This is a genomic window from Martinezella sp. CNPSo 3957, from assembly GCF_057784395.1.
The window spans coordinates 113,315-228,657 of sequence record NZ_JBXSOU010000004.1; the positions used below are offsets into that span (position 1 = coordinate 113,315).

General features: G+C 59.9%; 104 protein-coding genes and 4 pseudogenes (2 of these 108 running past the window's edge). 52 read left to right on the forward strand and 56 right to left on the reverse strand.

Annotated features, from left to right (window positions below; genetic code table 11):
* A protein-coding gene (locus tag AC13QE_RS11950) for a methyl-accepting chemotaxis protein (RefSeq protein ID WP_488483832.1) crosses the window boundary here: on the forward strand, positions 1-785 show its end. The gene continues 1,150 nt to the left of window position 1, outside the view; only the last 785 of its 1,935 coding nucleotides appear in the window; the start codon falls outside the window, past its left edge; the stop codon is at positions 783-785.
* Positions 786-886: 101 nt separating this feature from the next.
* On the opposite strand, the gene AC13QE_RS11955 is transcribed toward AC13QE_RS11950, so the two are convergent.
* Positions 887-2,413: a SulP family inorganic anion transporter gene (locus tag AC13QE_RS11955; protein ID WP_488483833.1), complete on the reverse strand. Its 1,527-nt coding sequence runs from the start codon at positions 2,411-2,413 to the stop codon at positions 887-889.
* A 4-nt stretch (positions 2,414-2,417) separates the two neighbouring features.
* Positions 2,418-3,107: a carbonic anhydrase gene (locus AC13QE_RS11960; protein WP_112337756.1), complete on the reverse strand. Its 690-nt coding sequence runs from the start codon at positions 3,105-3,107 to the stop codon at positions 2,418-2,420.
* Between the two features lie 437 nt (positions 3,108-3,544).
* On the opposite strand from AC13QE_RS11960, the gene AC13QE_RS11965 reads away from it, so the two are divergent.
* The gene (locus AC13QE_RS11965; RefSeq protein WP_488484096.1) at positions 3,545-4,342 is read left to right on the forward strand and encodes a creatininase family protein; all 798 of its coding nucleotides are present in this window, start codon (positions 3,545-3,547) and stop codon (positions 4,340-4,342) included.
* On the opposite strand, the gene AC13QE_RS11970 is transcribed toward AC13QE_RS11965, so the two are convergent.
* Entirely contained in the window at positions 4,330-5,298 is a 969-nt protein-coding gene (locus tag AC13QE_RS11970; protein WP_488483834.1) for a LysR family transcriptional regulator, read from the reverse strand. The genes AC13QE_RS11965 and AC13QE_RS11970 overlap by 13 nt on opposite strands.
* A 184-nt stretch (positions 5,299-5,482) precedes the next feature.
* Here AC13QE_RS11970 and AC13QE_RS11975 point away from each other — a divergent pair, with 184 nt between their 5' ends.
* From AC13QE_RS11975 to AC13QE_RS12005, 7 genes are all read left to right on the forward strand, one after another.
* Complete coding sequence (locus AC13QE_RS11975; protein ID WP_488483835.1) at positions 5,483-6,499, forward strand: ABC transporter substrate-binding protein; 1,017 nt, start codon at positions 5,483-5,485, stop codon at positions 6,497-6,499.
* Positions 6,500-6,737: 238 nt separating this feature from the next.
* Positions 6,738-7,562: an ABC transporter ATP-binding protein gene (locus AC13QE_RS11980; RefSeq protein WP_112608964.1), complete on the forward strand. Its 825-nt coding sequence runs from the start codon at positions 6,738-6,740 to the stop codon at positions 7,560-7,562.
* The gene (locus AC13QE_RS11985; protein ID WP_488483836.1) at positions 7,559-8,428 is read left to right on the forward strand and encodes an ABC transporter permease; all 870 of its coding nucleotides are present in this window, start codon (positions 7,559-7,561) and stop codon (positions 8,426-8,428) included. The genes AC13QE_RS11980 and AC13QE_RS11985 overlap by 4 nt, the downstream gene beginning before the upstream one ends.
* Positions 8,428-9,741, forward strand: a complete 1,314-nt coding sequence (locus tag AC13QE_RS11990) for a cytosine deaminase (RefSeq protein WP_488483837.1) — start codon at positions 8,428-8,430, stop codon at positions 9,739-9,741. The genes AC13QE_RS11985 and AC13QE_RS11990 overlap by 1 nt, the downstream gene beginning before the upstream one ends.
* A 1-nt stretch (position 9,742) precedes the next feature.
* Positions 9,743-11,152: an FAD-binding oxidoreductase gene (locus AC13QE_RS11995; protein ID WP_488483838.1), complete on the forward strand. Its 1,410-nt coding sequence runs from the start codon at positions 9,743-9,745 to the stop codon at positions 11,150-11,152.
* Positions 11,149-11,730, forward strand: coding sequence for an NAD(P)H-dependent oxidoreductase (locus tag AC13QE_RS12000; protein ID WP_488483839.1), 582 nt, complete (start codon positions 11,149-11,151; stop codon positions 11,728-11,730). Before AC13QE_RS11995 ends, AC13QE_RS12000 begins: the two co-directional genes overlap by 4 nt.
* 339 nt (positions 11,731-12,069) lie before the next feature.
* Entirely contained in the window at positions 12,070-12,567 is a 498-nt protein-coding gene (locus AC13QE_RS12005) for a BON domain-containing protein (RefSeq protein ID WP_488483840.1), read from the forward strand.
* A 55-nt stretch (positions 12,568-12,622) separates the two neighbouring features.
* Here AC13QE_RS12005 and AC13QE_RS12010 read toward each other — a convergent pair whose 3' ends face one another.
* The 7 genes from AC13QE_RS12010 to urtA form a co-directional block, all read right to left on the reverse strand.
* The gene (locus AC13QE_RS12010) at positions 12,623-13,060 is read right to left on the reverse strand and encodes a YqaA family protein (protein ID WP_488483841.1); all 438 of its coding nucleotides are present in this window, start codon (positions 13,058-13,060) and stop codon (positions 12,623-12,625) included.
* A complete protein-coding gene (locus tag AC13QE_RS12015; protein WP_488483842.1) occupies positions 13,057-13,239 on the reverse strand; it encodes a metal-sensing transcriptional repressor in 183 nt (60 codons plus the stop codon). The genes AC13QE_RS12010 and AC13QE_RS12015 overlap by 4 nt, the downstream gene beginning before the upstream one ends.
* Before the next feature lie 321 nt (positions 13,240-13,560).
* Positions 13,561-14,256, reverse strand: a complete 696-nt coding sequence (gene urtE / locus AC13QE_RS12020) for an urea ABC transporter ATP-binding subunit UrtE (protein ID WP_132719509.1) — start codon at positions 14,254-14,256, stop codon at positions 13,561-13,563.
* 1 nt (position 14,257) lies between these two features.
* Positions 14,258-15,013 carry an urea ABC transporter ATP-binding protein UrtD gene (gene urtD, locus AC13QE_RS12025; protein ID WP_488483843.1) on the reverse strand — a complete coding sequence of 252 codons (756 nt, stop codon included), beginning with the start codon at positions 15,011-15,013 and terminating at the stop codon, positions 14,258-14,260.
* A 4-nt stretch (positions 15,014-15,017) separates the two neighbouring features.
* Positions 15,018-16,178, reverse strand: coding sequence for an urea ABC transporter permease subunit UrtC (gene urtC / locus AC13QE_RS12030; protein WP_488483844.1), 1,161 nt, complete (start codon positions 16,176-16,178; stop codon positions 15,018-15,020).
* Positions 16,175-17,800 carry an urea ABC transporter permease subunit UrtB gene (gene urtB / locus AC13QE_RS12035; RefSeq protein WP_488483845.1) on the reverse strand — a complete coding sequence of 542 codons (1,626 nt, stop codon included), beginning with the start codon at positions 17,798-17,800 and terminating at the stop codon, positions 16,175-16,177. The genes urtC and urtB overlap by 4 nt, the downstream gene beginning before the upstream one ends.
* 67 nt (positions 17,801-17,867) lie before the next feature.
* Positions 17,868-19,157, reverse strand: coding sequence for an urea ABC transporter substrate-binding protein (gene urtA / locus AC13QE_RS12040; RefSeq protein WP_015343269.1), 1,290 nt, complete (start codon positions 19,155-19,157; stop codon positions 17,868-17,870).
* Between the two features lie 230 nt (positions 19,158-19,387).
* Here urtA and AC13QE_RS12045 point away from each other — a divergent pair, with 230 nt between their 5' ends.
* Together AC13QE_RS12045 and AC13QE_RS12050 are read left to right on the forward strand one after the other, a co-directional pair.
* Positions 19,388-22,777 (forward strand): hybrid sensor histidine kinase/response regulator, encoded by a 3,390-nt coding sequence (locus AC13QE_RS12045; RefSeq protein WP_488483846.1) that lies wholly within the window; start codon positions 19,388-19,390, stop codon positions 22,775-22,777.
* Positions 22,770-23,693, forward strand: coding sequence for a response regulator (locus AC13QE_RS12050; RefSeq protein WP_488483847.1), 924 nt, complete (start codon positions 22,770-22,772; stop codon positions 23,691-23,693). Before AC13QE_RS12045 ends, AC13QE_RS12050 begins: the two co-directional genes overlap by 8 nt.
* A gap of 15 nt (positions 23,694-23,708) precedes the next feature.
* Here the strand turns inward: AC13QE_RS12050 and AC13QE_RS12055 are convergent, their stop codons facing one another.
* From AC13QE_RS12055 to AC13QE_RS12065, 3 genes are all read right to left on the reverse strand, one after another.
* Positions 23,709-24,572 (reverse strand): alpha/beta fold hydrolase, encoded by an 864-nt coding sequence (locus AC13QE_RS12055; RefSeq protein WP_488483848.1) that lies wholly within the window; start codon positions 24,570-24,572, stop codon positions 23,709-23,711.
* 518 nt (positions 24,573-25,090) lie between these two features.
* Positions 25,091-25,921, reverse strand: a complete 831-nt coding sequence (kynA, locus tag AC13QE_RS12060) for a tryptophan 2,3-dioxygenase (protein ID WP_488483849.1) — start codon at positions 25,919-25,921, stop codon at positions 25,091-25,093.
* A gap of 382 nt (positions 25,922-26,303) precedes the next feature.
* A complete protein-coding gene (locus tag AC13QE_RS12065) occupies positions 26,304-26,591 on the reverse strand; it encodes a hypothetical protein (protein ID WP_488483850.1) in 288 nt (95 codons plus the stop codon).
* Between the two features lie 183 nt (positions 26,592-26,774).
* Between AC13QE_RS12065 and AC13QE_RS12070 the strand changes: the two are divergent.
* From AC13QE_RS12070 to AC13QE_RS12105, 8 genes and pseudogenes are all read left to right on the forward strand, one after another.
* Positions 26,775-27,113, forward strand: a pseudogene (locus AC13QE_RS12070) (substrate-binding domain-containing protein); the annotation flags it as partial.
* Positions 27,114-27,773: 660 nt separating this feature from the next.
* A complete protein-coding gene (locus tag AC13QE_RS12075) occupies positions 27,774-28,967 on the forward strand; it encodes an acyltransferase family protein (protein ID WP_488483851.1) in 1,194 nt (397 codons plus the stop codon).
* 15 nt (positions 28,968-28,982) lie between these two features.
* Positions 28,983-30,086, forward strand: coding sequence for a glycosyltransferase family 2 protein (locus tag AC13QE_RS12080; protein ID WP_488483852.1), 1,104 nt, complete (start codon positions 28,983-28,985; stop codon positions 30,084-30,086).
* A 1-nt stretch (position 30,087) separates the two neighbouring features.
* Positions 30,088-31,125 (forward strand): glycosyltransferase family 2 protein, encoded by a 1,038-nt coding sequence (locus tag AC13QE_RS12085; protein ID WP_488483853.1) that lies wholly within the window; start codon positions 30,088-30,090, stop codon positions 31,123-31,125.
* Positions 31,119-32,906: an ABC transporter ATP-binding protein gene (locus tag AC13QE_RS12090; protein ID WP_488483854.1), complete on the forward strand. Its 1,788-nt coding sequence runs from the start codon at positions 31,119-31,121 to the stop codon at positions 32,904-32,906. Before AC13QE_RS12085 ends, AC13QE_RS12090 begins: the two co-directional genes overlap by 7 nt.
* Before the next feature lie 131 nt (positions 32,907-33,037).
* Positions 33,038-33,613, forward strand: coding sequence for a Chromate resistance protein ChrB (locus AC13QE_RS12095; protein WP_488483855.1), 576 nt, complete (start codon positions 33,038-33,040; stop codon positions 33,611-33,613).
* A complete protein-coding gene (locus AC13QE_RS12100) occupies positions 33,613-34,212 on the forward strand; it encodes a cation efflux transmembrane domain-containing protein (protein WP_165915271.1) in 600 nt (199 codons plus the stop codon). Before AC13QE_RS12095 ends, AC13QE_RS12100 begins: the two co-directional genes overlap by 1 nt.
* Before the next feature lie 74 nt (positions 34,213-34,286).
* Positions 34,287-34,526: a hypothetical protein gene (locus AC13QE_RS12105; protein WP_488483856.1), complete on the forward strand. Its 240-nt coding sequence runs from the start codon at positions 34,287-34,289 to the stop codon at positions 34,524-34,526.
* Here the strand turns inward: AC13QE_RS12105 and AC13QE_RS12110 are convergent.
* Both AC13QE_RS12110 and AC13QE_RS12115 read right to left on the reverse strand, forming a co-directional pair.
* Entirely contained in the window at positions 34,520-36,595 is a 2,076-nt protein-coding gene (locus AC13QE_RS12110) for an acyltransferase family protein (RefSeq protein WP_488483857.1), read from the reverse strand. The genes AC13QE_RS12105 and AC13QE_RS12110 overlap by 7 nt on opposite strands.
* A 433-nt stretch (positions 36,596-37,028) precedes the next feature.
* Entirely contained in the window at positions 37,029-37,745 is a 717-nt protein-coding gene (locus tag AC13QE_RS12115; protein WP_132719479.1) for a GntR family transcriptional regulator, read from the reverse strand.
* A 181-nt stretch (positions 37,746-37,926) separates the two neighbouring features.
* Between AC13QE_RS12115 and AC13QE_RS12120 the strand changes: the two genes are divergently transcribed.
* From AC13QE_RS12120 to AC13QE_RS12140, 5 genes are all read left to right on the forward strand, one after another.
* Positions 37,927-38,913, forward strand: a complete 987-nt coding sequence (locus tag AC13QE_RS12120) for an ABC transporter substrate-binding protein (protein ID WP_112335734.1) — start codon at positions 37,927-37,929, stop codon at positions 38,911-38,913.
* Between the two features lie 88 nt (positions 38,914-39,001).
* Positions 39,002-39,781: an ABC transporter ATP-binding protein gene (locus AC13QE_RS12125; protein WP_488483858.1), complete on the forward strand. Its 780-nt coding sequence runs from the start codon at positions 39,002-39,004 to the stop codon at positions 39,779-39,781.
* A 7-nt stretch (positions 39,782-39,788) separates the two neighbouring features.
* Positions 39,789-40,712 (forward strand): ABC transporter permease, encoded by a 924-nt coding sequence (locus AC13QE_RS12130; protein WP_112335736.1) that lies wholly within the window; start codon positions 39,789-39,791, stop codon positions 40,710-40,712.
* Between the two features lie 20 nt (positions 40,713-40,732).
* Positions 40,733-41,980 (forward strand): kynureninase, encoded by a 1,248-nt coding sequence (gene kynU / locus AC13QE_RS12135; RefSeq protein WP_488483859.1) that lies wholly within the window; start codon positions 40,733-40,735, stop codon positions 41,978-41,980.
* A 37-nt stretch (positions 41,981-42,017) separates the two neighbouring features.
* Positions 42,018-42,848 carry an alpha/beta hydrolase gene (locus AC13QE_RS12140; protein WP_488483860.1) on the forward strand — a complete coding sequence of 277 codons (831 nt, stop codon included), beginning with the start codon at positions 42,018-42,020 and terminating at the stop codon, positions 42,846-42,848.
* A 63-nt stretch (positions 42,849-42,911) separates the two neighbouring features.
* Here the strand turns inward: AC13QE_RS12140 and AC13QE_RS12145 are convergent, their stop codons facing one another.
* From AC13QE_RS12145 to uxuA, 3 genes are all read right to left on the reverse strand, one after another.
* Positions 42,912-43,337: a VOC family protein gene (locus AC13QE_RS12145; protein WP_095436986.1), complete on the reverse strand. Its 426-nt coding sequence runs from the start codon at positions 43,335-43,337 to the stop codon at positions 42,912-42,914.
* Between the two features lie 139 nt (positions 43,338-43,476).
* Positions 43,477-45,567, reverse strand: a complete 2,091-nt coding sequence (locus AC13QE_RS12150) for a putative bifunctional diguanylate cyclase/phosphodiesterase (RefSeq protein WP_488483861.1) — start codon at positions 45,565-45,567, stop codon at positions 43,477-43,479.
* A gap of 186 nt (positions 45,568-45,753) precedes the next feature.
* Entirely contained in the window at positions 45,754-46,932 is a 1,179-nt protein-coding gene (uxuA, locus tag AC13QE_RS12155; protein ID WP_488483862.1) for a mannonate dehydratase, read from the reverse strand.
* A gap of 113 nt (positions 46,933-47,045) precedes the next feature.
* Here uxuA and AC13QE_RS12160 point away from each other — a divergent pair, with 113 nt between their 5' ends.
* The 5 genes from AC13QE_RS12160 (at position 47,046) to AC13QE_RS12180 (ending at position 56,258) form a co-directional block, all read left to right on the forward strand.
* Positions 47,046-47,747, forward strand: coding sequence for a FadR/GntR family transcriptional regulator (locus AC13QE_RS12160; protein WP_488483863.1), 702 nt, complete (start codon positions 47,046-47,048; stop codon positions 47,745-47,747).
* A 28-nt stretch (positions 47,748-47,775) separates the two neighbouring features.
* Positions 47,776-50,244: a glycoside hydrolase family 2 protein gene (locus tag AC13QE_RS12165; protein ID WP_488483864.1), complete on the forward strand. Its 2,469-nt coding sequence runs from the start codon at positions 47,776-47,778 to the stop codon at positions 50,242-50,244.
* A gap of 175 nt (positions 50,245-50,419) precedes the next feature.
* Positions 50,420-53,680: a GH36-type glycosyl hydrolase domain-containing protein gene (locus AC13QE_RS12170; RefSeq protein ID WP_488483865.1), complete on the forward strand. Its 3,261-nt coding sequence runs from the start codon at positions 50,420-50,422 to the stop codon at positions 53,678-53,680.
* 156 nt (positions 53,681-53,836) lie between these two features.
* Complete coding sequence (locus AC13QE_RS12175) at positions 53,837-54,493, forward strand: DUF2161 domain-containing phosphodiesterase (RefSeq protein ID WP_488483866.1); 657 nt, start codon at positions 53,837-53,839, stop codon at positions 54,491-54,493.
* 262 nt (positions 54,494-54,755) lie between these two features.
* Positions 54,756-56,258, forward strand: a complete 1,503-nt coding sequence (locus AC13QE_RS12180) for a DegQ family serine endoprotease (protein WP_488483867.1) — start codon at positions 54,756-54,758, stop codon at positions 56,256-56,258.
* Positions 56,259-56,316: 58 nt separating this feature from the next.
* Here AC13QE_RS12180 and AC13QE_RS12185 read toward each other — a convergent pair whose 3' ends face one another.
* Positions 56,317-57,270 (reverse strand): diacylglycerol kinase catalytic domain-containing protein, encoded by a 954-nt coding sequence (locus AC13QE_RS12185; RefSeq protein ID WP_132719451.1) that lies wholly within the window; start codon positions 57,268-57,270, stop codon positions 56,317-56,319.
* A 3-nt stretch (positions 57,271-57,273) separates the two neighbouring features.
* Positions 57,274-58,293, reverse strand: a complete 1,020-nt coding sequence (locus AC13QE_RS12190) for an SPFH domain-containing protein (protein ID WP_132719449.1) — start codon at positions 58,291-58,293, stop codon at positions 57,274-57,276.
* Between the two features lie 122 nt (positions 58,294-58,415).
* Between AC13QE_RS12190 and AC13QE_RS12195 the strand changes: the two genes are divergently transcribed.
* From AC13QE_RS12195 to AC13QE_RS12215, 5 genes are all read left to right on the forward strand, one after another.
* Entirely contained in the window at positions 58,416-59,111 is a 696-nt protein-coding gene (locus AC13QE_RS12195; protein WP_132719447.1) for an NUDIX hydrolase, read from the forward strand.
* Positions 59,112-59,297: 186 nt separating this feature from the next.
* The gene (locus AC13QE_RS12200) at positions 59,298-59,927 is read left to right on the forward strand and encodes a J domain-containing protein (protein WP_488483868.1); all 630 of its coding nucleotides are present in this window, start codon (positions 59,298-59,300) and stop codon (positions 59,925-59,927) included.
* Positions 59,928-60,154: 227 nt separating this feature from the next.
* Positions 60,155-61,651: a lipopolysaccharide biosynthesis protein gene (locus AC13QE_RS12205; RefSeq protein ID WP_488483869.1), complete on the forward strand. Its 1,497-nt coding sequence runs from the start codon at positions 60,155-60,157 to the stop codon at positions 61,649-61,651.
* A gap of 73 nt (positions 61,652-61,724) precedes the next feature.
* On the forward strand, positions 61,725-62,540 hold the full coding sequence (locus AC13QE_RS12210; RefSeq protein ID WP_132719442.1) for a galactosyl transferase: 816 nt from the start codon (positions 61,725-61,727) through the stop codon (positions 62,538-62,540).
* Positions 62,541-62,579: 39 nt separating this feature from the next.
* Entirely contained in the window at positions 62,580-63,650 is a 1,071-nt protein-coding gene (locus tag AC13QE_RS12215) for an acyltransferase family protein (RefSeq protein ID WP_488483870.1), read from the forward strand.
* Between the two features lie 12 nt (positions 63,651-63,662).
* Here AC13QE_RS12215 and AC13QE_RS12220 read toward each other — a convergent pair whose 3' ends face one another.
* Entirely contained in the window at positions 63,663-64,991 is a 1,329-nt protein-coding gene (locus tag AC13QE_RS12220) for an aminotransferase-like domain-containing protein (protein ID WP_488483871.1), read from the reverse strand.
* 100 nt (positions 64,992-65,091) lie between these two features.
* On the opposite strand from AC13QE_RS12220, the gene AC13QE_RS12225 reads away from it, so the two are divergent.
* The 5 genes from AC13QE_RS12225 (at position 65,092) to AC13QE_RS12245 (ending at position 69,993) form a co-directional block, all read left to right on the forward strand.
* Positions 65,092-66,069, forward strand: coding sequence for an ABC transporter substrate-binding protein (locus AC13QE_RS12225; protein ID WP_488483872.1), 978 nt, complete (start codon positions 65,092-65,094; stop codon positions 66,067-66,069).
* Between the two features lie 46 nt (positions 66,070-66,115).
* Positions 66,116-67,006, forward strand: coding sequence for an ABC transporter substrate-binding protein (locus AC13QE_RS12230; RefSeq protein ID WP_488483873.1), 891 nt, complete (start codon positions 66,116-66,118; stop codon positions 67,004-67,006).
* Positions 67,003-67,947 (forward strand): amino acid ABC transporter permease, encoded by a 945-nt coding sequence (locus tag AC13QE_RS12235; protein ID WP_488483874.1) that lies wholly within the window; start codon positions 67,003-67,005, stop codon positions 67,945-67,947. Before AC13QE_RS12230 ends, AC13QE_RS12235 begins: the two co-directional genes overlap by 4 nt.
* Positions 67,944-68,735, forward strand: coding sequence for an amino acid ABC transporter ATP-binding protein (locus tag AC13QE_RS12240; RefSeq protein WP_165915270.1), 792 nt, complete (start codon positions 67,944-67,946; stop codon positions 68,733-68,735). Before AC13QE_RS12235 ends, AC13QE_RS12240 begins: the two co-directional genes overlap by 4 nt.
* A gap of 76 nt (positions 68,736-68,811) precedes the next feature.
* Positions 68,812-69,993, forward strand: coding sequence for a M20 aminoacylase family protein (locus AC13QE_RS12245; protein WP_488483875.1), 1,182 nt, complete (start codon positions 68,812-68,814; stop codon positions 69,991-69,993).
* A 104-nt stretch (positions 69,994-70,097) separates the two neighbouring features.
* On the opposite strand, the pseudogene AC13QE_RS12250 reads toward AC13QE_RS12245, so the two are convergent.
* From AC13QE_RS12250 to AC13QE_RS12265, 4 genes and pseudogenes are all read right to left on the reverse strand, one after another.
* Positions 70,098-70,223, reverse strand: a pseudogene (locus tag AC13QE_RS12250) (DUF1402 family protein); the annotation flags it as partial.
* A 44-nt stretch (positions 70,224-70,267) separates the two neighbouring features.
* A complete protein-coding gene (locus AC13QE_RS12255) occupies positions 70,268-70,444 on the reverse strand; it encodes a hypothetical protein (RefSeq protein ID WP_165915269.1) in 177 nt (58 codons plus the stop codon).
* 527 nt (positions 70,445-70,971) lie between these two features.
* Positions 70,972-71,523, reverse strand: a complete 552-nt coding sequence (locus AC13QE_RS12260) for a glycine zipper 2TM domain-containing protein (protein ID WP_488483876.1) — start codon at positions 71,521-71,523, stop codon at positions 70,972-70,974.
* Positions 71,524-71,675: 152 nt separating this feature from the next.
* Positions 71,676-72,650 carry a LysR substrate-binding domain-containing protein gene (locus AC13QE_RS12265; RefSeq protein ID WP_488483877.1) on the reverse strand — a complete coding sequence of 325 codons (975 nt, stop codon included), beginning with the start codon at positions 72,648-72,650 and terminating at the stop codon, positions 71,676-71,678.
* Between the two features lie 341 nt (positions 72,651-72,991).
* Here AC13QE_RS12265 and katG point away from each other — a divergent pair, with 341 nt between their 5' ends.
* Positions 72,992-75,190 carry a catalase/peroxidase HPI gene (gene katG / locus AC13QE_RS12270; protein WP_488483878.1) on the forward strand — a complete coding sequence of 733 codons (2,199 nt, stop codon included), beginning with the start codon at positions 72,992-72,994 and terminating at the stop codon, positions 75,188-75,190.
* Positions 75,191-75,234: 44 nt separating this feature from the next.
* On the opposite strand, the gene AC13QE_RS12275 is transcribed toward katG, so the two are convergent.
* The 4 genes from AC13QE_RS12275 to AC13QE_RS12290 form a co-directional block, all read right to left on the reverse strand.
* A complete protein-coding gene (locus AC13QE_RS12275; protein ID WP_488483879.1) occupies positions 75,235-76,260 on the reverse strand; it encodes an acyltransferase family protein in 1,026 nt (341 codons plus the stop codon).
* 294 nt (positions 76,261-76,554) lie between these two features.
* The gene (locus tag AC13QE_RS12280; RefSeq protein ID WP_183711617.1) at positions 76,555-77,562 is read right to left on the reverse strand and encodes an aldo/keto reductase; all 1,008 of its coding nucleotides are present in this window, start codon (positions 77,560-77,562) and stop codon (positions 76,555-76,557) included.
* A 181-nt stretch (positions 77,563-77,743) separates the two neighbouring features.
* Entirely contained in the window at positions 77,744-78,049 is a 306-nt protein-coding gene (locus AC13QE_RS12285) for a zinc ribbon domain-containing protein YjdM (RefSeq protein WP_488483880.1), read from the reverse strand.
* A gap of 165 nt (positions 78,050-78,214) precedes the next feature.
* On the reverse strand, positions 78,215-79,132 hold the full coding sequence (locus tag AC13QE_RS12290; protein WP_488483881.1) for an alpha/beta hydrolase family protein: 918 nt from the start codon (positions 79,130-79,132) through the stop codon (positions 78,215-78,217).
* Positions 79,133-79,193: 61 nt separating this feature from the next.
* Here AC13QE_RS12290 and AC13QE_RS12295 point away from each other — a divergent pair, with 61 nt between their 5' ends.
* On the forward strand, positions 79,194-79,832 hold the full coding sequence (locus tag AC13QE_RS12295; protein WP_488483882.1) for a TetR/AcrR family transcriptional regulator: 639 nt from the start codon (positions 79,194-79,196) through the stop codon (positions 79,830-79,832).
* On the opposite strand, the gene AC13QE_RS12300 is transcribed toward AC13QE_RS12295, so the two are convergent.
* The 6 genes and pseudogenes from AC13QE_RS12300 to AC13QE_RS12325 all read right to left on the reverse strand — a co-directional run bounded on the left by AC13QE_RS12300 (position 79,808) and on the right by AC13QE_RS12325 (position 84,788).
* A complete protein-coding gene (locus tag AC13QE_RS12300; RefSeq protein ID WP_488483883.1) occupies positions 79,808-80,386 on the reverse strand; it encodes a hypothetical protein in 579 nt (192 codons plus the stop codon). The genes AC13QE_RS12295 and AC13QE_RS12300 overlap by 25 nt on opposite strands.
* A 248-nt stretch (positions 80,387-80,634) precedes the next feature.
* Positions 80,635-80,985: a ribbon-helix-helix domain-containing protein gene (locus AC13QE_RS12305; protein ID WP_004124790.1), complete on the reverse strand. Its 351-nt coding sequence runs from the start codon at positions 80,983-80,985 to the stop codon at positions 80,635-80,637.
* A gap of 20 nt (positions 80,986-81,005) precedes the next feature.
* A pseudogene (locus AC13QE_RS12310) lies at positions 81,006-81,603 on the reverse strand (DJ-1/PfpI family protein).
* A gap of 98 nt (positions 81,604-81,701) precedes the next feature.
* Positions 81,702-82,091 (reverse strand): DUF779 domain-containing protein, encoded by a 390-nt coding sequence (locus tag AC13QE_RS12315; RefSeq protein WP_488483884.1) that lies wholly within the window; start codon positions 82,089-82,091, stop codon positions 81,702-81,704.
* Between the two features lie 80 nt (positions 82,092-82,171).
* Positions 82,172-83,680 carry an aldehyde dehydrogenase gene (adh, locus tag AC13QE_RS12320; protein ID WP_488483885.1) on the reverse strand — a complete coding sequence of 503 codons (1,509 nt, stop codon included), beginning with the start codon at positions 83,678-83,680 and terminating at the stop codon, positions 82,172-82,174.
* A gap of 154 nt (positions 83,681-83,834) precedes the next feature.
* On the reverse strand, positions 83,835-84,788 hold the full coding sequence (locus tag AC13QE_RS12325) for a GAF domain-containing protein (protein ID WP_488483886.1): 954 nt from the start codon (positions 84,786-84,788) through the stop codon (positions 83,835-83,837).
* A 436-nt stretch (positions 84,789-85,224) separates the two neighbouring features.
* Here AC13QE_RS12325 and AC13QE_RS12330 point away from each other — a divergent pair, with 436 nt between their 5' ends.
* From AC13QE_RS12330 to AC13QE_RS12345, 4 genes are all read left to right on the forward strand, one after another.
* On the forward strand, positions 85,225-85,989 hold the full coding sequence (locus AC13QE_RS12330) for a phosphatase PAP2 family protein (RefSeq protein WP_488483887.1): 765 nt from the start codon (positions 85,225-85,227) through the stop codon (positions 85,987-85,989).
* A 276-nt stretch (positions 85,990-86,265) separates the two neighbouring features.
* A complete protein-coding gene (locus tag AC13QE_RS12335; protein ID WP_488483888.1) occupies positions 86,266-86,520 on the forward strand; it encodes a GCG_CRPN prefix-to-repeats domain-containing protein in 255 nt (84 codons plus the stop codon).
* 231 nt (positions 86,521-86,751) lie between these two features.
* A complete protein-coding gene (locus AC13QE_RS12340; protein ID WP_488483889.1) occupies positions 86,752-87,171 on the forward strand; it encodes a thiol-disulfide oxidoreductase DCC family protein in 420 nt (139 codons plus the stop codon).
* On the forward strand, positions 87,168-88,793 hold the full coding sequence (locus tag AC13QE_RS12345) for a saccharopine dehydrogenase family protein (protein ID WP_488483890.1): 1,626 nt from the start codon (positions 87,168-87,170) through the stop codon (positions 88,791-88,793). Before AC13QE_RS12340 ends, AC13QE_RS12345 begins: the two co-directional genes overlap by 4 nt.
* Before the next feature lie 40 nt (positions 88,794-88,833).
* On the opposite strand, the gene AC13QE_RS12350 is transcribed toward AC13QE_RS12345, so the two are convergent.
* The 5 genes and pseudogenes from AC13QE_RS12350 to AC13QE_RS12370 form a co-directional block, all read right to left on the reverse strand.
* Complete coding sequence (locus AC13QE_RS12350; RefSeq protein WP_488483891.1) at positions 88,834-89,391, reverse strand: GNAT family N-acetyltransferase; 558 nt, start codon at positions 89,389-89,391, stop codon at positions 88,834-88,836.
* Positions 89,388-90,461, reverse strand: coding sequence for a serine hydrolase domain-containing protein (locus tag AC13QE_RS12355; RefSeq protein WP_488483892.1), 1,074 nt, complete (start codon positions 90,459-90,461; stop codon positions 89,388-89,390). Before AC13QE_RS12355 ends, AC13QE_RS12350 begins: the two co-directional genes overlap by 4 nt.
* Positions 90,462-91,046: 585 nt before the next feature.
* Positions 91,047-94,442: an acyl-[ACP]--phospholipid O-acyltransferase gene (locus tag AC13QE_RS12360; RefSeq protein WP_488483893.1), complete on the reverse strand. Its 3,396-nt coding sequence runs from the start codon at positions 94,440-94,442 to the stop codon at positions 91,047-91,049.
* Positions 94,443-94,532: 90 nt separating this feature from the next.
* Positions 94,533-94,814, reverse strand: coding sequence for a YiaA/YiaB family inner membrane protein (locus tag AC13QE_RS12365; protein ID WP_112335778.1), 282 nt, complete (start codon positions 94,812-94,814; stop codon positions 94,533-94,535).
* 43 nt (positions 94,815-94,857) lie between these two features.
* Positions 94,858-95,546, reverse strand: a pseudogene (locus tag AC13QE_RS12370) (PspA/IM30 family protein).
* 111 nt (positions 95,547-95,657) lie between these two features.
* Between AC13QE_RS12370 and AC13QE_RS12375 the strand changes: the two are divergent.
* Entirely contained in the window at positions 95,658-96,266 is a 609-nt protein-coding gene (locus tag AC13QE_RS12375) for a TetR-like C-terminal domain-containing protein (RefSeq protein ID WP_132719388.1), read from the forward strand.
* Positions 96,267-96,281: 15 nt separating this feature from the next.
* On the opposite strand, the gene AC13QE_RS12380 is transcribed toward AC13QE_RS12375, so the two are convergent.
* Positions 96,282-97,061, reverse strand: a complete 780-nt coding sequence (locus tag AC13QE_RS12380) for a polysaccharide deacetylase family protein (RefSeq protein WP_132719387.1) — start codon at positions 97,059-97,061, stop codon at positions 96,282-96,284.
* A gap of 43 nt (positions 97,062-97,104) precedes the next feature.
* Between AC13QE_RS12380 and AC13QE_RS12385 the strand changes: the two genes are divergently transcribed.
* The gene (locus AC13QE_RS12385; RefSeq protein ID WP_488483894.1) at positions 97,105-97,305 is read left to right on the forward strand and encodes a hypothetical protein; all 201 of its coding nucleotides are present in this window, start codon (positions 97,105-97,107) and stop codon (positions 97,303-97,305) included.
* A 64-nt stretch (positions 97,306-97,369) separates the two neighbouring features.
* On the opposite strand, the gene minE is transcribed toward AC13QE_RS12385, so the two are convergent.
* The 8 genes from minE to AC13QE_RS12425 all read right to left on the reverse strand — a co-directional run bounded on the left by minE (position 97,370) and on the right by AC13QE_RS12425 (position 104,040).
* Positions 97,370-97,630: a cell division topological specificity factor MinE gene (gene minE, locus AC13QE_RS12390; RefSeq protein ID WP_015343376.1), complete on the reverse strand. Its 261-nt coding sequence runs from the start codon at positions 97,628-97,630 to the stop codon at positions 97,370-97,372.
* Positions 97,627-98,442 carry a septum site-determining protein MinD gene (minD, locus tag AC13QE_RS12395; RefSeq protein WP_095437032.1) on the reverse strand — a complete coding sequence of 272 codons (816 nt, stop codon included), beginning with the start codon at positions 98,440-98,442 and terminating at the stop codon, positions 97,627-97,629. The genes minE and minD overlap by 4 nt, the downstream gene beginning before the upstream one ends.
* Before the next feature lie 29 nt (positions 98,443-98,471).
* Positions 98,472-99,203: a septum site-determining protein MinC gene (gene minC, locus AC13QE_RS12400; protein ID WP_488483895.1), complete on the reverse strand. Its 732-nt coding sequence runs from the start codon at positions 99,201-99,203 to the stop codon at positions 98,472-98,474.
* 52 nt (positions 99,204-99,255) lie between these two features.
* Positions 99,256-99,399 carry a hypothetical protein gene (locus AC13QE_RS12405; RefSeq protein ID WP_488483896.1) on the reverse strand — a complete coding sequence of 48 codons (144 nt, stop codon included), beginning with the start codon at positions 99,397-99,399 and terminating at the stop codon, positions 99,256-99,258.
* A 117-nt stretch (positions 99,400-99,516) separates the two neighbouring features.
* Complete coding sequence (locus AC13QE_RS12410; RefSeq protein WP_488483897.1) at positions 99,517-99,933, reverse strand: organic hydroperoxide resistance protein; 417 nt, start codon at positions 99,931-99,933, stop codon at positions 99,517-99,519.
* A gap of 882 nt (positions 99,934-100,815) precedes the next feature.
* Positions 100,816-102,138 carry an ATP-binding protein gene (locus AC13QE_RS12415; RefSeq protein ID WP_488483898.1) on the reverse strand — a complete coding sequence of 441 codons (1,323 nt, stop codon included), beginning with the start codon at positions 102,136-102,138 and terminating at the stop codon, positions 100,816-100,818.
* Positions 102,135-102,875, reverse strand: a complete 741-nt coding sequence (locus AC13QE_RS12420; protein ID WP_095437036.1) for a response regulator — start codon at positions 102,873-102,875, stop codon at positions 102,135-102,137. The genes AC13QE_RS12415 and AC13QE_RS12420 overlap by 4 nt, the downstream gene beginning before the upstream one ends.
* A gap of 112 nt (positions 102,876-102,987) precedes the next feature.
* Positions 102,988-104,040, reverse strand: a complete 1,053-nt coding sequence (locus tag AC13QE_RS12425) for an alpha/beta fold hydrolase (RefSeq protein ID WP_488483899.1) — start codon at positions 104,038-104,040, stop codon at positions 102,988-102,990.
* A gap of 333 nt (positions 104,041-104,373) precedes the next feature.
* Between AC13QE_RS12425 and AC13QE_RS12430 the strand changes: the two genes are divergently transcribed.
* From AC13QE_RS12430 to AC13QE_RS12440, 3 genes are all read left to right on the forward strand, one after another.
* Positions 104,374-106,146, forward strand: coding sequence for a cytochrome c biogenesis protein DipZ (locus tag AC13QE_RS12430; protein ID WP_488483900.1), 1,773 nt, complete (start codon positions 104,374-104,376; stop codon positions 106,144-106,146).
* Positions 106,147-106,195: 49 nt separating this feature from the next.
* A complete protein-coding gene (locus tag AC13QE_RS12435; RefSeq protein ID WP_488483901.1) occupies positions 106,196-106,954 on the forward strand; it encodes an alpha/beta fold hydrolase in 759 nt (252 codons plus the stop codon).
* 212 nt (positions 106,955-107,166) lie between these two features.
* Positions 107,167-107,661 carry a cytochrome b gene (locus AC13QE_RS12440; RefSeq protein WP_488483902.1) on the forward strand — a complete coding sequence of 165 codons (495 nt, stop codon included), beginning with the start codon at positions 107,167-107,169 and terminating at the stop codon, positions 107,659-107,661.
* A 21-nt stretch (positions 107,662-107,682) separates the two neighbouring features.
* Here AC13QE_RS12440 and solA read toward each other — a convergent pair whose 3' ends face one another.
* The 6 genes from solA to AC13QE_RS12470 form a co-directional block, all read right to left on the reverse strand.
* A complete protein-coding gene (gene solA / locus AC13QE_RS12445) occupies positions 107,683-108,831 on the reverse strand; it encodes an N-methyl-L-tryptophan oxidase (protein ID WP_488483903.1) in 1,149 nt (382 codons plus the stop codon).
* Position 108,832: 1 nt separating this feature from the next.
* The gene (locus AC13QE_RS12450; protein ID WP_488483904.1) at positions 108,833-110,338 is read right to left on the reverse strand and encodes an HAL/PAL/TAL family ammonia-lyase; all 1,506 of its coding nucleotides are present in this window, start codon (positions 110,336-110,338) and stop codon (positions 108,833-108,835) included.
* Positions 110,335-111,111, reverse strand: coding sequence for an ABC transporter ATP-binding protein (locus AC13QE_RS12455; protein WP_092706976.1), 777 nt, complete (start codon positions 111,109-111,111; stop codon positions 110,335-110,337). The genes AC13QE_RS12450 and AC13QE_RS12455 overlap by 4 nt, the downstream gene beginning before the upstream one ends.
* 22 nt (positions 111,112-111,133) lie before the next feature.
* Positions 111,134-111,838: an ABC transporter permease gene (locus AC13QE_RS12460; protein WP_183874013.1), complete on the reverse strand. Its 705-nt coding sequence runs from the start codon at positions 111,836-111,838 to the stop codon at positions 111,134-111,136.
* Between the two features lie 10 nt (positions 111,839-111,848).
* Entirely contained in the window at positions 111,849-112,574 is a 726-nt protein-coding gene (locus AC13QE_RS12465) for an ABC transporter permease subunit (RefSeq protein WP_132719363.1), read from the reverse strand.
* 101 nt (positions 112,575-112,675) lie between these two features.
* The gene (locus AC13QE_RS12470; protein ID WP_183711550.1) at positions 112,676-113,515 is read right to left on the reverse strand and encodes a transporter substrate-binding domain-containing protein; all 840 of its coding nucleotides are present in this window, start codon (positions 113,513-113,515) and stop codon (positions 112,676-112,678) included.
* 193 nt (positions 113,516-113,708) lie between these two features.
* On the opposite strand from AC13QE_RS12470, the gene hutC reads away from it, so the two are divergent.
* Positions 113,709-114,464: a histidine utilization transcriptional repressor HutC gene (hutC, locus tag AC13QE_RS12475; RefSeq protein ID WP_132719361.1), complete on the forward strand. Its 756-nt coding sequence runs from the start codon at positions 113,709-113,711 to the stop codon at positions 114,462-114,464.
* Between the two features lie 174 nt (positions 114,465-114,638).
* Here hutC and AC13QE_RS12480 read toward each other — a convergent pair whose 3' ends face one another.
* Positions 114,639-115,076 carry an Lrp/AsnC family transcriptional regulator gene (locus tag AC13QE_RS12480; RefSeq protein ID WP_488483905.1) on the reverse strand — a complete coding sequence of 146 codons (438 nt, stop codon included), beginning with the start codon at positions 115,074-115,076 and terminating at the stop codon, positions 114,639-114,641.
* 141 nt (positions 115,077-115,217) lie between these two features.
* On the opposite strand from AC13QE_RS12480, the gene ocd reads away from it, so the two are divergent.
* A protein-coding gene (ocd, locus tag AC13QE_RS12485) for an ornithine cyclodeaminase (RefSeq protein WP_488483906.1) crosses the window boundary here: on the forward strand, positions 115,218-115,343 show its 5' end (the start). The gene runs 924 nt beyond the window's last position; the window shows 126 of its 1,050 coding nt (coding positions 1-126); it begins with the start codon at positions 115,218-115,220; its stop codon lies off the right edge, out of view.

The window sequence follows — 115,343 nt, forward strand, 5'->3', positions numbered from 1 at the left end:
CAGCACTCGAGGAGATCACCACGACCGTCAAGGATTCCACGCGGCGTGCCGAAGAGGCAAGTTCGCTGGTCGGGCGGGCGCGCGTCGGCGCCGAAAAATCCGGCGAAGTCATGCAGGAAGCGATTTCGGCAATGGAGGCGATCTCGAAATCCTCCGGCGAAATTTCCAACATTATCGGCGTCATCGACGATATTGCCTTCCAGACGAACCTGCTGGCGCTCAATGCCGGCGTCGAGGCGGCGCGGGCCGGTGACGCGGGGAAGGGTTTTGCCGTCGTCGCGCAGGAAGTCCGCGAACTCGCCCAGCGCTCCGCCACGGCGGCAAAGGAGATCAAGGCGCTCATTTCCACATCCGGTCAGCAGGTCGGCAGCGGCGTCGATCTCGTCACCAGAACCGGGCAGTCTCTGCAGCAGATCGTCAAGGAGGTGGAGGAAATCGATCGCAATGTACGGGCGATCGTCGAAGCAGCCCGCGAACAGGCGACCGGCCTGCAGGAGATCAATACGGCCGTCAACAGCATCGACCAGGGAACGCAGCAGAATGCGGCCATGGTCGAGGAATCGACGGCTGCCAGCTACAGCCTCGCCAAGGAGGTGACGGCGCTGAACGAGATTCTCGGTCAGTTCAATCTGCAGAAGGGGCGCTCGCATGCCAGACCGGCTGCAGCCACCGAACGCTCCAGCCCTGCCGCATCGCCGGCACGCTCGCTGCGAGCCAAGATTGCCGGCGCATTCGGAGGCTCCGGCGCTGCCACTGCGGCATCGCCGTCCGGGGAAGAGTTTTGACCTTGCGGGGTTCGGTCCGTCACTGAAGGATTGCCAGGTTTCAAAATTGAAGATCGCGGGAAGGATGTGGCTTCCTTCCCGCCGTCATCTCTAGCCGACGGTCACGCGACCTCTTCCGATAGCTTTTCAAAGATCGGCTTCAGCCGTCGATGGCGTCCGATCGGCGGATGCTCGATTTCGACCAGGCGTCCCGATTTTTTCTGCCGTTTTAGCCATTCACGCAGGGTTTCGGCGCTCGTGTGGTCAAGATAATGCAGGCGAGCGCCGGCAATCCTGATCTTGCGACCCTCTGGAAGAGTTTCCAGCGTGTTCAGCAGGGCGGGAACATCCTTGCATGTCGCCACCCCGACGAGGTCGAGATGGATGGTTTCATCATCCTCCAATCTGTCGATGGCGAGCTTGCGACGCAGATAGGGAAGGATTTCCAATATAGACAGCGCAAGGCCGAGCGCCACGCCGACGAGCAGGTCCTGAAGCACCACCATCGCCACCGTCGCGGTCCATATCCCGACGGGAACCCAGCCGTGATGATCGAAGAGGTGGCGGACATGATGGAGACTGATCAGCCGCCATCCCGTCACCAGCAGCACTGCGGCAAGCGCCGTCAGCGGCACCATTGCAAGGAGCTGCGGCAGAAATGCCACCAGCCCAAGGATCCAAACACCATGCAGCACGGCAGATGCCCGGGTGCGCGCGCCTGCCTGAATATTGGCGGACGACCTGACGATGACACCCGTGATCGGCAGTGCACCAAGCAAACCACAAAGCCCATTGCCGATACCTTGCGCAAACAGCTCCTTGTTGAAGCGGGTTCGCACGCCATCATGCATGCGATCGACGGCGGCGGACGAGAGCAGCGTTTCCGCACTGGCGATCACGGCGATGACCAACGTCGCCAAGATGATACCGGGCTCGGCCATTCTGGCAAAACCCTCAAGCGTCGGCAGCGAAATGCTGTCGATGAGAGAAGACGGTACTTCCACCCTGGCGATCGGCAGCTTCATGCCGGCGGTCAATATCGTGCCGGCAGCAACCCCCACCAGAGCACCGGGCACCAGCATCAATGGCTTCGGCCTGAACTTCTCCCAGGCGACCATGGCGAGCAAGGAGATCAACCCCACGAGGAGAGCAACCGATTCTCGGGTCAGTCCGGCGCCCCATACGCGACCAAGGGTCTGCTCCATGGCGGTGACGTTCTCGATGCCGCCGGCAGCAGGTCTTGCCCCCATCAGCACATGGACCTGGCCAAGGATGATGAGGATGCCGATCCCGGCGAGCATGCCGTGGACCACCGCAGGCGAAATTGCCCGAAACCACGATCCGATCTTCAGGAATCCGGCAATAACCTGCAGCAATCCCGCCACGATGAGAACCGGCCCGAGCATGGCAACACCATATTGCTCGACGAAGCCGAAGACGATCACGGCCAGTCCCGCCGCCGGCCCTGACACCTGAAGTGGAGATCCGGCCAAAAGGCCGACGACGATGCCGCCGACAATGCCTGAAATGAGGCCCATGGCCACCGGAACGCCTGAAGCCACGGCAATGCCAAGGCACAGCGGTATGGCGACGAGAAACACGACGACCGACGATGGGAAGTCTCGCGAAAGAACAGAGCTTGACATCATCGGCCTACTCCGCAGCTTGCGGCATCACATGCGGACGACCACGACCGGTGACGGCGACGGGCAAGGGCCTGTCCTCGTTGATATCCGTGAACCGAGCGGCGGCACCGTCATAAACGAGCACCTCCCCGGTCTCGATGTCGAAAAACCAGCCATGCAGGGTAATGTCGTTGGTCGCCAGCTTGGCCGCGACCGAAGGATGCGTGCGCAGATGGTCAAGCTGAACAACGACGTTTTCCATGGCAATGGCGCGGACCCTTTGGCGCTCGGGCAGATCGCCAGGATAGGCTTCGCAAACGATCGAATGGGCAGCATGGCTGTGTTTCAGCCACGCAGCAACATTCGGCATCGGCTTCAGGAGATCGGGATAGCAAAGCCCTTTCATAGCGCCGCAATCGGAATGCCCGCAGACGATGATATCGCGAACGCCCAGCGCGACGACGGCATATTCTATCGCCGATGACACGCCGCCATTGGCGGTGGAAAACGGAGGAACGATATTTCCGGCATTGCGGCAAACGAAAAGTTCGCCGGGGCCGGATTGCGTGATCGTTTCAGGCATCACCCGGCTGTCGGCGCAGGAAATCATCAGCGCTTGTGGTTGCTGTCCCTCCTCCGCCAGCCTGCGATAAAGTGCCTGATGGTCGGGAAATACGGCTCCGCGAAAGCTGGAGATACCCTTGAGCAAATCACCCATTGTCGAGTCCTTGTGATGGGCCGGACGGCAGGCAGGGGGCGTACCCATGCCCGGCGGGTTGGAATGCGCGATCATTTCGCAAGTGCGAGATAGGAACGGGTGACCGGAAGAAAATAGCGGAAATGAATTTAGGCGAATCTAATTTATAAAATTCTTGTGAGTGAACTGTGAGATGGTTTGAATCGACCTGGGATCCATATTGTGCGCCCGCGCCGGAACGAACCGATTTCGTTCCAACGGCGTCAATCGGCGCGGCAGTCACGCTCTTTACCGATGCGGAATGCTTCGGTTGCCGCATCGCTTCTGCCCTATTCCAAGTTTGCCCATCGGTCAGCGCACGCAAAAAGGCAGCGGCACGGCCGCAAATTGATGCTTTCCACCGTTACCATCCTTGCCGTATCCGTTGAGCAACCAGGCGCCGACGAGAGGACATGGCAATGACGAAGCCCTTCTATTGGAACGAACTCAATACCCATGATTTCGCCGAGCTTTCGCCAGACACCACGATCGCGATCCTGCCGATCGCCTCGACGGAACAGCACGGTCCGCATCTGCCCATCGCGACGGATGTCGCGATCGCTGAAGGCATGCTGGCGGAATTGAAGGTGCAGCGTCCGGACGATCTCGATTTTCTCGTGCTGCCGCTACAGGAAATCGGCAAGGCCAACGAACATGTCTATGGTCCCGGCACGCTGTCGCTCCCCGCAGAGCTGCTGATCCCGGTCTGGACCGCCATTGGCGCGAAAGTGGCCGAGGCTGGCATCCGCAAGATGGTGATCGTCAATTCCCACGGCGGAAACGTGGATATTATGAGCATCGTCGCGCGCGAACTGCGCGTGCGCTACCAGATGGCCGTCGTCGCCACGCAATGGACACGCTTCGGCACGCCCGATGGCATGATCGACGAACATGAACTCCGCTTCGGCATTCACGGCGGCGATGTCGAAACGTCGCTCATGCTGCATTTCCGGCCCGAACTCGTGCGCATGGATAAGGCTGAGAATTTCGCCTCCAAGGCCGAATGGATGAAGGAGCATTCCAAATATCTGCAGCCCTTGCCGCCGCATTCGCTCGCCTGGATCGCCCATGATCTCAATCCGAACGGCGTCGTCGGCAATGCCGCCAACGGCACGGCGGAAAAGGGCGCGCTGATCTGCCGCCACGAGATCGCTGGCTTCATCGAGATGCTGCGTGATCTCCGCGATTACCCGCTTGCCAACCTCTATTCGAAATAGGCGTCCGTGCGGCGGCGTTCGGAGGGCGGCATGATATGCCCCTTCGCCTGCAATTCCTCGACCATCCCTGCAAGCTCGGCAAGCAGGTATTCGACGAAGAGGCTGGTGGCGGCGTCGAGCGGCGCTCGTGCACGGGCAACGAGCTTCATCGGTTGATGCCGCGAATGAGGCTCGGCGATCGGCCGGAAGACCAGCTCTCCCCGGCGACATTCGGTCAGCACATCAAGGGGGTTGAGCAGTGTCAGCCCTGCCCCGCATTTTACCAGCTGCTTCAGCATTTCCGACGCATTGCTCTCCAGCACAGGTTCGACCTGTACGGAAAGACGCGAAAGCATCAGATTGATGACCTCTCGCAGGCTCGTCCCGGGCTGCGCAAGCAATAGCCGCTCCTCTACGACATCGGCGAGATTGATCGGACCAGGCCCGATCAGCGGATGACCGGGCGGCAGGACGACGCCGATCGGTATATCGAAATTGGCAAGGGAGCGAATGCCAGGCGTTGCCGGAATGTTGAAGCCAAGCCCGAGATCCACTTCTCCGGAGACGACCGGCGCCATCGTCGTCGATCCGGCATCGTTGCGCAGCTGGACGAAGACCCTTGGATGCTCGGAAAGAAAACGCGCGATGATCTCGGGTAGCGGACCTGAGGCCAGGCCGACAGTGGCGACGATGCGAACCTTGCCCGCCTGCTGCATCTTGAGACTGCGAATGCGGCCCTCAAGCCGCTCGTAATTCTTCAGAACCTCGCGAATGTGCTCGATACAGAGTTCGCCGGCCGCCGTCAGTCTGAGCCCGCGAGGCAGCCGTTCGAAAAGCGGCGCCCCCATTTCCTCTTCCAGTGACAGGATCTGCCGGTTGATGGCCGATGAGGCCACATTGAGCCGTGCCGCCGCCTTGCGGATCGAGCCGCAGCGGGCGATTTCATTGATATAGAGAAGCCGTCGCGAGTGCAGCATATCTGTCCCCATTGCTTAATTTTTGCCCAGACCGCACAATTTAGGCACAGACCCGGGAACAGATGCCGAAAAGGCATCAATGCGCACGAATTTTGATGCTTTTCAAAGAGCGAAGCAACCGCTCAAATGCAGGAAATGGGCGCCAACCACGACGTCCCATGGCAGATAAGGGGAACAGTCAGCCATGTATAAAGCCTTGAAGACAAAAACATTCTTTGCCGCCATGGGGCTTGCCGCCGCGATTATGGCTGCCGAGCCTGCAAATGCGCTCGATAAAGTCAGCTACGGCACGAACTGGCTTGCGCAAGCCGAGCACGGCGGTTTCTACCAGGCGGTTGCCGACGGCACCTACAAGAAATATGGTCTTGATGTCACGATCGTCCAGGGCGGTCCCAATGCGGCCAATTCGGCCCTACTGATCTCCGGCAAGCTGGATTTCTACATGGGCGGCCCGCAGCAGGAGATTGATGCGGTCAAGCAGGGCATTCCGATCGTTGACGTCGCGGCGATCTTCCAGAAAGATCCGCAGGTGCTGATCGCCCATCCGGATGCCGGCGTGGAAAAATTCGAGGATCTGGCCAAGTTGCCGACGTTGTTCCTAAGCAAGGACGGCTACATCACCTATTTCGAGTGGATGAAGGCGAACTTCCCGGGCTTCAAGGACGAACAGTTCAAGCCCTACAATTTCAGCCCCGCTCCCTTCCTCGCCGACAAGCAGTCCGCGCAGCAGGGTTATGTCACCTCCGAGCCCTATGAGATCGAGAAGCAGGCCGGATGGAAGCCGAAGGTCTTCCTGATCGCGGATGCCGGCTACTCGCCCTATTCGACGATGATCACCGCGCAGAAGGCGCTGGTCGACAAGAACCCGGATCTCGTGCAACGTTTCGTCAATGCCTCGATCGAGGGCTGGTACAATTATCTCTACGGCGACAACAAGGCGGCCAACGAGCTGATAAAGAAAGACAATCCCGATATGACGGATGGCCAGATCGCCTATTCCATCGCCAAGATGAAGGAATATGGCATCGTCGAATCCGGCGAGGCCCTCGACAAGGGCATCGGCTGCCTCACCGAGGCCCACTACAAGAAGTTCTTCGACGAGATGGTCCAGATCAAGCTTTTCGATGCCGACATCGACTACAAGAAGGCCTTCGATACGCAGTTCGTCTGCAAGGGCATCGGGATGTCGCTGAAGAAGTAACATTGGCGCAAGGCAGCCACTCACCCCAGCCCTCTCCCCGCTTGCGGGGAGAGGGAGCGACGGAGCAAGAAGCGCCATCCGCTGAACCGCGAAAGCAGCAACTGCCGTCACAGGCTGTTGCGATTGTAATGAGTGCCACGAAAACGATCGTCCCCTCTCCCCGCAAGCGGGGAGAGGGCTAGGGTGATGGGCACTTCTTGCTCCAAACCCAATTGCTGATTTCGACAGAGAACCGGATATGAGCCTATCCAAAGCAACCACTGTCCCCTCCGCGGAAATGCGCAAGCGGCCGCTTGTCGTCATGGAACAGGTCTCCAAGGTCTTCTCCAACGGCACGCTGGCGCTGTCGGGCATGTCGCTCAATGTGGAGAGCGGCGAGTTCATCAGCCTGCTCGGCCCTTCCGGTTGCGGCAAGTCGACGGCCTTGCGCATCATCGCAGGCCTTGGTGGTGCCTCCAGTGGCAGGATCGATTGGCCGAGTTCGCGTATCAACGCCAAGGGCCTGCCGGAGGGCGATATCAGCTTTGTCTTCCAGGAGCCAACGCTGCTTCCCTGGAAGACGGTGCTCGGCAATGTCCATCTGCCATTGAAGCTCAGGGGTATTTCGAAAGCGGCCGCTCACGACCAGATCATGGAAACGCTGGCAACGGTCGGCCTCCAGGATTTTGCGCAAGCCTATCCGCGCGAATTGTCCGGCGGCATGAAGATGCGCGTTTCGATCGCCCGCGCCTTGGTGACGAAGCCGAAGCTGCTGTTGATGGACGAGCCCTTTGCGGCACTCGACGAAATTACCCGACAGAAACTGAACGACGACGTTCTCAACCTTTGGCAGAAGACCGGCATTACAGTCATCTTCGTCACGCATTCGGTCTATGAGTCCGCCTATCTCTCCAATCGCATCGTCGTCATGAAGGCACGACCGGGCCGCGTTCATAGCGATTTTCCGCTGAAAACCAGCGGCGAACGCGATCCGCTTTATCGTTCGTCGGAAGAATATCGGCAGGTGTGCGAAAAAGTGTCCCGTTCCCTGATCGAGGCCATCGGCTGGCCGGAGGCCCATTGATGAGCGACAGCACCAGCCTGCCCGCCACTCTTTCCGTTGAATCGGCCGATGCGCCAGCGGCAGATGCGGCCAGGAAGCGCAGTATCGAACGCGCACTCGGCATCTTCGTGCCGATCCTGACCGTTCTTGCGCTTCTTATCCTGTGGCAGCTTCTGGTCGTCGGCACCGGCATTCCGCAATATATTCTGCCAAGCCCCGTCGCCGTCGCCAAGGCGCTCGTTTCCGACTGGGGCATCCTTTGGCCGGCTCTGTGGGTGACGACCGAGATCACCTTCATATCGCTGATCCTGGCGCTGATCGGCGGCGTCGGCTTCGCGATCTTCCTCGTGCAGTCCCGCTGGATCGAACTCGCCTTCTATCCGCTGGCCGTCATCCTTCAGGTAACGCCGATCGTCGCGATTGCGCCGCTGATCCTGATCTATGCGCCGACACGCGAAGCAGCGCTCTTAATTTGCGGCTTCCTCGTCGCCTTCTTTCCGATCCTCTCCAACATGGTGCAGGGATTGAAGAGCGTCGACCATAACCTGCTCAACCTCTTCGATCTCTATGGCGCCTCGCGCTGGCAGGCCTTGCTGCATCTGAAGCTGCCCGCCGCCCAGCCTTATTTCATGACAGGTCTGAGGATCGGCGGCGGCCTGTCGCTGATCGCATCGGTCGTTGCCGAATTCGCTGCTGGTTCGGGCGGCCCCAACTCCGGTCTCGCCTTTCGACTGCTGGAGGCGCAATACCGCCAGAACATGCCGCGTCTCTTTGCAGCACTCCTGCTGCTATCGGCGCTTGGCGTTGCAATCTTCGCCTTTACCTCTTTCATCTCATGGCTGAGCCTGCATCGCTGGCATGAAAGCAGCCTCAAGCGGGAGAACTGATGTCACACGCCTTCATGTCGCCGCCGAACGCCGCCCGCTTCGTGCTGAGCAATGCCACCGTCCCAGCCGTGACGCTTTCCGGCTCCAAGACGCCTGGCAACGAGGGTCTCGTCAAGGCTGATATCGTCGTCACCGACGGTCTCGTCAGCGGTATTCTGGCGCCTGGCACCGCGCCAGTCGAATATGCCAAAGTCGACATGAAGGAAGGTATGGTCTGGCCGACTTTCGCCGACATGCATACCCATCTCGATAAGGGCCATATATGGGAGCGGCGCTCTAACCCCGACGGCAGTTTCATGGGTGCGCTCGATGCCGTGCGTGCCGACCGCGAGGCCAACTGGTCGGCCGAGGACGTGCGCAAGCGCATGGAATTCTCGCTGCGCTCGGCTTACGCGCATGGCACCGGCCTGATCCGCACTCATCTGGATTCGCTGGCGCCGCAGCACCGCATTTCCTTCGAGGTTTTCACCTCGGTCCGCGAGTCCTGGAAGAGCAAGATCGCGCTGCAGGCTGTCGCCCTCTTTCCGCTCGACAACATGGTCGATGATGCCTTTTTCGCCGACCTGCTTCACGTCGTGCGCGAGGCAGGCGGGTTGATGGGCGGTGTCACCCAGATGAACCCCGATCTGGATGCTCAACTTGATAAGCTCTTCCGTGCCGCCGCCGACAACGGCCTTGATGTCGACCTGCACGTGGATGAGACCGAAGACAGGCAGGTGCTGACACTGAAGGCGATTGCTGAAGCCGTGTTGCGAAATGGCTACCAGGGCAAGGTCACCGCCGGCCATTGCTGCTCGCTTGCCCAGCAGGACGAGGATGTTGCGCGCAACACCATCGATCTCGTTGCCAAGGCCGGGATCTCCATCGTTTCGCTGCCGATGTGCAACATGTACCTGCAGGACCGCCATGCCGGCCGTACACCACGCTGGCGCGGCGTCACGCTTCTGCACGAGCTTGCCGCCGCCGGTGTTCCGACAGCCGTGGCCTCCGACAATACGCGCGACCCCTTCTACGCCTATGGCGATCTCGATCCGGTCGAAGTGTTCCGGGAAGCGGTGCGCATCCTGCATCTCGACCATCCGCTGGATACGGCTGCAAGGGTCATCACCACCTCGCCCGCAGAGATACTTGGCCGCCCGGATATCGGGCGGATCGCCGTCGGCAGCCCGGCCGACCTCGTGCTTTTCAGCGCGCGGCGCTGGAGCGAATTCCTCTCTCGTCCGCAGTCCGATCGCGTCGTCCTTCGCAAGGGCAAGGTGATCGATCGCAGCCTGCCGGATTATCGTGAACTCGACAGCGTCATTGGAGCCTGACATGCCGGATTATCAGCGCATCAAGAAAGAACTCGAAGGCATCGCCGTCGAAGACAATCCGGCGCTCGTGCGCCAGAAGAGCCGTGACTTCTACTGGTATTCGCCGATCCTGAAGGCGCAGCTCGACAACGTCACGGCCGATCTCGTCGTCACGCCGAAGACCGAAGAAGAGGTGATCCGGACGATGAAGGTCGCCTATGCGCATGACGTCCCCGTCACGCCGCGCGGCGCCGGCACCGGCAATTACGGCCAGGCCATGCCGCTTTCCGGCGGCATCGTGCTCAACCTTGCCGCCATGAACAGGATCAAGGAGATCCATCCCGGTCGCGTCATCTGCGAGCCCGGCATCATCATTGCCGAGCTCGACCGGCAGACCAAGGCCCATTCGGGTCAGGAACTGCGCTTCCATCCCTCGACCGCTCAGACGGCGACCATCGGTGGCTTCATCGCCGGCGGCTCGGGCGGTGTCGGCTCGATCACCTGGGGCGGCCTGCGCGATCTCGGCAACATCCTGCGCCTGCGCGTCGTGACGATGGAGGCGGAGCCTCGCACGCTCGATCTCACTGGCTGGGATCTGACCAAAGTCAGCCATGCCTACGGCACCAATGGCATCATCACCGAAATCGAAATGCCGCTGGCGCCGGCCTATGATTGGATCGACGTGCTGGTCGGCTATGACGACTTCATGGATGCCGTGCGCTTTTCCGACGCGCTCGCCAAGTGCAACGGCATTCTGGTCAAAGAAATCGCGCCTATCGCCGCCCCCATCCCGCAAGATTATTTCACCCGCCATAAGCCCTACATCCGTCAGGGGCAATCGATCGTGGCGCTGATGATCGCGCCGCATTCGATGGATCCTTTCGTCGCCTTCACCATGCAGCAGAAGGGCGAAATCACCTTCCGCTCCGACAAGGTCGAGAGCATGAAAGGCATTCCGCATGCCTATGAGCTTGCCTGGAACCACACCACATTGCGCGCCCTGAAGGTCGATCCGTCGATCACCTATCTGCAGGTGCAGTATCCGGGGCCGGATCATGTCGCCAAGGTCCAGAAGATGGTGGAAATCTTCGGCGACGAGGTGCCCGGCCATCTCGAATTCATCAAGTTCGACGGTCAGATCCAATGCTCGGGCCTGCCGCTGGTTCGCTATACCTCCGAGGCTCGGCTCGAGGAGATCATCAGGATTCACCAGGATCACGGCTGCCCGATCTTCAATCCGCATCGCTATACGCTGGAGGAAGGCGGCATGAAGCAGACGGATGCGGTCCAGCTTGCCTTCAAGAAGGAAACCGACCCGAAGGGCCTGCTCAATCCCGGCAAAATGATCGCCTGGGACGACCCGAATTTCGACTTCAAATCCGGCAAGAACTATCTCTTCCCCGGCCTTGCGGCGCTGATGGAGGCTTCATGAAGGTTCTGGTCCTTCATTCCCATCCAGTCGAGGAAAGCTATGGTGCAGCGCTGCACCGGAAAACCATCGAAAGCCTGAAGAGTGCCGGCCACGAGGTGGACGATTGCAATCTTTACGCAGAAGGCTTCGATCCCGTGCTATCGCGTCGCGACCGCGTGATCTACCATGATTATCCGGACAATACCGAGGCGGTCAAATCCTATGTCGAGCGGCTGGCACGCGCCGAGGCTTTGGTGATCGTCACGCCGGTCTGGAACTTCGGCTTTCCGGCCATTCTCAAAGGCTATTTCGACAGGGTCTGGCTCCCGGGCGTCTCCTTCGAACTCGTCGACGGCAAGGTGCGCTCAAAGCTGCAGCATATCCGTAAGCTTGGCGCTGTCTTGACCTATGGCGCCGATCCGTTTCGCGCCTTCGTCGCCGGCAATCCGCCGAAGAAGATCGTCAAGCGCGTGCTACGCGCTCAGATCAAACCCTTCGCCCCGGTCGTCTTCCTTGCTCACTACGACATGAACCGCTCGACCGACATGTCCCGTAGCCGATTTCTGACGAAGGTCGGTCAAGAGATGGAACGGTTCTAGAGCATTTCCGTCTTTCGTCGGATCGCGAACGTGCAAGCACTTCTGTCGGAAGTAGCGGTCAGGTTCGCGGACACCCAGGACCACGAAATACGGCGTTCGATATCAGATTCCCAAGCCATCGGCATTCGTATTCACTCCCTGCCGGAAGGCAGATCGCGATTTCAACGGACGCCCCTTTAGCTGCCGACTGAGCGACAACCTGCCGCGAAACTTCACAAACGGCCAGATGCCACGACGAATTGGGTCGATCGAAGACCTGCGTCGGCCAAGCGAAGGGAACATTTCCCCATTGCTGCTGTTAGATCATTCCAGATGATAGGTGGCTGTAAGGAGGTCAACATGGCACCGCCACATAAACCAAACCCGTTGTCTCGCGAAGAAGACTATCGCGATTACGAGGATCGGGAAATTCGAGATGGCTGGCCCTATTCGGATGTCGATGGCAATCCGTTGGAAAGCCATCCCGACAATACTCCCTACGGCGACACACCGGCCAATTTCGACGAAGATCCGAGTACAGGATTCACCTTAGATACCGCCGACGCGTCAGGTCGCGAGGATAGGGTGGATACGGTCGCTCCTTTGCCAGCCAGCAGAATTGACGACGACGAGTTGGAGGCACAGATCACCGAGCGGCTCGAAGAGAGCGGCAAAGTCGTGAGCGACAACATCGAAGTGCATTGCGTCCACGGGATTATCACGCTGGAGGGGCGCGTCGAGACGATTTCGTTGGCGCGCAAGCTCGAGGAGATCGTTCTGACGGTTCCGGGTGTCGTGGGCGTACATAACAACCTCGAAACGCTTGGCGTCGATTCTCATATGCCCGATGAGGAATAGCGAGTTGGAGCCGGACGGCAACGATGGCGGGCGGCCGACATCCGTTCGTCAGATGTCATGCCAGATTCATCGTGGCCAGCGCCACGATGACGTAACGCCCGAGCTTAGCAATCGTCACCAGCAGCAGGAAGGTTGGCAATGGCTCGCGCAGAACGCCGGCGACCACCGTTATCGGGTCTCCGACGATGGGCACCCAGCTCGCAAGCAGAGACCATTTTCCATATTTTCGGTACCATGCCTGCGCACGATCGAGGGTATCCTGACCAACAGGGAACCAACGGCGCTGTCGAAATCGTTCGATCCCCCTTCCCAGCATCCAATTGACGAGCGAACCGAGAATATTGCCGACCCCGGCGGTAACCACCAGCCAGAGCGCGGAGTATCTTCCGGTCAGAAGCAGGCCAGCAAGCACCGCCTCCGATTGCAGCGGCAGGATCGTTGCGGCACCGAAGGCTGCCATGAACAATCCGAAATAAGCCAATAGGTCGGTCATGCCGCCGGAAGTATTTCGTAATGGTGTTGAATTCGTCGGTCGGCCACCGATAATTGCCGAGCAATGTCAAGACACGCCTTGCCGCCTCCGAGCATACTGGTGACGCTATTCACGTGGTCTTCGGGGCGCTTGAGCCGCATGACCGCCTTTGGATGGGTAGCGCGAGTGTGTTCCGTCATGACGCTCTGTATCCCCGCAAGAGAGCATGATTGTCAACGTCGGTCTGGTCGCGCACTTGACCAGGGGTCGAGGGGTTTGAATTGGAGTTTGGTACGCCGAGAAGGGCGGGTCGTCCGTTCAATCACCGCAAGCGCCCAAAGGATTTGGGCCGCACCTCGAACGCATGACGGCACGAGAGTTGAGAGGTTCGATCGACCGTTTCTGGGATCCTGCGGGCCTGCGGATCACTTTGCGAATTCGGCTGCCTAGCTCTCAAGGGTTAGACTGTAGTATCGCCTTCTCAACGCCTCGCTTCAGATGAATGAACCTGAGACAGTTATTCAAACGGTCAGATGCCTGCGAGCCTCCGCTGTATCCAGCGTTTCAGCCAGCCCCTCATGAACGATCTCACCGCGATCCATGATGTAGACGTAGTCGGCAAGCTCGCGGCAGAAATCGAGATATTGCTCGACCAGCAGGATCGCCATGCCGGTGGAATCCCTGAGATAACGGATCGCCCGGCCGATATCCTTGATGATCGACGGCTGGATACCCTCGGTCGGCTCGTCCAAAACCAGGATCTTCGGCCGCGTCACCATCGCCCGGCCGATCGCCAGTTGCTGCTGCTGTCCGCCCGAAAGGTCGCCGCCACGGCGCGACAGCATGGATTTCAATACGGGAAACAGGCTGTAAATGTCATCCGGAATATTGCGGTCACGACGTGAGAGCGGCGCATAACCGGTCTCGAGATTTTCCTTCACGGTCAAAAGCGGAAAGATCTCGCGTCCCTGCGGCACATAGCCAATCCCCTGCTTGGCGCGCGCAAACGGCGCCATGCCGTTCAGCGTTACGCCGTTGAAGGCAACGGTGCCGGCCGACAAGGCATGCTGCCCGGTGACAGCGCGCAAGAGCGAGCTCTTGCCGACGCCATTGCGCCCAAGCACGCAGGTGATCTTGCCCATCTCCGCCTTGACGGAGATGCCGCGCAGCGCCTGAGCGGCGCCATAATGCAGATTTGCGTTTTCGACTGTCAGCATCTCACCGCCCCAGATAATTCTCGATCACCTTCGGATCGCTGCTGACGAAATCAATGGAGCCTTCCGCCAGAACCGATCCCTCCGCCAGGCACGTCACCTTGACGCCGAGATCGCGGATGAAGCCCATGTCATGCTCGACCACCACGACCGAACGCGTCTTGGCGATTTCCTTCAAGAGCACGGCGGTTTCCGCCGTCTCGGCATCCGTCATGCCCGCCACCGGTTCATCGACCAGAAGCAGCTTCGGTTCCTGCGCGAGCAGCATGCCGATCTCCAGCCACTGCTTCTGGCCGTGGGAAAGATTGGCCGCCAGCTCGTCGCGCCGATGCGAAAGCCGCACCGTCTCGAGGATTTCTTCGATACGATCGCGATCGATAGGCATCAGGCGGTAAAAGAGCGTGGAAAAGACGCCGCGGTTCCGATTTAGCGCCAGTTCAAGATTGTCCCAGACGGTATGGCTTTCAAAGACAGTCGGCTTCTGAAATTTGCGACCGATGCCGAGCTGGGCGATGTCAGCCTCGTCCTTCTTCGTCAGATCGACCTGGCCGTTGAAGAATACCTCGCCCTCGTCGGGCCGGGTCTTGCCGGTGATGATATCCATCATCGTCGTCTTGCCGGCGCCGTTCGGACCGATGATTGCGCGGAGCTCGCCTGGCTCGATGACGATCGACAGCGAGTTTAAAGCCTTGAATCCGTCGAAGGAGACGGAGACGTTGTTGAGGTAGAGCATGCTGTTGGGTTTGATATCCGGGATCATGGTCCTACTCCGCAGCCTGCACGGACTTTTGGGCTTCATCCTTCGCGGCCTTGGGCGGCGGGCTTGCCGGCCGGCGTGTCTTGCCGAAATAGTGCGCGATGGTGCCAACGATGCCCCTCGGCAGGAACAACGTCACGGCCACGAATAGGCCGCCAAGCGCAAACAGCCAGAAATCGGGAAACAGGCCGGTGAAAACAGTCTTGCCGCCATTGACGAGGATAGCGCCGATGATCGGACCGATCAGAGTCGCTCTGCCGCCGACGGCCGTCCAGATGACCACTTCGATCGAATTGGCAGGAGCAAACTCGCCGGGATTGATGATGCCGATCTGCGGCACGTAGAGCGCGCCGGCAATACCGGCCATCATGGCCGATACGACGAAGACGAAGAGCTTCATATGCTCGACACGATAGCCGAGAAAGCGCGTACGGCTTTCGGCGTCGCGCACGCCCACAAGCACCTTGCCGAACTTCGAACGCACGATGGCCGAAGACAGCATCAATGCCAGCGCCAGGAACACGGCCGTAATAGCGAACAGCACGGCACGCGTGCCATCGGCCTGGATATTGAAGCCGAGAATATCCTTGAAGTCGGTCAGGCCGTTATTGCCGCCGAAACCCATGTCGTTGCGGAAGAATGCAAGCAGCAGCGCATAGGTCATCGCCTGCGTGATGATCGACAGATAAACGCCGTTGACGCGCGAGCGGAAGGCAAACCAGCCAAAGACGAAGGCAAGCAGGCCGGGTGCTGCGAGAACCATCAGCATGGCGAACCAGAAATGATCGAAGCCGTACCAGAACCACGGCAATTCCTTCCAATTCAGGAAGACCATGAAGTCGGGCAGGATCGGATTGCCGTAGGTGCCACGCGAACCGATCTGACGCATCAGATACATGCCCATCGCATAGCCGCCGAGCGCAAAGAAGGCGCCGTGGCCGAGCGAGAGAATGCCGCAATAGCCCCAGACCAGATCGAGCGCCAAGGCGAGCAGCGCATAGGTCAGGTACTTGCCGAAGAGCGACATGAGATAGGTCGGCACATGCAACGCACTCGTTTCCGGCAGAGCCAGGTTCGACAGCGGCACCAGCACCGCCACGGCAAGCAGGATCGCGATGGCGATGCTGATCCGGCGGTCGAGCGAACGAAGGATGAAGGCCGTGATCATGCTTCCACCGCCCTTCCCTTGAGCGCGAAGAGGCCGCGCGGACGTTTCTGGATGAAGAGTATGATGAGGACGAGGACGAGGATCTTGCCGAGCACCGCCCCCGCATAGGGCTCGAGGAACTTGTTGAGAATGCCGAGCGAGAAGGCGCCGACGAGCGTTCCCCAGAGATTGCCGACGCCGCCGAACACCACGACCATGAAGCTGTCGATGATGTAGCCCTGGCCGAGGTTCGGCGAGACATTGTCGATCTGCGAGAGTGCCACACCCGCCATGCCGGCGATGCCGGACCCCAGCGCAAAGGTGAAGGCGTCGACCCAGGAGGTGCGGATCCCCATCGAAGACGCCATGCGCCGGTTCTGCGTCACCGCCCGCATTTGCAATCCAAAGGCCGAGCGCTTGAGGAGAAGCAGGAGTGCCACGAAGACAGCGAGCGAAAACACGATGATCCAGAGCCGGTTCCAGGTGATCGAGAGATAGCCGAGGTCGAACGAACCCGACATCCAGGAGGGGTTGCCGACTTCCTGATTGGTCGGCCCAAAGATCGAGCGCACCGCTTGCTGCAAGATCAGCGAAATGCCCCAGGTAGCGAGCAGCGTTTCGAGCGGGCGGCCATAGAGGAAGCGGATAACGCCGCGCTCGATGACGAGACCGACGGCGCCGGTGACGACGAAGGCGACCGGCAGGGCAATCGCCAGCGACCAGTCGAATAGCTGGGGATAGGAGGTGCGGATGATGCTTTGAACGACGAAGGTCGAATAAGCGCCGAGCATCACCATCTCGCCATGCGCCATGTTGATGATGCCCATGACACCGAAGGTAATCGCAAGGCCGATGGCGGCCAGCAGCAGGACGGAGCCGAGCGACAGGCCGTACCAGACGTTCTGCACCGCATCCCAGAACTTCAGTTGATCCTGGATGCCGGCAATGGCGGCAGCCACAGCGGGTTTCAGGCTATCGTCGACGGAAACCGATGAGAGAATGCCGATGGCATCGCGGCCGCCTTCGTTCTTGATCGTCTCGATCGCCGCCTTTTTATCTTCGATCGGACGGTCCGAGCTAAGCACGGCAACCGCCCTTGCGCGTTCAAGCACACCGCGAATGTCCGCGTCCTTCTCGCTCTGCAGCGCCGTCTCGACGGCGTCAAGCGAATCCGCACTCGGTGCCTTCAGAATGGATTGCGCCGCCTCCAGGCGCGTCGCACGATCCGGGCTCATCAGCGTCAGACTGCCGAGAGCCGCGCGAACGGCACGGCGCAGATTGTTGTTGATCTTGATCTTGCCGAGATTGTCCTTGGCTTCCTGACCGGCCGCTTGCCCGGTCAAAGGATCCACCAGATCCATCATGTCGCCGGAGGATTTGGCGATAAACACCTGATTGTCGGATTTTCTTATATAAAGATCACCGTCGGAAAAGGCCTGCAATGCCGGCACGACCTTGGGATCGCCTGACTTCGCAAGGCTTTGGACGATATCGCCGGCCTTCTGGAAATTGGCCTGGCCGAGGGAATTGATGAGGCCGTGGGTGTCTTCCTGGGCGCGCAGGCTTGTCGCCGTCAGCGCCAGCATCAGGCAGAAGCCGGCGACCAGCGCCAGGGCGATGCGGTAAACGAATTTGTCGAACATTGCGCTAGTCCCCTCAAGCTGCCGCGGCCAGAAAAGCCTGCCCGCGGCGATCTTGCGTCGGCTGATATCAGGAGCCCTTGCCGCCGCACTTACCGGTGGTGACGTTGAAGTTGCCGCAGTTCATCGGCATACGCCAATCCGAGATCAGGTCCTTGCTGTCAGGCAGATAGTCGGACCATTCTTTGCCGACCACGGCGGGGGTCTGCGAAACGACGTCGAACTGGCCGTTTTCCTGCACTTCGCCGATCAGGACCGGCTTAGTGATGTAGTGGTTCGGCATCATGGTGGCGGTGCCGCCGGTGAGGTTCGGCACCGCGACGCCGACGAGCGCGTCGATCACCTTGTCCGGATCGGTCGTGCCGGCCTTCTCGACAGCCTTCACCCACATGTTGAAGCCGATATAGGCGGCTTCCATCGGGTCGTTGGTCACACGCTTGTCGTTCTTGGTATAGGCATGCCATTCCTTGATGAAGGCAGCGTTGGCGGGCGTGTCGACGGACTGGAAGTAGTTCCAGGCGGCAAGATGGCCGACAAGCGGCTTGGTGTCGACACCGGCAAGCTCTTCTTCGCCGACCGAGAAGGCGACGACCGGGATATCCTCGGCCTTAACGCCCTGGTTGCCCAGTTCTTTGTAGAAGGGAACGTTGGCATCGCCGTTGATGGTGGAGACGACGGCGGTCTTCTTGCCGGCCGCGCCGAAAGCCTTGATCTTGGAGACTTCCGTCTGCCAGTCCGAGAAGCCGAACGGCGTGTAGTTGATGATGATGTCTTCGTCCTTGACGCCCTTGGACTTCAGATAGGCTTCGAGGATCTTGTTGGTCGTGCGCGGATAGACATAGTCGGTGCCTTCAAGCACCCAGCGCTGTACGCCTTCGTTCTTCATGAGATAGTCGACGGCGGGAATTGCCTGCTGGTTCGGGGCGGCGCCGGTGTAGAAGACGTTACGCTCGGACTCTTCGCCTTCGAACTGCACCGGATAGAACAGGATCGAATTCAGTTCCTTGAAGACCGGCAGTACCGACTTGCGCGACACGGAGGTCCAGCAGCCGAATACGGCCGAGACCTTGTCCTTCTGGATCAGTTCGCGCGCCTTTTCGGCAAAGAGCGGCCAGTCGGAGGCCGGGTCGACGACGACGGGCTCGAGCTTCTTGCCGAGAACGCCGCCCTTCTTGTTCTGCTCGTCGATGAGCATCAGCATCGCATCCTTCAGCGTCGTTTCCGAGATCGCCATGGTGCCGGACAGCGAATGCAGGACGCCGACCTTGATGGTGTCGTCGGCTGCGAAAGCGCCGTGGAATGCTGTGGTGGACATGATGGCGCCGAGCAGCGCGCCGGAGACGAGAGTCTTGAATTTCATCCGTGGTTCCCCTCTTTTTGTCTGCCGCAACGGCCGGTAAACAAGGATTAGCCGCTGCCTTCCGCGACTATCCGGCGCGCCCTCAGGAAACCACATACGTAAAATGACGTAGACGCCGGGGCGAAATGTGCAGCTTTGAGCACTCCGACGCCCTTAAGCACGGCATCGATCCATGTTACGACGTCATCGGACCGCCAAGGTGACGATGGCGGGACTGCTGAAGGGTAAGCATGGCTGCGCGGCAACGCATCATTCCGGTAAGACGCGAATATAATCGCTGGGTCGCAAACCAGACGCTGGAAGACTACGCCTTGCGTTTCACCGCCAAGAGCGCCCGCCAGTTTTCTTCACAACGCATCTCGCAAACCGCGATCGGCGCCATTTCCTTCCTGGCGCTGGAGGCGATCGGCGGCACGATCACGCTCTCCTACGGCACCACCAACGCCTTCTACGCCATCATCGTCGCAAGCCTCGCCATGCTTGCAGTCGGCCTGCCGATCAGCCGCTATGCCATCCGCCACGGCGTCGATATCGATCTTCTGACGCGCGGAGCGAGCTTCGGCTATATCGGCTCGACCATCACCTCGCTGATCTATGCCAGCTTCACCTTCATGCTGTTTGCGATCGAAGCCTCGATTATGTCCGGAGCACTGGAGCTGACACTCGGCATACCCGTTTGGATCGGCTATATCATCAGCGCCGTCATGGTGATCCCTCTCGTCACCCACGGCGTGCGCCTCATCAGCCGGTTCCAGTTGCTGACGCAGCCCTTCTGGATCGTTCTCAACATCCTGCCCTTCGTCTTCATCGCCTTTGCCGATTGGGAAAAATTCGACCTCTGGCGGGCCTTTGCCGGCATTCATCATCCAGCAAGCGCGCCGGGCAGCTCCGCTCCTTTCGACCTGGTGGAATTCGGCGCCGCTTCCGCCGTCATCCTGGCGCTGATGTCGCAGATCGGCGAACAGGCCGACTTCCTGCGCTTCCTGCCGCCGGAGGGTCACCGCAAATGGCGCCATCGCCTGGCCATCTTCCTCGCCGGACCCGGATGGGTCATCATCGGGGCGCCGAAGCTGCTCGCCGGCTCCTTCCTTGTCGTCTTGACTCTGACGTCAGGCGTGCCGGCCGACCGTGCTGCCGATCCCGCACAGATGTATCTGACCGCCTTCGGCTACATGATCCCATGGCACAATGCGGCATTGCTGTTGATGGCCGCCTTCGTGATGATCTCGCAGCTGAAGATCAACGTCATGAACGCCTATGCCGGCTCGCTCGCCTGGTCGAACTTCTTTTCGCGGCTGACGCATAGCCATCCAGGCCGCGTTATCTGGCTGGTCTTCAATGTCGCCATCGCGCTCTTATTGATGGAGCTCGGCATCTATCGGCTGCTGGAGGAGACGCTCGGCATTTTCTCGATCATCGCCATGGCCTGGCTCTGCACCGTCTCAGCCGATCTTTTCATCAACAAGCCGCTCGGGCTTGCACCTCCCGGCATCGAGTTCAAACGCGCGCATCTCTACGACATCAATCCGGTCGGCCTGGGCGCAATGGCGCTTTCGGCAACCATCGCTCTCATCGCGCATTTCGGCGCCTTCGGTTCGATTGCCGCCTCGCTTGCGCCCTATATCACCCTGATCGTCGCGCTCAGCGCGTCACCTGCTATCGCCTGGATCACCAAGGGCAAATATTATCTCGCGCGCAAGCCGCGGCAGAGCTGGAAGAACCTGACCACCATCACCTGCTCCGTCTGCGAGCACCCGTTCGAGCCGGAGGACATGGCCTGGTGTCCGGCCTATGCCGCGCCGATCTGCTCGCTCTGCTGTTCGCTCGACAGCCGCTGCCACGACATGTGCAAGCCGAAGGCCCGGCTCAACACGCAGGTCGCCACCGTCGCAAAAACCTTGCTGCCGGAAAGCATCGTCGCAAGGCTCGCGACGCGCCTCGGCCGCTATGGAATTGCCGTTGTCTTGGCGCTGACCGCCATGGGCGCTATTCTTGCAATGATCGCGCATCAGGTCGGCGCCGCCTCTCCCGAGACCGCTGCCGTGGTCGACCGCACCATCCTCATCGTCTTCTTCGTCTTTGCCGTCATCGCGGGCGTCGCATGCTGGTTCTATGTGCTTGCCCATGACAGCCGCGTGGTCGCCGAAGAGGAATCCTCGCGCCAGAACACGCTGCTTTTGAAGGAAATTGCCGCCCACAAGAAAACGGACGCTGCCCTGCAGGGTGCCAAGGAGGCGGCAGAGGCGGCAAACCGCGCCAAGAGCCGCTATGTCGTGGGCCTCAGCCACGAATTGCGCACGCCGCTCAATGCGGTCCTCGGTTACGCGCAGATCCTGGAGCGAGACGAGACCATTCCGGCACCCCGACAATCCTCGCTGAAGGTCATCCGCCGCAGCGCCGAGCATCTTTCCGGCCTGATCGACGGGCTGCTCGATATTTCGAAGATCGAGGCGGGCCGCCTGCAGGTCTATTCCAACGAGATCAATATCCAGGATTTTCTCGATCAAATCATCGACATGTTCCATCCGCAGGCACAGGCAAAGGGGCTGGCTTTCGTCCACGAGCGCGCCGCCGCCTTGCCCGACTATGTCCGCACCGACGAGAAGCGGCTGCGCCAGATCCTCGTCAACCTGCTCTCCAACGCCATCAAGTTCACCGATGCCGGAACCGTCCGCTTCGAGGTGGGTTACCGCAATCAGGTCGCGACCTTTACCGTTTCCGACACCGGCCGCGGCATTGCGGCAAAGGACATTACCCGTATCTACGAGCCCTTCCAGCGCGGCGAAGCCGACAGCATCAGACCAATGCCAGGCCTCGGCCTTGGTCTCACCATCACACAATTGCTGACGAACACGCTCGGTGGCGAGATTTCGGTCTCAAGCGAGAAAGACGTGGGCTCGACCTTCAGGGTACGCTTAATGCTATCTGCGGTGATCCGGCCGATGAAGCCGCCGGCACAGGAGCAGCGTATCGTCGGCTACGAAGGTCCACGCCGCACCATCGTCGTCGTGGACGACAATGAGGATCATCGCGAACTGATGCGCGAGATACTGTCGCCACTCGATTTCATCGTGCTCACCGCCGCCGGCGGGCCGGACTGCCTGACGCTGATCGAGGGGATCAAGCCGGATCTGTTCCTGGTCGATATTTCCATGCCCGGCATGAACGGGTGGCAGCTCGTCTCACGGCTCAGGGAAAACGGCCAGACGGCGCCGATCCTGATGCTGTCCGCCAATATCGGTGACGCTGCTGCGGCGACCGACAGCGACGACAGCCATAACGACGCCATCTCCAAACCGCTCGACATCCGTCAGCTTCGCGACAAGCTCGCGCTGCATCTCGGGCTGAAATGGATCTATGCCGATGCTTCTATCCCGACCGCGCCGAAGCCGCCACCGCCCCTGAAAAGCCCTGGGATCGAGCATGTCCGCGAATTGCTGCGGCTCGGCGAGATCGGTTATGTCAGGGGAATCGAAGCAAAGCTTGCGGATCTTGCGAAACTTGAAGAAAACAAACCCTTCATCGATGCCTTGCGCGCCCATGTCCAGGCTTTCGATCTCGACGGTTTCCTGAAGGTGCTGCGCAGCTTCGACACTGAAAAGGTAGAACAGATTGGCTGAGCCTGCCCTTCCCCGCGACATAGTCCTGCTGGTGGACGATTCACCGGAGGCGCTCGGTTTTCTGACCGACGCGCTCGAGCAATCCGGCTTTTCCGTGCTGATCGCCACCTCGGGTTTAGCGGCGCTCAACATCGTCGAGCGCATCACCCCCGATCTCATCCTGCTCGATGCCGTCATGCCTGTCATGGATGGTTTCGAAACTTGCCGCCGGCTGAAAGCAAATGCCGGCATCGCCCAGATTCCGGTCGTCTTCATGACCGGGCTCACCGAAACCGAGCATGTGGTGCACGCACTGGAATCGGGGGGCGTCGATTATCTCACCAAGCCGATCAATATCGACGAACTGCGCGCCCGCATCCGGGTCCACCTGCGCAATGCCCGCTCGGCTCAAAGCGCCAGGGTGGCGCTCGATGCCGCGGGCCGCCATCTCCTGGCGGTCAAGGGCAATGGCGCCATCCATTGGTCGACGCCCCAGGCAACCCGCCTGATCAATGCCGCCACAGGCAGCGACGACGGCCTTGAGCTCGCCTCGAAACATATCGCCGCCTTCATGCTGGAGCGCGAGCGGCTCGGCCCTGCTCGCGACAATCTTCTTTCGATGAACAATGGCGGCCAGGCGGCGCTGCAATTCACCTTTCTCGGTGCCATCGGCGCCGACGAATATCTCTTTCGCCTGACGGCCACCAGCCAGCGTGCCGACGACGAAGCCCTGCGCCGGCATTTTGCGCTGACCCAGCGCGAATCCGAAGTGTTGCTGTGGCTCGCTAAGGGCAAATCCAACCGCGATATCGGCGAAATCCTCGGCCTTTCCGCCCGCACCGTGAACAAGCATCTCGAGCAGATCTATGTAAAGCTCGGCGTCGAAAACCGGGCATCGGCAGCGGTGAGGGCCGCCCACGTCCTGCATGAAGCTTAAGCCGCGGCCAGTTTTTCATTCCTCGCTCAAAAAACGCTGGAGCGAGTTTGCAAGATCGACCGGATTTTCTTCCGCGACATGGTGACCGCTTTCGATACCGTGACCGGTGACATTCACCGCCCATAAGCGCCAGATTTCCCTCGGATCGCCGAAGAAGTATTCCAGATCGTCTTTCGTCGACCAAAGGCAAAGCAACGGGCATGCGATCCGTTTACCGGCAAGGCGGTCCTGCAGTTCATCTTCCCGATCAACGGTCAATCCTGCCCGATAATCCTCGATCATCCCATGGACGACCGCCGGATCGTGGATCGCCGCCAGCAGATCGCCATAGGCCTCTTCCCCCATGAAATCAGGGTGAATGCGGGTGTACCAGGCCCGAGGGTCGGTATTGATGGCCTGCTCGGGCTTTTCCGGCTGCGCGAAGAAGAACCAATGGTACCAGTCACGCGCAAAGCGCCAATCCATCCGTTCGAGATGCTCGATGATCGGAATGCTGTCGATTACGGCGACCTTGGTGACGATCTCGGGATGATCGAGGGCAAGGCGGAATGCCACGTAGCTGCCGCGGTCATGACCCGCCACGGCAAAAGTCCGATGCCCTAAAGCCTGCATCAGCGCTACACAGTCCAGCGCCTTCGCCCGTTTCGAAGAATAACGGCTATCCTCGCTGTCAACGGGCTGGAAAGACTGCCCAAATCCCCTGAGGTCAGGGCAAACAATCGTGAAGTGAGGAGACAAGAGGTCTGCGACATGGCCCCAAGTCATATGCGTTCGCGGATGGCCGTGCAGCAACAGCAATGGCGGCCCGTTGCCGCCGTGGCGAACGCGTAAAAGGCCGGGACCGACGTCGATATAATCCAGTGTCATTCCGCTGAACAAATCCCGCCTCCCTCGAATATTCGCTCCTTGCTCCTTACGTTTGCGGCATCGGATTGTTCCAACTTTACCCGTCACGCCAATTTTCCGCGGAAAACTCCGATTCGGTCGAACGGCGACCTTTCATATCAAGGCGAAGCTCGAGCAATTAATTCTACTTTAAATTGCCAATGGAAGTAGACACGTCACGAACTCAGCTCGGCAAGGGAGCGGCATCGCCGAGTTCGTGACGCGCCTCAGGAAGTAGCTCACCAGCAAGCTGTGAGCTGGAGGGGCCGGCGTTACTCTCCCCTCGGGCTGTCAAACCACAGTGCATCGAAATTGTTCCCAAGCGAGATGAGGATGGAAATCGTGTTTGTTGCTCTATGGGAATGGCACATGACTCCTGCGATAGCGGAGCACAGATCGACCTGCTTACCTTTTGAAAATTGGGCGATGGTCGCAGGCCACGTGCATAGGCAACAACCATGCACGACGTGAAGCTGCACGCTTCGACAACGCCGGTCAGGCTTTCAGCCACGCTAAAGTTCAGTGCGCACGCGCCACAATTCCGGGAAGAGTTCCACCTCCAGCATCCGCTTCAGATACGAGGTCCCGGCTGTTCCGCCTGTGCCGCGCTTGAAACCGATCACGCGCTCGACCGTGGTAACATGGTTGAAGCGCCAGCGCCGGAAATAGTCTTCGAAGTCGACCAGCTTCTCGCCAACCTCATAGGCTTCCCAGTATCGCGACGGGTCGCGATAGACCGTCACCCAAACGGCCATAACACCCTCGTCGAATTGCCATGCCTGACGCAAGTCCCGCTTCAGCACCTCCTGCGGCACAGGCAGGCCGGTGCGCGCCAGCCGGCGCAACACTTCATCATAGAGCGAGGGACGCGCAAGTTCGGCTTCCAGCATCTCCAGAATATCAGGCCGATGTTCGTGCGGCTTCAACATTGCGAGATTCCGGTTTCCGGCCGCATATTCGATCAGCCGGTATTGCCATGACTGGAAGCCGGAAGACTGGCCGAGATCGTCGCGGAAGCGCGTATATTCCGATGGCGTCATGGTCCTCAAGACATCCCATGCGGAATTCAGCTGCTCGAAAATCCGAGCCACACGGGATAGCATTTTCAACGCTTCCTGCGTTTGATCGGCCGCGATCATCCTCCTCGCCGCCTGGATCTCGTATAGCGCAAGTTTCATCCACAATTCGGACGTCTGATGCTGGATGATGAAGAGCATTTCATCATGCGCCGATGAGAGCGGGAGCTGTGCCGTCAGAATCCGATCGATCTGCAAATAGTCGCCGTAAGACATGCGCTGCCGGAAATCCATCTCGGCACCATCTTTCGAGGGATCATCGGTCATTCTGGCATTCCTCCTCCCGGACATGAAATTCGGGAGGACCTCCCGATATGAAGCGAAGCGTCGTTGCCGGTGCCATTGTACAATTTTGTTCGTGAATCGGCAGGCGCGACGTTGCTTCTAGCACATGTGCGGCGAACACCGGGCAGGTTTTGCAAGGTGTTTGAGGTTACCCTTGCCCGCAATCTGAACTCGGGCTTGTACCCGCCCGGCAACCAACCATCAGACTTTGCAAATCCATGCGACAAGGGCGCCTGCTGTCGCAGACGCCCTCATGCCTTCGAACTGCAGTGCCTTCCAGAGCCGGTTCAGGCGATATCGCCGGTGCTCGGCTTTAGGTTGCGCGACGATTTGGTCATGAGACTACCACTCCGTCGAGCTGCGATCACCAGCGATAGTAGCGGTGATGGCGGTGGTGGTGACGATGCTTGTACCAACCATAATGATGGCCGCGCCAGTAATGGCTCCGATAGCTGCGGTGCGATTTCCAGTGGTGATGCCGGTGATGTCGCGGCCCGTGCCAGTGGCGACCATGATGATAACGGACCGTTTGAACAGATGATTGGACCTCTGGCTTCGTCATGTTCGTCATCGGTGCAGCCGACGCAGCACCCGCACCGATCAACAGGCCGACAGCCAGAAATGCAGCAAGCAGATTGTTAAAGATTTTCATAGCGAACCTCCATCCGTGCCATCATCCTGAAGCCAGACGGCTGAATGGAGCATGAATGCCTGCAGCTCCCGCGTTCATCAGAAGGAACAGGTAATGCGGCTGGATTACGGAGAGAGTTCTTCGAGCGTCCGGCCTTTGGTTTTCACGGCGAATACGACGGTGACAAGTGCGCCGAGCAGCAAAATTGAATCCGGAGCGGAAGCCGCCGAGAAAATCATGCATCTGCCGCAGGCGCCGACAGCAATATTTGCGGTAAACGACAACACAGCCATCGGTGCATTATCGGGCCTGATGCGTATGGGTCTCTCGGTACGGGGCGACGTCTCGCTGGTCGGCTACAACGATATTCCGAGCGTCGGCCATCTTTCCACGCCGCTGACCACCTTGCGAGTGCCCTTCGAGCAGATTGCTGAAAATGCGCTCGATTTGTTGGGAGGCGAGGCTATACCGCCGGATGATCGCATTCGGGTGTCGGCCCCGACACTCATCCCCAGGAAGTCGAAGCGATCCATCGTTCTCTAGCAGTTGATAGGGTTAGAACCAACGCCATGAAGCAGCAAGGATGAACTTGCATGGCCGTCGGACATGCCCCGCCCGCCTTTCCGCGAGAACGCGCAACTGTCCCGCGCGGGCAGCCATCATCAGTTCCGTGCATTTTCATGATCCGGCAATGCAACAAACGTTCGTGCGATCGAAACATCGCATAAGGCGCATAAATAAATTCTTCTACCATAAATAGAAAAAAACGAAGCAAAAGCGAAAAATGTACGCAATACCGCAGTGCATGGATGTCTGAAGGCTCTGGAATCTTTCGCTAATTGCATAGTGTAAGCATAGGGTTGACCAACCGAAGTCCTGCCCAAGATTACGTTTACGGCCCCTGACCGGCTCTCCGCGATCCAGGCCAGCCTTACCTAATGAACGACGAAAATTTTGCATCCCTCGAAGCGGCCATAGTTCAATATTTCGAGAAACATGGCCGATTGTTTCAAACACGTGATCGATCACTGCCTTATCAGCCTCGAACTGCCCAAGTTTGGCCGGAATCGATCCGGAAGCCTCGATAGGTCGCTTGGCAAGTTGATGGTGCGAGAAGGCCATAAAGAAAAGCAGCAGCGGAATATCGGGGTGCTGGCGCTGTAACGAGAGGGTTCGAAAAAGGCTGAAAAGCCGGGGGTGTCTATGTCGAATATGCGCGATCGCCAACTGGATGGCCTAAGAACCATTGCCGTTGCAATGGTGCTCTACGCACATTTTTTCGCGGCCGACGGTTCCATCTGGGGTCATCTCGGCGTTCGTCTCTTCTTCGTACTGAGCGGCTTCCTGATCACGCGCCTGTTGTTGGAAGCACGGGCCGATGCCCGCTACCAGCCGACCACCGCCCTGAAGGCATTCTATATCCGCCGGGCGCTGCGCATATTTCCACCCTATTTCGCAGTTCTGGCGCTGGTGTGGCTCGTCAATCTCGAAGGCGTTCGCGGCACCGGCAGTCTGAAATGGCATGCGCTCTACCTGGCAAACTACTGGTACGCCCTGCGCGGCGAATGGACGCCTTGGGTTCTGTGCCATACCTGGAGCCTCAGCATCGAGGAACAGTTCTATATCGTCTGGCCGCTGGCAATCCTGCTGGCGCCGCGCCGGATGATCGGGGGCATCTGCCTTGCCGTCATTGCCTGCTCGCTCGTCTATCGCCTCTGCTGGCCGCTGACGGGAACGCCCTCGCTGGTGCGCGACCTGCTCCCCTCGGCCTCTATGGATGCGCTCGCATGCGGCGCTCTGCTCGCCGTCTATCGCGAAAGGACACAGGCCTGGCCGCAATGGATGCGGCTGAGCTGGATGCCGTTGATGGCCGCTGCCAGCGTGGCACTATGGCTGAGACCTGATCCGATAGCTCCAGTACTCGACTGGTTCATCTGGATCGGTTCGGAGGTCTTTCCGCTCGTGCCGCTCGTCATGTTGGTTGGGACCGCTTCCTTGGGCTTTCGATCCAGTTTTGGCCAGCTGCTCGAATCCGCGCCGATGGCAGCAACCGGACGGATCAGCTACGGCATCTACCTCTTCCATCCGATCATCCTTTCTCTGATCGTCAAGGCTCAAGCCTGGATTCCCGTCAACGTCTCACAACAGGGTTTCGGCCGTCTGATCATCGGAAGTGCCGTGACGCTGGCGGTGGCTGCCATCTCATGGCGCCTTTTTGAAAAGCCGCTGAACGGCTTCAAGCGTCACTTTCCCTATGTCGCCCGCAACAACTTGCCGGTGGCTGCAGCTGGCGAGCCATGGGAACCGCGGCGTGGTGCGAAAATATACGAAACAACGCTCTCTCGCCGCGATACTCATGATCCCGGCGAAGCCGTTCAAGCCTCTGATCTGCAATAGCGCGGGAGCTGAAGAATGACCGTCCCACTGGTTTCCGTCCTGCTGCCCGTCTATAACGGCGAACCTTATCTCGCCGCGGCGATCGAGAGCATCCTGCGACAGGATCACAAACACCTCGACGTCATTGCCATCGACGATGGCTCCACCGACCGGTCGCTGAATATCCTGCGACGGTATCAGGCAGCGGACGATCGCCTACGCATCGTCTCGCGTGAAAACCGCGGCCTCATTGCGACGCTCAATGAGGGCATGACCATGGCGAAAGGCGATTTCATCGCCCGGATGGATGCCGACGACATCGCCTATCCCACACGCTTTTCACGCCAGATTACCCTGTTTCGTGAGCGGCCCGAGCTTGCGATCAGCGGCGCCGGCATCGACCGGCTCATCGGCAATCGCGTTGTACGCGGCACGCCCAATCCGATCCATCAGTCGGCCGACTGGCATGTTTTATCGATGTTTTACACCGTCTTCATGCATTCGACCGTGATGTATAACCGCAGGGTCATTCCGGCTGACATGTTGACCTACAATGCAAGCTATGTGCATGCGGAGGATTTCGATCTGTTCCGGCGGATCACCCGAGAATTCCCCGCCGCGATGATCGACGAAAGCCTCGTTGCCTATCGCGTTCACGACGAGAGCGTCACCAACAAACATAAGCGGCCAATGCGCTTCACGCATCTGAAGATCGCGGCGGAAAATCTCCAACGGGTATCGTTGATCGATGATCCCCATGCCCTGCACGATATCGGTATGGCGGTGACGCAGGACACGGTTGCTCGTGCCGCCGACTGCCTCCTCTCCATCGAAGAAAGGATCGCCGCACGTGGCCTGCGGGCTTCCGCAAGCTATGAGGAAGGGCTGATGTGCTTCTTCTATTTCCTCTATCAGCTGATCGCGGACGAGAAGCAGCCCGCATTGACGCATCAGTTCCTGACACAGACAGGTAAATGGCACACGATACGGCGTCGCGAACGGTATGGGCTTCGCGTCGCCACCTATGCGCCCTGGTGCAGCCGCCTTTGGAGCGATGCGAGCCTGCGCCTCGACGCCCTGGCAAGATATCGGCAATCGGTGCCAGCAGGAAGCGTGCTGCCGCAACAAGGGCTTGCTTGATATGGCTGGCGCGGATTCTGACATCCCGCAAGAGCAGGCGCAGCTCGCCGCAAGGCCCCCTCGCCCGTCCATCGGCCGAGCGCCGACGGCGAGCTTCATCGTCTGCACCCGCAATCGCGCCCAGGCGCTTGAGGCCTGCATCCGATCGATCGAGGCAGCCAGTCGCGCGCATGCCTCGATGGCAAGCGAGCTGGTGGTGGTCGACAACGGCTCGACCGACGATACCGCCGAGCGGCTCGCCCGCATCGCCTCCTTCTCCAGCATGGCGATCATACCGGTGACGGAGCGCCGCCGCGGCCTTGCCGCCGCCCGCAATGCAGGGATGGAGCGGTCTCGCGGACGCATCCTGATCTTCATCGATGACGATTGCGAAGTGGACTTGCACTATCTGCGGGATCTTGAGCGGCATTACGCAGGCGGAGAACGCCTGGTCATCCGAGGTGGCCGTGTTGAACTCGGCAATGCGCTCGATCTGCCGTTTACGATCAAGCGATCGCCGGAGCCGGCCCGCTTTACGCCGGCTGTCCATCCGGGCGGCTTCATCCTCGGCTGCAACATGACGATGCACCGCGAAGTCGCCCGGCGTATCGGCCGCTTCGACGAGCGCTTCGGTGCTGGCAGCGTTCTGCAATCGGCCGAGGATACCGACTACCTCGTCCGCGCCTTTCAGCTTGGCATTCCGATCGAATATGTTCCCGACATGAACGTGCTGCATTATCACGGCCGCAACCAACGTGAGGCGATCGAACGGCTTCATCGCAGCTACAGTCTTGGAAATGGCGCGCTCTGTCTGAAGCACCTGTCTGGCGCGCCGTGGCTGCTGCGTCATTTCTGCTGGACTTTCCGCTCGGCCTGGAAGGAATTGTGGGGCGGGCCGCGCTTCGATCCGGAAGTCTCCTTGTCTCATTGGCCAATCATATTCATGAATGTGCTGGGCGCACTCGAATTCGCGCGATGTGCCATAACGAGCCGCCCTCGGCCGGAACTGAACCGGATCAAGCAGACGACCCGCTCATTGAGGAGAGATCCGCCATGCTGAAACTCCTCCTGCCGGGTTTGCAGCTCCTGCGGCAGGCGCTCGGCCGGCAGATCCGGCTCATGCCTGTTGTCCTCATTCTCGGCCTGATCAGTGCCGTACTCGAAGGCACCGGCATCGGCCTCATCATTCCGATGCTCGGCATCATCGGAGGCGAAAAGGCTTCGACGGGGCTGAGCGGGCTTTCCGCTCTCTTCCAGCAAGTCGGATCGGGTCTGGACGAGCGACAGCGGATGATGGTGATTGCCGCCTGCATCCTGGTGCTGATCACGCTCAAGAACATCCTCGCCTTCGCCAATACGGCGCTGACCAACTTCATACACGGCAAGGCCGGCCACGCGATCCGCAGCGCGCTGGCCGATCGGCTCCTGAAGATCGGATATCCTTTCTTCCTGCAGGAAAGCCCAGGCCGGCTGCTCAACATCATTTCCAACGAATCCTGGCGGGCATCGGATGCCATACAGACGGTTCTTGGGGCGATGGTCAATGCGTCGGCGACCGTTATTCTTCTTGCCTTTCTGCTGCTGTTGTCCTGGCAGATGACGCTTTGCGTCGCGCTCGGCCTCATCCTCGTCCAGGCCGCGCATGCCGGCCTCTCCGCCGGCCTGAAGATGCCGAGCCGCACGGTCACGTCTTCCAACAATGAACTTGCCGGCAGAATGCTGCATCTCGTTCATGCCGGACGGCTGATCCGGATTTTCGGCCAGGAGGAGCGCGAAAAGGCCGTGTTCGACGGCGCATCGAATGCGGTGAGAAAGGCGGGCTTTATTCTGCAGACTCGCCAAGGCGCGCTGCCGCCGCTGACGGAGGTGCTGCATTCCGCACTTTTCCTCGCGGTCGTCGTCAGCGCCTGGTCGTTTGACGTCAGTTTTCCCATCATCGTCGCCTTCGTCGTGTTGCTCTACAGGCTGCAGCCGCATGTGCGCGCTCTGCAGCAGGCATGGAGCCAGGTGCAAGGCTGGAGCGGTTCGCTGGAGGAAGTCCGCTGGCTGCTGGATGCCTCCGGCAAGCCGCCCCCGCCGGCGGGAGATCTGCCAGCTCCCCGACTGAACCGCGAGATAAAATTCGACAAGGTGAGCTTTCGATATCCTGGCTCCGCCGCGCGTCCGGTGGTGCTGCGATCCACCAGTTTCGAAATTGGCCATGGTCGCTCCACTGCCCTGATCGGCCGATCGGGAGCGGGAAAGACGACGATCGTGAACCTCCTTTGCCGTTTTGTCGAACCTGACGAAGGCGAGATTCTGATCGATGGATTGCCGCTCAGCCGCATCGATCCCACGCAATGGCGAAACCGGCTCGCGCTTGCCAGCCAGGACCTGGAACTGGTTGACGGCACCATTTTTGAAAACATCGCCTATGGGCAGCATACCTCGCGCGCCGAGGCGGAAGAGGCCGCCAGACTTGCCGAAGCGCATGAATTCATCGAAAAACTGCCTGACGGATACGCAACACTCGTCGGCTACAGGGGCGCGAGCCTTTCGGCCGGACAGCGCCAGCGAATAGCTCTCGCTAGGGCACTTGTTCGCGATCCCGATATTCTCATTCTGGACGAAGCCACCAACGCCATGGATGGCTTGTCGGAAGCTGCCATTGTCGAGACGCTGAAATTGCGAGCCGGTCGCCGCACGACGATCGTAATCAGCCATCATCGCAGCACGATCTCCTTCTGCGACGACGTTGTCATCCTCAGCGGCGGCCGTGTCCGCAACCAGACGGCATTTTCCGAAGTTGCGTCCCTCAGCATGGACCAGCTTTATGAGGACGAAGTGCTCGGCAAATCGTGACGCCTGGTGAGGCAATGGCCATTGGCGCGGCTGGGCTGACGGCGAAGCGGGTCGTTCAGCATCGGCATTCACGCACGCGTCTATAGTTGTAGCGATTGACATGCAACGGTCGTTACATTACGGCAAAAACCATGAGTGACTCATCATGGCTGTTGCTGACCTACAAGGTTCCATCGGATCCCGCGACAAAGCGAGTGGCCCTTTGGCGCAAGATCAAAGGCATGGGCGCCGTCTATATCCAGAACGGCGTCTGCCTGCTGCCGAAGGCGGACGAACATCTCCGTCGCTTTAAGATGCTCGAAAACGATATCGTGGAGATGGGCGGCGAGGCCGTCATCCTGGAAACTGCCGCGGCCGATGCCAGCCAGCAGGAGAAAGTGACCGCCCGCTTCAAAGCGGATCGTGATGAGCACTATCACGAGTTTCTGGAACGCTGCAGTGACTTCGAAAAGGAGATCGCCAAGGAAACGGCGGCCAGCAAGTTTTCCTATGCCGAGCTTGAGGAAAACGACGCCGACCTGAAGAAGCTGCAGGATTGGCTCGAGAAAATCACCAAGCTCGACTTCTACGGCGCCCCTCTCGCAGCCGCAGCGCAAGAGCGGCTAAAAGCCTGCGAGACTCTACTCGACAGCTTCGCAAAGCAGGTGTTCGAGGCCCATGAGGAAACCCGGAGCAACACCTCCAAGCCAGCGGACGACAAGGAGTGATGATGACGGTGTTGATGGGCGAAGGTCTGAAGCGGGTTGTAAGGCAGGTGGCTCTCCTGAACCTCGGCTATTTTGGGGTCGAGTTTGCGGTGGCGCTGTCGATCGGCTCGGTCTCGCTGTTTGCTGATAGCGTCGACTTCTTAGAGGACGCTTCCATCAATCTACTGATTGCCGTCGCGCTCGGCTGGAGTGCTCGCAATCGTGCGCGCGTCGGCATGGCGCTTGCCGGCATATTGCTGGTGCCTGGTCTCGCCACCATTTGGACTGCCTGGCAGAAGTTTATGACCCCCGTCGCACCCGATCCACTGCCGCTGACATTGACGGGCCTCGGCGCGCTCGTCGTCAATCTTTCCTGCGCGCTGATGCTCACCCGCTATCGTCACCATAGCGGCAGCCTGACGCGCGCGGCGTTCCTGTCAGCGCGCAATGATGCTCTTGCGAACATCGCCATCATTGCCGCTGGCCTGGTGACAGCCTTCCTCTGGCGTTCCGCTTGGCCCGATCTGCTCGTCGGGCTTGCGATCGCTGCGATGAACGCGGATGCCGCCCGCGAGGTGTGGACTGCCGCCCGCGACGAGCACCGAACGGCCCAGCCGTGAGACAGCGCAGGATCGATGAACCCATGAAGACAGATGCTTCAAAAATCCGGCGCATATCATCCAGGGACGTTCCGATGCTACGCAGCCTTGCAACACTCTTCAAAAAGAGCTGGCCCTTTCTGCTATCGGCGGGGCTCACCATTCTGGTGATCGTTGCCTATAACCTTGGCGAGGTGGTGGAAAAGCATCATCCCAAGCTGATGGAGAATGTCCATTATGGGATTGCGGCATTCATCCTCTTCGTTTCGTTCTATTTTATCGTCCTGCTGATCCGCACGGTTTGGACCACAGTGGATGACGATAACGATCAATGAGTTGCCTTGCTGGCAGCCAGTGAGTTGCGGACGTCGGAAAGCACCGGGAGGTACAGCGGGCTGAGCGTCGTCGCGAAGGTTGCTGTGAGATGGTCTGCGTCCTTGTACAGCGATAGTCCATTTCGGACCGCATCACAGCGGCCATTGTTGCAGATGGACGGGAGCGGATCGATAATGGCGGCTCCATATTTTTCAGCCAGACGGCTTAGGATTTGATGCGAGAGCGCCTGCCGCTTTTCGATATAATCAAATGGCGGAGCGACATCCGTCGACGTGCCTCGCATCATTGCCTTGGCGATCGCCTCCGGCATGTAGTGGCCCATCTCGGGAACATCCGAAACAAGCACGACCTTGGTACCCTCTTTGGTCAAATCCGCCAGCAGAGTATCAAGCGTCTGGACAATCGAGGTGGATCGGTCCTCCAGCGGCGGGGGCACCGACGCATCGAAATACGGTCCCTCATTCGGCATTTCGGCGTCATGAACGTATTTCGGCCAATAGGCCACGAGGAAGACCAGCGGAATATGCTGCGATGTGACGAGATCCCGCACGGCGCCATTGAAGGCGCCACAGCGTTCGGTATCGCCGCGCGGCGTCAGTTTAACGCCCGGCAGGGGCGGGCAGGACGAATGGCCGGCAAAGAGCCCCTGCATACCAGCCTGCCTCGCCGCAGCATCGATGGCCGGCGCCATCGCACCGGAATGGGAATCTCCCCATACGACAAAAGATGGCTTGCCCGAACTTTCGCCGCCGAGCGGACAGAGCTTGCCAGCGCGGATGTCTGTCACCGACGGTCCTGTCTCGGCGGATTCGGCGAAGCAGGGTGGCACGCCGAACCGGCTTTCATCGTACGTGGCGGCATAGACCTTTTGCACATCGGCGGGCAGGCGACCCGGGAGTCCAGACTGGTGGGCGATATAGTCGCCTAAGCCGACTGCTGCGATTATGAGCGCCGCAGCGCCGGCAAATAATGGCCAACGCGTCACACGGGCGGAATGACCGCGAAACGGCTGTTCGACGAAGCGCCATGAGAGGACGGCGAAGACAAATGAGACCAAGACGATCAAGGCGCCCTGAGGCAGAGATAGCTCTTTTCCAGATAGCTCGCGGCTGAAGACGATGATCGGCCAGTGCCACAGATAAAGGGAGTAGGAGATTAGCCCCACACCCACCATTGCCTTCGATCGAAGAATTCGGCTGGCCGGGCCAATCTCATCGCGGGCATGAATGATCAGCCCGGCACCCAGGCAAGGCAGCAAGGCTGCCGGACCGGGGAACAAAGTTTGATCGCTGAAACCGAAGATCGCCGCAGCGATCAAAAGAAGCCCGCCGAACGCCAGCCCTGTCCGCATGATCGGCTGCCGCGGCACGGGGAAGGTCCTGAAGGCGAACAACGCGCCGAGCAGGAGCTCCCAGGCGCGAAACTGCAGCAGATAGAACGCGTCTGCCTGCGATCGAAACAGCATCCATGTGCTTGCTGCGAACGAGACGGCCAAAAGGCACGCCAGCAGGAAGATCGCGTGCCGGCGCGCAAATCGGTCGATGATCAATAACAGAAGCGGAAACAGAATGTAGAACTGCTCTTCGACAGCGAGCGACCAGGTGTGCAGCAGCGGCTTCATCTGGGCGCCAATGTCGAAATAGCCGCTCTCCTTCTCGAACTGGATATTCGAGGTGAACAGGGCCGCGGCCTTCAGACTGCGCGCGAAATAAGCGAACTCGGCCGGCATCAGCAGGAACCAGGACGCAGCGAATGCAGCGATTAGAACTGCAAACAATGCCGGAAAAATCCGGCGGACGCGCCGCTCGTAAAAGCGGATGAGACTGAATTCACCGCGAGCGATTTCGCCCGAAATCAGCGAGGCCATCAGGAAGCCGGAGATGACGAAAAATACGTCGACACCGACGAAGCCGCCGCTAAAACCCGGAATACCGGCGTGGTAAAGGACGACGGGAATAATCGCCACGGCACGCAAACCATCGATATCCCGGCGATAGGCAAGTCCCGCACCTTGCGCCGGAGCGCCCATCGGGACCGAGTGCGCGGGGCGCGCAATTGCAAGATTCAAATTCTCAACTCCAGCTCAATCATAGCCCATGCCGCCGGGACGTCCGATATTTGCGGCTAATAGGCCGATGAACTGACGACGGGCTGAACGCCGCGGCTTAGGTCCCTGCCTTCCCTCGCGAAAAGGTTCAGGGTCACTTCCAAAAAGGCGTTCACATCCTTATCACAGAGCCTCGTCGGCTGCCTCTCCCAAATAGGCCGTGCTCCAAACGCGTCGAGACGCCGTGATGCCGCGTAAGGGCGCTTGGCTGCCTCAAATGGCGAGGACCTCCGCGGCCGGAGGCTCTTGATCAACTGCCGCCGCTCTTGAGTTCGCAAACGAACTCAAGGCAGCAGACAATCATCGCTCCGGATCTTCCAGACGAATCCTGACAAGATAATCGCCTCCATCACTTCATCGCAGGATTGGCGAACACTAACGGATGATCCCACAGCTATTCCGAGCGGATATAAACCTGCAGCGTATAGCCGATATGCTCGGTCATCAGAGCGCGTGCACGTTCTATATCGCGGTCGAGGGCGGCGTCCATCAGGGCCGTGTGATGCTCGATCGCCATGGCGTCCTGCAGGGCGGCGGCAGCTTCTTCGTAGCCGATGGAGAGGCCGGCGGCCGCGCGCTGCGTCGGTGCCAGACCGAGAAAACGATGGTGGCGGCGAAGCTGATCCGCGATGGTGGACCGGAAGCGCTGAAGCCAGTTCGATGTCGCGGCACTGACAAGTGCGGCATGAAAGGCATTATGCTTCTCGTCCCATTCGTCCGCCACTTCGTCGGAGGTAGAGCCGAGCACGATCTTGCAACGTGACAGGCGGTAATGCGCCGTCACAACAGCTGATTCCCAATCCGGCCCGCCCTTCTCGATCGATTCCATGAAAAGCGGCAGTTCCACGATCATACGTGCCCGCGTCAGATCCTCCAGTTCGGCACGTGATACTGGGGCGACCGCAAAGCCGCGATTGCTGACAGCGGTAACCAGCTTTTCAGCTTCCAGCCGCGACAGCGCCTCGCGCAGCGGCGTCCAGCCCACGCCGTAGGTGTCCCGAAGCATGCTCAATCTCAGCGATGCACCCGGCCTTAGCCGGGTATTGAGGATGTCGCGCCGCAGCAGCCAGTAAGCCGCCTCCGTCTTGCTCAGGGCATCCGTGTCTTGCATGATCCTCGTCCCAGTTCCCTCAGGCTCGGATTATATATAAAATCATTTGCCGCCGAAATTATATATAAAACCTCTCTATCGTGAATATCATATATCGCAAATTGACAGTCTTGCGGCAGTCGCTATGATCCGCGTCAAGAGAGCCGATGGAACACGGCTCCTTGTCTATCCGGGAGGAAATATGCTGAGATCTACATCTAAATGGCTCTCCGGCCTCGTCGTTGCCGGCGCGTTCGTCGCTAGTGTCGCAACGGCATCGGCCGAACCGATCAAGATCGCAATCGCCAATTTCGGCGAACATCCGCAGCTCAATGCTTCGATCGCCGGCTTCAAGAAAGCGCTCGCCGACAACGGCTTCGTCGAAGGTAAGGATGTCGTCTATTCCGAGAGCAATACGAGCTTCGACGCCTCGCTCGTTCCGCAGATGATCGCCAAGCTGCAGTCCGAACATCCGAAGCTGATATACACGGTCACCACGCCGGTTTCGCAGATCGCCAAGAAGGCGCTCGCCGGCTCAGGCATTCCGATCGTCTTTACCGCCGTCACCGATCCCGTCGCCGCCAAGCTCGTCCCGTCCTGGGATGCAGGCGACGTCGGTATCACCGGCTCGAGCGATCTGCAGGACATCTCCGCGATCCTGACCTTTACCAAGAAGCTGCTTCCGAATGCCAAGCGTATCGGTATTCCCTACAATCCGGGCGAGGCCAACGACGTGGCGTTGCTCGACAAGGTTAAGGCCGCCGCTCCGGCAGCCGGCTTCGAAGTGGTTCCCGTCGGCGTCGACAATGTCAATGACATCCAGCAGCGCATCGCATCGCTCGCGGGCAAGGCGGATGTCATCTACACGCCCGCTTCCAACCTCTTGCAGCCCGCAATCCCCGCCGTTGCCGCCGCCGCCCGCCAGGCACAGATCCCGATCGTCAACTCCGACGACGCGGCTGTTCGCAACGGCGTCGTTCCGGCAAGCTTTGCCGTCAACTACGAGCAGGTTGGCGAAAACGCCGGCAAGATCGCCGCGCAGATTTTGAAGGGTGCCGATCCGAAGACGATCAAGCCCTCCGTTCCTGCCTATAAGGACCACGCGCCGCTGATCAACAAGACCGTGTTGAAGGCATTCGGTGCCGAGGTTCCGGCTTCGCTTGCCGATTGCAATTGCTTCACGAAGTAATAGGCGGCATCTTCTACTGCATAATTCTATCCATGGCGGCGTCAGGGATGCCGCCATTTCATAACCCTATACTGCAGGGGAGGCACGGATGCTGGATATCAAATCCGCGCGCAAGGTTTTCTACAAAGGCCAGCCCGACGAGAAGGTCGCGCTCAATGGCCTGACGCTCTCCCTTAAAACAGGCGAATTCGGCGTCGTGATCGGCTCGAACGGCGCCGGCAAGAGCAGCATGCTGAACGCGATTTCGGGCGCTCTCAGCCTCGATTCCGGTCAGATCCTGATCAACGGCAACGACGTGACGAACATGCCGGTCCACAAGCGCGCCGCGCGTCTGGCCCGCGTGTTCCAGGACCCTATGAAGGGCACCGCCGCCAGCATGACGGTTGGTGAAAACATGCTTCTGGCGGAACTGCGCGGCAAGAGCAGAGGATTTCGTCCAGGCCTGAACGCCGCCCGCCTGGCCAACTACAAGGAGCGCCTCGCCGTTCTCGGGCTCGGCCTGGAAAATCGGCTGGACACCAAGGTGGAACTTCTTTCGGGCGGACAGCGCCAGTCACTGTCGCTCATCATGGCGGTCGGCGGCTCGCCAGACGTGCTGCTGCTCGATGAACACACAGCCGCGCTCGATCCGCGCACCGCCGATATCGTCATGCAGGCAACGGTGCGCACGGTCGAGGCGCTCAAGCTGACGACATTGATGGTGACGCACAACATGCAGCACGCCGTCGATTTCGGCGACAGTATCATCATGCTCGATGCCGGCCGCGTCCATCTCGAAATTACCGGGGACGGCAAGCGGCGCATCACCGTGCCCGAGCTGATCGGTCACTTCGCCGTCAAGACCGACCGAATGCTGCTGGTGAGCTGAGATCATGATGGACTTCATTCAGACAACCGTTTCGAGCTTCGTCTCGCTCATCCCGGTCACACTGGCCCAGAGCTTCATTCTGAGCTTCGTCGTCCTTGGCATCATGATCCCGTTCCGGATGCTGAGCTTTCCGGACCTGACCAGCGAAGGCGCGTTTCCGCTCGGCGGCTGTGTCTGCGGCATCCTGCTTGCCGCCGGGGTCGCGCCGCCGCTGGCGATCGCCGTCGCCTTCGTCGTGGGCCTTGCCGCCGGCTGCTGCACGGCCTTCATTCACCTGCGCTTCCGCATCCATACACTGCTCGCCGGCATCCTGATGTCGACCATGCTCTACAGCGTCAATCTCGGCATCATGGGCAAATCGAACCTCTCCGTCTTCGGCTCGCCGACCGTATTCGACTGGGTACCCTTCACGACGCCGGGCTTTCCCGCGAGCAAGATCGTCATCGCCGGCCTGTTGGCCGTCATCGTGTTGATCGCCCTCAATCTCTATTTCAAGACGGAAAAGGGCACGGCCATGCGTGCCGTCGGCTCCAATCCCGACATGGCCGAGGCGCAGGGTATCAATGTCTGGGCCGCCACCATCGGCGGCGTTGGCATCGCCAGCGCCTTTTCCGCGGCGAGCGGTGCACTCATGGTCCAGTCGCAAGGCTTTGCCGACGTCAACATGGGTATCGGCATCCTGATCAACGGTCTTGCCGCGCTCATGATCGGCGAAGCCTTTACCGGCAAACAGACCGTGTTGCGTCAGCTACTGGCGCCGTTCGTCGGCTCCATCATCTACTATCAGCTGGTGTCGCTGTGCCTTGCCGCCGGCATGCCACCGCCGAACCTGAAGCTTGCAACCGGCCTGTTCGTGCTGATCATGCTGGCGCTGCCGAGCATCCGCCGCAGCCGCGGCGGAGCCGCCACCCGAGAAACCATTCGCGAATAAGTTTACGAGGCAACGACATTATGGATAGCCTTCCCGATCTCGCGGCCGTCGAGGCCATGGACGAGGCCGACCCACTGCGCGTCTTTCGCAGCCGCTTTGCCCTGCCCGCCGGCGTCATCTATCTCGACGGCAATTCGCTCGGCGCTGCCTCGCACGAAGTCTTTGCCGAAGTGCGTCAAGCCGCCATGGAGGAATGGGGCAACGGCCTGATCCGCAGCTGGAACAGCGCCGGATGGTTTCATCTGCCGCTGGAACTCGGCGATAGCATCGGCCGGCTGATCGGTGCTGCCGAAGGCCAGACTATCGTGACCGACTCCACCTCGATCAACATCTACAAAACACTTCATGCGGCGCTCGCGATGCGACCGGATCGCAACGTGATCGTGGCGGAGGGCGACAGTTTCCCGACCGATCTGTACATGGCGGAAGGCGTCGTCTCGACGCGACCCGGTGTCACGCTACGTCTTGAAGGCCGCGATGCCGACACCATCGAGGATTTGATCGATGAGAACGTCGCCGTCGTCCTCGTCAATCATGTCAACTACAAGAGCGGCGAGCTGCGCGACATGGCGGCGCTGACAAAGCGCATTCAGGCGGCAGGCGCACTCGTCATCTGGGATCTGTGCCATAGCGCCGGCGCTCTGCCCGTCGATCTCGATGGTGCCGGTGCCGATTTTGCAGTCGGCTGCACCTACAAATATCTGAACGGCGGTCCAGGCGCTCCGGCCTTCATCTATGCCGCAAAGCGTCATCACGCATCGATCGTTCAGCCTCTCAGCGGCTGGTGGAGCCACGCCCGCCCCTTTGCCTTCGAACGGAGCTTCGATGGCGATGCCGGTATCAAGCGTTTCCTCTGCGGCACGCAACCGATCCTGTCGCTTCGGGCTCTGAAAGGGGCGCTCTCCATCTGGGACGAGGTGGATATGGAAGCCTTGCGCCGGAAAAGCGTAGCACTGACCGATCTCTTCATCCGTTTGGTCGAAGCCAAATGCGGCCGATATGGTGTGGAGCTCGAGACGACGCGTGACAGCGAGAAGCGCGGCAGCCAGGTCTCCTTCATCCACAGCAATGCCTACGAGGTCATGCAGGCCCTGATCGAGCGCGGCGTTATCGGCGACTTCCGCGCACCGTCGACATTGCGCTTCGGCTTCACGCCGCTCTATGTCGGTTATCGCGACGTCTGGCGCGCCGTGACAGTGCTTGAGGAAATCCTGAGCAACGGATCATGGAAGGACGCGCGCTTTGCGGTGCGGGCGGCCGTGACCTGATCTACACGCGTCGGCAGCTGGAGAGAGGAAGCTGAACATGAGTTACTTCAGGGTCACCGATTGGGACGCAGCCTATACCAACGGCGCCTATATCGTCGACGGTGATCAATGGCCGGCCGCCTGGGTCGAGCCGGCGAAAGCTTTCCGTGACAGCCTGACGGCAGCGGGACGCGCAAAACTCGATCTGGCCTATGGTCCCGAAGAGCGCAACCGCTTCGATCTCCTTCTGCCCGAAGGCCAGCCGCAGGGATTGGTGGTCTTCGTCCATGGCGGCTACTGGCTGCAACTAGACAAAAGCTACTGGTCGCACCTGGCCGCCGGCTCGATTGCGACCGGCTATGCCGTCGCGATCCCGTCCTACACGCTCTGCCCGGAAAATCGCATCGGCGGGATCGGCAAGGAGATTGCCGCCGCAATCACGGCAGCGGCCGAACTCGTCGGCGGTCCCATTGTTCTGACGGGTCATTCGGCCGGCGGTCAGCTCGTAGCCCGCATGATGACGACGACATCACCGCTTGCCGAGGCGATCCTCAAGCGCATCCGGCATGTGCTTGCCATTTCCGGTCTTCACGACCTGCGCCCGATCATGAAGCGCAGCATGAACGCGCAGCTTCGCATTGATGACGCCGAAGCAAGAACCGAAAGCCCGGCTCTTCTCGAGCCGGTCGAGGCCATCCGCCTCACCTGTTGGGTTGGCGGTGCCGAGCGCGCCGAATTCATCCGCCAAAACGCGCTGCTCGCCAATATTTGGACGGGGCTTGGCGCGGCGACCGAGGTCGTGGTCGAGCCGGACAAGCATCACTATTCGGTTCTGGACGGTTTAACGGACGCTGAGCATCCTCTGACGCAGACCCTACTGGCACAATAACGTCTTCACAGCGGGATCAAAAGAATTGCCCTCGGCGCCACAAACACCGAGGGCATCATATCGTCAGCCGTTGACCGGCGCATTCATCGCCCAGGCGACGCCGAAGGGGTCGCGGAGCTGACCCCAGCGATCGCCCCAGAACATCACCTGCGGCTCGACGACGACCTCGGCTCCGGCATCGACGGCACGCTTCCACCAGAAATCGAGGTCATCGACGACAAGCTGCATCGTGAAGGACTGCGGCTTTTCCAGCGCATGGCCATATTCCGGAAAAGCATCGCCGAGCATGACCGAGCTGCCGTTGATGTAGAGATGGATGTGCATGGTCCGGCCCTTTTCGTCGACCGGATACATGAAGGCCTGTTCGGCACCGAAGGCACGCTTATAGAATTCGGCTGCCTTCACAGCGCCATCTACCGTCAGATAGGCTACGACGCCGCCGCGAACCGGCACGCGCGGCTGCTGGGATTGTTCTGTTGCATCGGTCATGTTGGTCTCCTTGGAACGGTTCTTGGTGTCACGCCCTTGTCGGGGCTGACCCAAGGACGTTGGTCAACTACCCTTCCCGACAACAAGGTATCAATTTTTTTGGCTATTATTTGCGACGGACGCCTAAGCGTTTCGGCGGTCATACATGCGCTGGTTTTCGGGCACGTAAGGTCCGAGCGGGATAGGCCTCATGGAGAATTCGCGCCAGGGCATCCTCGCGCGACATTGGCCGCCCAAGCAGGAAACCCTGCACTTCATGATAACCTTCAGCCCGCAATTTCGCCAATTGCGCCTCCGTCTCGATGCCTTCGGCCAATGTCACCGCATTGAAGCCGGAGGCTATGCCAACTACGGCCCTCACGATGGCGAGATTGCCGGGATCGGCATCCATGCCGGCGACGAAACTGCGGTCGAGCTTGATCTTGTCGAAAGAGAAGGAGCGCAGATAGCTGAGCGAGGAATAGCCCGTACCGAAATCGTCTATCGCGATGCGAATGCCAAGCTCTTTGAGGGCACGCAGCAGCGACAGGCTTTGCTCGACCTCCGAGAGCAGGATGGATTCCGTGACCTCGATCTCCAAGCGTCCGGGGCAAAGACCTGTCTCGCTCAGCGCAGAAACGACCGTGGCCAGCAGGCTCGCATGCCGGAACTGATAGACGGACAGGTTGATGGCCACTTTCAGATGTTCCGGCCACTCCATTGCAGCCCGGCAGGCTTCCCGCAGCACCCAGTCGCCGATCGGCACGATCATACCCGTTTCCTCGGCGACGGGGATGAATTCCGCCGGCGCGATAAGTCCACGCTTGGGATGGCGCCATCGGATCAGAGCTTCGAAGCCGGAAAGAGCGTCTCCGTCCAGACGGATGATCGGCTGGTAATGGAGTTCGAATTCGTCGTTCTGCAATGCCTCCCGAAGCTCCAGCGTGAGCTGGTGGCGGCGTTCAGCTTCAAGCCGCATCTCCGTCTGATAGAATCGATAGGTTGAGCGGCCACTCGCTTTGGCGGCATAGAGCGCCAGATCCGCGTCTCGCATCAGCACATCAGCATCGTTGCCGTGCTCCGGCGCCATGGCAATGCCGATGCTGCAGGTCACATGTTCCCGCACGCCGTCGAGATCGAAGGGTGCCGAGAGCGATTGCAACAACAGGTCAGCGAAGCGCCGGGCTCGCCCGGCATCTGTCATCCTTAAAACCAGCGCGAACTCGTCGCCGCCCAGGCGCGCGACCAGATCGCTCCTCTCGGCAAGCTGCTGGAGCCGCTCGGCAACCTGTCGCAGGAGCATATCGCCCGCAGCATGGCCCTTGCTGTCGTTGATATGCTTGAAATGATCGACATCGATGTAGAGCAGTGCGATTGGCTTTTCCGGCCTCGCAGCGGCCACCTGCCGCACGATGTTCTCGGAAAAGAAAGCTCTGTTCGGAAGGCCGGTCAGGGAATCATGCATGGCAAGATGCGCAAGCCTTGCCTCGACGCTGCGCTCCTCGGTCACATCCTGGGAAATGCCGAGAACATAGCGCGGCGCTTGCCCTGACGGAGCGGGAAGCCCCCGCTTCGCTGTCTTCAGGATACGTAACACGCCATCCACCGTGTGAATGGTTTCCTCGAAGTAGACGGTTTCGGCGGTTTCGAAGGCAAGCTTGTCCTGCTCCCGGAAAAGCGCCGTCTGTTCATCGGAGAATATCGCCCGATCCGACTTGCCGATCACATCCTGTGCTGCGTGCCCAGCGATAGCGCCGCACGCCTCATTGAAGAGGATATAACGGCCATCCCGCTCCATATCCTTGACGAAGACGCCGACCGGGAGATTGTCGACGATGCTGTCGAGCAGCGACTGGGTGGCATCGACCTGCCGCCGTGCCGCATTGACTTCGGTACGGTCCTGCACAACCGCCAGGATTGCTATCTTGCCGTCGAAGCGGATTTCCCGCCCATAGGTCAGAACCTCGAATGTCTCGCCATCCGCCTTCTGATGCGTCCAGCGCTGCGCCGTCTCGATGTCGGTGCGGTCGTGCACGGCATCCAGCATCCGCTCGCGCTCAACAGATGGCCTGATATCGAGCACGGTCATGACCGCGAAATCCGCATCGCCATAGCCATAGAGGTCGCGGGCCGCATCGTTGACGATCAGAAACTTCAACGTCTGCGGATCATAGACCCACATCGGCGACGGATGTGTCTTGAAAAGCGACCGAAAATCATCGTTCGGGGCGTCGGGCCAAACGGAATTCATAGGAAGGTCGACCTTGCCAATTCGAGTTTGAAGATTAGCGAATTGGACATTGATAGACGAAAAAACTAAATAAAATCAAAATAGTAACGAGATTAAACTTTAGGCAAAAGCCTATCGAATATGCAACGACAGGCTTTATTCCCTTCGCTCCGTTTCATCGATATGGGACCGCAAATGCCGTGAGGTTCAAAGCCCCGCCTTGCCGATCGCATGGATGACGCCGTGCAGCTCGCCAAGACCTTTCAGGCGGCCGATGAGGGAATAGCCGGGATTGGTCGGCTTATCGATATCATCGCCGATCAGATGTCCGTGGTCCGGCCGCATCGGGATCACATGATCTTCCCGGCCTTCTTTGCGGCGCCGCGCCTCCTCCGTGAGCAATGTGCGCAGAATGGCATACATGTCGCTGCGCCCTTCCAAATGGGAGGCCTCCACGAATGAACCATCAGCTTCGAGCGCAACGTCGCGCAGATGCGCGAAATTGATGCGGGAGGCGAATTCGCCGGCGATCGCCAGCACATCATTGTCGGCACGGGAGCCGAGAGAGCCGACACAGAGCGTCAAACCGTTGGCCGGATCATCGACAATGTCCAGGATGCGGCGCAGATCTGCCGCCGTCGAAACGACGCGCGGCAGGCCGAAGAGCGAAATCGGCGGATCGTCGGGGTGGATCGCAAGCCTGGCGCCGAATTCGGCTGCAACCGGCACGACCTCTTGCAGAAAGGCTGCAAGATTGGCCTGGAGATCCTCAGCCGTCATGCCGTTGAAGAGGGCGATGGCTGAGCGGATGGCGTCGCGGCCATAGCTGTCCTCACCGCCGGGAAGACCGGCGATGATGTTGTTCTCCAGCCGTTGCACGGCCTCCGGCGAAAGCCGTCTCAGCCGCTCTTCGGCACGCCGTAGCAGGTCCGGCGCATAATTTTCTTCGGCACCCTGCCTGCCCAGGACGAAGACGTCATAGGCAACGAACTCCACCATGTCGAAACGCAATGCGAGCGCGGTGGTCGGCATTTCGAAGCGCAGATCCGTGCGCGTCCAGTCGACAACTGGCATGAAATTGTAGCAGATCGTCCTGATGCCGGAGCGGGCGAGATTAACGAGGCTGTCCTTCCAGACACCGATCGCAGTTTTCGCCCCTGCCCCGCCGAGCTTGATCGCGCTCGGAACGGGGATCGATTCACACACGCTCCAGCGCAGCCCCGCCGCCTCGACCAGCGCCTTTCGCGCTTCGATCTCGGTCGGCATCCAGACGCGCGAATGCGAGACTTCATGCAGCGCCGTGACGATGCCCGTGGCGCCTGCCTGGCGCGCATGCAAGAGCGGAACGAGATCCTTCGGGCCGAACCAACGCCAGCAGCTTTCCATATGACACCTCCCCATTTGTGGGTCAAAATATCCTTGAAAAGCAAAATGTCTACCGTCATACGACGGTTGACACCCCTTATTGACCAACAATATGGTCCGATAGCGGAGGAGAGATGGTGGCAGATACCGCTAATATGGAAGATAGAGGTTCGGCGGTCGATCAGGTGGTCGACGCGCTGCGACGGCTGATGCGCGAGCGCAATCTTGGCCTCGGAGACGCACTGCCCTCGGAAGCCGAGCTCGCGTCCATGTTCAATGCCAGCCGCAATACGGTGCGCGAAGCGATCCGCATCCTGAAGGCCTATGGCATCGTCGAAAGCCGCCAGAAGGTCGGCGCGGTGATTACGGATCGCCGCCAGCAGGCGCTGATGGACCTCTTCTCCTTCGCTATCGACATCTCGGCAGAAAGCTTTCTCGATATCCAGGGGTTTCGTCGCCTCATCGAGGTCAATCTCAGCGATCTTCTGTTCGAAACTCTCGACGAAACCGCCATCGACAGGCTGCGCTCCATCAACGACGCGATGAAGGCCGCATCGACATTGGCCGAGGCGGCGGAACTTGATTTCAGGTTTCACGCCGCCCTTGTCGGCTTCGCCGGCAATCAGACCCTGTCACAAGTCTATGGCATTCTGCAGCCATTGTTGCAGCGGCTGATGGAGGCGGGCAAGCGTTCACGCGAAGCGGTCGACAGCGCCTATCATGACCATCGCGCCATCACCGAAGCGTTGGAACAACGGGATCGAATCGCCTACGCCTATCACATGAACCGCCACCTGCAGGCGGGCCTGCAATTCATCGCGCCAAAGGCTGTTTGAGACATCCATTTCATCACGGATACATGACATGAAAAGACAGACGCTCGACACCGGCTGGACCATCTCGCGCCTTCGCGCGCCATCCAGTGCACCGGCCCTGCCCAATACGATCCCGGCAGCAGTCCCCGGCAATGTGCATCTCGACCTGATGGCGGCGCAGCTGATCACCGACCCCTATCTCGACGTCAACGAGATTTCTCAGGACTGGATTGGGCATTCCGCCTGGCGGTATCGTCTAGCCTTCGACTGGGATGGCGAAGACGCCGAACGCATCGATCTTTCCTGCCTTGGCCTCGACACTGCGGCACGCCTGGAACTGAACGGCAGTTTGCTTGGCGAAACCCGCAACATGCATCGCAGCTACCGCTTCGGCATCGGCGATCACCTCAAAAGCGGCCGCAACGAGCTGATCGTCGATTTCCAATCCGCCTATGAACATGGCGAGGAGGTCCGCAAGCAGCTCGGCAGCGCCGCTGATATCCCCCAGAATTATCCTGGCCCAAGCAATCTCATCCGCAAGATGGCCTGCAATTTCGGCTGGGACTGGGGTCCGACCGTCGTCACATCGGGCATCTGGAAGCCCATCCTCATCGAGAGCTGGTCGAAGGCCCGTCTCGGCAGCATCCGCCCTGAAATTACCCTGCAAGGCAGCCAGGGCGTCGCGCGCCTGCATGTCGAGGTCGAATGGGCCGAAAAGGGCACGGATAGTGCTGCACTTGTCCTCTCCATCGGCGGCAAGCGCGCGGAAGTGCGTGTCGCGCAAGGCGAGACCCACGCGCTGATCGAATGCCGGATCGATAACCCGCAGGTCTGGTGGCCGCATGGCATGGGCGGTCAGCCGCTTTATGATCTCGACCTGCAGCTGCTCGGCTCGGACGGTGCGGCGCTCGACGGCTGGAAGCGGCGCGTCGGCTTCCGCTCCGTGCGGCTGGATACGACACCGGACGAGATCGGCTCTGCCTTCACGCTCGTCGTCAACGACGTGCCGGTCTTTGCCCGCGGCGCCAACTGGATCCCCGACGATTGCTTCCTGCCGCGCGTGACGCGCGAACGCTATCGCGAGCGGATCGCCCAGGCCCGCGATGCCAATATGAACATGCTGCGCGTCTGGGGCGGCGGCATCTATGAGACCGATACGTTCTACGAGGAATGCGATGCCGCCGGCATCATGGTCTGGCAGGATTTCCTCTTTGCCTGCGCCACCTATCCCGAAGAAGAGCCCGTCTACAGCGAGATCGAGGCGGAAGCGCGCGAGGCGATCACGAGGCTCATGCCCTACGCCTCTCTGGTGATCTGGAACGGCAACAACGAGAATATCTGGGGCTATTTCGACTGGGGCTGGCAGGATGTGCTCGGCAATCGCCCATGGGGCGCCAGCTACTACCTCGACCTCCTGCCGAAACTGGTAGCCGAGATCGATCCCACCCGACCCTATTGGCCGGGCAGCCCCTATTCCGGCTCCATGGAGATCGCGCCGAACGCGGACGAGCATGGCTGCAAGCACATATGGGACGTCTGGAACGAGGTAGGCTACGAGACCTACCGCAACTATATCCCACGCTTCTGCTCCGAATTCGGCTGGCAGGCACCACCGACCTTCGCAACTCTTACCCAATCCGTTCGCGAGAAGGACCGCGCCCCGGCCTCTCCGGCGGTCATGCACCACCAGAAGGCAACCGGCGGCAACGACAAGCTTCTGCAGGGGTTGGAAGGCTGGTTTCCCCACCCGCAAAATTTCGACGACTGGCTCTTCGTCACGCAACTGAACCAGGCGCGCGCGATCAGCTTCGGCATCGACCACATGCGCTCGCATCGGCCGAACTGCATGGGCACCATCGTCTGGCAGCTCAACGATTGCTGGCCGGTCACCTCCTGGGCAGCCGTCGATGGCGCCGGCCGGAAGAAGCCGCTCTGGTATGCCTTGAAGCATAGCTATGCGCCGCATCTCCTCACCATCCAGCCGCGCGGCGATGGCTTGGCTGCGGTCGCCGTCAATGACGCAACGCTGTTCTGGCGCGTGCCCTTCACAGTCGAGCGCTTCGATTTCAACGGCAAGCTGCTTGCCCGCCACCACATCTGGCGCATCCTGTGCGATCGCTTCGAGAATGCCGATTTCGAGATTCCCGCCGAGGTCGCGACCCCAAGCGATCCGCGCCGCGAATATCTGCGCGCCCGCCTCGGCGATGCGGAAGCGTGGTGGTTCTTCGAGAAGGATATGAAACTGCAATACCCCCAGCCTCGCTTTGATATCGAGACCATCCAGACGACAGACGGGATCACCGTAACCATCACCGCTCAGTCGCTCCTGCGCGATGTCTGCCTGTTCGTCGATCGCATCAATCCGAATGCCGAGGTCGACGACATGCTGGTCAATCTCGCGCCCGGCGAAAGCAGGACGTTCAAGATGAAAGGCATCTCAAAGGAGGCCTTCGACGATGCCGATCTTTCGGCAATCCTTCGCACGGCCAATCAGGTTGCGGAGCTTCCACATCACTGAAACCGCGCCTCCTTACGCGAAAAGATCCGGCGCATTGCGCCGAATCGAGGCCTATATTTTCCGTAAGCCGTCACAAAAGATTGCGCCGGTGAATGGCGAATTGCCTTCTATGATCGGGCGCCGCCTTGTGATCTAGTGCCCCTCATCCGATCCATGAATCAGCGAGATCACGCTTATGTCCTCGGGCACCAATCGCAGCTTTCAAACGCCCCGCCGCGAAGAACTTGGCCTCATCACCCTCAGCAATACCGCCGGTCTTTCGGCTTCGGCCCTGCCGAATGGCACGCTGTTTTCGATCGACTTTGCCGACCAGCAGGGCGGCGTCATGATCAATCAGGTCCTCGGTTCGCCCGTCTATGGCGGCATCGGCCGGCTCTATCTGCGCGTCGGCGGTGCGGAGCCGGCGACTGCGGAAATCGTCGGGCCAAAGGCTACCGTGCAGTTCGGCCATGGCAGAAACGGTTTTTCCTGGAGCGGCGAGACGGCAGGTGTGAAGCATACGGTCAGCCTGCGGCTGCACCCGAATAAGACCGTATGGTTCTGGCAGGTTTCGCTGGAAAACAGCACCAATGCGACGCTTTCGGCCGACCTCGTTCTCGTTCAGGATGTCGGCCTCGGCGATCGCGGCTTCCTGATGAACAGCGAAGCCTATGCCTCGCAATATATCGATCACCACATTGCCGATCATAGCGCCTTCGGCTCTGTCATCATGGTCAGGCAGAACCTCAAGCAAGGTGGCGGGCGAAATCCGTGGCTGGCACAGGGCTGCCTCGAGGGTGCGGCGGCCTATGCGACCGATGCAATCCAGCTCCTCGTGCCGTCCAAGGGCAATGATGGCGTCATGGTGCCGGACTTCGGCACCAGCCTGCCCAGCGCGCGCCGCCAGCACGAAGTCGCCTGCCCGACAATACAGTCGAAGCCGCTTTCTCTTGCAGCAGGTGCCGCCGCCGCGACGACCTTCTTCGGCCTCTTCGTTGCCGATCATCCGGCCGCTTCCAGCGACGCCGATCTTGCCAATCTCGATAGCCTGCCGGCGCTTCAAAGTGAGCTGGCAGCGGAGACGCTATCCGCTGGACAACCGGTGCGCAGCCTCGTGCAGGACGCGCCGCTTGCCGAAAGCGACGATCTGGATCAAGCCGCGATCAATACGCTCTACCCCCAGCGTATGCTGGAAGAACACGCCGACGAGAAGCTGCTTTCCTTCTTCGTGTCCGACGGGCCGCATAACAGGCACATCGTGCTGCGCGAAAAGGAGCGACAGGTAGCGCGCCGCCATGGCGCCATCGTCCGCAGCGGCCAGAACATGCTGCTCGATGACCAGACACTGGCGGCCACCTGCTGGATGCAGGGCATCTTCGCGGCGCAGCTAACCATCGGCAACACGTCTTTCCACAAGCTGTTTTCGGTCTCGCGCGATCCCTACAATCTGACCCGGTCGAGCGGCCTGCGCATCCTCGTTGATCTCGGCGATGGCTGGCGCCTGCTTGGCGTGCCTGCCGCCTTCGAAATGGGCTTGAGCGACACGCGTTGGATCTACCGGCTTTCCGGTCGAACCATCACTGTATCGGCAATCGCCTCCGGCGACGACCCGGCGATGCGATGGAGCGTTTCAGTAGAGGGCGCCGCCTGCCGCTTCCTCGTATTCGGTCAAATCGTGCTTGGCGAACGTGATTATGAAGCTGTGGCGAACATCGCGGTCGATGCGGCGGGCAAGCGCATCTCCTTCCAGCCGCAACCATCCTGGCTATGGGACCGGTATCCGAAGGCCGGATACCATCTCGTCACCTCGACCCCGGATGCGTTCGAAGCCGTTGGTGGCGATGAACTGCTTTACAGCGACGGCAACGCCCGCAACGGCCCATTCATCGCTCTGAAATCGCACCCGACGAAAGCACTGCGCTTTGCCGTCACGGGCTCGATGACCGATCCGGATACGGCCGAAGCCCTTGCCGCGCGCTATACAGCGGGTGTTGAAAGCGAAGAAATGCTCGCGCCCGCGCGCCACTTCTGGAGCCATGTGACGCGGGGGGCGCGCATCGAGGGTGATGGCCGCGATGTGGCGGCGCAGGCCGTCATGCTGCCCTGGATCGCACATGACGCCATCGTGCATCTCAGCGTGCCGCACGGGCTTGAACAATATACGGGAGCTGCCTGGGGCACGCGCGATGTCTGCCAGGGGCCGATCGAATTCCTGCTTGCCTACGAGCATGACGAAGAAGTCCGGCAGATCCTTTTAACGCTCTTTTCCGAGCAGTACCGCGATCGCGGCGACTGGCCGCAATGGTTCATGCTGGAGCCCTACGCCAATATCCGCGCCGGCGAGGCGCATGGCGATATCGTTGTCTGGCCGCTGAAGGCGCTCTGCGATTACATTGAGGCGACCGGCGACATCGCCTTCCTTGCCAAAACGGTGCCGTGGCGTGCCGACGACACGATGCAGCTGACATCGGAACGCGCGACGATCTCCGATCACATCGAAAAGCTGCTGGACACGGTGCGCAGTCGCTTTGTGCCCGGCACAAACCTCATCCGCTACGGCGAAGGCGACTGGAATGACAGCCTGCAGCCGGCCGATCCGCATTTGCGCGACTGGATGGTCAGCAGCTGGACTGTTTCACTTCTGTATGAACAGCTTGTGCGCTACGCGAACATCCTGACGCTCGCCAGCCGCAATGAGGAAGCGCAGTCGCTGCAGGCGACCGCCATTGCCATGCGCGCCGATTTCAACAGGCTCCTGATGCGGGACGGCATCGTCGCTGGCTACGGCGTCTTCGATCCGAGCCATGACGGCGTCGAATTGCTGCTGCATCCGGAGGATACCCGCACCGGCCTGCATTATTCGCTGATCGCGATGACGCAGCCGATGATCGGCGGGCTGTTTACTCCAGAGCAGCGCCACGCGCACATGAAGCTAATCCGCGAGAACCTACTGTTCCCGGACGGTGTGCGGCTGATGGAAAAGCCGGCGACCTATTCCGGTGGTCCGGAAAAGCTCTTCCGGCGTGCCGAATCCTCGTCCTTCTTCGGTCGCGAGATCGGGCTCATGTATGTGCATGCGCATCTGCGCTACTGCGAAGCCCTAGCGCTCGAAGACGATGCCGAAGCCGTGTGGGCGGCACTCGCGCTCGCCAACCCGATTGCGGTCAGCGGCCGGGTGGAACACGCGTCGCTCCGCCAGCGCAACACCTACTTCAGCAGCAGCGACGCGGCTTTCGCCGACCGTTATCAAGCCTCTGCGGAATGGGCGCGCGTCAAGGCCGGCGATATCGCCGTCGATGGCGGCTGGCGCATCTATTCGAGCGGCCCCGGCCTCTATACCAAGAGCCTCATCGGCAACATCTTCGGCTTCAAGCGGCAATTCGGCGAGCGTATCCGCAAGCCATTGTTGCCGGCCTCGATCGGCGCTTGCGATGTCAAGCTGGATTTCGGGGCTTGAGCCAATTGCGAATGGCAAAAGGGGCCGCAGCACCAGCTCCTTTTGCCAGCCTGGGATAGTCGCCAACATCTCAGAGAGTGCCTTCCTGCCTTCGTGGACCGTCTGGTTAACCGAATCGACTAAGCTCACCCGGATGTGCAAAGCCCGGAGGCGGATTTGGAAACGGCGCTCTATCTCCCGATCAAGTCATTTCTCGAAGCAGCCGGCTATGCGGTAAAAGGCGAGATCGGCGGCTGCGACCTTGTCGGCCTGACTGATGGCGAGCCGCCCGTCGTCGTCATCTGCGAACTGAAGATGACCTTCAATCTCGAACTCATCCTACAGGCGGTAGATCGCGCCGCTGCCAGCGACGAGGTCTGGATCGCAGCCCGCGTCTCGGCAAAGGGCAAGGGTCGGGAAGGCGATCGTCGGTTCCGCGATTTATGCCGAAGGCTCGGCTTCGGCATGCTCACCGTCTCGGACAACCACCAAGTCGATATCGTCGTCAGTCCCGTCGCGCCGATGCCCCGCAAGAATGCACGGCGCAGGTCGCGCCTTGTTGAAGAACATCGTCGGCGCAAGGGCGACCCCGCTCTTGGTGGCAGCACCCGCAAGCCGATCATGACCGCCTATCGCCAACAGGCCCTTGCCTGCGCTGCCGCTATCGAAAACGGCGTGCAACGCCCGAAGGATATGCGCGAAGCGGCACCGAAGGCGCCACAAATTCTGAGAGATAATGTCTATGGCTGGTTCGAGCGCATCGACCGCGGCATCTACGCACTGACGGAGCTTGGAACAGAAGCCCTCAAGCGTTGGCCGGCACCGCAGCTTTAAATATGGAAAATTTCCGGTCGACCAACATTAAATTCATGTAATATCTTAAAATTTTGCAATAAAAACATGATCAATATTTAATTTGTAAAAGTTTCTTGGCGGATCATATTAACACCAAGCGCCAATTCAAATCTATACTTTGCTTCCCGCAGTAAAAACGGGAAACAAAGTCGCTCGCAAAATTGACGCGGAACCAATTACAGCTCGTCTCCGATATGGACGGGCTGTCAAACCGCCAACGATCTCGCAAGGGACTTTTGCCATGCCTTCTATTCTCCGCAAACATCGCGCAGCCGCCATTGTCGGTGCCGCTATCATCGTCGGCGCCGGCGCATTGCCTTTTGCCTTCAGCACATCCGCAACCGTCGCCTCAGCCGCCGAACCGGCCGGCATCATCGCACCCGGCGGCTCCTTCGCTCCGATCGTCGATGCCGACAAGCCGGCCGTCGTCACCGTCACCACCACCATGAAGGCGACCGATACCAGCGCCGACAGCAGCAATTCGCCAATGGACGAGCAGTTCCGGCAATTCTTCGAAAACCAGGGTATCCCCTTCCCGAAGCAAATGCCGCGTCAGCAGCAGAGCCAGCGCGCCATGGCGCTCGGTTCCGGCTTCATCATCAGCCCGGATGGAGTCATTGTCACCAACAACCACGTCATTCAAAACGCCGTCGAGATCAAGGTGACGCTTGATGATGGCACCGAACTGCCGGCCAAATTGCTGGGCGCCGATGCCAAGTCCGACCTCGCCGTCCTGAAGATCAACGCGCCGAAGCCGCTGACCACCATCGCCTGGGGTGACTCCGACAAGCTGAAGCTTGGCGACCAGATTCTCGCCATAGGCAATCCCTTCGGCATCGGCACGACCGTTACAGCCGGTATCGTCTCGGCTCGCGGCCGCGACCTGCACAGCGGACCCTATGACGACTTCATCCAGATCGATGCCCCCATCAACCACGGCAATTCCGGCGGACCGCTGGTCGACCGCGAAGGCAATGTCGTCGGCATCAACACCGCCATCTACTCGCCGAACGGCGGCAGCGTCGGTGTCGGCTTTGCCATTCCCTCTGCCGAGGCCAAGGCGATCGTCGCGAAACTCGAGAAGAACGGCTCGATCGATCACGGTTATCTCGGCGTCGCTATCCAGCCGGTGACCTCGGATATCGCCAATGCCATGGGCCTCTCGCAGACCCAGGGTGCGCTCGTTGCCAGCGTCAATGACGATACCCCGGCCGCCCGCGCCGGCATCAAGAGCGGCGACATCGTCACCGCCGTCGGCAACGAGAACGTGAAGACGCCGAAGGATCTGTCGCGGCTCGTCGCCGATCTCTCTCCTGGCGACAAGCGTTCCATCACCCTGTGGCGCGACGGCAAGAGCATGGACGTCAATGTCACCATCGGCGGCAATGACGACAGCAAGCAGGCCGCCAACGACGCTGGCGACGGCAAGATCCAGCCATCCAACCAGCCAAGCATCGGTGTCGGCCTTGCCAACCTCACGCCGGATGTGCGTGAGCAGTTGAACCTGCCGCATGGCGTCGAGGGCGCCGTCGTTGCCAGCGTCAATCCGGAGAAGCCCGCCGCCGCGGCTGGCATCCAAACCGGCGACATTATCGTCTCGGTCAACGATCAGCCGGTCCACAACGCCCATGAGGTGCAGACGGCCGTTGCCAAAGCCGGCAAGGATGGCCGCAAGTCCGTCCTGCTCCTGATCGAGCGCGACGGTAACAAGACCTTCGTCGCCGTGCCGTTCTCCGCCGCTTAAAAAATCCGGAGCATTGAATGATCGGCCCGCTTCCAGCAACGGAACGGGCCGATTGACGTTACGTCACCAGCATACCCTGGCGCTCGGCGATGCTGATCTTTGCCTGCGTTCCCGCGTTGAAAGGCAGAAAGTCCGCCTCGATGCCATCGCTGAAGATCACCCCATGCTCCGCCATCTCGGAGACGACGGTCATCGGTATCTCTGCATCGACCTGCCCCGACACCAGCGAAACACCGGTCGTTCGGCTGGGAAAAGGCTCCCGTACGAAATAGTGCAGGAACTGTGCATCCCAAGGAAAGGACGCGTCGGCAATGCCTGCCGGCAGCTCCACGCCGCAGCTCTCGGCCACACCCGCCCAGCCGGCATAGAGGCTTTTCAGCCAGCCGGTCGAGCCCATGCCTGTGGAAACGATGATGCCGCTCGACGATTGCCGCTCATGCCGTTCACCGATCTGAAGATCGTAGCGCGCCGAGACGTGGCTGCGCGGGCCGATGAAGAGGTCGTTCACGGCGTAGAGCACCTCTCCCGTATTGAGCGCAGCCTTTGCCATGCTCACCCGTTTGAGCGGCCGGCGTTGCGCCAAGGCTTCGGGGACGATCTTGCGCATATCGGCCGTCTGGAAAGGCAACAGCACGCCGTCCCATCGCTTCGGATCGGGATTGACGCCGAGCACATTCTGACCGTCGAGATATTTCAGCGTATTGGCGACCAAGCCGTCCTGCCCAAGCACGACGACGAGATCATCGGCGCCGAATATGAAGTTTGCCAGATAGCGGCGGTTGAGCGTCTGCACCCTGGCAACAGAGCGCAGACTTGCTTCGACATCGCGCGCTGCCGCCTGATAACGCTGGTGTTCCGCGAGATAATCGCCGAAATCCGCGCCTAAGTGCTCGACGTAAAACTGCGCCTGCTGGACGGTATTGAAGCGCGCGACCATTTCGTCAAGGCGGGTGTCGCGCACGATCAGCACAATCTTTCTGTCTTCAGCCTTTGCGTTGTTTGCAACAGGCATGACTTATCCCCTTGCCTGAGGTTGCAGCATCTCGCGCAGGAGATCGGGGGTGACGTTCAACTGGCCGATCTTGGTGGCGTTGTCGGCAAGATCGCGGAAGGCTAGCGCCATCAACTGACCGGGATCCATGCCGACCGAAGCGAGCGCCTGCAGCATCTTGGGATCGGCATCGCCGAACGATTTCATCATGGCAGCGAGGCCATAGGCTTTCGCGTCGGCTTCTTCGCGCGCATTGGCCGAGGCGAGAGCGACAAGCGCCTTGTTCTGCTCTTCAAGCGCGATCTTGCCTGTCATTTCCTCTTGGCGGATCTGGAGCTGCCGCTCCTGCACCGAGCGCTCGGCCTCCATCTGTGCCTCACGGACCTGGCGCTTCTTGTTTTCGACAGCAATTTCGGTCGCGAGTTCGTTCTCCTTGATCGTCCGTTCCTGCTCGACGCTCGCGTTGCGGCGGGCATAGATCGCCTCGTCGGCACTGCGCAGCAGTGCTTCGCGCGCTCCGGCCTCCAGCGCCTTGGCAGTTTCAGGTTTCGGCTTCACCGCCAGGATCGACAGGCTGAGCAGCTCAAGACCTAGTGCCTGCAATACGGGATGATCATGCAGCGTCGTCGCGACACGCCCGACTAGCAGCTCGCCGGCCGCCAGCACCTCCTTCAGCGACAAAGCCTGCACTTCGGCGCGCATGACGACCTGAACCTGGTCGATCAACCGCTGCGACAGCTTCTGCGGGTCTTCCGAACCGTAAACGCCTTTGGCATTGAGCGAGAAATCGAGCAGTTCCGCCGTCCGTTTCGGCTCGGCAATACGATAGGTGATCTGCCCCTGAACCGTAACCTCCTGGAAGTCCGAGGTCACCTCCGGAAAGATGAAGGGCTCGTTGACGCTGGCCGTCGGTACCACGACCAGCGAGGTCGACGGCGCGAAATACCAGAACGAAAGCCCTGCGCCCTCTCGCTGCGGCCGGCCGCCTCGATACTGGATCACATACTGGGTCGGTTGGGCCTTGATGAAACGAAATCCGAACATGACTGCCTCCTGAAAGTGGCGCTTGAAACTGTGATGACGTGAACAAACACAACTTATTGTATTTTGTCAACTAAGTTAGTTGAAACTTTACACTAAGATATCGCCGCGTTATGTTTCAAATCATGAGCTGCTCTGAAGACCCCCATAAAAGGCCGATCGTTTCGGTCGATCTCGCAATCTTTGCCTTGACGCCGGACGGGCTCGAGGTCCTGCTCGCCCAACGCGGCGCGGAGCCGTTTACCGGTCGCTGGGCCTTACCCGGCGGTTGGATTCATGTCGATAAAGATGAGAGCCTAGAGGCCGCGGCAAGACGCGTGCTCAGTGACAAGACAGGCGTCGCAGCGCCCTATTTCGAGCAGGTGGGCGTCTTCGGTGATGGCAGGCGCGATCCTCGCGGCTGGAGCCTGAGCGTGACCTATATGGCATTGATCGCGCAGGATGCCGTCAGCCTGCAACATGGCGGCAATATCACCGACGTCGCATGGCATCCGATCGCAGGCGACACGACAGCGGAGCCCCTCGCCTTCGATCATGCGGCTATTCTGAAGGCGGCGATCACCAGATTGCGCAACAAGGTCGAATATACGACCCTGCCGGTACATCTTTTGCAGGAAGCATTCACTCTGAGCGAATTGCAGGCCGTCTACGAGCGGCTTCTCGGCCGCCTTCTCGATAAATCTGCCTTTCGCAAACGCATCGCGGAAGTCGATTTCATCGAGCCGATTGCCGGGGAAATGCGACGCGGAAGCAATCGCCCTGCCCAGCTCTACCGGCTCAAGCAGGCACATTCGACCGTCTTCTTCGACCGAACGATTTGAGGCAGCGCATTTCCACAGACGTTCGACTTCGCCTTTGACATAGGACTCTTTTTGTCCAAACTCTGCCTTTGTGATGGTACAAATAGCGCCGGAGCCGATTGAAACGATCGGGCGGGAAGTTTAAACCGCGCGGGCGATATCAGCGGCCAGGCCTTAAAACAGGAATGAGCGGCGGCAGGAGTTGGAGTGACTGATCCATACGATATTCTCGGCGTTGCGCGCGATGCGGGCGAAGAGCAGATCAAGGCAGCCTATCGCAAGCGCGCGAAGGCAACCCATCCGGATTCCGGCGGCGATACCGAGGCTTTTGCGCGGCTGCAGAAGGCCTACGAGCTTCTTCTCGACCCCGTACGCCGCAAGGTGTTCGACGATACCGGCTATGATGTCGAACTGACCGATGCCGTCGACCTGCAGGCGCTGGTCGCGATCGAGAAGCTGATTACAGAGGTCGTGCTGGACGAACGGGAACCTGGCACCTTCGATCCCGTCGCCAAGATGCGCGCGAGCCTTCTGGAAGAAATTCGCAAGGCGAATTTCAGCAAGAGCGAGCTCGAGCGACACTCCAATCGCATCGGCCTTCACCTCGAGCGGCTGGGCAAGCGTCCGGGCAAAGACGTAGTCGGCCACATGCTGCGCGCCCGCATCAAGGCGATCGCCACCGCCATCAGCGAAACGGAAGCAAAGATCGGCGCCAGCGAACGCGCCTGCGACATGCTCGAAGGCTATCTTTACGAGATGAACGAGCCTCAGGAAGAAGCGGAAACAGCTGCCGAAATCGAATCGGACGAGCCAAGGATCCGCTCGGCCGCGCAGTAGACGCGTACTTTTTCACTGCTCTGAAGAGGCAAATTTCGCGTTTGCCTTGATCGCCACATCACTTTCAGCAACGCAATGTTGCAATGCAACAATTTTCCCTGGACAAATCGGGGGGCTGGCCTAGATCATGCATCCAGCACGCCGTCCTGTTTCATCGAGCGACGGCGAAGCGGCAATGGCGGGCGCCGTGTTTCCGGCATTCGCCGAAGGTCTAAAAATGGCGAGGTATGCGTTTGCTGGCTTCCGAAGCGGATGAAATCGTCTTTGAACATCTGAGCGAGAACCGATCGCGGGCCGCATTGAGAGGCGCCTTCTGGTCGGCGCTGGACACGTTGATCCCGACGGCACTCAACAGCCTGGTCTTCGTCGTTACCTCGCGTTTTCTTCTGCCCCAGGATTTCGGCCTCGTCGCACTCGCCTTCGCCATCGTCAGTTTCGCTTCCGGTTTCGGCCCGACGGCCTTCGGTGAGGCGTTGATCCAGCAGAAATCCATTCGGCGCAGCCACCTCGATACGGTCTTCTGGCTATCCTTCGCCTCCGCGGCAATCCTCTATGCCGCGCTGTTTCTGCTTTCCCCGTTTCTCGCCCATTGGGTCGGACATGACGATATCGTCAAGCTGCTGCTGATCATCGGCCTGAAAATCTTCTTCGACATGATGATCATCGTGCCAAACGCCCTGATCGGCCGCACGATGTCTTTCCATCTGGCAGCTGCCCGCACGGCGATCGCCACCACCGTTTCGGCGACCATCTGTCTTGCGCTGATCTTCGCCGGTTTCGGGCTATGGGCGCTTGCAATTGCCCAGATCGCCGCTCCCGCTGCTGCCTGCGTTGCCGCATTCTGGGGCGCAAGATGGCTGCCGGGTTTCCGGATCAAGCTCTCGAGCCTGCGCGAACTGCTGCATTACGGCATCTTCGCCTCGGGCAACCGCTTCCTCCAGACCATGAATCTCGACCAGCTGATCATCGGCACGCTGGTAAGCCCGGCTGCTCTCGGTATCTATAATTTCGCCCGGCGGCTCTACGAGATGCTCAACAATGTCGTTGCGGGCGGGCTGAATTCGGTCAGCCACGTGCTGCTCTCCTCGTTGCAGCATGATAAGGATAAGGTGCGCGAAGCCTTCCTCATGGCGACCTTCGGCTGCTCGCTGGTGTCTTTCCCGGCCTTCATGGGGCTTGCAGCGGTCGCCGACGATGCCATTCCGCTGATCTTCGGACCGCACTGGGCCGCCGCCATCTGGCCGGTTCGTTTCTTCTGCGTCATCGGCCTGATGGCCGGTATCGGCATCATCCAGGCCTCCCTGATCACCAGCCAGGGCAGATCCGACTGGTGGTTCTACTATCAGCTGGTGCGCAATGTCGTCTCGATCCTCACCGTGCTCATTCTTCACCAATATGGGGTGACAACCGTCGTCTTCGGTCTCATGCTCGGAGTGGTGATGCTCTGGCCGGTGACGCTGTGGATGGTGTCGCGATTGATCGGCCTCAGCATACCGGAATATTTCGGTCAGTTCCTGAGGCCCATTGCCGCTTATCTCGGCATGCTTGTCGCTGTGCTGGCAATTTCGTCGGCCCTGATCAACCAACCGCTGGCAGAACGCCTTATCTGCGAAGTCCTGGTCGGTGGCCTCGCCTATTCGGCCCTCATCCTTCTCTTCTGCAGGGAAAGGGTCCTCTTCCTCGTGCGAACGACGCTGCAAGGCCGTCGTGCGAAGGCACAGTAGCAGTCGTCGCGAACAAGGACGGAAAAAGGCTCATTCCATCTCGCGATAGAATACCAAGTCGGAAAGGCGCCTCATGACACTGGTTACGTTCATCATTCCCGTTCGCCATCAGGCCAATTCCAATGATTGGCCGGCGCTGAAACGGCGGCTGTCGCAAACGATCGCATCGATCGCCGGGCAGTCGAACAAAAACTGGCGCGGCGTAGTCGTCGCCAATGAAGGCGCCGATCTGCCGGATCTGCCGCCGAATTTTACGGCGGAACGCGTGACCTTCCCGCCGAACCAGCTGCACGACATTAACGGTGCCGATCGCGAAAAGGTCTACGATGCGTTCCGTCTGGACAAGGGCCGCCGCGTATTGAGCGGCATGCTATCCGCGCGGGATACTCGTTTCTTCATGATCGTCGACGACGATGATTTCGTCAGCGCCAACATCGTGGATTTCGCCGCCAGAAATACCGATGCCAACGGCTGGAAAATCAACCGGGGCTATCTGTGGAACGAAGGCGGCAGGCTGCTTATGCATCACAACGACTTCGCCAATTATTGCGGTACGTCGCTGATCATTCGCTCCGATCTCTATCGCTTGCCGGCGACCTTCGAGGACGCCGAAATTGATTACATCAAATCCATGCTCGGCAGCCATGTGCGCATTGGCAAGCTGCTGGCCGACGCCGGCGCGCCGCTCGGCTCGCTGCCCTTCCGCGGCGCGATCTATCGGGTCGGCCATGCCGGCGCCCACAGCAAGTCCTCCAATCTCATCAGGACTCATTTCCTCAACCGATCGGTGCTGACAAGCCCCCGCCAATTCCTGGGTAACCTTTCGCGGGTACGCCCGCTCGATCGCAACCTCAGAAACGAGTTCTTCGGCGCGCGCGCCGCCGGATAGCGTAAGCGTAATCCTTTCCGCCCAACGAGGTTTCGACCAATGCCGGCTGATACGACGAGACATAGATATGCCGCCCTGGATGCGATGCGCGGGCTGGCGGCATTCGCCGTCGTCGTCTATCACCTCGACAGGCCCTATGCGCCTTCGGCCTATATCGCGGTCGATTTCTTCTTCGTGCTCAGCGGCTTCGTGATTGCCAGGGCCTACGGTGAAAAACTCGCAAGCGGCATGACCGTGCTGGCCTTCATGAAGGCCCGCTACGCGCGTCTTTATCCGCTCTTCCTCATCGGCAGCGTCTACGGCCTTGTGCAATTGCTGCTGCACTGGCAGGCATCCGGTGTCGGACGGGCCGATCTTGCCGCGAGCATCCTTACGACCATATTCATGCTGCCTTCGCCGAGTTTTCTGACGCGCTCGGCGGGCGATATCTTGGCGCTTTATCCGTTGAATGGCCCCGCCTGGTCGCTGTTTTGGGAGCTGCTGGCCAATCTCATATTTGCGCTCGTGTTGTTCAGATTGAAAACGCGAAGCCTGATCCTCATAGCCACCGCATCTCTGGCGCTGCTGATCGTCTCGGTTTTTTTCCACAAATCGCTCGATCTCGGCTGGGAATGGCACTCGGTAGATGGCGGCCTTGCTCGCGTCTTCTTTTCCTTCACGCTCGGAATGATCATCTACCGGCTTCGAAACAGCACCGCGATTGGCTGGATCATGAACAGCTATGCCGCCCTGCTGCCCATTGCGGTGATCTTAATCTTGCTGTTTCTCCCCACCTATTCGCTGAAATATGCACTTGTTTTCTGCATCCTGATCTCGCCGCTCATCGTCCTTGCCGGCACGATGCTGGAACTGCCGGAGAGGCTGCAGCGGCTCGGCATCTTTCTCGGCTATCTCTCCTATCCCATCTATATGTGCCATCGCGGCTTCACCGAGATCTACGGGCATCTGATGCGTGATACCCACTTGCCGCAGCCCGTCTACATCGCGATCTATCTCGTCGCGATTTCCATCATCGCCCTCATCTCGGCCAAGCTGGCGGAAAGCCTGGTTCGCTATATCGGCGCCTCGAAAGGCGCTCCCAAAAGCATCGAAGCCAGCCAACGCGGCTGACTGTTTCCGGCGTCACGTGTGGACGGCGGCAAGTGCGATGGCATCGGCAACCTCGTCGCACCGCTCCGAAAGATTGGCCGTAGCGACGCGCAAATGGCTGCTGGGCAGGATCGAGAATTTTGCACCGGGATGCACGGCAATGCCTCGGGCAGCTAGCGTCACCATTGCGAAGGGCTCCGACGAGACCGGCACCCAGGCACATAATCCCTCTCCATGCCACGCATCGACGCCGCGCTCGCGGAGCGCATCGATGAGCCCTGCGCGGCGTTCCCGATAGGTCCTGCGGGCATGATCCAGGCACGATGCCGTCGCTGGATCGCGCAGCAGCCAGGCAGCCGCCGCCTGCAGAATACGGCTGGTCCAGCCGGAACTGAAGCTGCGATAGGATTGGATCTGGTCGATGATCGCCCGCGAGCTCGACAAGACGGCGAGGCGCAGGTCCGGCCCATGCGTTTTCGAGTAAGACAGAATATGGATGACCCGATCCGGAAAGAGATGTCCCATCGAATGACGTGGTGCCGTCGAGATATCGGCAATGCCATCGTCCTCGACGATCAGCGTATCCTTGTCGCGAAGGATCTCCGGGAGGCTTGCCATGCGCGCCGGGCTCACGCATTGGCCCGTGACGGAATGGATGCGCGGCTGGAAGATGAACGCGACCGGGCGATATTTCAGCGCTTCCTCCAGCGAGGCCGGCAGCGGGCCCTCCTCGTCGCATTTCACCGGAATGATGCGTGCGCCCCGATCCTCGAGAATATCGAGAAGCCGCATGCCCGTCGGATCTTCGATCGCAACGGCAGCACCGGGCATGACGAGGGCGTTGATCAGGGTGTAGACGGCATTATAGCCGCCATTGGTCGCCAGAAACGCCTCTGGCTCGTAAGGCCAGGTCTTCCTGACCTCGCGCTCAAGCTCCGGCAGGATGCGGCTGCGCTCGTAGCTGTTGAGATTTTCCGCCGAGGCGCCATAGGCCATCGCCGCCGCCAGGTTTGGCAGCAGCCGGACATCGGGAACGGCTGCCGTCAGATTGAGGGCGTCGGAACCGTAGTCGCCGACACTTGCCAGCCGCGCCGGCTTGGCGACGAAGCGGTCGCCGCTGACCCATGTGCCATTCCGGCCGCGTCCGCTGATGATCTTCTGACGCCTGAGCTCGCTCCATGCTTCCGACAGGGTTGCCGGGCTCACGCCAAGGACAAAGGCGAGGTCGCGGATCGGCGGCAGCTTGGTGCCAACAGGCAGGGCGCCAGCGCGAATGAGCGCGCTCGTTTCAAGCGCGATGCCACGGATGGTCCGATCGCTCAATTGTGAGGCAAACCATTTCGCATCCCGCTCTTCGCCCATTTTCGCACCATTTTTAATGTTCAATAACGTAATAACATTTGATCGACCTATATTGAACATTTACTCGTTAAGAAAAGAAGTTTTCCCGCGAGTGAATTTCATGCCCCTTACTCTCCGCCTTGCCCTTCGTGACTGGGACTACATGACCCCTCTGGTCCTGGGCGATGTCTCCTCCCCCAAACTCGACATCAAGGTGGACCGGGTCGGCACGCTCGTCTCCCATGTCGGCAGGAGCGACGCCTATGACGCAGCGGAAACATCCTTCAGTCGCTACACGCAGTTGCGCATCGACGGTGACGACAGCGTCGTCGGCATACCGAACTTCATCATGCGCGGCTTCCGCCACCGCTGCGTCATCACCACCAAGGACAGCCCGATCACGAGCTTCGCCCAATTGGCCGGCAAGCGTATCGGCGTCACCGGCTGGCGCGATTCCGGCAATACCTGGACACGGGCCGCACTTCGCCGCGAAGGCGTCGGTGTCGAGGATGCGATGTGGTATGCCGGTCGCCTGACTGAAGCGCATCCGATCACCGACCGCCTGGACGGCTTCGGCCGTCCCGGCCGGATCGAGGCGGCACCCGGTGAAAGGCCGATGGTGGAGCTGCTGAAGGAAGGCCAGCTCGACGCGATCTTCACGCCCTTCATGCCGGACGGCTATTTCGCCGGCAATTCCGGCTTTCGCCAGCTGCTGCCGGATTTCCGCGCCGCCGAGCATCGCTATTTTGCCGATGTGGGCTATGTACCGGGTATGCACCTGATCGGTTTCAAGGCGGAGTTTGTCGCCGAGCATCCCTGGGTCATGGCCGAACTGAGCGCGCTCATCGATGAATCGCAGCGTGTCTGGCTGAGCAAGCGGCGCAAATATGCCGACACCACGCCCTTTATGCTCGATGAGCTGTTGAAATCGGCAGCCGAGCTGCCGGAAGGGTGGGATGCGAGCGGCCTTGCCGCCAACCGCAAGATGATCGCCGATTTCGCCGGAGAGCTGCATGTGCAGGGCATCCTGCCGCGGCTGATGACGCCGGAGGAACTCTTCCCGTTCGATGTCGACGGCAGCCGGACGAGCGCTGTCTGACCACCGCCTCAAAAATCAGAGACACAAAGCAAAAAGGGGAATGAACATGTCGCTGAAGAAAATGACCTACGTCGCCCTGGCAAGCCTGATGATGTCGGCCGCCGCCTTCGCCGAGGATGCGAGCCTGCCGAAACTTTCGCTCAACAAGGATCTGCAGGCCAAGCTGCCGGAAGCCATCCGCACATCAGGCAAGATGATCTCCGTCAACAACGGCTCTTTCCCTCCCTATGAAATCGTCACCGGCACCAAGCTGACCGGCGCCAGCGCCGATCTGACCGACGCAATCGGCGAGGTGCTCGGCGTGAAGATCGAGCATGAAAGTGTCAGTGGCCTGCCGGCCATCCTCGCGGGCATCAATTCCGGCCGCTACCAGTTTGCTTTCGGCCCGATCGGCGATTTCAAGAGCCGCGAGGAGGCCAATGACTTTGTCGACTGGGTGCAGGAATTCGTCGTCTTCGCCGTCCAGAAGGGCAACCCTAAGGGCATCACCTCGCTCGACAGCGCCTGCGGCCAGCGTATCGCCGTCATGGCCGGTGGGTCGGCCGAAAAGGTGATCCAGGTGCAGGCCGAGAAGTGCAAGACCGACGGAAAGGGCGCGATCGAAGTTCAGTCCTTCACAGACCAGCCGAGCTCGATCCTCGCCGTCCGCTCCAAGCGCTCCGACGCCTTCTTCTCCTCACAGGCGCCGCTCACCTATTTCGTCTCGCAGGCGAACGGCCAGCTCGAACTAACGGGCGTCGGCCAGAAAAACGGTTTCGAGGATCTCTATCAGGGCGCCGTCGTGCCGAAAGGCTCGCCGCTCGGCCCGATTCTGAAGGATGCCGTCAAACTTCTCATGGACAATGGCACCTATGCCGCCATCATGAAGAAATGGGGCCTTGAGAACAACATGATCAAGGAACCCGGTATCAATCTTGGCGGGATGTTGCCGAAATGAGCACGAATGCCGGAAACATCGCATCGCCATCTGGCGATGCGGCGGAACGGGATGTGGCGAATGCCCACACACCGTTCCCGAAGGGTCGTGTGGCAGCCTGGATCGTTACCCTTGCGATCGCGGCCTATTGGGCTTGGTCGGTCGCCCACAATGAAAACTTCGGCTGGCATGTCGTCGCCCAATATTTCTTCGATCCCGTCGTCATCAGCGGCCTGTATGTTTCGCTCGGCCTGACCGTCGTCGCCATGGCGCTCGGCATCGTCTTCGGCCTGCTGCTGGCGATTGCCCGCATGTCGAAGGACACGCTGGCAAGTACGCTTGCCTCGCTGTTCATCTGGTTCTTCCGCGGCACGCCGCTGCTCGTACAACTGATCTTCTGGTACAATCTTTCGACGCTCTTCCCGACGCTGTCGATCGGCATTCCCTTCGGCCCGACCTTCGTCAGCTGGGACACGAATTCCGTCATCAGCCCGATGACGGCGGCGATCGCCGGCCTGGCGCTGAACGAGGCCGCCTATATGGCCGAGATCATCCGCGGCGGCCTGCTTTCGGTCGACAGAGGCCAGTTCGAGACCGCCGAAGCCTTCGGCATGACGAGAAGCCGGGCTCTGCGCCGCATCATCATCCCGCAGGCCATGCGCTCCATCGTGCCGCCAACCGGCAATCAGTTGATCAGCATGATCAAGGCGACCTCGCTCGTCAGCGTCATCGCCATGGCCGACCTGCTCTACTCCGTGCAGTCGATTTATAATCGCACCTTTGAGGTCGTCCCGATGCTGCTGGTCGCCGTCATCTGGTATCTGCTGATTACTTCGGTGCTGAATATCGGCCAGAGCTATATCGAGCGCTACTATAGCCGCGCCGATCGCCGCTCCGGTGGGACCAAGGCGGTAACGGAGAGCACGCCAGCGCTCGTGCCGGCACAGGAGGCAGGCCAATGAACGCTTCCGTGAACTCAATCGTCAACGCCAGCCCCCTGGTGCAGGCGCGCAACGTCCACAAGTCCTTCGAACATCTTGAAGTCCTGAAGGGCATCGATCTCGACGTGACGCCGGGCGAAGTGGTCGTGATCCTCGGCCCCTCCGGTTCCGGCAAGTCGACCTTCCTGCGCTGCATCAACCATCTGGAATCGATCAATCGCGGTTCGATCGAAGTGGATGGCGAACAGATCGGATATCGGTTGAACAAGGGCCGGCTGGTCAAATTGTCAAACCATGCGATCGCGCTGCAGCGGCGCAAGATCGGCATGGTGTTCCAGCAGTTCAACCTCTATCCGCATATGACAGCGCTGCAGAACGTCATCGAGGCGCCGATCGGCATTCATGGCGAAAGCCGCAAGCAGGCAACCGAGAATGCACTGGCTCTGCTCGACCGCGTTGGCTTGTCGGCCAAGGCTCACAACTACCCCCGGCAACTCTCCGGTGGGCAGCAGCAGCGCGTGGCGATTGCGAGAGCGCTGGCGATCAAGCCGAAGCTGATGCTCTTCGACGAACCGACCTCGGCGCTCGATCCGGAATTGGTCGGCGAAGTGCTTGCCACCATGCGCGACCTTGCCAAACAGGGCCTGACGATGATCGTCGTCACCCACGAGATCGGCTTTGCCCGTGAGGCAGCCGACCGTGTCGTCTTCATGGATGGCGGCAAGATCGTCGAACAGGGCAAACCGGAGGATGTGATCGGCAATCCGCAGCATCCCCGCACCAGAAGCTTCCTGTCGCGCTTCATCTAGCGCGATATACATATCATCAGTGATGCCCGCACGCTCTATGGCGAAAGGCGGCTCAAAGCGAACCATTGGAATAGCCATGACCCTCGACAACGATTTCGCCCGCCTCTCGGATTTCGAGCCGATGAAGGCCGAACTGACCGGCATCCGCCAGCATCTGCACGCCAATCCCGAACTCTCTTTCGAAGAAGCTGAAACCGCACGCTTCGTCGCCGAGAAGCTGGAAGCCTGGGGTTACGAGGTTACCCGTAATGTCGGCGGCCACGGCGTCGTTGCCCGCATGATTGTTGGAGCCGGCAAGAAGAGCATCGCGATCCGCGCCGACATGGACGCCCTGCCGATCATCGAGCAGACTGGCAAGCCCTATGCCAGCAAGACGCCGGGCAAGATGCATGCCTGCGGCCACGACGGCCACACCACCATATTGCTGGGAGCCGCCGAATATCTCGCCCGCACCCGCCGCTTCAACGGCACCGTGAACCTGATCTTCCAACCGGCTGAGGAGGCGGGCGCTGTCAGCGGCGCTCCCGCGATGATCAAGGATGGCCTGTTCGAACGCTTTCCCTTCGACGTCATTTACGGGCTGCACAATCATCCGGGTGCTGCGGAAGGCACCTGGCTGCTGCGCTCCGGCCCGCTGATGGCGGCCGCCGACACGGTTGAGATTACCATCGTAGGCAAAGGCGGCCATGCCTCGCGCCCGCATCTGACCATCGACCCGGTGGTTGTCGCCTGCAACCTCGTCGTCAGTCTGCAGACGATCGTTGCCCGCAGCGTCGACCCGACCCAGACAGCGGTCATCACCGTCGGCGCCATCCATGCCGGCGAAGTATCGAACGTCATTCCCGAAAGTGCGAAGATGCTGCTCACGGTTCGCTCCTTCGATCCGAAGGTGCGCGAACTGCTTGAGGCGCGCATCCGCAAGCTGACGGCGTCCATTGCAGAAGGTTATGGCGCAAGTGTCGAGATCGACTACGTCTATGGCCATCCGGTCGTCGTCAACTCGGAGAAGGAAACGGAATTCGCGCGGATGGTCGCCGAGGAACTTGTCGGCGCTGAGAAGGTCACCACCTGCGGCCTTATCCCCGGCAGCGAGGATTTCTCGCATTACCTGGAGCATAAGCCCGGCAGCTTCCTGCGCCTCGGCAACGGCGTGAACTCGCCCATCCTCCACAGCGCCAAGTATGATTTCGCCGATGAAAGCCTCACCGTCGGCGCCGCTATGTGGGCACGTCTGACCGAGCGTTATCTCGACGCCTGAACCGGTTCCTATCTGGATCGCAAGGCGGAGCTGGCAACGCCACGATAAACAGCAGCCCTGGCAACAAGCCGGGGCTGATCCGTTTTCGGGATGTCATGGAAAAAAGCGGAATGCGATGCTTTCAATAGCGCCGCTAGAGCAGTTCCAGCAAAAATGCGAAGCGGTTTTGCGTCCGGAACGGCGTAAAAACAAAAAGATAGAGCGTTTTCGCGATTCGAAGAAAGCGGAATTGCTCTAGACCCGCGGCGCGGTGCGATTCCTGCCTTTATAAATACTACTTGTCGAAGGATCCGAGACTATCGCCCGTTGCAGGCGCTGTATTTGCCGGCGTTTCAGTCCCCAGCCCGGATTCCAGCTGCACATTCTGAGTCTGCATTACCCGCCATTCATTCTCGAGGCGATCAATCACATACGTAGGAATTTCATTTCTTACGTTTTCAAACTCTTGCATCACGACCTCCATTGCCATGCGTTACTGGCATGACATGGAGGAGTTTCTTTGTAAATCAAGGCATTAAACTATTTAAACGATTAAAATATTTTCAATCGTTTGAAATATCGCCTTCTGTGGAAAGATTGGTGACAGATGAGAACGCGGGTGTGGATATCCAGAGACAGCCTTCAATAGTGGTGGGATTGATCGCTTGCGATTTTGTGGATTCGTGCGACGGTCGCCACCGGACAATCCGTCAAAGGTGATCTTGAAAGCAGATCGCCGTCCGCATTGGCGCGGCCATCCAAAACCCTGCCTCCAGCGTAACCGAACGTGACCTTTCGGTGTTCGGAACGATATTTTCAGCCGATCAGGCGCATCGGCCAGAATATCAAGATCACGCGACGTTGGGCGGGACGAGGGACTCGCCCCTCGCCCACCCATTTCGGCACTCGTGCTTTCAAGCAATCCAGCGAAACGCCGAAGGTTACTCGACGATGTCTCTGTAGCGCCCATGGCCGTCATCGGCGCGTTACGATGACGTTTTACTGACCGCCGACCATGTTGCCAACGACCCCACCGAGCAGGCCGCCGCCCACAGCGCCGGCAATTGTTCCGGAGGTCTTGTGTTTCTTGCCGGAAAGCTTATTGCCGGCGATGCCGCCTGCAATAGCACCACCGACGGCGCCGATGTTCCGACCAGTTAACAAGCCAGGGGCGCCGTCGTTGGCGATGCTGCCCGTAGCTTGCGGATCAATCCCTTGATCAGCTTGGATCGGCATTGCCTGTTGCATCGGTTGACCATATTGCGAATTCCGGTTGTCGACCATGTTGCCGACCATTCTGCCAGCAACCGCACCGCCGACGACACCGGCGATCGTCCCGAGTGTCTTGTGCTTCTTACCGCCGAGCTTGTTGCCGACGAGACCTCCGGCGACAGCGCCACCCACTGTACCAATATTCTGGCCGTTAAGCAGTGTCTGTTCCTGGGCATGGCTGGCGACGGGCAGCATCGCCATAGCGGCGATGGGAGCAAGCAATGTCAGGCGCAGACAAGTTTTACGAAAAGAGGAGCCGGAAGTTTCGGAATGCAACATTGCACATGCCTTTCAAGGAGAAGTCAGATCTCCTGAAACATGACTTGTTATCCATAAATTTTCGTAAGGAAACACGGTTAACAGGATCTACCCGTCCCGATATGAGGGATCGCGTCAGCTTCCATCCGCGCGCACGACCCCATGCCAAGGGGTTACGCTATTCCCCTATGGGTCGCCCGCTCTCGCCCATCAAACTCCAGATCCTGCGCGCGTCCGATCGAATCATGTTGTTCGCGCATGGCGTCGGCCGCCTCGCGTACCACTTCGGAAATCTGCAGGAGCTGTTTGGCGAGAGGGCTCGTCCTGCGCCAGATCATGCCGATGGTGCGCGACGGCTGCGGGCTTTGGAAGCGCACCGTCGACACCGAGGCCGAGCGGGTTTCCACCGCTACAGCCATCTCCGGTATCAAAGTGACGCCGATGCCGGCGCTGACCATCTGCACCAGCGTCGACAGCGAGCTGCCGTCCATCAGTTCGCGCGGCAAGGCTGAATGGATGTTGCAGAAGGAAAGAGCCTGGTCGCGGAAACAATGCCCCTCTTCCAACAACAGCAGCCGCATTTCGCGAAGCGCCTCGCGGTTGGGCACCGGCTTGCCCTCGTCCTCGCTCGGTCGCACCAACACGAAGTTTTCCGCAAACAGCGGCACTTCCGTCAGAGATGTCTCGGAGACCGGCAGAGCAACGATTGCCGTATCCAGCCTTCCCTCCTCTAGCTCTTCGACCAGCTTCGACGTCAAAGTCTCGCGCACATGGATATCCAGACCGTCATAGATGCGGGAGAGATTGCCGATGATGCTCGGCAGCAGATAGGGCGCGACCGTGGGGATGATGCCGATGCGCAACCGGCCCACCGGCTGATCGCGCGACGCACGAGCAAGATCTCCCAGCTCGTCGACGGAGCGCAGTATGTCGCGGACGCGGATCGCGAAGGCCTCCCCGAAGTTGGTCAACCGGACCTGTCTCGCGCTTCTTTCGAAGAGGTTCGTGCCGAGCTGCTCCTCCAGCTCCTTGATCTGCATCGACAAGGCGGGTTGAGAGATCGAGCATAGATCGGCGGCACGTCCGAAGTGGCCGAGCCGAGCTAGCGCTTCGAAATACCGAAGCTGTTTGAGCGTGAAGTTTGCCATAAGCTCATCTTATCGCGCCAATCAGGAAATCCAACTTAAATTAATGGAAAGCCTTGGCTATAGTGCCGCAGCAAAGATGAGATGCGGCCGCCTGTCATACGAAGCTCATATTGAGAGCATTGACTGCGTTCAGTTCATCGATGCACGGACCGGTCGGAAGGCAGGGGACCCAAGCTTTGCCTGCTTCCACGTCTCCGTTTCACGCGAGGCCAGAATGACGAGAGATTCATGCGTCTGACATGTCGCTGCCATACCAGTTTTGGAACCGGGCAACTTCCCGGCGGGCTGGCAAAGCTCCTACTCCGGTCGTCACAAATCAAATTATCGTAAGGGAGAGTATCATGGATACAAAAGTCGAGACTGCCGGCAAATGTCCGTTTCCGCATGGAAACACGAGCGTTTCCGCACGTTCGAACCGGGACTGGTGGCCGAATCAGCTGAACCTCAAGATCCTTCATCAGAACTCAGCGCTGTCCAGCCCGATGGGCAAGGCATTCAACTATGCCGAAGAGTTCAAGAAGCTCGATCTGGAGGCCCTGAAGAAGGACCTCACCGCCCTGATGACGGATTCGCAGGATTGGTGGCCGGCCGACTTCGGTCACTACGGTCCGCTCTTCATCCGCATGGCCTGGCATAGCGCCGGCACCTACCGCACGGGCGATGGCCGCGGCGGCGCCTCCTCCGGTACGCAGCGTTTCGCTCCGCTCAACAGCTGGCCGGACAACGTCAACCTCGACAAGGCTCGCCGTCTCCTTTGGCCGATCAAGCAAAAATACGGCAACAGCATCTCCTGGGCCGACCTGCTGGTTCTGACCGGTAACGTCGCGCTGGAATCCATGGGCTTCAAGACCTTCGGCTTCGGCGGTGGTCGCGAAGATGTTTGGGAGCCGGAAGAAGACATTTACTGGGGCGCGGAAGATACCTGGCTCGGCGACAAGCGCTACAGCGGCGATCGCGATCTGGAAAACCCGCTCGCAGCCGTGCAGATGGGTCTCATCTACGTCAATCCTGAGGGACCGAACGGCAATCCCGACCCGCTTGCAGCCGCTCGCGATATCCGCGAAACCTTCGCCCGCATGGCAATGAACGACGAAGAAACCGTCGCCCTCATCGCCGGCGGCCACACCTTCGGCAAGACGCATGGTGCCGGTGACGCAGCCCATGTCGGCCCCGAGCCGGAAGCAGCCGGCATCGAAGAACAGGGCCTCGGCTGGAAGAGCAGCTTCGGCACTGGCAAGGGCGGCGACACGATCGGCAGCGGTCTCGAAGTCACCTGGACCTCGACGCCGACCAAGTGGAGCAACAACTTCTTCTGGAACCTGTTTGGCTATGAATGGGAACTGACGAAGAGCCCGGCGGGCGCGCATCAGTGGGTGCCGAAGCATGGCGCCGGCGCCGGCTCGATCCCGGACGCGCACGACAAGTCCAAGCGTCACGCTCCTGCCATGCTGACGACCGACCTCGCCCTGCGCTTCGATCCGACCTATGAGAAGATCTCCCGCCGGTTCTTCGAAAATCCGGACGAATTCGCCGATGCCTTTGCCCGCGCATGGTTCAAGCTGACCCATCGCGATATGGGTCCGCGCGTGCGCTATCTCGGTCCGGAAGTGCCGAGCGAAGAGCTCATCTGGCAGGATCCGATCCCGGCTGCCGGCCCCGCATCGATCGAGCCCAACGATGTTGCCGCCCTCAAGGCCGAGATTGCTGCATCGGATCTCACCATCCCGCAGCTGGTTTCGACCGCCTGGGCCTCGGCTTCGACCTTCCGCGGCTCAGACAAGCGCGGCGGTGCAAACGGCGCTCGCATCCGTCTTGCTCCACAGAAGGACTGGGAGGCTAACCAGCCGGCACAGCTCGCTTCCGTTCTGGCAACGCTCGAAGGCATTCAGAAGAAGTTCAACGATGCCCAGACCGGCGGCAAGACGGTATCGATTGCCGATCTGATCGTTCTGGGCGGCTCGGTCGCTATCGAACAGGCTGCGAAGAAGGCCGGCCATGACGTGGTCGTACCCTTCGCTCCGGGCCGCACCGATGCGACGCAGGAGCAGACCGATGTCGAGGCCTTCGCCGTTCTCGAGCCGATCGTCGACGGCTTCCGCAACTATCAGCGGCAGGCCTACACGGTCTCTTCGGAAGAGCTGCTGATCGACAAGGCACAGCTTCTGACGCTGACGGCACCCGAAATGACCGCCCTCATCGGCGGCCTGCGTGTGCTGAATGCCAATGTCGGCCAGAGCCAGCACGGCGTCTTCACCAAGCGTCCGGAAACCCTGACCAACGACTTCTTCGTGAACCTGCTCGACATGGGCACGGAGTGGAAGGCGGTTTCGGATGCCAAGGACGTCTTCGAAGGCCGCGACCGCGCAACCGGCGACGTGAAGTGGACCGCGACGCGCGTCGATCTCGTTTTCGGCTCCAACTCGCAGCTGCGCGCGATCGCCGAAGTCTACGGCCAGTCAGATGCCGAGAAGAAGTTCGTGCAGGACTTCGTTGCGGCATGGACCAAGGTCATGAACGCCGACCGCTTCGACATCGCTTGATGCTGAAAATATCGGGCGCGATCAAAGGTGATCGCGCCCTTTTTTCAACCGCCTTCAGAAACGGCATTTTGCCGTTTGCTTCTTTCGAACCAGGCATTCAATCCCGTGCGTGCGGGCTGCTCGATCAGACAGTAGCTAAGCAACCCGAGGCATATGGCTATGACCAGCGCAGGCAGTTCGGCCAAGCGACCTTGCCGAGCCAGCACGTAAAACGGCTGCTGCCATAGATATATTGAGAACGACATCCGCCCAAGTTGCCGGATAACGGAGCCTTCAAATAAAATCCTGGAAAAGCGCGCAGCGCTCTCGATCGAACACACGCTGATCGCCAGCAACAGGGTTTTAACGCCGAAAAATAGCCAGGCGACATCGGCGAACAAGCGCGCAGCCAAGCCGCAGAAAAATATCAAAGGTACCAGCCATTCCAGGGGTAGTCCGCGGCTTCGCTGTCCCATCAGCAGGAACAACGCGGCTGAGATCAAAATTGGCGCTGCCGCCACCTGGCTCGACCAAAAGACGATAAATGGATTTTGTCCGTAAACGTCATATTGCAAAATGCCGGTGGCAAGTGCGGTAAGACCAAGCAACAAGAGGGAAAATCCCACGAACCTGTTACCGGCATCACGCAATGAAAAGGCTAGCAGCCCAAGCAGGAGATAGCTGTGCTCTTCGACGCATAATGACCAAATGTGATCGAATATCGAGACGAAGGTGTGACTGGTAATTATGAAGTAGTTCAACGTGAAAGAAAGCGCGGCGAGGACAGCCGCAAGGTCGGGCGCAAGCGACGTTGACGAGAAGATCGCCGTATTCACCAAAACAAATATAAACAAAGTTGGATAGACGCGGCTGAAACGCCGGAGGAAGAAAGTGCCCAAAGGCATCTCCCTGACGAAAAGGATCTCGGCCATAAGGCGTCCGGAGAGCACGAAAAATAGATCCACACCGGCGGATCCAAGACCGGGCAGGTACTTGTCGCCGCCGAAATGGCCCATCAATACCAGAAAGACGGCGAGTCCACGCCATCCATCAAGGGCCGGAATATAGGTCGGTCTTCCTGCTTCTGACATCGGTAACCATCGGCTGCGCTATCGAACCGCTACCGTAAGGCGTCAATATTAATGAAATTACTTTAAGTACTATCGAAAGTAAGCACAGCGCCAACATTTGAAGTAATGCGATTTCATTACGATTACGTCTCAAACATGCGCTCGTGAAATTGAACAATGATCGTGTGGCAATCGGCAACGCTTCTAGCGGTAATTCCTCCGCACATCGAATCGTCCTCTTGCTTCGGTGCCATGCTTGCGAGCGCAATTGGAAGCATCGGACACCGGCGCAACGCATCGCTTGTAGGCTGCAGCTCAATCGACGCAGCACAGGGGAGCGGCGTTGTGCAACGGCAGCGGCAGAGTCATGACGGGATTGGGAATCGTAAGCGCATCTAGTGTTGCCGTCTGCTCGGGCGAGAGCTGGACATCGAGTGCGCCGATATCCTCATTGAGTTGTTCCAGCGTATGAACGCCGATAATCGTCGAAGATACGCCAAGGCGTCCCATTGCCCAGGCAAGAGCGACGCGTGCGGTCGTCGTACCGAGCTCGTCGGCGACGCGGAATAAGGCGTCCACGATTTCAAGATCCTGCTCGTCGGGCCTTTGCGCCAATTGCGCCGCATGCCCCCTTCTCATACCCGCATTATTGGCAGGCTTATATTTGCCGCTGATGAGACCGCCACTCAAGGGCGAATGCGAGACGACGCCAAGCCCCAATCCTGTTGCCAGCGGAATGAGTTCGTTTTCAAACAGCCTTGCTGCAAGGGAATATTCGATCTGCAGACCGATGAACCGAGCCCAGCCGTTGGATTGCGCCAGGAGGTGCGCATGCGCCACCTTCCAGGCAGGGGCATCGGAAATGCCGAAGTAACGCAATTTTCCGGACTGAACGAGATCGTGGAGCGCCGCCAGTATGTCTTCCAGGGGCGCCTGGATGTCCCAATTATCAAGCCAATAGAGGTCGAGATAATCGGTGCGCAGCCGTCGAAGGGCCTGTTCGAAACCGGCTATCACGGCCTTGCGGCCAGGTGTTTCACCATCCCACTCGACATTGAATTTGCCAGCAATGACAAGGTCGCCACGTCTGATCGAGTTCTGGGCGATATAGGTGCCGACAACCGTCTGGCCGCCCGCTTTGACCGCTCCATTGCCGGTGTCAAGGTAGTTGCCACCGAGTTCGAGATAGCGCGCCAGAACTGCAGCAGGCTGGTTTTCACGGGATGGCCAGGCGCCCCCCGTATCGAAAGTCATGGTTCCAAGCGCAAGCGGACTGACGCGCAACTCCGAGCGGCCGAGTGCGGCATAGTCTTCGAGATGCATGCATAATCCCCCAGCCGGCCTGCAGCCGGTACATAACTTTCCATATTATGTAAGTGCATCAAGCAAGGGAGATAAGCACCAATTTACAATTTTACAATTCGGGAATCCGGATAATCGGCGCGATATCATTCAATTTTGCAACCGCGTGGCACGGGAGGAACAATTCGTCCCGCACTATAGTCTAACGCTTGCGTATGAACTCGGTGCGGAGAACCAAACCCTTGATCCCGTCGTAACGGCAATCGACTTCTTCAGGGTTGTCGGTCAGTCGAATGGACTTGATAACCGTGCCCTGCTTCAAGGTCTGGTTGGCGCCTTTTACTTTCAGATCCTTGATGAGGGTAACCGAGTCGCCGTCGGCAAGCACGTTGCCGCTTGCATCATGTACGATGAGGCCTGTTGCGGCAGCTGCGGCAACCATCTCTGCGGCGGGCCGCCACTCGCCGGTCACTTCGTCATAGACATATTCGTCATTTTGGCCGGTCATTCCAAACTCCACTTCACGTTTTTTTTCAAATATTCCGGAGCCGACAAATGCCTGGCCTCCATCTCGATCATGATCCGAAAATGGCGTCTATCCGAGACGATCAGCCTATGCAATACAGGCAGCCGCGCAAAGCGACAGCCCTGAGGCGGGCCTAACCTTCCTGTTTCACGCCGAGACCGACCAGGGATTGCGGCCCTCGCGAAGCCACGACAGCGTGTCGACCCAGAAGCTCTCCTTGTAGCTATCGTGAAACAGGCCGAAATGACCGGTCCTGTCGCGGCCAAGGTCAATAGGATGCAGATGCACCAGGATGGATTGCGCACCCGTATAATAGTTCAGCGTGCGGCGAACCGCCGGCACCGTGCCGAGTTCATCGTCCGAAACCGCAATCGCGAGGATCGGCGCCCGGACCGCGGCCATTCGCCGAAGAGCATCCTCCCTCTCTGCCACTGGATGGCTGCGCTCGAACCGGGGGCCCCGAAAGCTCCACTCATTTGCTACGCCCTTCGGCAGATCCTCCAGCCAGCCAAGCCGGCGACCGGGAAAATAGCCATAGAGCGCAGTGATCGCGGGCATGGCGACATGCCATTTGAAAAACAGGGCGGCGCGGCGGTGCGGCATGTAATCGCCCCACCAGGCATATTGGGCGCCGACTGTCAGCATCCTGTCGATCATGGGAGCATGTTCGGCAAGTCCCGGCAGGAAACCGCCGACGCTATGGCCGACCACCATCAATGGCTCGCTGCGACGATGGCCAGCCACCCATTGAAGTGCGGCATCGAAATCCCGCTCACCCCAATCCCGCCAGCGATAGCGGGATCCACGCAGCCGTTGCGGCCGCGATAGCCCGATACCGCGATAATCATAGGTCAGGACATCGAACCCATGCCGAGCCAGAAATTGCGCGTAGCGGTGATAGTAGCGCGCAAACACGCCCGTGGCCGGGTTGATGATCACGCTGCCTTCGGGCTTAGCCGTCTCCGCCAGCCAGAGATGACCGCCGAGAACGACGCCGTCGGCACATGAAAAGGAAATCTGCGTGCTGCGCGGCCCCGAGGATGATGGAATGTGTTGCTCGTTCATGGGACGGAGGATGAAGCCACCGCCGCATTGTGTATATTCACTACCCGGTATACATTGAGTCATGAAAGACAGCTCGCAGCCGACGCGCGAACGCATTCTTCAGGCGGCCGGAAAACTTTTCCATCGCGATGGGATCCGCGCGATCAGTGTCGATGCCATTGCCGAAAAGGCAGGCATCACCAAGCGTACCGTCTACTATCATTTCCGCAGCAAGGACGACCTGATCGCCGCCTATCTGCAGGCGCGCGACGAGCCGAACCTCGTCCTCTTCAAACGCTGGTTCGAGGAAACGAAAGGCGATACAGCCGAGAAGGTTGCCGGCATTTTTCGCCATCTGGCACAATCGGCGCGTAGCGCCAAATGGAAGGGCTGCGGGTTCCTGCGCACCTCGGTCGAGCTCATCAACCTTCCCGGCCATCCGGCTCTGGTGGCTGCCCGCGCCCACAAGAAGCGCGTCGAGGATTGGCTTGCTTCAACCTTCATGGAAGCCGGAGCCGGCAATGATGCCCTGCCGCTCGCGCGCCAGATCATGCTGCTCCTCGACGGTTCATTTGCCGTGGTCCTGCTTCATCGCGATCCGAGCTACTTGGAAACTGCAGCGGATGCTGCAGCCGAGCTCATCAAAAGTCGTCTGACGGAACCGCCAGAACTCGATTCCGCGACTGACAAACCGGGTCAGTTGAACGAAAGCAGGCCGTAGAGATTGGCAGCAGCCGCATCGATCTGGATAGCTTGATCCGCTCCGGTTCCGCTCTCCTCGTCCTTTTCTTTCTTCGCCCGTCTTTCGAGGGCTTTCGTGACCTTGTCGTTGCTGTCGCCGTCTTGAGCGCTCTCGATAACGTCTTCGATCGACAGGCCAAGCTTATCGAGGCCGAGCTGCCTTTCAAGCGCATGAAACGCCCCCATGCCACCAGCCTGCACCTTCATCTCGCCATAGACCTTTTTCATCGCTGCAACAAACTCGTCCATGGAAGAATAGTCGCTTCGCTCGACCCCCAGAGCCCTGCCTGTCCGCTCGATAAGATCAAGCTTCTGCTTCGCGATGCTGTCCTTGCTCATGCTGAACATGGCTTCGGAAACTTTCGACTGGGCCTGGGTGGGCTGCTTGGAAACGGTCACGTTATTCACTTGGCCGGTCGCCACCGCAATGAGGTTATCGGCGGCGGATGGAGGCTGCTCCGATATTGTCGTGCCCTTATTCAATTGTTGGAGAATGGCCAAAGCCGCCGAGGGCACATTTGAAATCGATGTCATCGCTTATCCTCAAGCGCCACAGCCTCTCCCTCATGGAAGCCCGACGCAAAGCTCTATGCCTCATGCGATAGTCGATGGTTCAATTACTACCGGAAGTTAGTTAAGGTTTGAATAACCCAGGATATGCCTCACCACAAAACATTCTCTATAAGTTGTATGCCACCATAAGAGTTATTGTCGACGCAGCGGCCACCACGAAACTGGCCGTGCGACGATTTCCGGATGCCGGCGCTGCCGCATCGATAGGATCAATGATACTTCAGACGCTCGCGGCCAAGAATGGCGGGCGCGTCGACGCCAGCGATCGGCTGGGAGAGATCGCTCGAAATGTCGCCCGCCAATTGCAGGTCGAGATAGCGTGCGCAGCAGACCCGCAGGAACGAGGTGAAATTGCCGAGATCGTGGCCGGCATCGATCGATTCATGGTGCAGCTTGGTAATCAGCTGCACCACGTTCATGCCGTCACGCCGGGCGATTTCCTCCAGCTTCGACCAGAAGAAGTTTTCCAGTCTGACGCTGGTCACCATGCCATCGATGCGGAGGGAGCGCGTGGTGCTTTCCCAGAGCCTGGCATCGGCCTTGATGAACAATTCGCACATGCACGCCTCCCCTTTCAGCTTCAAGCAGCGTTGGCTTCCGACAATGCGCTCGCATCGAGCAGAGCCATGAATTGCCGCAGCCATGCCGGATGCGCCGGCCAGGCCGGTGCGGTCACGAGATTACCGTCGGCAACCGCGTCATTGATGGCGATATCGGCATAGGGTGCCGCCGGCAAGCTCCACCTCGGGACGGCAGGCGGGATAGGCCGAGCAGGTGCGTCCCTTGAGGACACCGGCCGCTACCAACAGTTGCGCACCGTGGCAAATGGCGGCAACCGGCTTGTCTGCCTCGAAGAAATGCTGAACGGCCTTGATGACTTCTGGGTTCAGGCGCAGATATTCCGGCGCGCGACCGCCCGGAATGACAAGTGCGTCGTAATCCTCAGCCCGGATACTGGTGAAGGTCGCGTTCAATGCGAAATTGTGGCCTCGCTTCTCGGAATAGGTCTGATCACCTTCGAAATCATGAATGGCCGTTGCCACAGTCTCGCCGGCATTCTTGCCGGGGCAGACGGCGTGAACCGTGTAGCCGCAGGCAAGCAGCGTCTGGAACGGCACCATGGTTTCGTAGTCCTCGGTGAAATCACCGGTGATCATCAAAATCTTTGCTGCTGGCATCGTCGTCCTCCCTCAAAAACCAACGGACGGCAGTCTAGCAAAGCGCCTACGCTTGCGGGTATTAAGCGAATACTACACGCCGTTTATGGCCCTGCCTACTACGCCGGCGAACGGCTGGTAACGGGGACTGAGCAGGCTTCGCCACCGCCGAATAGGCGCGAGCGCGTCAGAAATCGCTTCTCCCGCCCATTGTCGAGGGAGAACATGCCGCCGCGTCCCGGCACGACATCGATGATGAGCTGTGTGTGCTTCCAGGCCTCGAACTGGCTGCCGCTAATATAGACGGGCACGCCACCGATCTCGCCGAGTTTGACATCGTTGTCGCCAATCATGAATTCGCCTGCCGGATAGCACATCGGCGAAGAGCCGTCGCAGCAACCACCCGACTGATGAAACAGGATATCGGGATGGTCCCGCTGTATCTCGCGGATAAGCTCGAGCGCCTTGTCGGTCGCAAGCACCCGAGGCTCCGATCCACTGTGATCCATGATGATCCTCCACCACTCCTTGAAAATGCTTGAAGGCTCCCGGCCGCAGCCGGGAGCCTTGCTCGCTTGGTTGGGAGAACTCAGAAGAAGCCGAGTGCCTTCGGGCTGTAGCTGACCAGCATGTTCTTGGTCTGCTGGTAGTGATCGAGCATCATCTTGTGCGTCTCACGACCGATGCCCGATTGCTTGTAGCCGCCGAAAGCGGCATGGGCCGGATAGGCGTGATAGCAATTCGTCCAGACGCGGCCAGCCTGGATCTCCCGGCCGAAGCGATAGGCGCGATTGCCGTCGCGGGTCCACACGCCGGCGCCGAGGCCATAGAGCGTATCGTTGGCGATTTCGAGTGCTTCCTTCTCGTCCTTGAAGGTGGTGACCGATACGACCGGGCCGAAGATTTCCTCCTGGAAGACCCGCATCTTGTTATGCCCCTTGAAGATGGTCGGCTTGATGTAGTAGCCGCTCGACAGCTCGCCGCCGAGATCGGCGCGCACGCCGCCCGTCAGCACTTCGGCGCCTTCCTGTTTGCCGATATCGAGATAGGAGAGGATCTTCTCCATCTGCTCGCTCGATGCCTGGGCGCCGATCATGGTTGCGGTATCAAGTGGATTGCCCTGCTTGATGGCTTCCACGCGCTTGACTGCCCTCTCCATGAAGCGGTCGTAGACCGATTCCTGGATGAGCGCGCGGCTTGGGCATGTGCAGACTTCGCCCTGGTTAAGCGCGAACATTGCAAAGCCTTCGAGCGCCTTGTCGAAGAAATCGTCGTCTTCGGCCGCGACATCGGCAAAGAAGATGTTCGGCGACTTGCCGCCAAGTTCAAGCGTGACCGGGATCAGGTTCTGGCTGGCATATTGCATGATGAGCCGGCCTGTTGTCGTCTCGCCGGTAAAGGCGATCTTGGCGATGCGCGGGCTGGTCGCCAGCGGCTTGCCGGCCTCGAGGCCAAAGCCATTGACGATGTTGAGCACACCGGGCGGCAGGAGATCGCCAACCAGCTCAGCCCAGACCAGAAGCGAGGCCGGCGTCTGCTCGGCGGGCTTGATGACGACGCAATTGCCGGCGGCAAGCGCCGGCGCAAGCTTCCAGGCCGCCATCAGGATCGGGAAGTTCCAGGGAATGATCTGGCCGACGACGCCGAGCGGCTCATGGAAGTGATAGGCGACAGTGTCGTGGTCGATCTCCCCGATCGAGCCTTCCTGGGCGCGAATGCAGGAGGCGAAGTAACGGAAGTGGTCGATGGCGAGCGGAATATCGGCCGCCATGGTCTCGCGGATCGGCTTGCCATTGTCCCAGCTTTCGGCCTGCGCCAGCACTTCCAGCTTGTCTTCCATGCGTTGGGCGATCTTCATCAGAATATTGGAGCGCTCGGTGGTCGACGTCCTGCCCCATTTGTCCTTTGCCGCATGGGCGGCATCAAGTGCGGCGTTGATATCCTTCTCGTCCGAGCGCGGTATCTCGCAGATCTTGCCGCCGGTGATCGGCGTGAGATTGTCGAAATACTTGCCAGCGATCGGCTCGCGCCATTGGCCACCAATATAGTTGCCATATTTCAGCTTGAACGGAGATTCCACGATCTTTTGATGCAGCATGCCATCCTCCCTTGGTCGGCAGGTTCGATGAGCGAACCGATGGGAGAAGTCTGCGGGCACATCGCGGCCAGCGATAGAGGTGGCTTGCCATGCTGCAGCGCACAGTGTCGCAACTCTGCGACATCCGCCGGATCGAATGCTCGTTGACGGTGCTTCAGTGCAGATTGAGCCGGTTCATCTTCCGATGCAGCGTCGAGCGGCTCATGCCGAGCGCCGCCGCTGCCTGGGAGACATTGCCGTTGGCGCGTGAAAGAGCCCTGAGCAAAGCGGCGCGCTCTGCCTCAATCAGATCCTCGCCGGCGGCCCCTTGCTGCTCGCGTAGAACATCGGAGGCCGGAATGCCCGCGGCAATGCGATGATCGTCGAGCTTCAATGCAAGGCGGGCCGCGCGGGTCGCACCGAGCACAAGGTCGTTGCGGTCGACCGCCAGCAGCGCCGACGTGGATGCGATATCCGTCGCCACCATGATGAAGCGGGCGCCGGGAAAGGCGCTGCGGAAAAGATTGAGCTCGATGCGCACTGCCGCATCGCGCACGGTCTGCGACAGAATCGCCAGTGTCCCGTCGCTCACATCGTCGCGGCAGCTGGAAATGTCGAGCGCCCCGGCAAGCTGGCCGCGATGATCGCGGATCGGCGCCGTGGTGCAGCTGAGATTGATATTGGAGCAGAAAAAGTGCTGGTCGCGGAAGATCGCAACGGCCCGCTCGTCGGCAAGCGCCGTCCCGATGCCGTTGGTACCGATACTCGCCTCCGTCCACACAGAACCGGTCCATAGGCCGAGATCGTGGAACTCCTTATCGTCGCCGGCAGCACCGCGGCGTTCCAACGCGATACCGTTGCGATCAGTCAGCAGTAGGCAACAGCCGGCCTTGCCGACCGCGAGAAACAGGCGATCCAACTCATTGGCAGATTCGGCAACCAGCCGTTCCGATCGCTCCAGCGCCGTTTGAAATTCCTGGCTGGTCAAGCGCATCGGCAGACGCTTCTCCTCCGGCGCAAGGCGATGCATGACCATGCACCGTCGCCAGGAGGCAACAACCGAAGAACTCGCCGCCGCCGATTGCGCCGACGCGTAAACCTGATCCGCATGTGCGGCATAGTCGTGCATTTGGCTCCTCCCACCGAACGCTGTCTCAATTGTCGCTAAAAAAGGCCGCTGAAGCAATCCTTCCGGCGGCTTTCGTTCAAGGTAGCCGGAGGCAGCGGCCATCTCATTGATAAAAGCTCTTTTTAGGCACTGCTCATCGCTTCAGCCACGACTTTGCAATTCGGGTCGTCGAAATCGGCGCCCGATGCCCGGCTTTCGCTTTGTCGTCCCGACAACCGGGATCCGGCCCGCCCATCGAGATCTTTCAGGCGGCTGTCAGCGTGTTGCTGTAGCAGCTTTTTCCAAGGGAAACGGAGCGAAAGGCGATTGGTGAGCCCAGCTCCCCGAGCGGCTGTCTCGACAGTAATGGAAAGTCGGCTTTATGCAGGCATGGCAGCGAGGCCGAGAGCCCATAAAAGAAATGCTGGAGCGTTGCGCCGACACCGGTCGCAGACGAATGGCTGGCGGCCTTCGCTGCTTCTTCAACACCCCAACCATCAAGCCCCCTGCAAATCGTGCTTTTCTCGAGCGCCCGATCGTCATCATCGCCATTTTCCTCACGCTGTCATTGCTCGTCATGTGGACGGCCGATTATCCCTTGGGCATCTGGATGAAGTCTTTTCCCGCGCAGTTGCGAGGGACGGCGAAGTGGATCAGCAGCCTCGGCACCGGGCTTCTGGTGCTCTCATTCAGCGGAGCACTACTGATTTTTGCGATGCTCGCGCCTGCGCACAAACTGCGGAAATCCATGCGAACGGGTGCTGATCTCATCGCCACAGCCGCCGCCTTCATCTTCCTGGCGGTCGCCGGCGGCGGCATTGTCGATTCGCTCGCCAAGAACATTATCGGTCGTGCCAGGCCGGAACTCCTGGATACGAACGGCGCCTTCTCTTTCCGGCCCTTTGCCTTCCACGCCGACTTCGCCTCTTTTCCCTCAGGACATTCGGCAACGGCCGGCGCCATGGCGATGTCGCTGGCGCTCGTCTTTCCTCGCCTTCGCCCCGTCTTCATGCCGATCGGCATCCTGATCTGCCTGTCGCGCCAATGGGTCGGCGCGCATTGGGCAAGCGACACGCTGATGGGCGGGGCGTCGGCGTCGCCTTCGCCTTTTGGCTGGCACACGCATTTGCTCGGCGCCGTCTTCTGTTTGCCTATGACTCCAATGGCCGCTTGTGTCCTGGGGAGCGATACAGGGCAATTCTCGCCGTACTGCGCGCTTTGATCCGGCGTGCGCCCATCATTGGCAAGAAAGCGGTTCCTGCTGCAAAATCGTGTCCAGCGCAGGCTCGCCTGGCATCTCGGAGCCTTGAAATTCGATCCTGATCCAGCGGCAGACACAGTGCTTCCGCATTGTCTGCCGGCTCGTACGCAGCAAGTACCCGTCCCTTCTCCTCCGAATGCAAAATTATCAAGACGCGCCGACGGATTTGTCTCTCGCCGCCGTTTAAGCGCTGAAGGGACAACAGCTTGAAGCTCTTCAAGGACGAATGAGGACATCATGAAAAAGATCATTTTGCTGGCCTTTGCCGCGACCGCCTGCTTTGCGGCCATCTCGCCAGCCGAGGCTCGCGACGGATGCGGCATGGGCTGGCATCGCAACCCCTACGGATATTGCCGCCCAGATGGACGACCTGTGGTCGTAGTGCCAGAGGTTCCGGCCTATGGCATCTTCTATCCCGGCCGTGGCTATTGGGATGGACACCGCTATTGGGTGCATCGCGAGTGGTGGCATGGTGGCTGGCGTTATCGCTAAGCTACTCTTCCGCGATGCGCGCGGCCCGGTCTTAACAGATCGGGCCGCATGCCAGCCGACAGATCGATCGGCCTGCTTTTTTCCATCCTTCCGCAATCTAGCCCTGCGATGCAAAGCTCACGGTCGTTTGCCGGTTTGACATGGCAGCCCACAGAAACGTGCAATTGACGGCGGCAATGCAACTGGTCAAAGCTGTGGCGAGACCGGTTTACGGAAAAAGACGCCGCCAGCATGAACAAAAGCACCATCAGCGACTATCAAGGGCCGATCATCGTCTTCGACGCCATGTGCGTCCTGTGTACCGCCAACGCCCAGTTCGTGCTTCGTCATGACCATCTTGGTCGTTTCCGCCTTGCCTCCATGCAGAATGAAACCGGCATCGCGCTCTATCGCCGCTGCGGCATGGATCCCGCCAATCCCGACAGCCTCATCATCGTCGACGGCGCAAAGGTATTACGCGACAGCGACGCGGTGCTGGCCATTTATGCCGGCCTCGGCTGGCCCTGGAAGGCGATTTCCGTGCTGCGCATCGTACCCCGCATGCTGCGCGACCCGATCTACCTCTGGCTTGCCCGCAATCGCTACCGCATCTTCGGCAAGCGGGAGACGTGCTGGCTGCCGACGCCAGAGCAGACGAGCCGCATCCTTTGAAAAGAATCCTCGTTCTCGGCGGTTATGGCGGGTTCGGCGCGCGACTGTCGCGGCGCCTTGCCAGCGACGGTTTCGAGGTTCTGGTCGCCGGACGTAATCTCGAAGCCGCGAAAGCGCTCGCCGCTCGATTACCCCATGCAATTGCCCTGCAAGCCGATCGAAATGGCAATATCTCCGCGATCCTCAGCGAGCACACGCCCTTTCTGTTGATCGATGCGGCGGGTCCCTTCCAGCAAAGCGATAACAGAGTTCCGCGAGCCTGCATGGAGGCCGGCATCCACTACATCGATCTCGCCGACGCGCGCGATTTCGTCGGCGCGATCAGCTGCCTTGATGAACGGGCAAAGGCTGCCGGCGTCACCATCATCTCGGGTGCATCGAGCGTGCCGGCGCTCTCCGGCGCTGTGGCGGCGGACCTTGCAAAGGACATGGAGGAGGTTCGTTCGATAGAAATGTCGATCAGCGCCTCCAACCGCGCGACCGCAGGCGCCTCGGTCGCATCGGCGATCCTGAGTTACGTCGGCAGGCCGGTGCGGCTCTGGCGCGGCCGGCGCTGGCAAGACGCGATGGGCTGGCACATGCTGAAGCGCGAAACCTATGCCGTCGTCGGCCACCGCCCTCTGCACCGGTTGGTGGCGCTGGCCGACGTGCCGGATCACGACCTGCTGGTCGAAAGCTTTGCCGAGCGGCCTAGCGTTATCTTTCGGGCGGGGCCGGAATTCGCCTTTCAGACTTTGGCACTCTGGCTGCTGTCCTGGCCGGTTGCCTGGGGTTGGCTGACATCACTCAGGAAGATCAGCAGCTTCCTGCTGCCGCTGCAGGCTCTGACAGCGAGGCTTGGGACTGCACGCTCGGCTGTGACGATCGAGCTCAAAGGCATTGAGCACGGCGCCATGAAGGCTCGCCGCTGGACCCTGATTGCCGAAAATGGCGACGGCGTGGAAATTCCCACGCTTCCCGCGCAATTGCTGGCGCGGGCCTTGCGCGGCGGCCGCCTTTCGCCCGGCGCCCGTCACGCCGGCCGGCTCCTGTCGCTTGAGGATTTCCGGAGCTTGTTTCGCGATCTGGCAATCACCGAGGAAACGACGGAAGCACCCTATACGCCGCTCTATCAGCGTGTCATGGGTCCTGCTTTCGCGCATCTTTCCGAGCCGGTACGTGCGATGCATCATGTCTTCGGCGATGGCGGCGCCGAAGGAGAGGCAGTCGTCACCCGCGGGCGCTCGCCCCTTGCCCGGCTGGTCGCGAAAATATTCGGCTTTCCCGCAGCCGGAAAGCACGCGCTGCATGTCTCCTTCGAGGAAAACCACGGCATCGAAGAATGGACCCGGGATTTTTCCGGCCGGCGCTTTCTCAGCCATTTGAGCGAAGAGAATGGCCGGCTCGTCGAACGCTTCGGCCCCTTCCGCTTTGCATTCGATCTTCCCATCCGTGGCAACGGTCTCAGCATGGAGATGCGGCACTGGTCGTTCCTGCGCATTCCGCTACCGCTCTTTCTGGCGCCCCAAAGCATCGCTCATGAATGGGCGGAGGACGACCGCTTCCACTTCGATGTCCCAATTGCCCTGCCGCTCATCGGGCACGTCGTTCATTATCGAGGCTGGCTGAGGCGGATTGATTGATAATGCAAGACCGACTGGCGGGACCGACTAGAGGCTAGTTTTACCGGTCGCCAGCCAGGCAGCCGAACATACGAAAATCGTGGAAGGCCTCTTTGAATCTCGCCTTCTGCCGCAGCGTGCCCTCATATTGAAAGCCCACTTTTTCGAGAACCCGGTCGGACGCGGTGTTTCCCGGCAATGTCCAGGCTTCGATACGATTGAGCGAAAAATCGCCGAAGCCGCATCGGACGACGGCGCGCGCGGCCTCGCTCATCAACCCCTTGCCCCAGGCGGTGGGGTGCAGTTCATAGCCCAGTTCTGCGCATCTGGCGCGCCGGTCGAAACTGTTGAAACGGATGGCACCGAGCAAACGGCCGGAAACCCGATCCTCGATGATCCATGAACAACCCGCTCCCTTCGGGAAGATTTTGATCATCCATCGCAAAGAGCGTTCAATCTGCGCCATTTTCGGCGCATCCACCCAATTCGAGAACCGCGTGACCTCCGGAATCGAAATCAGCGCGTGGAAATCGTCGCGATCACCCATGCTCGCTTCGCGCAGCCGCAGCCGCTCGGTGACAAGTGTGGGAAACTCGGCTTTTGAAGGCGCCACCTTCATGCTTTCAGCAGATTGGCAAGGATGATCTCGCGCCAGACGCGGGTGGGCGTAATCCAGGCATCCCAGGAATTATACTTGCCGGAATAGATGACAGCGGCGACACCCGCATCGGGCATCAGCCAGAGCCTTTGTCCGCCATTGCCGAAGCCCGCATACCACGACCGCTGACCGTCAAACGCCGGCACCGGCGCATCGCCTGAGAACCACAATCTGCCATAGCTCAAGCCATCCCCGGTCGAAATCGCCGGCGCGAGGGATTGCACGATCCACTCCTCCGAGACGATCCTTTGGCCGTTCCACACGCCCTTCTGGAGGAAAAGCATGCCGATCTTCAGCAAATCGGGGGCAGTCAGGCGCAACCCGGATGCCGGCGACGCCACGCCGTCACGTCCGGCGTTCCAATGGAATTTGGCAATCCCCAGCGGTTCGAAGAGAACCTCTCGCGCGAAATCGGGCAGACGCCTGCCCGTGCCGCGCTCGATGATCGCGCCTACAAGCGCGACGCTGCCGCCGGAATAAATCCAGCGCGTTCCCGGCTCTGCGATCACCGGACGTTCCAGGACGAAACGATATCGCTCCGGCGCGTTCTCCATCGCAATTTCGCTGTTCAGCGGGTCGGTATAGGGACGATCCTCGTCCCACTCCATCCCCAGCGTCATCGTCAGCGCGTGGGCAATGGCGATCTTGGTGCGAGCAGGATCTTGGGCGAGATCGCCGTATTCCGGGAACTGCTCATAGAGGGATGCATCCGGCGGCGGTACCAATCCCCTATCGAGCGCAATACCATAAAGAAGGCCGGCAATGCTCTTGGTGACCGAACGAAGATCGTGCAGCGTATCTGCATCGAAGGCGACATCCCCGAGTGGATCTCCCCAATTCTCGTCGGAACCAACGGCATAATATTCCAGGCATACACGCCCGGAACGAGCGGCAAGCACGACATGCAGATCGCGCAGCAGGCCGGATTCGATACCGGCTTCAAACTTGCGGCGGAGCCCGGGATCAAAGCCGAGCGCCTGCAGGGTTTCGCGATCGGGTGACGAGGATGAATTGCCCTGCGTGATGACCATGCAATCTCCACCCTTCGCTCAACGACCGTCAGGGAAAGCTACAATCAAAGCGCGCATGCGGCAAGGCGATGGTGCAGTAATTTGGCATCCATATTAGCCGGTCTTTCGATCAGCCCTGCCGCATCTTCAGGTCTGTCTGCGTCTCATCGCAAATGTGGTGCCTTCCTTTTTCTGACGAGAATCCCGGTCGCGGCTGAAGGCCGCTTCCGAGATTCCCGGCTGTCGTCAGGGGTGAGTACGACAGCCGGGTCAAGAAATCGATTTTCCCACCGGCAATCCATAGGCGGACTGGAAGCTGGGAAACACAGGATTAAACTCCACAGGTGACTGCCCCATTTAGAGACATATTTCACGCAACGCTAAATTTGCCTCGTCCAGTATGGCCTCGTCGGCGGCAACTCTTTTCAGATCTCATACAAGCGCGATGATCTGAACGTTCCGACTTGCCGAATTTTCCTGAAGAGCTCCTCAGCGTCGTCCATGCCATCGCCGCCTGAAACGGCGCACTCTGCCATGAGCCGCCGGCGACAAAAAAGCGGCCGAAGGCTGAAACCATCGGCCGCTCCACTATTTCGAGATGGGAGCCTACGCTGCCTGTGACTGCGCTTGAGCTTCCAAAGCCATCGCACGCGCGGTGACGAAATCGACCTTGCCGGAGCCGAGAACCGGCACCTTGCCGATGGTCACTTCGGCGGGAACCATCATTTCCGTGGCCCCCTTCGATTTGGCGAAGGCCAGGAAATCGCTTCGGGTCGCACCCGGCGCATCGGTCAGGAGCACGAGGCGCTCGCCCTTCTTGGCATCGGGTAAGGACGAGACGACGCTGAGGGCGCCCGGCCAGAGCTGTGCCGCAAGCGTCTCCACCGCGGCAAGCGAGATCATCTCGCCGCCGATCTTGGCGAAGCGCTTGGCTCGGCCGCGGATCTTGACGAAACCGTCTTCGTCGATGGTGACGATGTCGCCGGTATCGTGCCAACCCTCCGGTAGCGGTTCGAGAACGCCGGGATTGTCGGCGCGCAGGTAGCCGGCCATGACGTTGGCGCCACGGATGAGAAGGCGGCCGCCCTCATCGATGCCGGGAACCGGCTCGAGCTTCCATTCCATGCCCGGCATGATTTTGCCGACCGTTCCGGTGCGGTTATACATCGGCGTGTTCAGCGAGATCACCGGCGCTGCCTCGGTCACGCCATAGCCTTCCAGGATGCGCAGGCCGAACTTCTCCATATAGACCTCGCGGGTCGATGCCTTCACGGGCTCGGCGCCCGAGAAGATGTAGCGGATCGACCTCAGGTCGTAAGGATGGGCGGTGCGGGCATAGCCGTTCAGGAACGTATCCGTGCCGAAGACGATGGTGGCGTTGGAGACGTAGATCAGCTCCGGCACGATACGATAGTGCAGCGGCGAGGGATAGAAGAACACCGGCACGCCCGAGACCAGCGGCAGGATCGTGCCTGCCGTCAGGCCGAAGGAGTGGAACATCGGCAGGACGTTGAACACCTTGTCGCCGGGGTGGAAGTCGATGCGCGAGGCGGCCTGGGCGGCATTCGAGAGGACATTGCGGTGCGTCAGCACCACGCCTTTCGGCGCTCCTTCCGAACCGGAGGTGAAGAGGATGACGGCCGGGTCATCGGCGTTGCGCTTTACCAACGGCCGATATTTGCGCATGAGGCCGACGATCTTGTCGAAGAAGGTGATCTGCGTGCGCAGTTCATCCAACCAGACGAAGGTCACCTGCTTTTCGAGCTCCTCGACCACCGGGCCGAGTTTGGCCTGCGTGATGAAAGCGCGCGAGCAGAGCACATGCTTGACCTCCGCCGTCCGGCAGGCGGAGAGGATATTCGCAGCACCGGCCGTGAAGTTCAGCATGGCCGGAACCTTGCCCGCCGACATCACACCGAGCACGGTCGCGGCAGTGCCGTTGGCATTCGGCAGCATCACGCCGAGCGTCTTTTCCTGCGGGAACATCTTCTTGAACTTCGCGCCCAGCACCGCAGCCCCGGTCAGCAGCTTGGCGTAGGAGAGCTTGCCGGCGATCGGGTCCTCGATGGCAAGTTTCTTGCCGCCATATTCATGGGCGCTGTCGATGACGCGGCCGAGGACTGTATTGTTGGTGTCGGCGGTGCGGAACATCAGCGTCGACATGATCTGGTAGAGCGCAGCGCCAGCGGCGATACGGCGCTTCCTGCCCTTGAGCTCGGCGGGAACATCGAGCTTGACCGGCTCGAGGATCGTCACCTTGACCTTGGGGAAGAGACGGCGGCGAACGTGGCTCGACGTCAGGTAGGAGGCGTAGCTCTTTTCCAGTCCGTCGATGCGGACGGGCACGATCATCGCGCCGGTCTTGTCGGCGACCATGGCAGCACCGTCATAGACCTTCATCAACGTGCCGGTGACGGTCAGGCGCCCCTCGGGGAAGATGCCGACCGGGCTGCCATCCTGGATGACCTTGATCAGCGAGCGCGTTGCCATCGGCTTGGTCGGGTCGAGCGGCAGGAACTTGCACATCTTCAAAAGCGGCCGCATCCACCACTTCTTGGCGAAGGCATAGTCGATGGCGAAGACAGGCTCTTCCTCGGTGATGGCAAGCGCAAGGGCACCGTCCAGCAGACTGACATGGTTGAGCGCGATGATCGGCGCGGGGCCTGCCATACGTATGTTTTCAAGACCTTCCACTTCAAGCCGCATGAAGGCGCGGAAGATGATGGAGATCAGATCGCGGAAGGCGTTGGTCGGCAGCATTTTCAGCATGAGCCAGGCGATCGCAATATTGAGCACGGAGATGCTGAGAATGATCATCGGAATCGACAAGCCTACGGCCTGAAGCACCGCCACAAGCGCCAAACCCAGGGCAATGAAGAGAGCGGAAAGCACATTCGAGGCGCCGATGACGCGGGCGCGGCGATCTTCATGCGCCCAGCTCTGCATGGCCGAGAAGGTCGGAACCGCCAGGAAAGCACCGCCGATCGCCATGCCGGCGAGATCGATGGCAACGCGGATGGTCTTCGGTCCGGCGAAGAAGGCAAGAATGGTTTCGGCATGGCCGGCCGACTGCAAACCCCATAGGTTCCAACCGAGATCGAGACCGAAGAGCGCGACGATCAGCATGCCGATTGGCGCCGGCAAAAGCACGATGCGGCCGGCAGCCATCCATCCGGCAATGGCAGAGCCGATGGCAACCGATATGGCGAAGATCGCGAGATAAGCGGGAACGACGATTTCCGAGCCGCCGAGAATATCGGTGACCATGACCGGCAGCATCGACATGATGAAGGCGCCGACGAACCAGAACCAGCAGTTCATCAGCGACGCCCGCCAGATGCGGCTATCGGCGCGAAGCTCGTTGACCAGCCTGTAGCTGGAGCGCACGACATTGGTGTCGACGACGAGATCGGGTGCCTTGGAGCCGGTCGCAGGAATCATGCGGGCGGCAAACCAGCAGAGGATGGAAAGCCCCATCATCATCGGCCCGAAGATCCAGACATTCTCGCCTTCGCGGAAGGCGACGGCCGCAACCATGGTGCCGGTGAGGATGGCGATGAAGGTGCCGCCCTCGATCCAGGCGTTGGCTTTGGGGAGGTCCCGGTTTGCCAGGTGATCCGGCAGGATGCCGTATTTGATCGGCCCGAAGAGCGAGGAAATGACACCGAAGCCAAAGAGGGCGAACATCAATATCCAGATCGAGGAGAAAGCGATGCCGACCACCGAGATCGCCGCCACTAAGAGTTCGCAGCGCTTCAAAAGCTCCGCCATCCTGGCCTTGTCGTATTTGTCGGCAAGCTCACCGGCAATCGCCGACAGAAGCAGGAACGGCACGATGAAGATGCCGCCGGCAAGTGTGACCAGGGCGGCACCCTTTGTCGCCATCTGCGCGAGAATGACGAAAACCAGGGTCTGCTTTAAGAAATTATCGTTGAATGCAGTCAGGAATTGCGTCCAGAACAGCGGCGCGAACTTCCTCGATCTCATCAGGTGCGTTTGCATGGCGTATCCCTCATTCGGCCAACAGGACGCCATAGAGTTGTTACGCAAAGGTTGAGCGCGGATACAACTCTACAGCGTCGTTAATAAAGATTAGTCCTGACCGTCACGATTGAACTTGACCAGAAGCTTCTCCGTGCGGGCATCTTCTACCTTGCGGATCAGCTTGTCAGCCTCGCTGTTGTCACGAACGGTCTTGGTGACGTTGACCGCCGTCTGCACCAGCATCAGGATGCCCATGGCGAGATAACCTTTGCCCCAGAGATCGATCGGCATCATGTAAAGGCCGACGAGGAGCATGAAAGCGGCGGCGGCAAAGGAAATGTAGGAGAAGCTGACCCAAGCCTGGGAATGTTTCTGGAAGCTGTCGTTCATGATCGTATCCTCTCAATTATCTAATCTGTTTGATGTCTTCGTTTCAGGCTGCTGAATTCAAGCGTTGGCGCAAGCGGGCCAGCACGTCGTCGGCGGAAGGGCCGAGCGGTGCGCCGCAGCCGGCATTGGCGAGTTTTTCGATGATGTGTGCCTGCCGGCTCGCGGCATCCATTTCCTTCATGGCCGAGGCTGCGATCTCGCAGCGGCTCTGGTAGCCTGAAGACGGGCGAGCGTCTCCTCGGCGTCATCGAGCGTTGCCAGGCCGGAATTGTCGTCGCAGGCGGCATTGAGCTTCTGTGTCTGCTCGGTGGCACGCGCCAGGCGCTCGCCGCGCTGCAGTTTCTGCAGCCGCGCTTCCGATGTGCGAACGGTTGCCTTGAGTTTGCCAATCGTCTGAGTGAATTGCGCTTGGGCTTTTTCAGAAGCATCCCGCTCGGCTTCGAGCTGGGCGATCGCCTCGGCCGCCTCCCGCGCAAGTTCGTCACTTCCCCTCTGCAGGGCGGCAACGGCGCGCGTTTCCAGGTCCGCAATGCGGCCGATGATCGCTGCGTGCCGGTTCTTTTCCTGCTCACTCTGCGCAACGGCAATTGCCACGGCCCGCCGTGCGGACTGGATGGCACTGGCCGCCTCGCGGATCTGCTGCGCCAGCAAGGGTACCGCATTGCGATCGATGAACGCCTGTTCCGCATCATAGGCCCGACCGCGAATGAGCGTCAGAATTGAATTGAACATTTGTCGTCTCCCGTTTATGAACGATGTTCACGAAACGATGTATGCCAGAACCATGAACGTTGTTCAAGAATAATTTTGAACGACGTTCAAAAAATCGAATTGGAAGAGTGAGTGGCGAGAAAAACCCTGGAAAAGCGCGAGGATCTGAAGCAGCGGCTGATCGCGGCGGCGCGCAATCGCATCGCTGCGGACGGGCTCTCAAACCTGAGGGCGCGCGATGTCACGCAGGATGTAGGCTGCGCCCTTGGCGGCCTCTATACGGTCTTCGCCGATCTCGACGATCTTGTCATTCACGTCAATTCGGCAACGCTGAAGGCGCTTGAGGCATCGCTGGCGCTGACGGAGGTTCGGGATCACACGCCAGCGGACCGGCTGCGCAATCTCGCGCGCGGTTATCTGCGCTTTGCGGTCACCCATCGCAATCTATGGAAGGCGCTGTTCGACCATCGCCCCCCGGATGACCGCCCCAGCCCCGAATGGCACCTGGAAGAGCATATGTTCCTGATGGGCGTCATTGCCGAGCCGCTGGCGGAGTTGCAGCCGAACATGTCGGAGACGGCGCGCGCCATCCGCGCGAGAACGCTGTTCGGGGCCGTGCATGGCGTCGTCAGCATCAGCCTGGAAGGACGGTTTGTCGGTCTGCCGATCGAAAGCCTGGAACAGGAACTCGACGACTTCATCCTGACGGTCGCAGCCGGGGCCGCGGCACGACAAGGCTAGCCGGATTTATGGTTTTTACTGTTTCGAGGGCGCGTAATTCCTGATGTCGCCGAAAGCGTAGCCACGATCCCTGAGCTTGCGGATCAGCGACTGCAGATTTTCGCGGCCGTTGAACTGGTCCTGAAACATCTCGTCATGCATGAGCAGGATCATCTTGCCGCGCTGCGTGAAGCGACCGTACTGGAAAAGATGATCGATCTCATTGACGAGATGGTCCACCGATTGAACCGGCTTGCCGTCGTCGCTGTGCACCCACTCGAAATCCCAACCGAAGAGATAAAAGCCAGCTTCGGCGACGAGTTCGTAATCCAGCCATTCGCGTTCCCATTGGGCGACATTGATGGATAGATCCTCCCTCGACACGGTCGGAAGCCGAAAGACATCCCTGCCCGGCAGTCGCGCGTTGACGATCGGCGTCAGACCGAGCACCTCGTTGGCGTGCAGCATGTCGGCAACCACGGCCTGGGTGTTGGAATAGTATCGTCGGTAACGATTATTGGCGTGGCTGTAGCTGTGATTGCCGAGGGTTACCATCGGCATGGCCTTGGCCTCTGCCAGGAGATCGCGCCCGGCGGGAATGGTTTCGACATGCTGGCCGACCATGAACATGGCGGCGGGGACATTTTCCTGGCTTAGCACGGAAAGAATGTTCTTCGTTCCAGGCAAGGGCCCATCATCGAATGTCAGAAAGATCGTCCCGTCCGCCGCGCGAGCGGAGACGGCGCAGGCCGCAGCCAGGATGCCGGCGAGCACCCATCTCAAGAGCGCCTTCCATCGATAATTCAATCCGCCCAAGCCAGCCGCCTCCCCATGTCATCGCCGCAAACTGGCATATCGCATGGAACAAGAAAAGCGCCGCGAGCACGACAAAAGCAAAGGGCGCTCTACCCATTTCTGGGGAGCGCCCTTGCTTTTTAACCCGGACAGCAAACGCCGGCTCGACACAGAAATGTCAGCACGGCAGGCCATCGATACAGGTGATGACCCGCAGATAATCGCGAATCGCACCCTTTGCAAGAGCCGGCTGCAAAAATTTTAGCTATTCTGCCACACGAGAGTTCCATGTGACAGAATTCGCACATTTGACGGGCGTTGATCCCTCGTCAGGCAGCCTTCAAGGTCGCATCACGCGGGATCTCGACGTCGATCTCCAACATGGAGACATCCTTGTCGCGATCCATCTTCACCTGCACCTTGTCGCGATCGACCTGTACATGCTTGGCGATGACGGCGAGGATTTCCTCCCTCAGCACGGATACGAGATCCGAGCCCACAGAGGCGCGCTCGTGGGCAAGAAGGATCTGCAGCCGCTCGCGCGCCATCGGTGCAGATCTCTGCTTGCGGAACAATCCGAAAATGCTCATGCCGCCCTCCTTGCGAAGATCTTGCCGAAAATACCCCGCTTTTCGCCGGGGATGGTGATCGGCACCTGCTCGCCGGCAAGACGGCGTGCGGCGTCGAAATAGGCAAGCGACGGGGCACAGCGCGCATCGGCAAGCGTGACCGGCGAGCCGAGGTTGGAGGCGCGCAGAACGTCGGTGCTTTCCGGAATGATGCCGAGCAGCGGAATGGAGAGGATTTCCAAGACGTCATCGACCTTCAGCATGTCGCCGCGTTCGGCGCGGCCGGCGTCGAAGCGGGTCAGCAGCAGATGCTTTTCCATGCGCTCGCCGCGCTCGGCCTTCAGCGTCTTGGAGTCGAGCAGGCCGATGATGCGGTCGGAATCGCGCACAGAGGAGACTTCCGGGTTGGTGACGACGACGGCGACGTCGGCATGGCGCATGGCAAGGGTGGCGCCGCGCTCGATACCGGCCGGGCTGTCGCAGATGACCCAATCGAAATAGTTCTTGAGCTCGTTGATGACGCGCTCGACACCCTCGGGCGTCAGATTGTCCTTGTCGCGGGTCTGAGAAGCCGGCAGGAGGAAGAGCGTCTCCAGCCGCTTGTCGCGGATCAGCGCCTGCGGCAGCTTGGCATCGCCGTGAATGACGTTGACGAGGTCATAGACCACGCGGCGTTCCGCGCCCATGACCAGATCAAGATTGCGCAGGCCGACGTCGAAATCGACCACGACGACCTTTTCGTTTCTCTGTGCCAGAGCCGCCCCCAATGCGGCCGTCGAAGTCGTCTTTCCAACTCCGCCCTTGCCTGATGTGACGACGATTACCTTGCCCATCTTGCTCTCCTGTTTTGGCCGGCTTCGGCTCAGATTAGTTTTTCGGCCATGATCGTTTCACCATCCAGCCAAAGCTGGACGGCTTGTCCCCTGAGGCCAGGTGATATGTCTTCCGCCATCTTGTAGATGCCATCGATCGCCAAAAGCTCGGCCTCGAGCTTGCGGCAGAAGATTCGCGCCGAGGCATTGCCGATCGACCCCGCCATGGCGCGGCCGCGAAGGGCGCCGTAAATATGGACTGATCCACCCGCGATGACTTCCGCACCGGATGCCACCGAACCGATGACCGTGACATCGCCTTCCGGAAAGATCACCGACTGCCCCGAACGCACCGGCTCGCGGATGATCAGCGACTGCGTGACCGGCCGAACTTCCGGCGGCGGCACCTTGGCCTCGCTGTTGCGGCGCTCCACGACCGGCTCGGCCTCGGAGACTTCGAAATCGGCAGCCGGGCGCCCACCCTTCAGGATCGGCGGCATGCCGGGGCCGGCGATCGACGGGCGGCCGCCCTCGATGCCCATGATGCTGACATTGCGGGCCGAAAGCTCTGATATCAGCTCCTTGAGCTGCGCCTTGTCGATCGACAGGTCGGTGATGTCGAGCACGACCGGCCGCCCTAGAAAGAAGCCGGCTGAACGGGCTGCGAGGTCGTCAAGCCTGATCAACCACTGGTCCAGCGGAAGATCCGGCGAAAGCATGACCGCAAGAAATGAGCGGCCCTTGATACGGATCGAACGAGCGTCTGTTAGCACTTTGGTCATCTATGTGAATAAATCGTTGATCCTGTGTACCGTCGATATGGTTAACAAATAGTTAATACGAGGCTCCATTGGAGCCCGAACCGCCCCATAAAACGGCGATGCTCGCAAGCGCCGAAGGCTCGTTCGAGCCGGGATCGTAGACGCATGGAGCGGCGAAAATCGCAGCTCCTGCAAGGAGAAGAATGATTGGTCTCATGAGATTCTCCAGGCGCAAAGCGGAGACTGCCTTGCTGATTATTCGACGCGGAAAAATTAACGATTCGGCGCGCCGCACCTTCCGGAGCGGCGCGCTAGATCGACGCTTGGGTGATTCTCAGGCGAGCTTCAGCTCGACATTGATGTTGCCGCGAGTCGCCTTCGAGTAAGGGCAGGTCTGGTGGGCTTCCTCGACCAGCGCGCGTGCCAGCTCGGGCTCGATGCCGGGCATGCTGACGGTCAGGCGCGCCTGCAGGAAGTAAGCGCCTTCCGTCATGCCCAGATCCACTTCGGCATCGACGGCGAGGTCGGCTGGGAGCTTGACCTTGCGCTTGCCCGCGGCAAGGCCCATTGCGCCGATGAAGCAGGCCGACCAGCCGGCTGCAAAGAGCTGTTCGGGATTGGTGCCGGCATGGGCCCTGCCGGGAGGCGAAAGCTTGACGTCAAGCTGGCCGTCATCGCTGCGGGCGGAGCCGTCGCGGCCGCCGATGGTGTGGGTCTTGGCGGTGTAAAGAACCTTGTCGATCTTGGTCATGGAACACTCCGTTGTTGCGTTGCCCATCTGCTATGTTGTGAGGGCAACGTCTGTTGACGGAGTTGTTTTTGATGGATCGACGTATTCGGCATGTTTCCGGAATCGCCGGAAGTGTTACAAAACGTAGGCCTTAACGGGCCGGATACAAATGCTTACAAAGATACTGAAATAATAAATGGACCGGATAACGGGAACGGCGAAGTCGGAGAGACGCTTGGGGCAAAACGAAACCAGACAACATTTCGAGACACGCGATCTCGACGGGGACGCGCAGAAGACTCGGATGGAGGCATATAAAGTTATTTCCAAGGAGGATGCCCAGCGGAAATCCAGAGAACGACTCCTGCTTTGGCTAGTACTCGCTGCAATTCTGTCGCTGCTGGCCTAGCTACTTGGGTAGATTTGACCGCCGTCCGAGCTACAGTTTGGTGCGTGAAGTCTACCATTCGACATAAAGAATCAGGCCGTGCCGCAACTGTGCAGTTTCGATGGCTCATATGAAGAATTCTCGCGGCCAGAAATCTGACCATTCTGTTCGAGGCTAGTGATCGTCCTTTCTCGGTTTTGGCCAGGCTGAGCGGAGCGCCTCGAAAAATTGCCTTAAAATGATAATCCACTCTCCGTTTCCGCGGTTAAGAGCTTTTATCATGTCATCCACCGTCCCCGGTGGCCTCTCGTTTTGCTCCATCTTGCCATCTTTCATCGTCGGCTCCCATGCAAAAACAAACACCAGTGGAAAGCAGTCATCGGACTCTGCCTGGCCTCATAGCGCCGCAAACGTGCTGACTAATCATACAACAGACCAGACGCGACCACCAAATGGGCATTGGCTACTGACGCTATCTGATTTAGCCCACCTCCAAAAATCCTTCCCGCAAGCGATCAGGAAATAACGACCTCCGCCGCCAGGCCACCGCCCTCGCGGTTATAGAGCCTGACGGAGCCGCCGAGCGTCTGGGCGAGCTGCTGGGCAATCGCCAGGCCAAGGCCGGTGCCGCCGGTGTTGCGGTTGCGCGATTGCTCCAGCCGGAAGAAGGGCTGCATGGCCGCCTCTATCTGGTCCTGCGGAATGCCGGGACCGCGATCGAGGACGGTGATCGCAATCTGGCCCGTGTCCCGGCGCTCCACGGCGATTTCCGCCGCACCGGCGAATTTCAGGGCGTTGTCGATGAAGTTGGTGAGGATGCGGCGTAGCGCATGCGGCTTCGTCGTCGCAGTTCCGTGAATGAGACCGAGAATCTCTACGGATTTGCCGGTGTCCTGATAGTCATAGCTGATGCTTTCAATGAAGGAGGCCAGATCTATGCGTGCGCTCTTCTCGCCATTGCCATGGGCGCTGCGCGCATAGGCGATCCCATCCTGCACCAGACGCTCGATCTCGCCGAGATCCTGCAAGAGCTTGGTCTTCTCGGGCGAATCATCGGCAATATCGGCACGCAGGCGCATGCGGGTGATCGGCGTCTGCAGATCGTGCGAGATCGCCGCGAGGATCTGCACGCGCTCTTCGAGATAATGCGCAATTCGATCCCGCATGGCATTGAAGGCTCTTGCGGCGTGCGCCACTTCGCTCGGCCCTCTGTCGCTCAAGGCCGGGCTCTTGTTGTTGGGATCGAGCGCATCGGCCGCAGCGGCAAACTCGGCGAGCGGACGCGTGGCCTGCCGGACGGCAAACCAGATACAAAGGACGATCAACAGCATCTGGACGACGAATACATAAGGCAGCCAGGCCGCCATCGGCATGACACCTTTTGGCGTAACATCGATGGTCAGCGGGCTACCATCGCTCAGCTTGAGATGCGCCTGCAGCCGCGAGATCGGCCCCGGTATTGCTTCCATGTGGATCGGAAAGCGATGGCCGACCGCATCCTCTATCTTGGCGGCGATCTCAGCGCCATGCGCAGACGTATCAGGCACGCCGGGCAGGCCATTGCCTAATTCGAAGTTGTAATTGCCGCGGCTGAGCCAATCGACGAAATTCGCTCTCTCATCGGCCGGCAATCGGTCGAGCACCGCGATCGAGGTCGCAACGTCGTTTTCCAGCGTGCCGAGCATGACGGCCTTTGCCGACATGTAGCGCTCGATATAGAGCACACTGAAGGACAGGCCGTAGGCGATCGCGAGCCCCGCCAGCAGGATCAGCGAAATGCGTGCACGCAGGGTGCTAGGCCACCATGGTCGGTGACCTGAAAGCTCGACCACAGTCATGGGCGCAGCTCCGCAATTTCCACCGGCACGGAGAAGACATAGCCTTCGCTGCGAACCGTCTTGATATACATCGGCTCCCGCGCATCATCCCCCAACCGCTGGCGGAGACGGCTGACAAGCAGGTCGATGGAGCGATCGAAGAGATCGGCGTCGCGGCCTTGCGTCAGGTTCAGCAATTGATCTCGATTGAGCACTCGCTGCGGGTGGTCGATGAAGACGCGCAGCAGGCGGTATTCGGCGCCGCTGAGCGTAATTTCCGTGCCGTCCTTGTCCAGCAGATGACGCCCAACCGTGTCGAGCCGCCAGTCCCCGAAGACCAGCAATTGGCCGGCCTCGCTGATCTGCAGATTGGGCGGCAGCATGCGGGTGCGGCGCAAAACCGCCTTGATGCGTGCAAGCAACTCGCGGGCGGCAAAAGGCTTGGCCAGATAATCGTCCGCGCCCATTTCGAGGCCGAGGATCCGGTCCATTTCGTCGCTACGCGCCGTCAGCATGAGAATGGGCGTCGCCTTGTGCTTGCCGGCGCGAAGCTCGCGACATAACACGAGGCCGTCGTCGCCTGGCATCATCACGTCGAGCACGATCAGGTCGACCGAATTGGCCTCGAGAAAGCTGCGCATCTGCCGGCCATCGGCGGCCGTTGTTGCCCGCAAACCATTCTTTTTCAGATAGCTCGATACCAGCTCACGGATTTCCCGATCGTCATCCACGATCAGGATATGGTCGACATGATCCATTTCGATTTCTCACTCCTTATCGTAAGCATCGAGCTACGAATATTCATCCCTTGCGGCGCGAACTGCTAGGGCGTCAGCTTGCGCCGGCGCCCTCCCGCACACTATCGTCGAACTAGAAACGATCAACATCTATCACAGCCTGGGCGAAAGCCTGCGGGGCTTCCTGGGGCAGATTGTGCCCGATGCCGCCTGTGATGGTGCGGTGCTCGTACTTGCCCGAGAACTTGCTGCGATAGGCCGACGGCTCCGGATGCGGCGCGCCGTTGGCGTCGCCCTCCATCGTGATGGTCGGGATCGAAATCACTGGCCCGGCGGCGAGCTTCTTTTCATAGGCATCGAACTTTGCCTCACCTTCGACGAGACCGAGACGCCAGCGGTAATTGTGGATGACGATATCGACATGGTCGGTATTGTCGAATGCGGCAGCCGACCGATCGAAAGTGGCGTCGTCAAAGGCCCATTGCGGCGAGGCGGTGTGCCAGATCAGCTTTGCGAAATCGTGGCGATTTTCCTGGTAGCCGAGACGGCCGCGCTCGGTGGCGAAATAGAACTGGTACCACCAGGCAAGCTCCGCCTTCGGCGGCAGCGGCTTGCGGTTGACCTCCTGGCTGCCGATGAGATAGCCGCTGACCGAAACCAGCGCCTTGCAGCGTTCCGGCCAGAGTGCCGCCATGATATCGGCGGTGCGGCCGCCCCAGTCGTACCCGGCAACGACGACCTTATCGATCTTCAGCGCATCGAGAAGGTCGATCATGTCGGCGGCGAGCGCTGCCTGCTGGCCGTTGCGCAGCGTGTCCTTCGAAAGGAAGGTAGTGGTGCCATAGCCGCGAAGATAGGGAATGATGACGCGATAGCCGGCATCTGCCAAAAGCGGCGCGACATCGACGAAGCTGTAGATGTCATAGGGCCAGCCGTGCAGCAGCAGCACGACGGGGCCGTTGGCCGGACCGGCTTCGGCGTAACCGACATTGAGCACACCGGCTTTGATCTGCTTCAGCGCGTCGAAAGAGGTGTGGGTGCCGGCCTTAACGGCGGGCAGGGTCAATGCGGAAGCCTTTGTTTCTTGCGCGCCGGCGATTGCAGGCAGACCGAATTCGGCAGCGGCAACGGCGATGGCGGCCATGCCAAAAAAGCGGCGGCGGGTGTGGTTGATTTCCTCGGACATCTGTCTCTCCTGTGAATTGGATGGTGACCACAAGAAAGCCAGCCACATGTATCGCCGATGTGTCGTCGATGGCCTCGTTTTGAAAGTCTATGTAGCTTCCGGCCGCCAGGATACAGTCTGATACAATTTGCGGCCCTTGGCAGCAACGCCTCGGCAAGCGGCCGGGTTCGATTTGTATCGCAATGTATCGCAGCCGGAGACATCGACGTTTCGGTACATTCTGCCGCCCAATCAGACACATTCGAGATACGTCGTCACTGGCAGATAGCGTCATTGCGGAGCACGGCCCCTCGCCGTTCGCAGCCGGTCAATCGCTTCTAAAGGAACAAGACGATGACGCTTCTCATCATAGCCTATCTCGGCGGTGCGCTGACGATCCTCAGTCCGTGCATCCTGCCTATCCTCCCCTTCGTCTTTGCCCGCGCCGGACAGCCCTTTGTCAGGAGCACGCTGCCTATGCTGGCTGGCATGGCGCTCACCTTTGCAATTGTCGCGACCCTTGCCGCAGTCGGCGGTGCCTGGGCGATCCGCGCCAATGAATATGGACGCCTTGCAGCAATCGTTCTGCTCGGCCTCTTCGGCCTGAGCCTGATTTCACCGCGCATCGCCAGCGCGCTCTCCCGGCCGGCGGTCGATCTCGGCAACAACCTGCTGAACGCTGCCGGCAACGGTCGCGCGACCTCGGGTATCAGAAGCTCCTTCGTCCTCGGCATTGCGACAGGCCTGCTCTGGGCTCCCTGCGCCGGTCCGATCCTCGGGCTGGTCCTGACAGGTGCTGCATTGAAGGGCGCCAATCTGCAGACGACATTCCTGCTGCTTGCCTATGGCGCCGGCGCCGCAACCTCGCTTGCCATTGCACTCTTTGCCGGCGGCAAGATCTTTGCCCGCATGAAGCAGTCCCTCGGCGTCAGCGAACGCATCCGCCATGTCGCAGGCGCGGCTGTTCTGGCCGGCGTTGCCGCCATCGCGCTCGGCCTCGATACCGGCCTGCTCGCCCGCCTCTCCTATGCAAGCACCGGCTCCTTCGAACAGGCTTTGCTCGAGAAGCTGCACCCCAAGACCTCCGTCCCGGAGGCCGAGGTTGCCAGCAACGGCGCCATGAAGGTTGTCACCGACGCGGCACGTCCGTTCCACAGCAGTCTTCCGATCGAAGGCCCCGCCCCCTCGCTCGACGGGGCCGTCACCTGGCTGAACTCTGAGCCGCTGACGACGGCCGAGCTTCGCGGCAAGGTCGTCCTCGTCGACTTCTGGACCTATTCCTGCATCAACTGCATCCGCACTATCCCCTATGTTCGTGCCTGGGCGGAAAAATATAAGGATCAGGGTCTCGTCGTTATCGGCGTCCACGCTCCGGAATTCGCCTTCGAAAAGAACATCGACAACGTCAAGAAGGCGATCGCCGACTTCAAGATCGGCTATCCCGTCGCGATCGACAACGACTACCGCATCTGGCGCGCCTTCGAGAACAATTACTGGCCTGCCCATTATCTGATCGACGCCAAGGGGCAGATCCGCTACCAGCACTTCGGCGAAGGCAATTATCGCCAGACCGAGCAGGCAATTCAGGACCTTCTACGAGAAGCCGGCAGTGATATGGCTCAAAGCAGCCCGGTCGTCCCCAATGCGAGGGGTGCGGAAGCAAGCCCCGACCTTGGCCACATCCGCTCCGGCGAGACTTATGTCGGCTACGGCCAGGCGACGGGTTTCGTCTCGCCTGAAGGTCTGAAGGCGGACACCGCCGCCGACTATTCGGTTGCCAATCCCGGCCTCAACCAATGGGGACTAACCGGCACCTGGACCGTCGGTTCGGAACAGGCATCGCTGGACAAGGCAGGCGGCGGCATCAGCTATCGCTTCAGTGCCCGCGATCTGCACCTCGTCCTCGGACCGTCGGCAGACGGAAAGCCGGTCCGCTTCCAGGTGACCGTGGATGGAAAGGCGCCCGGCGCCGACCACGGCTCCGATATCGATGCCGACGGCAACGGCACAGTGACCGCAACCAAGCTCTACCAGCTCGTCCGCCAGTCCGGTGACGTCACTGCGCGCAACTTCGAAATCCGCTTCCTCGATCCCGGGGTGCAGGCCTACGCCTTCACCTTCGGCTGAAATTCCCCTTCACCCCAAGCATGAACCTCAACTGACAGGAGTTACAACCATGAAGACCCGTTTTCTCTCCATCGCCGCCCTTAGCTTTGCTGCAAGCACTTTTGCCTTCGCGGTGCAGGCCGCCGAGATCAAGAATATCGTCATCGTCCACGGCGCGCTGGCCGACGGCTCGGGGTGGCGCAAGACCGCCGACATCCTTGAAAAGGACGGCTTCAACGTCACCGTCGTGCAGGAACCGATTACCTCGCTTGCCGATGATGTTGCCGCCACCAATCGCGTGCTCGACCTCCAGAACGGACCGAGTCTGCTCGTCGGTCACAGCTATGGCGGCATGGTCATCACGGAAGCGGGCAATCGCCCGGATGTCGCAGGCCTCGTCTATGTCGCCGCATTTCAGCCGGACAAGGGCGAAAGCCTGATCAGCCTTGCAAGCTCGAAGCCTGCAGGCAGCATGAACATCCGCGAAACCAAGGACGGCCAATATCTTTATCTCGATCCTGCTACATTCGCCGCCGACTTTGCAGCCGACCTGCCGAAGGACGAGGCCGATTTCATGGCAAAATCTCAGGTCTTTGCCTCAAAAGCCGCCTTCACCGTCAAGGTCGGCGATCCGGCCTGGAAGGCGAAGAAGAGCTGGGCCATCGTCGCAACCAATGACCGTTCCATCAATCCCGAGCTCGAGCGCGACATGGCAAAGCGTGCCGGCAGCGACGTGACCGAAATCAAGGCAAGCCACGCCGTCTTCGCTTCGCAGCCGGAAAAGGTGGCCGCCGTGATCGAAAAGGCAGCCAAGGACGCCGGCAAGTAAAGCAATCCGAGCGGCGGCTTCATAAACGAGGCCGCCGCCTATCCTTATGCGGGATCGTAGCAGCTGGCTTCGCTGCCCGAGCCTAGAGGCAAAAAAGAGATCGAACTCCGGCTTGATGTGAATAGGCAATGAAAGCCTATGGGGTCGGCACGTTCAGGTTCCCGTTAGAATCATGCCCTACCTTTAGAATAATTCCAATCTAAGGAGGCACGATGTCTGCAAGATCCGCCTATTCCATTCCGCAACGCGTCCTTCATTGGCTCATGGCGCTGCTGATCTTCTTCAATCTCTTGTTTCCGGATGGGATGAATGCATGGCGGCGTCTTATTCGCCACGGCCAGGTGCCGACGCCAGCCGACATCTCCAGCGCCAATATTCACGCCTATGCCGGCATTGCTGTCCTGTTGCTCGCCGTCCTGCGCCTTGCAGTCAGATTTTCGTCCGACGTTCCCGCTACGCCGGATGGCCAGCCTGCCTTCCTGCACTACCTCGCGCAGCTGACACATGTCCTGCTCTATGTGCTGATCTTTGCAATGCCGTTATCGGGTATGGCCGCCTACTATCTGGGAATCGATACGGCGGCATTCGTTCATGGCGGACCAATCAAGTCCCTGCTCTGGATCGTCGTCATCCTTCATATATTCGGCGCGCTCGTCCAGCATTTCTATTTCAGATCGGACGTGCTGCGCCGAATGACGATCGGTTGAATTGCCCGCGCGATTGGTGGCCTATGCTCCCAGACCGCGAAAATGCTTCTCGAAGGAAAACAGGGCGGTCGGCAATGTGCTTCCGCCTTCCAGCGCCAAATCCGCAAGGATTTCGCCGACGACGCTCGTAAACTTGAAGCCATGGCCGGAACAGGCCGACGAGACAACCACATTCGGCTGTCCAGGCACCCTATCGATGAGAAAATCCTCGCTCGGCAGCATCGTGTAGCGGCAGGTCGTTGCCCGCACACGAAACGACGCTGCCTCCGGCAAGCGCTTGCGGGCGAAGCTGTCGAGCAGATCGGTGTCGATATCATTGACCGGCGGATTGGGAAGGGTCGGGTCGATCGGCTCGTGGAAATGCGCATGGCGGCCGATTTTCACACCATCAACACCGATGGCCGGGAAACCGAAATAGGAACCTTCCGCTCCTTCATCGCGCAGGAAGCAGGGCATGCGCTGCGGTTCGGCAACGAAGCCATCCCTCGGCTGATACCAGGCAACCACCTGCCGGATAGGCTGGGCATGCGCCTTCAGCTGCGGCACAAGCTCGGCAATCCACGCGCCGGTTGCGACGATCACCTTGCGGGCGCGATATCGCCCGGTTGTGGAAATGACGGTCACGCCCGTATTGTCTGGCTCGATTGCGATGACGCGCTCTCCGAAATGCAGAACCGCACCATCCTCCGCCGCAAACTTCAAATAGCCCATGATCGCCGCTTCAGGCCTGACATAGCCGCCCTGAGGATCGAGCACGCCGACCTCCCCATCGCCCAGCGCGAAGGCCGGAAAGCGGCGTTTCATGGCGTCGCGATCGAGTATCTCATGCGGCAGGTCGTGCATGTCACAGGAAGCGCGCGTGCCGCTCACGATCTTACTGTCGGGCGTACCGATCTGCAGGACACCTGTCACCGTCAGGATTTCGGCTCGCAGCCTTGCCTCCAGCGAGCGCCAGTTTTGATAGGCACGCTTCAGCAAGGGAACATAGGACGGATCTTCGAAGTAGCCGAGGCGGATCAGGCGGCTGTCGCCATGCGAGGAGCTGAGCGCATGGGCGGGAAAATGCGCCTCGATCCCGACCGCCTTTGCACCGCGCGCCGCTGCGAAAGACAAGGCTGCACTTCCCATCGCGCCGAGGCCGACGACGGCAAGGTCGAATTCCGCAGTCATTTCATGCTCCAGTTTGGTTTTCCGCAGGCGGCGCGGTCTTGGCGATCATGGCCCGCAAGGCTTCCATATCCGCATTCAAGGGACGATCGTCGCCATAAACGGGCACGCATGAACGGACAGCCGCGTGAATACGCTCCGTTCCCGGCGCTCTGGCACCCTTCGAAACGAGGAAATCATGTGCCTGCGCCGCCGCCATCAGCTCGATGGCCAGGATATATTCGGCATTGTCGAGGATAGCGAGCAGCTTGTTGGCCGCCGCGGTCGGATGGGCCAGGAAATCTTCCTGCAGGCCGGAGGTCAGGCCGCCATCGAGCGATGCCGGTGCGGCGAGCCGCCGGTTGTCGTTGCTCAGCGCCGCGGCCGTGTATTGCGCGATCATGAAACCGGAATGGCTGCCGGCGTCGCTTGCAAGAAACGGCGGTAAGCCGCTGACCAGCGGATTGACAAGTCGATCCGTCCGCCGCTCGCTCATCGCGGCAATTTGGGCGATCGCAATCGCCAGACTATCGGCTGCCTGCCCAAGAGCGGGCGCCACAGCATGCGCCTCGGAAGAGACAACCGGCTGCTCCGGCGTGCCTGAAACAGCCGGATTATCCGTTACCGAGGCGAGTTCCTGATCGACGATATCAGCCGTCTGCTCGAAGACATCCCAGGCCGCGCCGTGGGCGTGGGGGACCGACCTCAGGCTCAGCGCATCCTGCGTCCGCCGGCCGAGGGCAGCCGCAACGAGACCGCTGCCATGCAGGCGGTTGCGCAAGCTGCGCCCGACCTTGGCGATGCCAGCCGATGGGCGCAGCGCCAGTACCTTCTCATCAAAAGCCGCCATCTGGCAGCCAGCGGCTTCCAAGGTCAGCGCGGCGATGGCATCGGCCCAATCGAGCAGGTGCTCGGCACGGGAGACGGCAAGCGCCGACAATCCCGTGGCGCAGGCCGTGCCATTGACGAGGCTTAAGCCCTCTTTGGCGCCAAGCACCAAGGGGTTCAGACCGATTGCCGCAAGCGCCTCGGCACCGCTCATCGACTTGCCCTTCACGACAGCCCTCCCCTCGCCGATCAGGACGAGTGCCGTATGGGCATTGTGCGTGAGATAGCCGGCTGAGCCTTTGGACGGGACTTCCGGAATGCAGTCATGTTCGAGAAACGCAGCCAGATGCCTGACGATCTCAGGCCGCACGCCGGAATGGCCGTGGGCGAAATTGGCGATCTGCGCTGATATGATCGAGCGCACCTCGCGCGCCGGCAAAAGCGGACCGACACCGCAGGCGTGGCTGAGGATAATGTTGCGCGACAGCCGGCTCTGTGAATCGCGATCAACCACCGTGTCGGAAAGCGCGCCGACGCCGGTATTGACGCCATAGGCGCGCACGCCCGTTTCAACGATACGCTCGACGATGCGGCTTGCCTGAGCAACGCGTTTCCAGGCAGCATCGGAGAGAGACAGGGGTTCACCGCCGCCGACGCGGGCGATGTCGCGCCAGGATAGCGGTCCATCGATGGTGACGGTCATTGTCCGTTTCCGAAATGACCGATGAACTGGCGGAAGGCCGGCGAGGCGCCGCCGCCGAACATCTCATCCGGCGTGCCGGTGCTTTCGACAAGCCCTTCCTTCATGAAGACGACGCGGTTGGAGACATTGCGAGCGAAGCTCATTTCGTGAGTGACAACCAGCATCGTCGTGCCTTCTTCAGCAAGCGAGCGCATGACGCGCAGCACTTCGCCGACAAGCTCGGGATCGAGCGCCGAGGTCGGCTCGTCGAACAGCATGAGCTTCGGTTTCATGGCAAGCGCGCGGGCAATCGCCGCGCGCTGCTGCTGGCCGCCGGAGAGATGCGCGGGATAGGCATGACGCTTGTCGGCAATGCCGACCTTCTCCAGCAGCACTTCGGCCTCGGCAATGCATTCAGCGCGAGGACGCTTCAGGACATGCACCGGCCCCTCGATGACATTCTGCAGGATCGTCATGTGGGACCAGAGATTGAAGCTCTGGAAGACCATGCCGAGTTCGGAGCGGATATGATCCACCTGCTTATGGCTCGCTGGGTAGCTCTTGCCATTCTTGTGGATCATGCGGATCTGCTCGCCATCCACCCAGATCTCGCCATCCGTGGCGATTTCGAGGAGGTTGATGCAGCGAAGGAAAGTCGATTTGCCCGAGCCGGAAGCGCCGAGCAGCGAAATCACATCGCCATCCTGAGCATCGAGGGAAATGCCTCGCAAGACTTCATGAGTACCGAAGCTCTTGCGGATGTTGCGGACGGAAAGTCGGGTGACACCTGGCATGATTTGCCTGCTCCAGTAAGCTTTAGGCCTTCAGCGCCGGCGGTATCGCGCGGCGATGGCGGGACAGAGAATATTCCAGCAAGGCCATAGCCTGCAGAATGATGAAATTCAGCACGAGGTAGATGATCGCCGCACAGATAAAGACTTCCATCGTGCGATAGGTCTGCGAAATCAGCCGCTGGGCAACGCCTGTGACCTCCCAGACCGTGACGAGGCTCGCGAGCGCCGTCGACTTCATCATCAGCACGATCTCGGTCGAATAGGCCGGCAGCGCATGCCTAAAGGCGATCGGCGCGATGATGCGGCGCACGAGCAGGAAGCCGGACATTCCGATCGAACGCGCGGCTTCGATCTCCTTCGGCGAAACGGCACGGATGCCGCCGCGAAAGATCTCGGCCGAATAGCCGGCAGTGCAAAGCGCCAGCGACAGGATCGCGCAAACGACGGGCTCGCGCAGGAACGGCCAGAGGAACGAATAGCGGATGATCGAGAATTGCGCCAAGCCATAGAAGACCAGGAACATCTGGATCAGCAGCGGCGAGCCGCGAAACACGAAAATATAGCCCTTGGCAAAGCCGGACAGGATCGGATTGCCGCTGACGCGCATGGCGACGATGACAAGCGCGAGAAGGCCGCCACAGAGGATCGACAGGGAGAAGAGCAGCAGCGTCATCGGCACCGCCTTCAGCAGCGTGACCATCGTGCTCGAAAGAAAACCGAAATCCATGCCGTCCTCCTCAAGCCTGGCCAATCGTCGCAGCCGGCATGCTGCGATTGGCGTGACGTTCGGCCTTGTTGAAGATGCGGTCCGACAGGCTGGTCAGGACCAGATAGAGAATGCCGCCGGCGATGAAGAAGAGGAAATATTGACGGGTAGAGCCGGCTGCGACCTGGCTGGTGCGCATCAGCTCCGCAAGGCCGGTCACCGAAATCAAAGCGGAGTCCTTGAGGCTGAGCTGCCACACATTGCCGAGCCCGGGAATGGCAAAGCGGAAGACCTGCGGAATGATGATGCGGCGCAGGCGCAGACCGCGATGCATGCCTATAGCAGACGCGGCCTCAAGCTCGCCCTTGGAAATGGCAAGATAGGCGCCGCGGAAAACCTCGGCCTGATAGGCGCCGGAAATGATGCCGACGGCAAGAGCACCCGCGGCAAAGGATGGCAAGCCGAGAAAGCCATCATAGCCGAGCCATTTGCCGATCGACGTTACCGCCGACGAGCCGCCGAAATAGATCAGATAGATGATCAGAAGCTCGGGAACGCCGCGAAAGACTGTCGTGTAGATATTGCCGAGCGTCTTTAGCACCAGGCTTCCGGAAAGTTTCGCGAACGCTATGACCGCGCCCAGAACGGCGCCGATGGCCAAGGCGGTTGCCGTGACGGCAAGCGTCATCAAGGCGGCAACAAGCAGCAGCGCGCCCCACCCGTTCGAGCCGAAGCCCAGCAATTGCAAGCTTGCCATAGATCCAATCCCCGTCCGTGGCAGTTTCAGGCGTCAGGATATCATATGGTCTCCGGCCGCAAAGCCGGAGACCGATGAAAACGACCCAAAGGCCGCGCTCATCAATTCGGGCTGACGTCGACCTTGAACCACTTCATCGACAGGGTCTTGATGGTACCGTCGGCAAGCGCAGACTTGATCGCCTCATTGAACTTGTCGCGCAGATCGGTATCGGCCTGGCGGATGCCGAGGCCTTCGCCTTCGCCCCAGATGGAGCCGGCGATTTCCGGGCCGGTGAAGGCGAGCGAATCATTGGCGCTGGCAAAGGCGTTCGCGAAGTAGACGGCGTCATCGAAGCCGAGATCGATACGGCCGTTCTGCAGATCGAGATCGCGGTCGGCGCCGGTCTTGTATTCGCGGATCGTAGCGATCGAGCCGAAATTGTCATAGACGAACTTGGCATAAACGGTTGCAGCCTGGATGCCGATCGTCTTGCCCTTGAAGGCTTCCTTCAACACGTCGATTTCTTTGACGCCGGTCTGGCCGGGAGTCATCTTGATCGTGGTGCCGGTGCCGGCGGCATTCGCAAGCGGGCTGTCCTTCGCGGTCGCAAAGGCGGCGGGCGTAGCAGCGTAAGGGATGGTGAAGCCGATGACCTGCTTGCGCTCGTCAGTGATCGACAGCGCATCCATGATCACGTCGAACTTGCCGGCGTTCAGCGCCGGGATCATGCCGTCCCAGTCGGAAGCGACGAGCTTGCAATCGATCTTGGCGCGTTCGCACAGAACCTTGGCAAGCTCCGGCTCGAACCCGCCGAGCGTGCCGTCGGCGTTCGTCATGTTCCACGGCGCGTAGGCACCTTCCAGGGTGATCGTTGCCGTCTTCCAGTCCTTGGCGAATGCAGGCGCGGCGAAAGCGGCGGCAGCTACGACGCCTGACAAGAGAATTGCACTGAATTTCATCGTATTGAGCTCCTCTGAGGTTGAAACAGGCTTTGCAGCACTTCCTACCGATCTTCGCCGGCTTGCCCGCTTTCCCAATTAATTTTTAGGATTGATTGCGAGGTTGTATAGGGTACCATATGAGATAATTTATGATATGCAAGTGGGAAAGTTGTTTTCGAGGCAGATTCACGCGATGCAAAGGGAATAGGCAATGAAGCGTTCCGGCGAGATGAAACGCGAACTGGCGGAAAATGATACCGCACCTCTCTATGCCGGCGTCAAGCAGATGATACTCGACCGCATTCATAGCGGTGAGTGGCCGCCGAAATATCGCGTTCCCTCCGAAAACGAATTGGTGGTCGAGCTTGGCGTCAGCAAGATGACGGCCAATCGTGCGCTGCGGGAACTGGCCAATGAAGGCGAACTCGTCCGCATCCAGGGCGTCGGCTCCTTCGTCGCCGAGCGCAAGGGAGCATCGGCACTGTTCGAGGTCCGCAACATCGCCGAGGAAATCGCCGAACGCGGCCACTCTCATCAGGCAACCGTGATCGTGCTGGCCCAGGAGGCCGCCTCGCCTGACGTAGCCGATGCGCTGGAACTCGGCATCGGATCGCCGGTTTTCCATTCGCTGATCGTGCATAGCGAGAACGGAGTGCCGGTCCAGATCGAGGACCGGCATGTCCATCCAGAGGCCGCGCCCGATTACCTGCAACAGGATTTTACCGACATGACACCGAATGCCTACCTTTCGGCCGTTGCCCCGCTCAGCGGCTCAGAACATGTCGTCGAAGCCGTCATGCCGCAAGCCTGGGAATGCAAGCTGCTGACGATCCTGAAGACCGAACCCTGCCTGACGATCTGGAGGCGCACATGGTCCGCGCGCGGCATAGTGTCCACGGCGCGGCTGGTTTATCCGGGACATCGCTATCGGCTGGAGAGCCAAAGCGGCAAACCATCCGAGCGTTAGTTGTATATGGAACATGGACATTCACGGACTCTGAAATAGCGCTGAAGGGTGTACGAGGTTCGCTAAGTCCCGATGGTGTCCGGCAAATTACGATGCCTGGAATAAGCACTCCACAAATGAGGTTACCTAGACCGTCCCCCCCCCCCCGCGATCAGTGGCTTTGAACGCGAGCTATCATAGACTGCTCAGCAACAGGCTGGTCTCGCTGTTCGCAACACCATCGATCATCCGCACCTCGCGCAAAACCCGGTCGAAGTCGGACAGGCTGGTCACTCGGATATTGGCAACCAGATCCCAATTGCCGTTCGTCGTATGCAGCGAATAAATTTCGGGAAGGCCGCGCAGCTTGCGGATGACCTGCGTCGTCGATTTCCCCACGACTTCGATCATCATGACGGCATGCACGGTCTGCTCCTCATAGTCTTCCCGGACCCTTACGGTGAAGCCGAGCAGCGTGCCGGTCTCTATCAGCCGGTCCAGCCTGTTCTGCACCGTGCCACGCGCGACGCCCAAAACATCAGATAGTTTGGAGAGCGAAGCCCGCCCGTCGGCACGCAGATGAGCGATGATACGCCGGTCGAGATCATCGGGAATATACTTAGCAAGCGTCATCGCAGATCCTGATCTTGTCTAATCTGTCAAAAATCCTGGGCAATTTGTATAAACTCATACCAGAACTGACACAGTTTTGCGATTTCAGTCAATCGATCCGCTTGGTACCCTAGGGAAATGATTTTCATCGAGGATACGAGAATGTCCGCCCCGCTCCCATCGGAAAAAGCTTTCATTCCCTTCGTCAGCGTCGAGAACATGATGCGGCTCGTCCATCACATCGGCATCGAAACCGTGCTCATCGAACTCACGGACGCTATCGAAGCG

Bases quoted from the DNA above. Each gene is read 5' to 3' on its own strand.
- AC13QE_RS11955 (WP_488483833.1), bottom strand. From the start codon at position 2,413: ATGATGTCAAGCTCTGTTCTTTCGCGAGACTTCCCATCGTCGGTCGTC.
- AC13QE_RS11960 (WP_112337756.1), bottom strand. From the start codon at position 3,107: ATGGGTGATTTGCTCAAGGGTATCTCCAGCTTTCGCGGAGCCGTATTT.
- AC13QE_RS11965 (WP_488484096.1), top strand. From the start codon at position 3,545: ATGACGAAGCCCTTCTATTGGAACGAACTCAATACCCATGATTTCGCC.
- AC13QE_RS11970 (WP_488483834.1), bottom strand. From the start codon at position 5,298: ATGCTGCACTCGCGACGGCTTCTCTATATCAATGAAATCGCCCGCTGC.
- AC13QE_RS11975 (WP_488483835.1), top strand. From the start codon at position 5,483: ATGTATAAAGCCTTGAAGACAAAAACATTCTTTGCCGCCATGGGGCTT.
- AC13QE_RS11980 (WP_112608964.1), top strand. From the start codon at position 6,738: ATGAGCCTATCCAAAGCAACCACTGTCCCCTCCGCGGAAATGCGCAAG.
- AC13QE_RS11990 (WP_488483837.1), top strand. From the start codon at position 8,428: ATGTCACACGCCTTCATGTCGCCGCCGAACGCCGCCCGCTTCGTGCTG.
- AC13QE_RS11995 (WP_488483838.1), top strand. From the start codon at position 9,743: ATGCCGGATTATCAGCGCATCAAGAAAGAACTCGAAGGCATCGCCGTC.
- AC13QE_RS12000 (WP_488483839.1), top strand. From the start codon at position 11,149: ATGAAGGTTCTGGTCCTTCATTCCCATCCAGTCGAGGAAAGCTATGGT.
- AC13QE_RS12005 (WP_488483840.1), top strand. From the start codon at position 12,070: ATGGCACCGCCACATAAACCAAACCCGTTGTCTCGCGAAGAAGACTAT.
- AC13QE_RS12010 (WP_488483841.1), bottom strand. From the start codon at position 13,060: ATGACCGACCTATTGGCTTATTTCGGATTGTTCATGGCAGCCTTCGGT.
- AC13QE_RS12015 (WP_488483842.1), bottom strand. From the start codon at position 13,239: ATGACGGAACACACTCGCGCTACCCATCCAAAGGCGGTCATGCGGCTC.
- urtE (WP_132719509.1), bottom strand. From the start codon at position 14,256: ATGCTGACAGTCGAAAACGCAAATCTGCATTATGGCGCCGCTCAGGCG.
- urtD (WP_488483843.1), bottom strand. From the start codon at position 15,013: ATGATCCCGGATATCAAACCCAACAGCATGCTCTACCTCAACAACGTC.
- urtC (WP_488483844.1), bottom strand. From the start codon at position 16,178: ATGATCACGGCCTTCATCCTTCGTTCGCTCGACCGCCGGATCAGCATC.
- urtB (WP_488483845.1), bottom strand. From the start codon at position 17,800: ATGTTCGACAAATTCGTTTACCGCATCGCCCTGGCGCTGGTCGCCGGC.
- urtA (WP_015343269.1), bottom strand. From the start codon at position 19,157: ATGAAATTCAAGACTCTCGTCTCCGGCGCGCTGCTCGGCGCCATCATG.
- AC13QE_RS12045 (WP_488483846.1), top strand. From the start codon at position 19,388: ATGGCTGCGCGGCAACGCATCATTCCGGTAAGACGCGAATATAATCGC.
- kynA (WP_488483849.1), bottom strand. From the start codon at position 25,921: ATGACCGATGATCCCTCGAAAGATGGTGCCGAGATGGATTTCCGGCAG.
- AC13QE_RS12065 (WP_488483850.1), bottom strand. From the start codon at position 26,591: ATGAAAATCTTTAACAATCTGCTTGCTGCATTTCTGGCTGTCGGCCTG.
- AC13QE_RS12075 (WP_488483851.1), top strand. From the start codon at position 27,774: ATGTCGAATATGCGCGATCGCCAACTGGATGGCCTAAGAACCATTGCC.
- AC13QE_RS12080 (WP_488483852.1), top strand. From the start codon at position 28,983: ATGACCGTCCCACTGGTTTCCGTCCTGCTGCCCGTCTATAACGGCGAA.
- AC13QE_RS12085 (WP_488483853.1), top strand. From the start codon at position 30,088: ATGGCTGGCGCGGATTCTGACATCCCGCAAGAGCAGGCGCAGCTCGCC.
- AC13QE_RS12090 (WP_488483854.1), top strand. From the start codon at position 31,119: ATGCTGAAACTCCTCCTGCCGGGTTTGCAGCTCCTGCGGCAGGCGCTC.
- AC13QE_RS12095 (WP_488483855.1), top strand. From the start codon at position 33,038: ATGAGTGACTCATCATGGCTGTTGCTGACCTACAAGGTTCCATCGGAT.
- AC13QE_RS12100 (WP_165915271.1), top strand. From the start codon at position 33,613: ATGATGACGGTGTTGATGGGCGAAGGTCTGAAGCGGGTTGTAAGGCAG.
- AC13QE_RS12105 (WP_488483856.1), top strand. From the start codon at position 34,287: ATGCTACGCAGCCTTGCAACACTCTTCAAAAAGAGCTGGCCCTTTCTG.
- AC13QE_RS12115 (WP_132719479.1), bottom strand. From the start codon at position 37,745: ATGCAAGACACGGATGCCCTGAGCAAGACGGAGGCGGCTTACTGGCTG.
- AC13QE_RS12120 (WP_112335734.1), top strand. From the start codon at position 37,927: ATGCTGAGATCTACATCTAAATGGCTCTCCGGCCTCGTCGTTGCCGGC.
- AC13QE_RS12125 (WP_488483858.1), top strand. From the start codon at position 39,002: ATGCTGGATATCAAATCCGCGCGCAAGGTTTTCTACAAAGGCCAGCCC.
- AC13QE_RS12130 (WP_112335736.1), top strand. From the start codon at position 39,789: ATGGACTTCATTCAGACAACCGTTTCGAGCTTCGTCTCGCTCATCCCG.
- kynU (WP_488483859.1), top strand. From the start codon at position 40,733: ATGGATAGCCTTCCCGATCTCGCGGCCGTCGAGGCCATGGACGAGGCC.
- AC13QE_RS12140 (WP_488483860.1), top strand. From the start codon at position 42,018: ATGAGTTACTTCAGGGTCACCGATTGGGACGCAGCCTATACCAACGGC.
- AC13QE_RS12145 (WP_095436986.1), bottom strand. From the start codon at position 43,337: ATGACCGATGCAACAGAACAATCCCAGCAGCCGCGCGTGCCGGTTCGC.
- AC13QE_RS12150 (WP_488483861.1), bottom strand. From the start codon at position 45,567: ATGAATTCCGTTTGGCCCGACGCCCCGAACGATGATTTTCGGTCGCTT.
- uxuA (WP_488483862.1), bottom strand. From the start codon at position 46,932: ATGGAAAGCTGCTGGCGTTGGTTCGGCCCGAAGGATCTCGTTCCGCTC.
- AC13QE_RS12160 (WP_488483863.1), top strand. From the start codon at position 47,046: ATGGTGGCAGATACCGCTAATATGGAAGATAGAGGTTCGGCGGTCGAT.
- AC13QE_RS12165 (WP_488483864.1), top strand. From the start codon at position 47,776: ATGAAAAGACAGACGCTCGACACCGGCTGGACCATCTCGCGCCTTCGC.
- AC13QE_RS12170 (WP_488483865.1), top strand. From the start codon at position 50,420: ATGTCCTCGGGCACCAATCGCAGCTTTCAAACGCCCCGCCGCGAAGAA.
- AC13QE_RS12180 (WP_488483867.1), top strand. From the start codon at position 54,756: ATGCCTTCTATTCTCCGCAAACATCGCGCAGCCGCCATTGTCGGTGCC.
- AC13QE_RS12185 (WP_132719451.1), bottom strand. From the start codon at position 57,270: ATGCCTGTTGCAAACAACGCAAAGGCTGAAGACAGAAAGATTGTGCTG.
- AC13QE_RS12190 (WP_132719449.1), bottom strand. From the start codon at position 58,293: ATGTTCGGATTTCGTTTCATCAAGGCCCAACCGACCCAGTATGTGATC.
- AC13QE_RS12195 (WP_132719447.1), top strand. From the start codon at position 58,416: ATGAGCTGCTCTGAAGACCCCCATAAAAGGCCGATCGTTTCGGTCGAT.
- AC13QE_RS12205 (WP_488483869.1), top strand. From the start codon at position 60,155: ATGCGTTTGCTGGCTTCCGAAGCGGATGAAATCGTCTTTGAACATCTG.
- AC13QE_RS12210 (WP_132719442.1), top strand. From the start codon at position 61,725: ATGACACTGGTTACGTTCATCATTCCCGTTCGCCATCAGGCCAATTCC.
- AC13QE_RS12215 (WP_488483870.1), top strand. From the start codon at position 62,580: ATGCCGGCTGATACGACGAGACATAGATATGCCGCCCTGGATGCGATG.
- AC13QE_RS12220 (WP_488483871.1), bottom strand. From the start codon at position 64,991: ATGGGCGAAGAGCGGGATGCGAAATGGTTTGCCTCACAATTGAGCGAT.
- AC13QE_RS12225 (WP_488483872.1), top strand. From the start codon at position 65,092: ATGCCCCTTACTCTCCGCCTTGCCCTTCGTGACTGGGACTACATGACC.
- AC13QE_RS12230 (WP_488483873.1), top strand. From the start codon at position 66,116: ATGTCGCTGAAGAAAATGACCTACGTCGCCCTGGCAAGCCTGATGATG.
- AC13QE_RS12235 (WP_488483874.1), top strand. From the start codon at position 67,003: ATGAGCACGAATGCCGGAAACATCGCATCGCCATCTGGCGATGCGGCG.
- AC13QE_RS12240 (WP_165915270.1), top strand. From the start codon at position 67,944: ATGAACGCTTCCGTGAACTCAATCGTCAACGCCAGCCCCCTGGTGCAG.
- AC13QE_RS12245 (WP_488483875.1), top strand. From the start codon at position 68,812: ATGACCCTCGACAACGATTTCGCCCGCCTCTCGGATTTCGAGCCGATG.
- AC13QE_RS12255 (WP_165915269.1), bottom strand. From the start codon at position 70,444: ATGCAAGAGTTTGAAAACGTAAGAAATGAAATTCCTACGTATGTGATT.
- AC13QE_RS12260 (WP_488483876.1), bottom strand. From the start codon at position 71,523: ATGTTGCATTCCGAAACTTCCGGCTCCTCTTTTCGTAAAACTTGTCTG.
- AC13QE_RS12265 (WP_488483877.1), bottom strand. From the start codon at position 72,650: ATGGCAAACTTCACGCTCAAACAGCTTCGGTATTTCGAAGCGCTAGCT.
- katG (WP_488483878.1), top strand. From the start codon at position 72,992: ATGGATACAAAAGTCGAGACTGCCGGCAAATGTCCGTTTCCGCATGGA.
- AC13QE_RS12275 (WP_488483879.1), bottom strand. From the start codon at position 76,260: ATGTCAGAAGCAGGAAGACCGACCTATATTCCGGCCCTTGATGGATGG.
- AC13QE_RS12280 (WP_183711617.1), bottom strand. From the start codon at position 77,562: ATGCATCTCGAAGACTATGCCGCACTCGGCCGCTCGGAGTTGCGCGTC.
- AC13QE_RS12285 (WP_488483880.1), bottom strand. From the start codon at position 78,049: ATGACCGGCCAAAATGACGAATATGTCTATGACGAAGTGACCGGCGAG.
- AC13QE_RS12290 (WP_488483881.1), bottom strand. From the start codon at position 79,132: ATGAACGAGCAACACATTCCATCATCCTCGGGGCCGCGCAGCACGCAG.
- AC13QE_RS12295 (WP_488483882.1), top strand. From the start codon at position 79,194: ATGAAAGACAGCTCGCAGCCGACGCGCGAACGCATTCTTCAGGCGGCC.
- AC13QE_RS12300 (WP_488483883.1), bottom strand. From the start codon at position 80,386: ATGACATCGATTTCAAATGTGCCCTCGGCGGCTTTGGCCATTCTCCAA.
- AC13QE_RS12305 (WP_004124790.1), bottom strand. From the start codon at position 80,985: ATGTGCGAATTGTTCATCAAGGCCGATGCCAGGCTCTGGGAAAGCACC.
- AC13QE_RS12315 (WP_488483884.1), bottom strand. From the start codon at position 82,091: ATGGATCACAGTGGATCGGAGCCTCGGGTGCTTGCGACCGACAAGGCG.
- adh (WP_488483885.1), bottom strand. From the start codon at position 83,680: ATGCTGCATCAAAAGATCGTGGAATCTCCGTTCAAGCTGAAATATGGC.
- AC13QE_RS12325 (WP_488483886.1), bottom strand. From the start codon at position 84,788: ATGCACGACTATGCCGCACATGCGGATCAGGTTTACGCGTCGGCGCAA.
- AC13QE_RS12330 (WP_488483887.1), top strand. From the start codon at position 85,225: ATGGCTGGCGGCCTTCGCTGCTTCTTCAACACCCCAACCATCAAGCCC.
- AC13QE_RS12335 (WP_488483888.1), top strand. From the start codon at position 86,266: ATGAAAAAGATCATTTTGCTGGCCTTTGCCGCGACCGCCTGCTTTGCG.
- AC13QE_RS12340 (WP_488483889.1), top strand. From the start codon at position 86,752: ATGAACAAAAGCACCATCAGCGACTATCAAGGGCCGATCATCGTCTTC.
- AC13QE_RS12350 (WP_488483891.1), bottom strand. From the start codon at position 89,391: ATGAAGGTGGCGCCTTCAAAAGCCGAGTTTCCCACACTTGTCACCGAG.
- AC13QE_RS12355 (WP_488483892.1), bottom strand. From the start codon at position 90,461: ATGGTCATCACGCAGGGCAATTCATCCTCGTCACCCGATCGCGAAACC.
- AC13QE_RS12360 (WP_488483893.1), bottom strand. From the start codon at position 94,442: ATGCAAACGCACCTGATGAGATCGAGGAAGTTCGCGCCGCTGTTCTGG.
- AC13QE_RS12365 (WP_112335778.1), bottom strand. From the start codon at position 94,814: ATGAACGACAGCTTCCAGAAACATTCCCAGGCTTGGGTCAGCTTCTCC.
- AC13QE_RS12385 (WP_488483894.1), top strand. From the start codon at position 97,105: ATGGAACAAGAAAAGCGCCGCGAGCACGACAAAAGCAAAGGGCGCTCT.
- minE (WP_015343376.1), bottom strand. From the start codon at position 97,630: ATGAGCATTTTCGGATTGTTCCGCAAGCAGAGATCTGCACCGATGGCG.
- minD (WP_095437032.1), bottom strand. From the start codon at position 98,442: ATGGGCAAGGTAATCGTCGTCACATCAGGCAAGGGCGGAGTTGGAAAG.
- minC (WP_488483895.1), bottom strand. From the start codon at position 99,203: ATGACCAAAGTGCTAACAGACGCTCGTTCGATCCGTATCAAGGGCCGC.
- AC13QE_RS12405 (WP_488483896.1), bottom strand. From the start codon at position 99,399: ATGAGACCAATCATTCTTCTCCTTGCAGGAGCTGCGATTTTCGCCGCT.
- AC13QE_RS12410 (WP_488483897.1), bottom strand. From the start codon at position 99,933: ATGACCAAGATCGACAAGGTTCTTTACACCGCCAAGACCCACACCATC.
- AC13QE_RS12415 (WP_488483898.1), bottom strand. From the start codon at position 102,138: ATGACTGTGGTCGAGCTTTCAGGTCACCGACCATGGTGGCCTAGCACC.
- AC13QE_RS12420 (WP_095437036.1), bottom strand. From the start codon at position 102,875: ATGGATCATGTCGACCATATCCTGATCGTGGATGACGATCGGGAAATC.
- AC13QE_RS12425 (WP_488483899.1), bottom strand. From the start codon at position 104,040: ATGTCCGAGGAAATCAACCACACCCGCCGCCGCTTTTTTGGCATGGCC.
- AC13QE_RS12430 (WP_488483900.1), top strand. From the start codon at position 104,374: ATGACGCTTCTCATCATAGCCTATCTCGGCGGTGCGCTGACGATCCTC.
- AC13QE_RS12435 (WP_488483901.1), top strand. From the start codon at position 106,196: ATGAAGACCCGTTTTCTCTCCATCGCCGCCCTTAGCTTTGCTGCAAGC.
- AC13QE_RS12440 (WP_488483902.1), top strand. From the start codon at position 107,167: ATGTCTGCAAGATCCGCCTATTCCATTCCGCAACGCGTCCTTCATTGG.
- solA (WP_488483903.1), bottom strand. From the start codon at position 108,831: ATGACTGCGGAATTCGACCTTGCCGTCGTCGGCCTCGGCGCGATGGGA.
- AC13QE_RS12450 (WP_488483904.1), bottom strand. From the start codon at position 110,338: ATGACCGTCACCATCGATGGACCGCTATCCTGGCGCGACATCGCCCGC.
- AC13QE_RS12455 (WP_092706976.1), bottom strand. From the start codon at position 111,111: ATGCCAGGTGTCACCCGACTTTCCGTCCGCAACATCCGCAAGAGCTTC.
- AC13QE_RS12460 (WP_183874013.1), bottom strand. From the start codon at position 111,838: ATGGATTTCGGTTTTCTTTCGAGCACGATGGTCACGCTGCTGAAGGCG.
- AC13QE_RS12465 (WP_132719363.1), bottom strand. From the start codon at position 112,574: ATGGCAAGCTTGCAATTGCTGGGCTTCGGCTCGAACGGGTGGGGCGCG.
- AC13QE_RS12470 (WP_183711550.1), bottom strand. From the start codon at position 113,515: ATGAAATTCAGTGCAATTCTCTTGTCAGGCGTCGTAGCTGCCGCCGCT.
- hutC (WP_132719361.1), top strand. From the start codon at position 113,709: ATGAAGCGTTCCGGCGAGATGAAACGCGAACTGGCGGAAAATGATACC.
- AC13QE_RS12480 (WP_488483905.1), bottom strand. From the start codon at position 115,076: ATGACGCTTGCTAAGTATATTCCCGATGATCTCGACCGGCGTATCATC.